General features: G+C 64.0%; 76 protein-coding genes, 4 tRNA genes, 1 pseudogene and 1 riboswitch. Of the genes and pseudogenes, 49 read left to right on the top strand and 32 right to left on the bottom strand.

Annotated features, from left to right (window positions below; all coding sequences use genetic code 11):
- Positions 1 to 229 precede the first annotated feature (229 nt).
- The 15 genes from serS (at position 230) to HMPREF0043_RS09230 (ending at position 18,373) form a co-directional block, all read left to right on the top strand.
- Positions 230 to 1,501 carry a serine--tRNA ligase gene (gene serS / locus HMPREF0043_RS09290; protein WP_021602801.1) on the top strand — a complete coding sequence of 424 codons (1,272 nt, stop codon included), beginning with the start codon at positions 230 to 232 and terminating at the stop codon, positions 1,499 to 1,501.
- Positions 1,498 to 2,346, top strand: a complete 849-nt coding sequence (locus HMPREF0043_RS09285) for an HAD family hydrolase (protein WP_021602800.1) — start codon at positions 1,498 to 1,500, stop codon at positions 2,344 to 2,346. The genes serS and HMPREF0043_RS09285 overlap by 4 nt, the downstream gene beginning before the upstream one ends.
- A gap of 295 nt (positions 2,347 to 2,641) precedes the next feature.
- Entirely contained in the window at positions 2,642 to 3,418 is a 777-nt protein-coding gene (locus HMPREF0043_RS09280) for a glutamine amidotransferase-related protein (protein ID WP_021602799.1), read from the top strand.
- A 61-nt stretch (positions 3,419 to 3,479) separates the two neighbouring features.
- Positions 3,480 to 4,643 (top strand): glutamate--cysteine ligase, encoded by a 1,164-nt coding sequence (locus tag HMPREF0043_RS09275; protein ID WP_021602798.1) that lies wholly within the window; start codon positions 3,480 to 3,482, stop codon positions 4,641 to 4,643.
- 58 nt (positions 4,644 to 4,701) lie between these two features.
- The gene (locus HMPREF0043_RS09270; RefSeq protein WP_156897577.1) at positions 4,702 to 7,593 is read left to right on the top strand and encodes a hypothetical protein; all 2,892 of its coding nucleotides are present in this window, start codon (positions 4,702 to 4,704) and stop codon (positions 7,591 to 7,593) included.
- A 169-nt stretch (positions 7,594 to 7,762) separates the two neighbouring features.
- Positions 7,763 to 7,850, top strand: a tRNA-Ser gene (locus HMPREF0043_RS09265).
- 341 nt (positions 7,851 to 8,191) lie between these two features.
- Positions 8,192 to 9,160 carry an AAA family ATPase gene (locus HMPREF0043_RS09260; protein ID WP_021602795.1) on the top strand — a complete coding sequence of 323 codons (969 nt, stop codon included), beginning with the start codon at positions 8,192 to 8,194 and terminating at the stop codon, positions 9,158 to 9,160.
- Positions 9,161 to 9,513: 353 nt separating this feature from the next.
- Positions 9,514 to 10,512 (top strand): alpha/beta fold hydrolase, encoded by a 999-nt coding sequence (locus HMPREF0043_RS09255; protein WP_021602793.1) that lies wholly within the window; start codon positions 9,514 to 9,516, stop codon positions 10,510 to 10,512.
- Between the two features lie 268 nt (positions 10,513 to 10,780).
- On the top strand, positions 10,781 to 11,197 hold the full coding sequence (locus HMPREF0043_RS11810; RefSeq protein ID WP_021602791.1) for a cation:proton antiporter domain-containing protein: 417 nt from the start codon (positions 10,781 to 10,783) through the stop codon (positions 11,195 to 11,197).
- On the top strand, positions 11,179 to 12,396 hold the full coding sequence (locus tag HMPREF0043_RS09250; protein WP_021602790.1) for a cation:proton antiporter: 1,218 nt from the start codon (positions 11,179 to 11,181) through the stop codon (positions 12,394 to 12,396). The genes HMPREF0043_RS11810 and HMPREF0043_RS09250 overlap by 19 nt, the downstream gene beginning before the upstream one ends.
- 27 nt (positions 12,397 to 12,423) lie before the next feature.
- Positions 12,424 to 12,624: a hypothetical protein gene (locus HMPREF0043_RS11805; protein ID WP_156897576.1), complete on the top strand. Its 201-nt coding sequence runs from the start codon at positions 12,424 to 12,426 to the stop codon at positions 12,622 to 12,624.
- Between the two features lie 382 nt (positions 12,625 to 13,006).
- A tRNA-Ser gene (locus HMPREF0043_RS09245) sits at positions 13,007 to 13,097 on the top strand.
- 292 nt (positions 13,098 to 13,389) lie between these two features.
- Positions 13,390 to 14,328, top strand: coding sequence for an ROK family glucokinase (locus HMPREF0043_RS09240; RefSeq protein ID WP_021602786.1), 939 nt, complete (start codon positions 13,390 to 13,392; stop codon positions 14,326 to 14,328).
- A 375-nt stretch (positions 14,329 to 14,703) separates the two neighbouring features.
- Positions 14,704 to 16,833, top strand: coding sequence for a hypothetical protein (locus tag HMPREF0043_RS09235; protein WP_021602785.1), 2,130 nt, complete (start codon positions 14,704 to 14,706; stop codon positions 16,831 to 16,833).
- Positions 16,834 to 17,131: 298 nt separating this feature from the next.
- Positions 17,132 to 18,373 carry a DUF4921 family protein gene (locus tag HMPREF0043_RS09230; RefSeq protein WP_232206113.1) on the top strand — a complete coding sequence of 414 codons (1,242 nt, stop codon included), beginning with the start codon at positions 17,132 to 17,134 and terminating at the stop codon, positions 18,371 to 18,373.
- A gap of 33 nt (positions 18,374 to 18,406) precedes the next feature.
- Here the strand turns inward: HMPREF0043_RS09230 and HMPREF0043_RS09225 are convergent, their stop codons facing one another.
- The 7 genes from HMPREF0043_RS09225 to dcd all read right to left on the bottom strand — a co-directional run bounded on the left by HMPREF0043_RS09225 (position 18,407) and on the right by dcd (position 25,179).
- A complete protein-coding gene (locus HMPREF0043_RS09225) occupies positions 18,407 to 19,108 on the bottom strand; it encodes a hypothetical protein (protein WP_021602783.1) in 702 nt (233 codons plus the stop codon).
- 139 nt (positions 19,109 to 19,247) lie between these two features.
- Positions 19,248 to 20,177 carry a GNAT family N-acetyltransferase gene (locus tag HMPREF0043_RS09220; RefSeq protein ID WP_021602782.1) on the bottom strand — a complete coding sequence of 310 codons (930 nt, stop codon included), beginning with the start codon at positions 20,175 to 20,177 and terminating at the stop codon, positions 19,248 to 19,250.
- 157 nt (positions 20,178 to 20,334) lie between these two features.
- A complete protein-coding gene (locus HMPREF0043_RS09215; protein ID WP_021602780.1) occupies positions 20,335 to 21,156 on the bottom strand; it encodes an ABC transporter ATP-binding protein in 822 nt (273 codons plus the stop codon).
- Positions 21,143 to 22,819, bottom strand: a complete 1,677-nt coding sequence (locus tag HMPREF0043_RS09210) for an ABC transporter permease (protein WP_021602779.1) — start codon at positions 22,817 to 22,819, stop codon at positions 21,143 to 21,145. The genes HMPREF0043_RS09215 and HMPREF0043_RS09210 overlap by 14 nt, the downstream gene beginning before the upstream one ends.
- Before the next feature lie 7 nt (positions 22,820 to 22,826).
- A complete protein-coding gene (locus tag HMPREF0043_RS09205; protein ID WP_051317514.1) occupies positions 22,827 to 23,975 on the bottom strand; it encodes a thiamine ABC transporter substrate-binding protein in 1,149 nt (382 codons plus the stop codon).
- A gap of 39 nt (positions 23,976 to 24,014) precedes the next feature.
- Positions 24,015 to 24,116: riboswitch (TPP riboswitch) on the bottom strand.
- A 117-nt stretch (positions 24,117 to 24,233) separates the two neighbouring features.
- Entirely contained in the window at positions 24,234 to 24,503 is a 270-nt protein-coding gene (locus HMPREF0043_RS09200) for a DUF4235 domain-containing protein (protein WP_021602776.1), read from the bottom strand.
- 79 nt (positions 24,504 to 24,582) lie between these two features.
- Positions 24,583 to 25,179: a dCTP deaminase gene (gene dcd, locus HMPREF0043_RS09195; RefSeq protein WP_021602775.1), complete on the bottom strand. Its 597-nt coding sequence runs from the start codon at positions 25,177 to 25,179 to the stop codon at positions 24,583 to 24,585.
- Positions 25,180 to 25,382: 203 nt separating this feature from the next.
- Between dcd and HMPREF0043_RS09190 the strand changes: the two genes are divergently transcribed.
- The 4 genes from HMPREF0043_RS09190 (at position 25,383) to HMPREF0043_RS09175 (ending at position 27,135) form a co-directional block, all read left to right on the top strand.
- Positions 25,383 to 25,453, top strand: a tRNA-Gly gene (locus tag HMPREF0043_RS09190).
- 91 nt (positions 25,454 to 25,544) lie between these two features.
- Positions 25,545 to 26,045 carry a hypothetical protein gene (locus HMPREF0043_RS09185; protein WP_021602774.1) on the top strand — a complete coding sequence of 167 codons (501 nt, stop codon included), beginning with the start codon at positions 25,545 to 25,547 and terminating at the stop codon, positions 26,043 to 26,045.
- Positions 26,042 to 26,503, top strand: a complete 462-nt coding sequence (locus HMPREF0043_RS09180) for a (deoxy)nucleoside triphosphate pyrophosphohydrolase (RefSeq protein WP_021602773.1) — start codon at positions 26,042 to 26,044, stop codon at positions 26,501 to 26,503. Before HMPREF0043_RS09185 ends, HMPREF0043_RS09180 begins: the two co-directional genes overlap by 4 nt.
- A gap of 44 nt (positions 26,504 to 26,547) precedes the next feature.
- Positions 26,548 to 27,135 (top strand): TetR/AcrR family transcriptional regulator, encoded by a 588-nt coding sequence (locus tag HMPREF0043_RS09175; protein ID WP_040318260.1) that lies wholly within the window; start codon positions 26,548 to 26,550, stop codon positions 27,133 to 27,135.
- 48 nt (positions 27,136 to 27,183) lie between these two features.
- Here the strand turns inward: HMPREF0043_RS09175 and HMPREF0043_RS11230 are convergent, their stop codons facing one another.
- The 6 genes from HMPREF0043_RS11230 to HMPREF0043_RS09145 are packed head-to-tail and all read right to left on the bottom strand — an operon-like array spanning position 27,184 to position 32,274.
- Entirely contained in the window at positions 27,184 to 27,993 is an 810-nt protein-coding gene (locus HMPREF0043_RS11230; RefSeq protein ID WP_021602771.1) for a hypothetical protein, read from the bottom strand.
- Complete coding sequence (locus HMPREF0043_RS09165) at positions 27,993 to 28,991, bottom strand: vWA domain-containing protein (protein WP_156897574.1); 999 nt, start codon at positions 28,989 to 28,991, stop codon at positions 27,993 to 27,995. The genes HMPREF0043_RS11230 and HMPREF0043_RS09165 overlap by 1 nt, the downstream gene beginning before the upstream one ends.
- A complete protein-coding gene (locus tag HMPREF0043_RS09160; RefSeq protein WP_021602769.1) occupies positions 28,970 to 29,980 on the bottom strand; it encodes a vWA domain-containing protein in 1,011 nt (336 codons plus the stop codon). Before HMPREF0043_RS09160 ends, HMPREF0043_RS09165 begins: the two co-directional genes overlap by 22 nt.
- The gene (locus HMPREF0043_RS09155; protein ID WP_156897573.1) at positions 29,974 to 30,402 is read right to left on the bottom strand and encodes a hypothetical protein; all 429 of its coding nucleotides are present in this window, start codon (positions 30,400 to 30,402) and stop codon (positions 29,974 to 29,976) included. The genes HMPREF0043_RS09160 and HMPREF0043_RS09155 overlap by 7 nt, the downstream gene beginning before the upstream one ends.
- Positions 30,392 to 31,285: a DUF58 domain-containing protein gene (locus HMPREF0043_RS09150; protein ID WP_021602767.1), complete on the bottom strand. Its 894-nt coding sequence runs from the start codon at positions 31,283 to 31,285 to the stop codon at positions 30,392 to 30,394. Before HMPREF0043_RS09150 ends, HMPREF0043_RS09155 begins: the two co-directional genes overlap by 11 nt.
- Positions 31,282 to 32,274, bottom strand: a complete 993-nt coding sequence (locus HMPREF0043_RS09145) for an AAA family ATPase (RefSeq protein ID WP_021602766.1) — start codon at positions 32,272 to 32,274, stop codon at positions 31,282 to 31,284. Before HMPREF0043_RS09145 ends, HMPREF0043_RS09150 begins: the two co-directional genes overlap by 4 nt.
- Positions 32,275 to 32,596: 322 nt before the next feature.
- Between HMPREF0043_RS09145 and HMPREF0043_RS09140 the strand changes: the two genes are divergently transcribed.
- Together HMPREF0043_RS09140 and HMPREF0043_RS09135 are read left to right on the top strand one after the other, a co-directional pair.
- Entirely contained in the window at positions 32,597 to 33,460 is an 864-nt protein-coding gene (locus HMPREF0043_RS09140; protein WP_156897572.1) for a hypothetical protein, read from the top strand.
- A gap of 245 nt (positions 33,461 to 33,705) precedes the next feature.
- Complete coding sequence (locus HMPREF0043_RS09135; protein WP_198010324.1) at positions 33,706 to 34,545, top strand: YwiC-like family protein; 840 nt, start codon at positions 33,706 to 33,708, stop codon at positions 34,543 to 34,545.
- Between the two features lie 342 nt (positions 34,546 to 34,887).
- On the opposite strand, the gene HMPREF0043_RS09130 is transcribed toward HMPREF0043_RS09135, so the two are convergent.
- Positions 34,888 to 35,946, bottom strand: coding sequence for a histidinol-phosphate transaminase (locus HMPREF0043_RS09130; protein WP_021602763.1), 1,059 nt, complete (start codon positions 35,944 to 35,946; stop codon positions 34,888 to 34,890).
- Positions 35,947 to 36,133: 187 nt separating this feature from the next.
- Between HMPREF0043_RS09130 and HMPREF0043_RS09125 the strand changes: the two genes are divergently transcribed.
- Positions 36,134 to 36,520 (top strand): phage holin family protein, encoded by a 387-nt coding sequence (locus HMPREF0043_RS09125; RefSeq protein ID WP_021602762.1) that lies wholly within the window; start codon positions 36,134 to 36,136, stop codon positions 36,518 to 36,520.
- 525 nt (positions 36,521 to 37,045) lie between these two features.
- Here the strand turns inward: HMPREF0043_RS09125 and HMPREF0043_RS09120 are convergent.
- From HMPREF0043_RS09120 to HMPREF0043_RS09115, 3 genes are all read right to left on the bottom strand, one after another.
- Positions 37,046 to 37,537, bottom strand: coding sequence for an LppA family lipoprotein (locus HMPREF0043_RS09120; RefSeq protein ID WP_084432508.1), 492 nt, complete (start codon positions 37,535 to 37,537; stop codon positions 37,046 to 37,048).
- 102 nt (positions 37,538 to 37,639) lie between these two features.
- Positions 37,640 to 39,100 carry an alpha/beta hydrolase gene (locus tag HMPREF0043_RS10825; RefSeq protein WP_021602759.1) on the bottom strand — a complete coding sequence of 487 codons (1,461 nt, stop codon included), beginning with the start codon at positions 39,098 to 39,100 and terminating at the stop codon, positions 37,640 to 37,642.
- Positions 39,101 to 39,364: 264 nt separating this feature from the next.
- Positions 39,365 to 39,670, bottom strand: a complete 306-nt coding sequence (locus HMPREF0043_RS09115) for a hypothetical protein (RefSeq protein WP_040318258.1) — start codon at positions 39,668 to 39,670, stop codon at positions 39,365 to 39,367.
- A 171-nt stretch (positions 39,671 to 39,841) separates the two neighbouring features.
- On the opposite strand from HMPREF0043_RS09115, the gene HMPREF0043_RS09110 reads away from it, so the two are divergent.
- Entirely contained in the window at positions 39,842 to 40,732 is an 891-nt protein-coding gene (locus HMPREF0043_RS09110) for a fructosamine kinase family protein (RefSeq protein WP_040318257.1), read from the top strand.
- A 99-nt stretch (positions 40,733 to 40,831) separates the two neighbouring features.
- On the opposite strand, the gene HMPREF0043_RS09105 is transcribed toward HMPREF0043_RS09110, so the two are convergent.
- On the bottom strand, positions 40,832 to 41,143 hold the full coding sequence (locus HMPREF0043_RS09105) for a hypothetical protein (RefSeq protein ID WP_021602755.1): 312 nt from the start codon (positions 41,141 to 41,143) through the stop codon (positions 40,832 to 40,834).
- 121 nt (positions 41,144 to 41,264) lie between these two features.
- On the opposite strand from HMPREF0043_RS09105, the gene purB reads away from it, so the two are divergent.
- The 7 genes from purB (at position 41,265) to ybaK (ending at position 55,236) form a co-directional block, all read left to right on the top strand.
- Positions 41,265 to 42,683, top strand: coding sequence for an adenylosuccinate lyase (gene purB, locus HMPREF0043_RS09100; protein ID WP_021602754.1), 1,419 nt, complete (start codon positions 41,265 to 41,267; stop codon positions 42,681 to 42,683).
- A gap of 200 nt (positions 42,684 to 42,883) precedes the next feature.
- The gene (locus HMPREF0043_RS09095) at positions 42,884 to 43,564 is read left to right on the top strand and encodes a DedA family protein (protein WP_021602753.1); all 681 of its coding nucleotides are present in this window, start codon (positions 42,884 to 42,886) and stop codon (positions 43,562 to 43,564) included.
- A 147-nt stretch (positions 43,565 to 43,711) separates the two neighbouring features.
- Positions 43,712 to 45,067 carry a hypothetical protein gene (locus tag HMPREF0043_RS09090; RefSeq protein WP_021602752.1) on the top strand — a complete coding sequence of 452 codons (1,356 nt, stop codon included), beginning with the start codon at positions 43,712 to 43,714 and terminating at the stop codon, positions 45,065 to 45,067.
- A 194-nt stretch (positions 45,068 to 45,261) separates the two neighbouring features.
- The gene (locus HMPREF0043_RS09085; RefSeq protein WP_021602751.1) at positions 45,262 to 45,498 is read left to right on the top strand and encodes a heavy-metal-associated domain-containing protein; all 237 of its coding nucleotides are present in this window, start codon (positions 45,262 to 45,264) and stop codon (positions 45,496 to 45,498) included.
- 100 nt (positions 45,499 to 45,598) lie between these two features.
- On the top strand, positions 45,599 to 48,058 hold the full coding sequence (locus HMPREF0043_RS09080) for a heavy metal translocating P-type ATPase (protein ID WP_021602750.1): 2,460 nt from the start codon (positions 45,599 to 45,601) through the stop codon (positions 48,056 to 48,058).
- Positions 48,059 to 48,509: 451 nt separating this feature from the next.
- A complete protein-coding gene (locus tag HMPREF0043_RS10815) occupies positions 48,510 to 54,665 on the top strand; it encodes a DUF4011 domain-containing protein (RefSeq protein ID WP_198010323.1) in 6,156 nt (2,051 codons plus the stop codon).
- Between the two features lie 58 nt (positions 54,666 to 54,723).
- Positions 54,724 to 55,236, top strand: a complete 513-nt coding sequence (ybaK, locus tag HMPREF0043_RS09045) for a Cys-tRNA(Pro) deacylase (RefSeq protein ID WP_040318249.1) — start codon at positions 54,724 to 54,726, stop codon at positions 55,234 to 55,236.
- A gap of 224 nt (positions 55,237 to 55,460) precedes the next feature.
- On the opposite strand, the gene HMPREF0043_RS09040 is transcribed toward ybaK, so the two are convergent.
- Together HMPREF0043_RS09040 and HMPREF0043_RS09035 are read right to left on the bottom strand one after the other, a co-directional pair.
- Positions 55,461 to 56,783: an aminopeptidase C gene (locus HMPREF0043_RS09040; protein ID WP_156897571.1), complete on the bottom strand. Its 1,323-nt coding sequence runs from the start codon at positions 56,781 to 56,783 to the stop codon at positions 55,461 to 55,463.
- A gap of 159 nt (positions 56,784 to 56,942) precedes the next feature.
- A complete protein-coding gene (locus HMPREF0043_RS09035) occupies positions 56,943 to 58,526 on the bottom strand; it encodes a lamin tail domain-containing protein (protein ID WP_198010322.1) in 1,584 nt (527 codons plus the stop codon).
- A gap of 1,036 nt (positions 58,527 to 59,562) precedes the next feature.
- Between HMPREF0043_RS09035 and HMPREF0043_RS09025 the strand changes: the two genes are divergently transcribed.
- The 3 genes from HMPREF0043_RS09025 (at position 59,563) to HMPREF0043_RS09015 (ending at position 61,675) form a co-directional block, all read left to right on the top strand.
- Positions 59,563 to 60,279, top strand: coding sequence for an ABC transporter ATP-binding protein (locus HMPREF0043_RS09025; RefSeq protein WP_040318246.1), 717 nt, complete (start codon positions 59,563 to 59,565; stop codon positions 60,277 to 60,279).
- A complete protein-coding gene (locus HMPREF0043_RS09020) occupies positions 60,276 to 61,010 on the top strand; it encodes an ABC transporter permease (protein WP_021602744.1) in 735 nt (244 codons plus the stop codon). Before HMPREF0043_RS09025 ends, HMPREF0043_RS09020 begins: the two co-directional genes overlap by 4 nt.
- 128 nt (positions 61,011 to 61,138) lie before the next feature.
- Complete coding sequence (locus HMPREF0043_RS09015; protein WP_021602743.1) at positions 61,139 to 61,675, top strand: TetR/AcrR family transcriptional regulator; 537 nt, start codon at positions 61,139 to 61,141, stop codon at positions 61,673 to 61,675.
- A gap of 23 nt (positions 61,676 to 61,698) precedes the next feature.
- Here the strand turns inward: HMPREF0043_RS09015 and HMPREF0043_RS09010 are convergent, their stop codons facing one another.
- Positions 61,699 to 62,322, bottom strand: coding sequence for a TetR/AcrR family transcriptional regulator (locus HMPREF0043_RS09010; RefSeq protein ID WP_232206111.1), 624 nt, complete (start codon positions 62,320 to 62,322; stop codon positions 61,699 to 61,701).
- Between the two features lie 69 nt (positions 62,323 to 62,391).
- On the opposite strand from HMPREF0043_RS09010, the gene HMPREF0043_RS09005 reads away from it, so the two are divergent.
- Positions 62,392 to 63,588: an alpha-amylase family protein gene (locus HMPREF0043_RS09005; RefSeq protein WP_021602741.1), complete on the top strand. Its 1,197-nt coding sequence runs from the start codon at positions 62,392 to 62,394 to the stop codon at positions 63,586 to 63,588.
- A 56-nt stretch (positions 63,589 to 63,644) separates the two neighbouring features.
- Here HMPREF0043_RS09005 and HMPREF0043_RS09000 read toward each other — a convergent pair whose 3' ends face one another.
- From HMPREF0043_RS09000 to dnaK, 4 genes are all read right to left on the bottom strand, one after another.
- On the bottom strand, positions 63,645 to 64,139 hold the full coding sequence (locus HMPREF0043_RS09000) for a heat shock protein transcriptional repressor HspR (protein WP_021602740.1): 495 nt from the start codon (positions 64,137 to 64,139) through the stop codon (positions 63,645 to 63,647).
- Between the two features lies 1 nt (position 64,140).
- The gene (locus tag HMPREF0043_RS08995; RefSeq protein WP_021602739.1) at positions 64,141 to 65,127 is read right to left on the bottom strand and encodes a DnaJ C-terminal domain-containing protein; all 987 of its coding nucleotides are present in this window, start codon (positions 65,125 to 65,127) and stop codon (positions 64,141 to 64,143) included.
- Between the two features lie 64 nt (positions 65,128 to 65,191).
- Positions 65,192 to 65,908, bottom strand: coding sequence for a nucleotide exchange factor GrpE (locus HMPREF0043_RS11800; protein ID WP_021602738.1), 717 nt, complete (start codon positions 65,906 to 65,908; stop codon positions 65,192 to 65,194).
- On the bottom strand, positions 65,905 to 67,767 hold the full coding sequence (dnaK, locus tag HMPREF0043_RS08985; RefSeq protein WP_021602737.1) for a molecular chaperone DnaK: 1,863 nt from the start codon (positions 67,765 to 67,767) through the stop codon (positions 65,905 to 65,907). The genes HMPREF0043_RS11800 and dnaK overlap by 4 nt, the downstream gene beginning before the upstream one ends.
- Before the next feature lie 357 nt (positions 67,768 to 68,124).
- On the opposite strand from dnaK, the gene HMPREF0043_RS11220 reads away from it, so the two are divergent.
- The 3 genes from HMPREF0043_RS11220 to HMPREF0043_RS08970 all read left to right on the top strand — a co-directional run bounded on the left by HMPREF0043_RS11220 (position 68,125) and on the right by HMPREF0043_RS08970 (position 70,369).
- Positions 68,125 to 69,003 (top strand): DUF6612 family protein, encoded by an 879-nt coding sequence (locus HMPREF0043_RS11220; protein WP_021602736.1) that lies wholly within the window; start codon positions 68,125 to 68,127, stop codon positions 69,001 to 69,003.
- 205 nt (positions 69,004 to 69,208) lie between these two features.
- Positions 69,209 to 69,985 carry a hypothetical protein gene (locus tag HMPREF0043_RS08975; protein WP_021602735.1) on the top strand — a complete coding sequence of 259 codons (777 nt, stop codon included), beginning with the start codon at positions 69,209 to 69,211 and terminating at the stop codon, positions 69,983 to 69,985.
- Positions 69,986 to 70,030: 45 nt separating this feature from the next.
- Positions 70,031 to 70,369, top strand: a complete 339-nt coding sequence (locus HMPREF0043_RS08970; RefSeq protein ID WP_021602734.1) for a DUF2218 domain-containing protein — start codon at positions 70,031 to 70,033, stop codon at positions 70,367 to 70,369.
- Positions 70,370 to 70,430: 61 nt separating this feature from the next.
- Here the strand turns inward: HMPREF0043_RS08970 and HMPREF0043_RS08965 are convergent, their stop codons facing one another.
- Positions 70,431 to 71,198, bottom strand: a complete 768-nt coding sequence (locus tag HMPREF0043_RS08965; protein ID WP_021602733.1) for a DUF1684 domain-containing protein — start codon at positions 71,196 to 71,198, stop codon at positions 70,431 to 70,433.
- Positions 71,199 to 71,576: 378 nt separating this feature from the next.
- Here HMPREF0043_RS08965 and HMPREF0043_RS08960 point away from each other — a divergent pair.
- Positions 71,577 to 71,649, top strand: a tRNA-Arg gene (locus tag HMPREF0043_RS08960).
- On the opposite strand, the gene HMPREF0043_RS11975 is transcribed toward HMPREF0043_RS08960, so the two are convergent.
- The gene (locus HMPREF0043_RS11975; RefSeq protein WP_084432517.1) at positions 71,608 to 71,967 is read right to left on the bottom strand and encodes a helix-turn-helix domain-containing protein; all 360 of its coding nucleotides are present in this window, start codon (positions 71,965 to 71,967) and stop codon (positions 71,608 to 71,610) included. The two genes, HMPREF0043_RS08960 and HMPREF0043_RS11975, sit on opposite strands and share 42 nt — an antisense overlap.
- A gap of 360 nt (positions 71,968 to 72,327) precedes the next feature.
- On the opposite strand from HMPREF0043_RS11975, the gene HMPREF0043_RS08955 reads away from it, so the two are divergent.
- Genes HMPREF0043_RS08955 through HMPREF0043_RS08945 form a run of 3 tightly spaced genes read left to right on the top strand, consistent with a single transcriptional unit; the run spans position 72,328 to position 73,364 of the window.
- On the top strand, positions 72,328 to 72,513 hold the full coding sequence (locus HMPREF0043_RS08955; RefSeq protein ID WP_040318244.1) for a hypothetical protein: 186 nt from the start codon (positions 72,328 to 72,330) through the stop codon (positions 72,511 to 72,513).
- 43 nt (positions 72,514 to 72,556) lie between these two features.
- Positions 72,557 to 72,991: a methyltransferase domain-containing protein gene (locus tag HMPREF0043_RS08950; protein ID WP_198010321.1), complete on the top strand. Its 435-nt coding sequence runs from the start codon at positions 72,557 to 72,559 to the stop codon at positions 72,989 to 72,991.
- Positions 72,984 to 73,364 carry a hypothetical protein gene (locus HMPREF0043_RS08945; RefSeq protein ID WP_156897570.1) on the top strand — a complete coding sequence of 127 codons (381 nt, stop codon included), beginning with the start codon at positions 72,984 to 72,986 and terminating at the stop codon, positions 73,362 to 73,364. The genes HMPREF0043_RS08950 and HMPREF0043_RS08945 overlap by 8 nt, the downstream gene beginning before the upstream one ends.
- Positions 73,365 to 73,432: 68 nt before the next feature.
- Here HMPREF0043_RS08945 and HMPREF0043_RS08940 read toward each other — a convergent pair whose 3' ends face one another.
- Positions 73,433 to 74,047: a GNAT family N-acetyltransferase gene (locus HMPREF0043_RS08940; protein WP_084432499.1), complete on the bottom strand. Its 615-nt coding sequence runs from the start codon at positions 74,045 to 74,047 to the stop codon at positions 73,433 to 73,435.
- A 17-nt stretch (positions 74,048 to 74,064) separates the two neighbouring features.
- Entirely contained in the window at positions 74,065 to 74,622 is a 558-nt protein-coding gene (locus tag HMPREF0043_RS11215) for a hypothetical protein (RefSeq protein ID WP_156897569.1), read from the bottom strand.
- A gap of 229 nt (positions 74,623 to 74,851) precedes the next feature.
- Between HMPREF0043_RS11215 and HMPREF0043_RS11565 the strand changes: the two genes are divergently transcribed.
- Positions 74,852 to 75,505 (top strand): hypothetical protein, encoded by a 654-nt coding sequence (locus tag HMPREF0043_RS11565; protein WP_021602727.1) that lies wholly within the window; start codon positions 74,852 to 74,854, stop codon positions 75,503 to 75,505.
- Positions 75,506 to 75,631: 126 nt separating this feature from the next.
- On the opposite strand, the gene HMPREF0043_RS11205 is transcribed toward HMPREF0043_RS11565, so the two are convergent.
- Entirely contained in the window at positions 75,632 to 75,778 is a 147-nt protein-coding gene (locus tag HMPREF0043_RS11205; protein WP_021602726.1) for a hypothetical protein, read from the bottom strand.
- Positions 75,779 to 76,027: 249 nt separating this feature from the next.
- Between HMPREF0043_RS11205 and HMPREF0043_RS11970 the strand changes: the two genes are divergently transcribed.
- The 3 genes and pseudogenes from HMPREF0043_RS11970 (at position 76,028) to HMPREF0043_RS11795 (ending at position 78,735) form a co-directional block, all read left to right on the top strand.
- Positions 76,028 to 77,539 carry a helix-turn-helix domain-containing protein gene (locus HMPREF0043_RS11970; RefSeq protein ID WP_156897567.1) on the top strand — a complete coding sequence of 504 codons (1,512 nt, stop codon included), beginning with the start codon at positions 76,028 to 76,030 and terminating at the stop codon, positions 77,537 to 77,539.
- An 8-nt stretch (positions 77,540 to 77,547) separates the two neighbouring features.
- Positions 77,548 to 77,742: pseudogene (locus HMPREF0043_RS11965) on the top strand (MarR family transcriptional regulator); the annotation flags it as partial.
- Between the two features lie 333 nt (positions 77,743 to 78,075).
- Positions 78,076 to 78,735, top strand: coding sequence for a hypothetical protein (locus tag HMPREF0043_RS11795; RefSeq protein WP_232206110.1), 660 nt, complete (start codon positions 78,076 to 78,078; stop codon positions 78,733 to 78,735).
- On the opposite strand, the gene HMPREF0043_RS08915 is transcribed toward HMPREF0043_RS11795, so the two are convergent.
- Complete coding sequence (locus HMPREF0043_RS08915; protein ID WP_021602722.1) at positions 78,732 to 78,947, bottom strand: hypothetical protein; 216 nt, start codon at positions 78,945 to 78,947, stop codon at positions 78,732 to 78,734. The two genes, HMPREF0043_RS11795 and HMPREF0043_RS08915, sit on opposite strands and share 4 nt — an antisense overlap.
- Before the next feature lie 4 nt (positions 78,948 to 78,951).
- Positions 78,952 to 79,245, bottom strand: coding sequence for a hypothetical protein (locus HMPREF0043_RS08910; protein ID WP_021602721.1), 294 nt, complete (start codon positions 79,243 to 79,245; stop codon positions 78,952 to 78,954).
- 48 nt (positions 79,246 to 79,293) lie between these two features.
- Here HMPREF0043_RS08910 and HMPREF0043_RS10335 point away from each other — a divergent pair, with 48 nt between their 5' ends.
- From HMPREF0043_RS10335 to HMPREF0043_RS08890, 4 genes are all read left to right on the top strand, one after another.
- Complete coding sequence (locus HMPREF0043_RS10335) at positions 79,294 to 79,884, top strand: DUF6668 family protein (RefSeq protein WP_021602720.1); 591 nt, start codon at positions 79,294 to 79,296, stop codon at positions 79,882 to 79,884.
- Between the two features lie 4 nt (positions 79,885 to 79,888).
- The gene (locus tag HMPREF0043_RS08900; protein WP_021602719.1) at positions 79,889 to 80,158 is read left to right on the top strand and encodes a hypothetical protein; all 270 of its coding nucleotides are present in this window, start codon (positions 79,889 to 79,891) and stop codon (positions 80,156 to 80,158) included.
- 89 nt (positions 80,159 to 80,247) lie between these two features.
- Entirely contained in the window at positions 80,248 to 80,907 is a 660-nt protein-coding gene (locus HMPREF0043_RS08895) for a hypothetical protein (RefSeq protein WP_156897566.1), read from the top strand.
- A 27-nt stretch (positions 80,908 to 80,934) separates the two neighbouring features.
- Positions 80,935 to 82,004, top strand: a 1,070-nt coding sequence (locus HMPREF0043_RS08890) for a hypothetical protein (protein WP_021602717.1), incomplete at its 3' end; no start/stop codon positions are given.

The following is an 82,004-nucleotide window of genomic DNA, read 5'->3' as shown; positions in this document are numbered from 1 at the left end:
CCCGGGCCCCGCCGACCCCGGGCCGGCCGTCCCGGCGGCCAGCTGCTCGACGCGGCGTCTTAGGGCGCGGATCTTCACGCGCGCGCCGAGTGCGACCGCCAGCGCCACCGTCAACGAGGCAAAGGCCACCGCGTTCGCGAGCCATCCGTCCCATGTCATGCGTCAAGCCTATAGCGCAGGATCCGTCGCATAACGCAGCCTCCGCGTCGCACACCGTAGACTTGTCCGCATGATCGACATCCGCTTTGTCCGTGAGAATCCCGATGTCGCGCGCGAGTCGCAGCGCCGTCGCGGCGAAGACCCCGCCGCGGTCGACGCCCTGCTGGCCGCCGACGAGGCCCGCCGCGCCGCCCTGCAGGCCTTCGAGGCCGCCCGCGCCGAGCAGAAGGAGGTCTCGCGGTCCGTCGGAAAAGCCGACCCCGGCGAGCGTCCGGCCGTCCTCGCCCGGGCCAGGGATCTGGCCGAGCGGGTCAAGGAGCTGGAGGCGGCCGCCGACGAGGCCGAGCGAGCCTGCCTGGAGGCCAACGCGGCCATTCAGAACATCGTGCTCGAGGGCGTCCCTGCGGGCGGAGAGGAGGACTACGAGGTCCTCCGCCGCGTCGGCGAGCCGCGCGACTTCGCCGCCGAGGGCCTGGAGCCCAGAGACCACCTCGACGTCGCGGAGTCGATCGGCGCCCTGGACATGGCCCGCGGCACGAAGGTCTCCGGCTCGCGCTTCTACTATCTCAAAGGCGCGGGGGCGCGCCTGGAGCTCGCCCTGCTGACCATGGCGGCCGACCAGGCCGAGGCGGCGGGCTTCACCCTGATGACGACCCCCACCCTCGTCAACCCCGACATCATGGCGGGCACCGGCTTCCTGGGCGCTCACTCGGACGAGATCTACTATCTGCCCGCAGACGACCAGTACCTCGTCGGCACCTCCGAGGTCGCCCTGGCCGGCTACCACAAGGACGAGATCCTCGACCTGTCGGCCGGGCCGCTGCGCTACGCGGGCTGGTCCTCCTGCTACCGTCGCGAGGCGGGCTCCTACGGCAAGGACACGCGCGGGATCATCCGCGTCCACCAGTTCAACAAGGTGGAGATGTTCTCCTTCTGCCGCGTCGAGGACGCCGAGGATGAGCATCGCCGCTTCCTGGGCTGGGAGGAGGAGATGCTCGCCAAGGTCGAGCTGCCCTACCGGGTCATCGACACCGCGGCCGGCGACCTAGGCTCCTCGGCCGCCCGGAAGTTCGACTGCGAGGCCTGGCTGCCCACGCAGAACCGCTTCATGGAGGTCACCTCGACGTCGAACTGCACCACCTACCAGGCCCGCCGCCTGAACGTCCGCGAGCGCGTCGACGGCGGGAACCGGGCGGTGGCCACCCTCAACGGCACCCTGGCCACGACCCGGTGGCTCGTCGCGATCTTCGAGAACCACCAGAGGCCCGACGGCTCGCTGTACGTCCCGGAGGCGCTGCGGCCCTACCTGGGCGGCAGGGCGGTCGTCGAGCCGGTCCGATGACGCCCTCCCGCCAGGCGGCCGCGGGGCTGCGCGATCGCGTCGAGGCCGCGCGCCTGCCTCCGGCCGGCCCGGAGCTCTTCATCGCCCTCGACATCGACGGCACGCTCGTGCGCCGCGACGGCGCCCTCTCCTCCCGGGTCTGCGATGCCGTCAGGAAGCACATGGAGGCCGGGACGCACCTGAGCCTGGCCACCGGGCGCGGCATACCCGGCGCACGCGAGGTCCTCGACGCAGCGGGCATGCGCGAGGGCGCAGCGGTCTGCTCCAACGGGGCGATAACCCTGGACGTCGAGCGCGACGCCGTCCTGGACTCGCACACCTTCGATCCGTCCGCCGGGCTGGCGGCGCTCCACTCGCTGATGCCCGAGGCCCTCTACGCGGTCGAGTCGATCGGCCGGCCGCGGCGGGTGACGGCGGACTTCCCTCCCGGTGAGCTGAGCGGGCCGAGCGTGGTCCTGCCCGTCGAGGCGCTGCCGGTGCCCGACGCGACCCGGATGATCGTCCGCGGCCTGGACGAGGACCCGGACGAGTTCCTCCGGGTCGTGCGCGGAGCCGGGCTGGACGGCGTGGAGTACTACATCGGGTGGACGGCCTGGGTCGACGTCGCGCCGGAGGGGACCTCCAAGGCCGCGGCTCTGGAGGGCGTCCGGCGGCGCCTGGACGTCGACCCGCGGGCCACGGTCGCCGTGGGCGACGGCGGAAACGACGTCGAGATGCTCGGCTGGGCCGGGCTGGGGGTGGCCATGGGCGGCGCGCCCGAACCGGTCGCCGCGGCGGCCGACGCTCAGACCGGCTCCGTGGAGGAGGACGGCCTGGCCTCCCTCCTCGATCTCCTGCTGGGCTGACTGGACTGAGCTCGAGCTGAGCCGCCCGCGCCGGTTCCTTTCGGCCTGCCCGCGCCCGCTCCCCTGCCTGGACGCGCGCGAACCGGCCGTCCCGGAGCGATCGGGATCGAGCCTCCCCCTGGCGCGACGCCCGCGAACCGGGCCCGAACAGCCCGGGTTCCGAGCGTGCGCGCCGCGGCTGCCCCTCCAGGATCGCCCGCCTCCCGCCCGACCGCGATCCGTCGCCGACATCACATCATGTCCATTTGGCGGAACGCCGAACGCCTTCGTCGGACCGGTGCGTAAAGATGTCCGGGTGATAGCAACACCGCCCGTCGGCAACGCGAAGAACAGCGGCGCGAAGCCTTTCCTGCTCGTCGTGTGCCGTCCCGGCGGCGCGATAGCCGTCGACGAGCGCAAGACGATCGTCGAGCGCGGCGGCCTGGACCCCCGCCGCGACGTCGTCGACGTCTCCCTCCTGGACCCTGGCGCCCCGCACCCCGCGGAGATGGACTTCGCGGACTACTCGGGCGTCTTCATCACGGGGTCTCCCTTCGGCTTCGGAGAATCGGACAAAAGCCCCGAGCACCGGCGCATGGAGGAGCGCGTCCTCAGCCTGGCGGGCCGCCTGGTCGACGAGGACGTCCCCACCCTCGCGCTCTGCTTCGGCATGCAGGCCGTGGCCATAGCCCTTGGCGGCTCGCTGATCGACGGCTTCGGCGAGGACCTCCAGGCCCCCGTCATCACGCTGACCGACGAAGCGGCCCACGATGCCGTCGCGTCGCGTCTGCCGCCGACCTTCCGGGCCTACGTCGGGCATTCCGAATCCGTCGGGACGCCTCCGGGGGACGCCGTGCTGCTGGCCACGGGCGACTTCTGCCGCACCCAGATGGTCCGGTGGGGGCGCAACGTCTACGGGACGCAGTTCCACCCCGAGATCACGACGCCGGGGATGCGCATACGGATCGACGCCTACGGCGACGCCTACTACCCGGCTCACGAGAAGGCCGCGGTCATCGCCCGCTGCGACGCCGCCGACGTCGAGGGAGGGAACCGGATCATCACGGAATTCGTCCGTCGCTACAGGAGTTGACCCCCTCGGGGGTGACCGCCGACCAGCGGTGAACCGCGAATATCGAAACGAGGCGTGCCGCATGGCCATCGACTTCAAAGAATCCGAGCGTTCCACCGTAGGGCTGGAGTGGGAGCTCCAGCTCGTCGACCCGGCCACCGGGCGGCTGAGCCCCTGTGCGCCCGGCGTGTTCGCCGAGCTCGCCCGCCGGCATCCCGGCTTCCCCCTGGTCCACAGCGAGATGCTGCAGATCATGGTCGAATTCGTCTCGCGCAAGCGCACGGCCGTGGCCGAGTGCGCCCGGGACATGCAGGAGGCCTTGGCCGTCGTCGAGCCGATCGCCGCCGAGCTGGGGGCCCGTCTCGTCTCCGCAGGATCCCACCCCTTCGCCGAGCCGAGCCTGCAGCCCGTCTCCGAGACGGAGCGCTACGAAGAGCTGGTCGAGCGCACGCAGTACTGGGGCCATCAGATGCTGATCTTCGGCACCCACGTGCACGTGGGGATCGAGGACCGGCGGAAGGTGATCCCCATTCTCAACCATCTGACGGCCCGACTGGGCCACATCCAGGCGTTCGCCGCTTCGTCGCCGTTCTGGGCGGGGATCGACACCGGGTACGCCGACAATCGCGCGATGATGTTCCAGCAGCTGCCGACCGCGGGGCTTCCCCACCAGTTGGGAACATGGGAGGAGCTCGACGACCTTGTCGCCGGCCTCCTGAGAGTCGGGGCGATCCGCCAGTACGACGAAATCCGCTGGGACGTCCGGCCCTCCCCCAAGTTCGGGACGATCGAGGTGCGGGCATGCGACGCGAATTCGAATCTCGCCGAGGTGCGCGCCGTGGCCGCGCTGGTCCACTGCCTGGTGGAGACCGCCTCGCGAGAGCTCGACGCCGGGCGCGAGCCTCTCGCCCTCCCACGGGAGTTCGCCGAAACCAATAAATGGCGGGCCGCCCGCTACGGCATGGACGCCGTCCTCGTCGAGAACGCCGACGGGGACCAGGCGCCCCTGCGCGAGAGCTTCCCGGACTTCGTCGCCGGCCTGGAACCCGCGGCCGAGGACCTCGGCTGCGCGGAGGACCTCGCAGCCTGCCTCGCGATAGCCCGCGGCGGCGTCGGATACGAGCGGCAGCGCGAGGTGGCGCGCCTGACGGGCGGCCTTCAGGCGGTCGTCGCGCACCTGCAGGCCGAGCGCCGCGCCGGCCGCCCCCTGGATCCCTCCGTCACCGCCGGGGAGGATGCGCAGTGATCCCTGGACGGCGAGCGCAATATACTTGATACTTGACCCGTCGGGAAGGAGGCTGAGTGTGTCACCGCTTGCATCGTCCCGCCGCGTGAGGCGGCCGGTCGGCCGCCTCGCCGCTCTCCTGTTCCTCCTCCTGGGCTGCCTGGTCTTCTCCGGATTCGCCTCCCTCTCGCCGGCACGGGGCGACGGCGGCGCCTCGTCGTCCCCGTCCCGCAAGGGCAAAGCGGCAGCGAAGCCCCGAGTGGTCCTCATCCTGACCGGCGGGCTGCGCTGGGATCAGCTGGATCAGACGATCGCACCCAACCTCGCCCGGCTCGGCGCGTCGGGGACGATGGCGAACCTCGTGCCGGTCTCCACCACCAGACCCGCCTGCCCGGTGGACACGTGGCTCGCGATGTCCGCGGGCCGGCAGATCTCCAGCGGGGGCGTCGCGTCCACCCCGACGTGCACGCAACCGCTCGTCGCGGCCGGGGCTCCTCTGCCCGAATGGGGCCGCTACCGCGCCGCCCTCGCGCAGACCAGCAAGCGCTCCCATCTCGGGCAGTTCGCCGAGCTCGCGTCCAAGGCGGGCATCTCCACCCATGGGATCGGCAACGGCGCGGCCTACACCCTGGCCGGCCCGTCGGGCGTCGCGCCGGCCAACTACACGGCGGCGCCGGGCGCAGACGAAGAGCTGTCGAACCTCGTCTCGGCGAGCGCCTCGTCCCACGACCTCACCGTCGTGGACGCCGACACCGAGAGCTACGCCTCCGACGAGGAGCGCAAGCTCGCCCGTTCCCTCTACCAGCAGGAGCGTCTCAAGGAGGAGCGGAAGGCGAAGTCGCCGGGGGCCTGGCGCTCCGACGGCGCGTCCGATCCCGCGCCCACGTCCGGCGCGAGTGCGAGCCCGACGGTCCCCAACGGCACGATTCCCCCCGACACCGTCGACGGGTCGGATTCCCAGCCCGGCCGGCGGATCTTCTCGATCATCAACATGAGGCGAGTCGAGAGGATCCTGCAGAAGATCCCCTCGGGAACGCGGGTGATGCTCGTCTCCGCGGCCGACATCGACACGTACACGTACATGCAGATGTACGTGGCGGCCGACGTCGGGAAGGCACCCGGCGCTCCGATCCCCATGGGCCTGGCCTCCAGCGACTCCGTCCGCCAGAAGGGCATCGTGCAGGCGACGGACGTCGTCCCGACGATCCTCAGCTGGTTCGGCGCCGACCGGGGCGCCGTGACGGGGTCGGTCATCGGCTCGCGTCCGAACACGTCCGCGTGCTCGTCCTCGCAGGCCTGCTATACCGAGCGGGTCGACGCCCTAGCCGACCAGGCGCGCCACTCAGGCAAGATGCGCACCCTGCGCGGTCCCTTCATCCGCCAGCTCACGACGGCGTCGATCGTCTTCTTCCTCGCCTCGCTGGCCCTGACGGCCATGCCGCTGCATCGCAGAGTGCTGCGGCGCCGGTCGCTCAGCCTCCTCTGGTCGTGGCTGGGGTTGACGATCGCCGCCGTCCCGCTCGCCAGCCTCGTGGTCAACGTCTTCCCCTGGTGGATGGCGTCGAACGCCCGGTTGGCGCTCTTCGCAGGGTGCTGGGCGACGGCCGGAGCCCTGGCGGCCCTGGCTCTGGCGACCGGCAGGTTCTGGGCGGCGGGGCCGCTTCTGTCGCTCGCCGTGCCGACGGCCGCGTTCATCGCCCTGGACGCGGCCACCGGGTCGCACATCATGGCCGACTCCGTGGTGGGCTTCAACCTCCTCACCGCCGCTCGATTCTACGGCGTGGGCAACGAGGCCTACGCCCTCCTGGCCGCCGGGACCCTGCTGGGCCTGGCCTTCCTGGGCGAACGCATCCGTCTCGGCCGTCCGGCCGAGCCGGCGCGCGAGTCCGTCTCAACGCGCGAACCGGCCCTCGCCCACAGCGGCGTCGCGGTCCGCCGCAACCTCTCGGCCGGCAGCGGCGGGCCGACTGACCGGATGGTGCCCCACGGCAGTGCACCGTCCGGCGCGGAAGAGGCGACCACTACCGACGGCACGGCTGGAGGCGGACCGCCGGCCGGGGGAGCCCCTGGTGCCGGCAGGCCTTCCCGCACCGGCGCCGCGCTCGCGGCGATCGCCCTGATCGGGCTGGCCGTGGCCGGCGTCGACGCCCTCCCCTCCATGGGAGCCGACTTCGGCGGGGTCCTCTCCTTCCTCCCCGCCCTCTTCCTCCTCATGATCCTCGTGGCCCGCATACGCCTGTCGGTGAGCAGGATTCTCACGATCGGCGGGATCACGGTGGCGGCGGCTGCTGCCATCGCCGTCTTGGACTGGATGCGTCCGGCCGAGAGCCGCACCCATCTGGGCAAGTTCGTCCAGTCGATATCCGACGGCGAGCTCGCCGAGGTTCTGGGCAGGAAACTCGGAACGAACGTCCGGCTCCTCTTCAACTCGACGCACCGGTGGGTGGTGCTCGCCGGGCTCGTTCTCTTCGTCTGCGCTCTGGTCGATCTCATCCGCGCGAGGCCCGAGGAGCGCGTGGGGCCTGGGGAGACGGCGATGCCTGGGGGCGGCGCGAAACCCGCAGCCGGTGCGAGCCGTGAAGCCGGCCTCTTGGAAGGCGACCGCTCTCGGAAAGACGGTCGGTCCGAGGGCGGCGGGAGCGCGCCCGGGGGCGTGCGCGGCCTGGCGGCGTTGTCCAGATGCCGCGCCTTCATGCGCCGCACGTGGGGTTTCACCGCCCCCGTCGACGAGGGGGTGCGCGTCCCTCTGCGCATGGGGCTCCTCTCGGCCGGCCTCTGCCTCCTCCTCGCCTTCGCGCTCAACGACTCGGGCATCGTCCTGCCCGGCATGGCCGTGATCCTCGTGATGCCCGGCCTGGTCGCCCTCTGGCTGCGCCAGGCCCTGAAAGCACGGGAAGAGGCCGATTCCCGCCCTCTGCGATCCGACTCCGATCGCCAAGCCCTCGACGTGAGGAAAGAGGCGGAAGAGTAGCGAAAGCGCGGGAGAACGCGATCCCCTGGCGATGCCCTTTCCGATTCTTCCCGGCCTCGTCTCCCCCGTCATCTCTTCCCCGGCTTTTCCTTCTCGCAAGGTCTCGCTTTCGCCTCGCCACCGTCGGTCTGCGTGCACTAGGATGGAGCGCGCAGCTTCAAGCGGCGATGGAAGGTTGACAGAGCGGCCGAATGTGACGGTCTTGAAAACCGTTGTGCGGCGATCCCGCACCAAGGGTTCGAATCCCTTACCTTCCGCACAGTTATCGGTAAATATTCGATATTCGATGATTTCAGATAGCGGTATGTAGTTCACTAGCATGGCTAACATGGCACGCATTTCACACGCATGTGAGGTTGGGGAATGCTGCGGCTCGCAGGTTCGGCCCGCTTTTCGCGCTGTAACCCTAAGCGCTCGTTTCTTCGCCAGGATCGGGCTGACGGACGGATCGTGCGGATCATGGCGAAGTTTCCCAGTGCGTCGGCGGGTGAAACCTTCGATCGCCGCGATCGCGCGGGCGCCCCAGCCTCAGGCGCCGGATCCTGGCCGGTAGATGGAGGCGATGGGAGGCCCATGGCCAGCGAGGATGAGGTGAGTCATGGTCGGCACAGCACGGCACGTCGCCGCGATGGTGCGCAGCCACGCATCCGGTGACGACGCGGGCTTCTACTCGGTCGCGCTCCAAGTCGCCGCCCGCGAGGCCAAGGCCGGGCACCACGCTCTCGCGAACGACATCAAGAAGGCCGTCGACGCGTCGCGCGAGCGCGCGCCGCTCGGCAGTGTCACGGTGCTGGCGCAACCGTGCGGTGAACTGGCCGAACTCGTGGAAGCCACGCATCCCGATGTACGTCTGCGTCAGCTGGTTGGGTCCGCCGATCTGATGGCCCAGATAACGCAGGTGTTGGCGGAGCAGCGGCAACGCAAGAACCTGCTGGACCACGGGTTCGCCCCTGCGCACCGGCTTCTGTTGGAGGGGCCTCCGGGAACCGGAAAGACGATGACGGCGGCGGTACTCGCCACGGAACTCGAAGTGCCCATGTTCACCGTTCGACTGGATAGCCTGCTGAGCAAGTTCATGGGCGAGACGGCCGGCAAACTTCGGCTTGTTTTCGACTCCGTGGCACAGCGGCGGGCGGTGTACCTCTTCGACGAGTTCGATGCGCTCGGAGGCGATCGCAGCGGCAACGATGTCGGCGAGGCCCGCCGGATCCTGAACTCCTTCCTCGTCTTCCTCGAAGAGGCCGGCACCGAATCGCTCGTGCTCGCAGGGACGAATCACCGCGCTATCTTGGACAAGGCACTGTTCCGTCGCTTCGACATGGTTCTCACCTACGCGCTCCCCGATGCGCGTCAAGCAGCGGCTGTGATGAAGGCGCGCCTTGGGACCCTCGCCGCCGGAGTCAGCATGGCGAAGCTGGGAGAGCACACGGCGGATTTGAGCCATGCAGAGCTGGTCAAAGCGGCCGAGACCGCAGCCAAGACGGTTCTGATGAGGGGCGAGGCGCAGGTCCGTCGAGAAGACCTCGTCGCCGCGTTGATTGCGCGAAGGGCGGCGAGCCTTAGCTGAGATCCCACACGGCTTCGACCATCTCTTTACGCCGATCAGAGTCCCCGAGAGGTGTTTTTCGCAAGTATTTCGTATCCACATCATCGGCTTCGCGACGCAGCTCCTCGTTTCCATCTGCAGGACAACGTCACATCGGATTTCGGAGGATGCTCACGATCGTTTGATCTGTAAAATCATACATGAAACCTTGAAGCACGAAAGAAAAGAACGCGAAGAATGATTATGAAAAGCATACATACAAAAATTCATTCAATGAAACATACAAATGAAAGTTCAAAATAAATAAAATGAATATGTAATAAACGTATACGCAAAAGTATTCAAAACTCAAATTGCAGAAGGAACTCGGAAAAATGAAGAAAATGAAAATTGGCAGAGAGGTAGTTGCCGCCTGCGCTGCGGCCGTCGCGGCAAGCGCGCTCGTCAGCGCCCGTCAGTTGAAACGGGCCCTGTGTGAGGCTGGCGTGCGTTTGGCGGCATACGGCGCCGAAACGGCGATGTTGAGCTACGGCAGAATGACGTATGTGGATCGCCGGCCGAGCGACGAGGCGTCGGATGGCAAAGGGCTGAGTGACGAGAGACCGAGGAACAAGAGGCCGGGTGACGGAGGATCAGAGGAAGTCGTCCTCTCCGCCCACGGCCTCTACGGAGGCTACGACCAGGCATACGAAAACGTCGGGACCCTGTCGTCGAGATACCGGATTCTTGCGCCCTCCCGCTTCGGCTACCTCGGCAGCTCCGTCAAGGGCGAAGGCACGCCGAGGCAGCAGGCGGAAGCTTACGTCGAACTGCTCGACCGCCTGAAAATCGATCGAGTCTTCGTTCTGGGGACTTCGGCGGGCGGGACTCCCGCGATCCGCTTCGCCCTGGATTTCCCAGAGCGAACCAAGGGCCTGATCCTATACTGCTCTGCGGCGCCGTGGAACGAGAAGCCGGCCAAGATTCCCCGCCTCATGGGGCCTCCGCCGATCGTGAACCGCGATCTGCCGATGTGGCTGGCCTTCCCCCTCTACAGAAGGGTTTACGGAATGGGGGCCGACGTCGTCCACAGCATGCTGCCGCTGTCGAAGCGGAAGGAAGGCGCCGATCTCGACGCTCGAATCACCAATCGCGACATGGCGGTGAGTTTCGAAGAGTACCCGATCGAGGAGATGCAAGTCCCGGTGCTGCTTCTCCATGCGAGGGACGATCGAGTCGCCCCCTTCGAAGCTCCCGCAGGCCAAGTCGAGGGGTCGCTTCACCGCTACCCGAATCTGGAGAAGAAGATCTTCGAGAAGGGAGGCCATTTCATGATCGGCCATGAGCGGGAAATCGATGCTAAAGTCGTAAATTTCATCGAAAAGCACAGATAATCATAAAAAGTTGAATAAAGAAAGAAAAACAAGAATTAACGTTCTATGGTGTGATTAAATGCAATAAAACCAGGGATTTCTCCACCCCGAGAATAGTGCCACAATGAAGCCGACGCCAGGCGATGGGACAGGCAGCGGCCGATTGGGGAAGCGATAATGAAGTTCGGCGTCAATCTGGATGAATGAGCGTCCTGTTGAAGAACAGCCGGATGCATTGACGCAATGATTCAACCTTCAACAGCCTCTATCGCACTCTAAAGAACACAGCGTGCTCGAAGTCATCATCGCGGTCGCAGCAGCCATTCTGCTAGGCAACATCCTGGCCCATAGGATGCGCGTCCCTCCCGCCGTTTTGCTCATATTCCTGGGCTTGATGCTGGCGCTCATCCCCGCGCACCAGCTGAACGAGGTGCGCGAGGTCGGCCTGCCGCCGCATGTGATTCTGGAGATCTTCCTTCCCGTCATGCTCTTCTGGGAAACCCGGAACACCTCGTGGCGCGAGGCACGCGCGCGCCTGCGGGGGATTCTCCTCACGGGAACGCTGCTCGTCGTCTTCACGGCATTCGCCATCGCCTGGGTGCTGCATGCCTTCTGCATGCCTTCGTCGGCGTCTCCAACTGGTCGGCTGCACTCATCATCGGCGCCGCGCTCGCGCCGACCGATGCGGTGGCCGTGGCGACGTTGAACGGCAAGCTCCCCAAATCCTCGATCACCACGCTCAAGGCCGAGGCGCTCATCAACGACGGCACGACCCTCGTTCTCTTCGCCTTGGCCTTGCACATGGCGGAAGGGGAATCGACGTCCATCGGGCGCGCTTCCGGCATGTTCTTCTTCTCTTTCTTGATCGGCACGCTGGTCGGCCTAGCGGTCGGATGGGCGGCCAACGGCTTGCGAGCCCACATCGGGAATCCGATGAACTTCAGCGTTTTCATGTTCACGGTTCCCTTCGTGGCCTTCTTGATTTCCGAGAGCATCGAGCCGTTCCAGGACATGAAAGGCTCGGGCGTGGTCGCCGTCGTCGTCGCTGCCTTCTATCTGACCTATCGAGGCCCGGACACCATCAAGCCCGTCAACCGTTTCTACGGCCTGCCGATATGGTCTTTCGTCTCCTACATCATGAACGGGGCTCTCTTCGTGCTCGTGGGCGTTCAGCTGCCCAGCGCCGTGGAGCGGATGGGCGAAACCATCGAGCGCTTCGATTCCTCGTGGGGGTACGGACTCGCGGTGGTCGCGGTCGCCTGGCTCGTCTCAGTGCTCGCCCGGTTCGTCTTCCTCCACGTGACGATCGGGATCATCCGCGCGTTGGACCGATCCGAAAAGCAGCGGAGGCTTCGCACGACGTTCCGGGGACGCGTGGTCAGCACCTTCGCGGGCCTGAGAGGCGGCGTCTCGCTGGCCGTTGCGCTTTCCGTCCCGGCAGGCGCAGTCGCGCGGAATTTCGTCATCTTCGTCGTCGGCGGGGTTGTGATCCTGTCGATGGTCGTGCAGGGCCTTCTCCTTCCCGCGGTGATCCGTTGGGCGAAGATTCCCTCCGACGCTTCGGAAGAAGAAGAGATTCACTTCGCGATGAACACCATCTCCAGCGAAGGGTATGACGCCCTCGACGACATCGCCGCCCAGGTCGGAGCGAGCCAGGTAAAACCCAATAGGAGCAATAGTGAAAGAAGCTATTCGCAATGTATTCTTGATAAATCCGGTTTTGGCTTTGTTGGCGGTGCCGCACGTGGCGCTCTCAATAGACTGATCCAAAAGAAAATGTGGAAACAGGCGGCCATAAAAATAATTTCAATTGTGGGACGAAGCGCTCTCAAAGACGGAGTAGTCGGACTTGTTGCTGCACTTATTGCAGCAGCTGGATGGTGTGCTTTGCCCTGGGTATATTAATAAAATATAAACACATGAAAGGATATTATGAAAAGAATCAATAAAAAACAAGCATTACAATCATTTATAATAGAAATTATTGTAGTGTTAATAATATTAATTATTCGTTCCATATGGTTCGACAAAAATTTCCTCAATGACTCCATAGATCTTGGAGTTCCGCTCCTGGTTGCGGCACTCGTCGGCGCATATGTCTCAGGGCGCGAAAATTGGACGATCAATGATTGACGTCAAGAAATCGTCTATGAAGTCGTGCGGGCGAAATCTTTCGCCCGCACGACTTCAACCACGCGATCGGCACCCCCGCCGAAAACGGTCGACCCCACTCGCGCGCATGCCCCGTCCTTGGGCGGTTTCACGCCGAAAATCGCCCAAGGGCCCCGAACAGACTTCTTCCATACGGAGAAAAGCACTGGTGCGGAAGCGTGAGTGTGCATCTGGACCTCGGGTCGGTCCGAAGCCTGGAGCACGAGGCGCATCCGCGCCGTCGGCGCGCGCAGGCCCGCCGGTCCACGTGGCGGATCCAGGCGCATAGCGGGAAAACGTGGGGACACAACGTGGAAGCGGTGGTTGGCGCCGATCAAGCGAACACGCTATCCTGGTGCCCACTGGAGACGTCGCATAGTCTGGTCGAGTGCGCCTTCCTGCTAAGAAGGTAGGGGCCGAAAGGTCCCTCGCGGGTTCAAATCCCGCCGTCTCCGCCGAATGCCCCACCAGCCCGGCGCTGGTGGGATTCCCGTATCCGGCCGGGGCCGCCACGGGCTCCTCCAGCCATTTCCGCTTCCGCACGCGCTCCGTCGCTCACCCCGTTTCCCCGCCCGGCGGAAGGCGCTTACCCGCAGACGTTGCGAAGCGAATATCGCCGCCCCGCTCCCCCACCGGCCGGCGAAGCGCGCCCGCGCCTTGAACCGGTGTCGGCGAACGAGCCGGGCGGCCGCGGGAACAGGCAGCGCTGCCGGCGAACGGGCCGTTGCAAGCCGCTAGGATGTCCACATGAGCGTACGGATAGGCATTGACGTAGGCGGAACCAAGATTGCGGCGGGGGCCGTCGGCGACGACGGCGAGGTCCTCGCCTTCCTCCGCAAGCCCACTCCGGCGTCGGACCCGTCCGCCGTGGCGGGCGTCATCGCCGAATGCGTCCGGGAACTGGCTCGGTCCTACGACGTCCGAGGGGTCGGCATAGGGGCGGCGGGCTTCGTGGACGGCACCCGCACCACGATCGTCTTCGCCCCGAACCTCGCCTGGCGCAACGAGCCCCTCGCCTTGCGGGTGGCCGACGCCACCGGCCTGCCCGTCGTCGTCGAGAACGACGCCAATGCGGCCGCCTGGGGCGAGTTCCGCTTCGGGGTCGCGGCGGGCTATTCGTCGGTCGTCGTCGTCACGGTGGGGACCGGGATCGGAGGCGGAATCATCGTGGACGGGCGTCTTCTGCGCGGCTCAGGCGGTTTCGCGGGAGAGATCGGCCACATCAACGTCGTCCCCGGCGGCCTGCGCTGCGGATGCGGGCTGGCGGGCTGCTGGGAAGCGTATTCCTCGGGCACCGCGCTGGTGCGCTTCGCCCGTGCACTGGCGGGCGAAAGGCCTCGGGCGGCCGCCCGGATGCTGGAGCTCGCCGGGGGCGGCGACATCGCGGGGCTCCACGTCACTCAGGCCGCTCGCGAAGGAGACCCGGCGGCCCTAGAGTGCTTCGCTCACATCAGCCACTGGCTGGGGGTCGGGCTGGCCGACCTGTCGGCCGTCCTCGACCCGGAGGCCTACGTTCTGGCCGGCGGGGTCAGCGAGGCCGGGGAACTCCTGGCCGCTCCGACTCGTACGTCACTCGAAGAGTCCCTGACGGCTAGGACCTTCCGCCCGATGCCGCCTGTGATGGTTGCCACTCTAGGAAGCAACGCAGGAATCGCCGGCGCGGCGGACTTGGCCGGAACGGATTAATTTACTAAGGAGATTCCGCCGTTTTCTCCGGTTCGCGAACCGCATCCATACCGTGGTCCACCGGGTCCAGGGTCTTTGCTCCCCTGTGGATAACTTCTTTGTTGTAGCAAAAATGGACCTATACTCGAGCCCGGCGCCTGCGCAACCGCAATTGAATACTCGGTATTCCGTGGTTTGGTGCCACCTGCGATTACACGCAATCGCAGGCCTGCTCAGGAAAGGACAACAAGATTGTTTAAGCGATTGAAAAGGCTCACCGCAATCGCGGGAGTTGGTGCGCTGGCCTTTGCCGTCGCACCAACTGCAGCACAGGCGGCCGCCCCGGGCTGGACTCACACAGTCGGAGTCAAAACCGGTGATACGGCCCACCACGGGGTGATCCACGGACCGGACGGCGCGAACTACCTGTGCGCCGCCGACGGCGCCGCCTACTCCGCCTCGGCGGAGGGTGTCACCCAAGCCTCCATGCAGCCCGCGAAGGCCGTGGACACCGTGGACGCCACGCCGTTCATCGGTCCCGGCCAGCAGAAGCGCACGGTCAAGGTGACCGAGGCCTCCAAGGTGGCCCAGTTCGCCTGGATCGCCTCCACCGCCAACACCACGGACAACGTGAAGGCTGCCGCGTACCAGATCGCTCTCATCCGCACCGCGGGAGTGTTCGAGGGGAGCGTCTACCAGTCTCAGGAACAGGGCAAGTTCCCCTGGGCCAACGGCCAGAACCTCAACGCGCCGCTCGCCGAGTCGAAGGCCATCGTCGAGCAGGCCCAGAAGTACGCCGGCCCCTACTCGGTCAAGCCCACGCTGAAGCTGAACGCCGAGGCCAACGCGGGAACCGTCGAGAACATCGGCGTGACCTCCGCCGCGGGCAACTGGATGAAGGGTTACTCCTACACCCTCGAGATCTCCGGCCCCGCCACCTTCGACAACGGCAAGACCACCATGACCGGCACGACCGGGGAGTCCGCCACCACCGCCAAGATCAAGGCCAACGGGGTCGGCAAGGTCTCGGTGAAGATGGTCGTCAAGGATCTGCCGACGTCCAAGCCGTACGTCTCCAGCGGCACCGTCACCGGGAGCATGGGCACCCAGCGCGCTCAGAATCTCGTCGTCCTCGGCAAGAAGGAGCAGGCCGAAGGCGTCACCGAGGCCCAGCAGGTAGCCGCCACCTTCGCCCCGGAGATCGCCACCCAGACCAAGACGGTGGAAGTCGCCAAGGGCGCAAGCCTCGTCGACACCGTGACCGCCTCGGCTCCCAAGGGCGGCACGTGGCTGAACATCCCCGGGACGTCGACTCCGGTTCCCGTCAAGGTGACGGTCGACGTCTACGGTCCTTTCCCCACTCCCTCCGCTCCGACGAACAACGGCGCCGCTTTCGCCGCGAAGAAGGTCGGCACCTACGATCTGACCTTCAACGGCCCGGGCACCCAGGAGACCCCTGGCACAGTCAAGGCCGCCGGTGAGGGCTACTACTTCTTCCACGCCCATGTGGACAAGGCCGCTCAAGGCCAGTACCAGAACCTCGTCAAGGACTACTCGTCCCCGTTCTTCGAGACCTCTGAGACCAGCGTGACGAAGTGGACCCCCTCGATCAAGACGAAGGCCACCCAGGTCGACCTCGGCAACGGCAAGGCCGGCGTCCAGGATCTCGTCACCGTCTCCGGCTTCCCGCAGGACCACGGCACCTTCAAGGGCTCGGGCAAGTGGAAGGCCGACACGGCCACGATCACCCACAAGCTCTACTTCCTCCCCGCGGGGACCCCTTTGAAGCCCGGCGTGACGAAGAACCTCAAGCCCATCGCCACCACTGAGACCCCGGCCAAGAACGGCACTTACACCGTTCAGGGCAAGGACTTCCCGATCAACTGGAACCTCGGGGTCGGCACGTACGTGATCGTCTCGACCTACCAGGGCGATTCGCGCACGTCGGCGATCACCACCTCGGAGCTGGACAAGAACGAGCATGTCACTCCGGTCTTCGGCAAGGTGACCACGAAGGCGTTCGCCGAGAGCGCGGCTGCCAAGCTCAAGCCCGGCGACAAGATCGGCGACACCGTGGTGGTCCAGGGCAGTCTGCCGGAAGGCTCCTACTCCCAAGTCAACCTTTACAAGTGGGACAAGGGCACCGCGCCTAAGTGCGAGTCGCCCGTGTGGACCTCCCAGCGCGTCGCCCACTCCAACCAGCCGGGCGAGTACAAGACCGACCTGTACACGACCGGATCCGAGGAGAAGGTCTCCTACGGCTTCGTCGAGTCGACCTTCGACAAGAACGGCAACCTGATCTCCCGCGGCAAGTGCGGGGCCTCCTCGGAGACTCTGACCACCGGCACGGTGCCGAAGCCGGGCCCGTCGGCCTCGCCCAGCGGCCCCGGGAAGGCAGCCCCCAAGAAGCCGCCGCTTGCTAACACCGGTGCCAACGTGACCATGCTCGCGGGCATCGCCGTCGGCTTCGTGGTTCTCGGAGCTGCGGGCATCGCGGCCTACAACTACCGTCGCAAGAAGTCCTGAACTTCCCGATAGGTGAATGAGAGTGGGGCGGCAGTCGATCTGCCGCCCCACTCCTCTCTTCGGCGAAGACCCGTTTCCCGATCGACGGCCCGATGTCCCGGGCGCGATCCGGTGCCCGGCGGGCTTTTTCGGCAAGGCGCTCCCAACCGGCCCCGCCCTCGCGGACGGCCCGCGCCGGGGAAACCGCCCCATCCGGCCGTCCACGATGGGGAGATTACAGCCCACATCCGGACGGAAAACTGACTATTGTGAGAGTATGCATCTGAGTGACATGCAGATTCCGGAGCCGCTAACGCGGATGGCCGATGGAACGATCAAGCAACGCAACCCCTTCACCGGAACGGAAGCCTGGACGGTTCCGGGCCGTGCGGACCGTCCGCTTCCCACGGCCATTCCCGAGCCTCGGCCGGTCACCGACGCCGGCCGAGTATGCCCGTTCTGCCCCGAACGCGTTCTGGAAACCCCTCCTGAGAAGGCCCGCATACTCGACGGCGGAGAGATCCGGCAGCGCCTGCCGCTTGACGATCTCGCCGACTCCTGGGCTTTCCGCCGCGTCGCCAACCTCTTCGAAATCGTCTCCTACGACTTCTGGGAGAAGAACTACGGCTATCAAATACCGCGTTCCGTCCACGAATGGATGGAACGCTATATGGCCGATCCCGCCGGGCGCGCACACGTCCAGTCGGTTCTTCGCATGAAGAAACTCGATGATTCCGATATCGCCGCCCATGCTCCGGCGCTGTTCGGCGGCGGTCACGATCTCATCCTCTCCCACCGCCACTACCTCGACGGCGCAACGGACACCTCCGAGCTCGCCGGCGCAGGCACGCTCACGCCCGACGAACACGCCGACTACTGGCGGCTGACGATCGACGCGATGCACGATCTGTACAGGCAGAACCGGTATGTCGCCTACGTGCAGGTCTTCCAGAACTGGCTCAAACCCTCAGGCGCCTCCTTCGATCATCTTCACAAGCAGCTCGTCTCGATCGACCAGCGTTCGGTCAACGCCCGCACCGAGATACCGAAGGCTCGCGCCAACCCGAATCTCTACAACGAATACGGGGTGGACTACGCCTCCAAGCGCAACCTCGTCATCGCCGAGAATCGCAACGCCGTCGCCATCGCGGGATTCGGCCACCGGTACCCGACGCTGGAGGTGTGGAGCCGCAGCGCCGCCCTTCAGCCGTTCGAACACACGCCCGACGAAGCCCGGGACGTCTCGGACCTCGTACACGCCATGCACGCGGCCACGGGCACCGGTATACCGTCGAACGAGGAGTGGTACTGCGCGCCGCGGGACACGGACGTCCCCATGCCGTGGCGGGTGCTCGTCAAATGGAGGGTCTCCACTCTGGCCGGATTCGAGGGGGGCACGAAGATCTACGTCAACACGATCGACCCGTGGACGCTCCGCGACCGCGTGGTCCCTCAGCTGCTCGACCTTCGCGCCCAGGGGGCGATCGCGCAGGACATCAACATCGCAACCGAATGCTCCTGCCGCGTCAACTCGCTCAAATACAACCCGGCGCTCCACTGAGTTCCGAGTCCGCAGCCGCCGGGCCGGGTCCGCTCACGCCCCGTGGGGCCCCCAGAGGAAGGGCACGACCCGGCGGTCCCACTCGACCATGAGATTGCGAAGCTTGATCGATTCCTCGTGACGGTATCGGCCGCCGGGTTCCACGTAGACGTCTCCGCCGAGGATCGTCAGCTCCATCCCTCGCATGTTGTCGTGGATGAACGCCTGCATGACGGGGCTCAACAGGGCGTGGGCGAAGGCCTCGTCGTCGGCGCGGATATCCCACTCCTTGTTGAACTCCTCCCACTCCGTGTTGATGTCATCGTGCGCTAAAGCCAACCGCCCTTCCGGCTCGATGGAGAAATACGGCAGGGGAGTCCGCAAGGGGTATCGCACGAAGGTCCGCTTCCTCACCCTCTCGGGCGCGTCGTCTCTCCTGGAACCCTCGTTTCTCTCGATCCATCTGATCCAGCCGTACAGGCAGCTGCCGTAAGGAGCCGGAACGGCGATGACGTCGCGCGCAACGTGATCTTGGCCGGGGAGGGAGAGGAGTCTGCTCAACTCTCTGCCGAATTCCCTATCGTATTCGACGAAACCCAGCCCCCGCGACGACGCCCACTCCTCGATGTCCACGCTTTTCGAAAAATAGTTCCAAAGCCAGTGGACGACGGGCACGACGGCAACGAGCAAGAAAAACAAACCGATGGGGTCGAATTCCGCCGTTTCCACTTTCGGCATCTGTTCCACAAGTTCCATATTTCCTCCTCGCATGACGCATGGACTCATATATGTCGTCATCGACAAGCCTGCCACGGTCAGGCGGGGCCGCTACAGATCCCGGCATGGGGCGGATTGACTATGCAGAGGTCTCCGCGGCGTCAGCCGCGGAGCCGTGTCAGGCCCGCATGCGGCCGGTCCGATCGAGCGCAGGCCGGTCTATGCCGCCGACGGCGGGCGGCTGGAGGACCACGTGCCGCTCGGTCACGGCGAATCCCACCGATTCGTAGATCGCGATCGCAGCCTTGTTCGGCGCGATCACCGTGACGTTCATGTACTTCACGCCTTCCCTCTTCAACCCTTCCGCCGTCGCCAGAAGCGCCGCACGGGAATGGCCGTGTCCCCTGTATCCCGAATACACGTAGAGGTTCCAGATCCGGGCATGCTTGCCGTCGATCTCGGCCCAGATGCCGCCGATGGTCGTCGAATCGACGCATATCGACAGAAGGGCGTGTCCGGGCGTGGCCACGCCGTCGGTCAGGCGTGATTTGGCGCGCGCCATGACATTCCACGAGTCCCGGCAGCAGCAGGGCCCGGAGGCCGCGGCTAGGTGCCTGTCGGAGGATTCCGCGGTCGCGGCGAGGAACACGTCGAGTTCGACGGCGCTCATGGGTCGGACATGAATGTCGTCGTAATTGCGGGGAAGCCGGAGATCGGAGATGGCGATCTTCATCGACTGCGAGATGTCCCGGTGGGGAAGCCCGGCCAGGCTCCCTTCGCCGGGATAGGCCGTCATCGCCACAGGCTGGCCCTGTGAGACGGCGAAGACGAGGTCGGCCCAGGCGGAGCGGTCCCTCGTCACGCGGACGTCTTCGATCTCGGGTTCCCTCCCGGTGCGGATCCACAGCCAGTCGCCGGAGTCCGGGCACGTGAACACCCTCGAGTCGGCGGGAACGCCGACCCGGAACCTCGCCGTCGTGGAAGCAACGAAAGCGCGAGCCCTTGTGGGCGACAGCGCGCCCGAGCGCAGTCTCACGGAGACCATGTGCTCCACTGCGCATGGCACCCAGGCGTTCACGTCTGAGGCCGAGATCTCGACAATCGGCATGCTCACACTCTATGGGACGTTGGGCGTTTCCACTAGGCGGCATCCTCGCGTCCGCCGGGCGGCGTAGCCGCACAGCGCGACGGCGGATCCGGCGACGTCACGGCGTCCCGTCCGCGGCTGGCATCCTCAGGGCGCCGTCGGGCCGTCCGCGGCATCGTCAAGGCGTCCGGGGCGCCGTCAAGCGCCCGTCCTCCACGACGGCGACCCCGTCGGCCACGACGTCCGCCTCGGCCCGATCGTGGGTGACGTAGACGGCGCCGGTCCCCGTCTCGGTGAGGATGCGGCGGAGTTCGCGGGAGAGGCCGGCACGCAAATCCGGGTCCAGGGCGGACAGCGGTTCGTCGAGGAGCATGAGGGACGGTCTGCGGGCGAGGGCGCGGGCGAGGGCGACACGCTGGGCCTGCCCTCCCGAAAGCGTGGCCACGTCCCTGCGTTCGAAGCCTTCGAGCCCGACGAGGGTCAAGAGCTCGGCCACCCGTCTCCTCCTGTCGCGGCGCCTGGCCGAAAGCCGCAGCCGGATGCCGCGCCCCCGCTCCCCGAAGCGGTCGGATCCGCCGGGTTCCCCCGCTTCGCCGAAACCGCCGGATTCAGCGGCGGGCTCGGGATCGCCGGCCGTTCCGAGGGCCGTGCTGGGAGAGCCGGGTCCGGTGGCGCTCCCGGCTCTTCCGGAGCGGCCCTCCAAGCCGTACGCGACATTGCGCGCGACGTCGCGATGCGGGAAGAGCAGGCCGCTTTGGAAGACCATGCCGCAGTCGCGCTTGTGGGCCGGCAGGCCGGTGACGTCCGCCCCTCGGATCCTGACCGCGCCCGTCGTCGCCTCCAGGCCCGCGATGCCGCGCAGGAGGCTGGACTTCCCGGAGCCGGATGCGCCCACGAGTGCGACGATGCGGCCCTCGTCAAGCGTGAGGCTGGCGGCGTGGATGGCGACGAATCCGTCCGGGTAGGTCACGCTCAGGTTCTCGACGTCAAGCAGGGACATGGTTCCTCTCTCTCGTGTGTTCGCTCAGGGTCATGACGAGGGCCGTGGCGAGGCCGAGGATGACGCTTGCGGCCATCGCCATCCCGTAGTTGCCGCCTCCCGGGCGTGCCAGGAGGCGCGAGACGAGCACGGGGAGGGTGCCGTTGTCGTCCGAGGCGAGGAAGCTCGAGGCCCCGAATTCGCCGAGGGACATGGCGAAGGCGAAGCCGACGGCCAAGCCCAGGCCGCGGAACATGATGGGCGCGTCGACCGTCGCCAGAGTCCGCGCCGGGGAGGCTCCGAGCATGGCGGCGGCGTCGCGCAGACGCGGATCGATGGCCCGCATGATCGGCAGGAGCGCGCGCAGAACCATCGGCATGGCGATGATCGCCTGCGCGATGGGGATGAGCTCGTCCCCCATGTACAGCGGCGGCCCCTGGAGGCTGATGATGAAGCCGAAGCCGACGGTCACGGCCGAGACCCCCAGCGGCGCCATGGCGAAGCTTTCGATCGCGCGCAGGGCGGCCGACTCCGGACTGCGGCCTCTCGGGACGCGGCGGCGCTTCGCCCCCGTCCCTTCCGGGGGCCGCCGGGCGCGGGCGGGGCCGGTCGGCTGCGACAGCGCGAAGGCGAGGGGGACGCCGATCGCGAGCGCGATGGCGGTGGCGATGGCCGCGGCCCTCAGAGAGTGCTCCAGGGCTTCGACGACGGTGATCCCTCCGGCGGCCCCCTTGCCCGGCGTGGCCAGAAGGCGGTAGTTCGCCAGCGTCCATTGGCCGTCCTGCCGGAAGGAGCGCACGGCCAGGGAGGCCATGGGGGCGACGATCAACCCGAATACGACCGCGAAGGTGAGGGCGGCGGACGGCAGGTCGGAGATCCTCAGGCGGTGCTCGGCGCTCGGCCGCATGGCCACGGCGGTGGCCCGGGAAGCGCGGGAGGAGATCGTCAGGGTCAGGGCGACGAGGGCGAATTGGACGAGCGAGAATGCGGCGGCGGCGTTGAGGTTGAGCTGGAACGTCTGGACGGCTATCTCGCTTTCGAGCGTCGACGTGCCGCCGAGGGTCACCACGATGCCGTAGGCCGTCGAGCAGAAGAGGAAGACGACGCAGGCGCTGGAGGCCACCGCCCCCCGCAGCGCGGAAAGCGTCACCGTGCGGAAGACCCGGACGGGCCCTGCGCCGAGCATGCGGGCGGCGTCGGCCGTCCGGGGGTCCAGGCCGGCCCACATGGTCCCGACCGTCCGGACGACCACGGAGAAGTTGAAGAAGACCATGGCCGCGACGATCGCCGTCGTGGTCTGGTCGAGGCCGAGGAAGGAGTAGGCGCCGTCGCGTCCCAGAAGCGACCGGAAGGCCACGCCGACCACGACGGTCGGAAGCACGAAGGGGATCGTGGCGATGGCCCGCAGGGCTCGGCGCCCCGGGAAGCGGCACGCGTACAGGACGTATGCCCCCGGGACGCCGAGGAGAACCGAGCCGATCGTTCCGGCCGCCGCCAGCTGCACGGTCGTGCCCAGGAGCCGCCGCGTCCGCTCGGCCCCGAGCAGGCCGAGCGCCTCGGGGCCGAGCCCTCGCGCGAGCATGGCCGCCACGGGCCAGGCGAAGAAGACGACCAGCGCGGCCAAGGGCAACCCGATCGCCAGGGCGAAGGCCAGGCGTCGGGTGCGGGTGTGCGACCGGCTCAAGACGCGGCTACTTGGCGGACTCGTAGATCGACGTCCAAGATTTGAGCCATTCCTCCCGGTTCTTCGTCACGTCGGCCGCGTCGGGCAGGATGGGTTCGTCGGCGAGTCTCGCGTAGGCCTTCCACTTCTCGGGGAGGGCGACGGCCGTGTTGATGGGGAACATGTACATCGATCCGGGGATGGCGGCCTGGACGGAGTCGGACAGCATGTAGTCGACGAACGCCCTGGCGCCCTTCTGATTTCCGCCGCCCTTGACGACGCCTGCGTACTCGACCTGGCGGACGCAGGTCGAGTCGACGGAGCCGGTCGCCCCCTTCGTCTCGGCGGGCGAACTCCCGTAAGAGAGCACGAGGGGGTACTGCCCCTTGCCCTCTCCGGCGGAGAAATCCGAGTTGTAGGCCTCCGACCAGCTCTTGGCCACTTTGGTGCCGCCCGCCAGGAGGGCTTTCCAGTAGGCGTCGGCGCCCTTCCGGCCTTTCGCCTTCTCGACGCCCGCTAAGAAGGCGAGGCCAGGCGAGGAGGTCGTCGGGTTGGAGACTACCAGGAGCTTTGCGTATTCGGGCTTAGCGAGGTCGTCGAGGCTGGTGGGCTCGGGGACCGACTTCTTCTTGAACCAGGCGTGGTCGGTGTTGACGCAGACGTCGCCCTGGTCGATCGGGTTGAGGCCGCCGATGACGTACCGCTTGCCCGACTCGGGGAGTTTGGACGACGTGTACGAATCGATGACGCCTTCTCTGTCCGCCAGGCCGGCGGAGTAGGTGTCGATCCCGTAGACGGCGTCGTATTTCGGGTGTTTCTTCGTCAGCACAAGTTGGTTCGCCACGCCCGCTTCGCCCGACGAGATCGTCTTGAGCTTGTATCCGGTGGTCGTCTCGAATCTCCGTATGGCGTCCTTGGGCAGGTTGAACGCGTCGTGGGTGAGGACGGTGACCGTCTTCTTCGCCGACGAGTCCTGCGCGTGATTCCCCGAGCAGCCGATGAGGCCGAGGGATGCGACGCCCATGGCCGCGACGATGCGGCGGATGCCCCTGCCCGGAGCGGACGTCTGTGCGCCGGCGGCCGGACCGCCGGACCTGGGCGCGGACGAGGCCGCCCGCGGCTTCTTCGCGCCGTTGCGCGCTTCCGTGTCGTTCCACGCCGTTGTTCTGCGTGACATAGCGTGATTCCTCCTTTTCAGGAGGGCCCGCCCCGACGGGCGGGGAGAGTCCCGACTTCCTTCGCCGGTGCTAACCGGAGCAGGTTCGAGGGTCTGCTTTCGCACTCTCAGCGCCCGGATGGCGCTCCCCTGTCGCCGACCCATCCTAACGCAGCGGGCCGCTGTCCGCCGGCCGCACTCCGGCAGGCGAGGGCTCCGCATGCGGGCTTCTGTGAGGACGGCCACCGCCTAGATTCCGGTAGATTCCGGGGCGCGGAACTATCCGGCTGCGGGGGCTGGGCGGCGGGCCACCGATTCGAACCCGTACCATTTCGCCGCCCTGCGCACGACCAGTTCGCTGACCACCGCTCCGACCGCCGACGAGACGATTCCGAACACGAGCGCGTCGCGAAGCGGCTCTGAGAGGTCGTCGGCCTCAGGACGGGTTCTGCCGGCGATGCCCTTCCACACGACGTCGACGACCTTGTTGGCGATGATGCCCGAGACGATGCCAGCACCGGCGCTGACGATCTTCCAGCCAATGTCCACTGGGGCTCCCTTCTAACGGCTGCTTCCATTATGGCGTGCCCGTTCGATCCGCACCACACCGTGCGTCTGGGGCGCCGTCTCACTCGGCCCGTCCGTCGTGCGCGACGTCGATCCGATGGAAGTTCAGGTGGGAACGCGAAGCGGTGGGCCCGCGCTGGCCCTGGTAGCGCGAGCCCATGGCCCCCGCCCCGTAAGGGCGCTCGGCCGGAGAGGACAGTTGGAAGAAGCACAGCTGCCCCACTTTCATGCCCGGATAGAGTTTGATCGGCAGCGTCGCCGTGTTGGACAGTTCGAGCGTCACATGCCCGGAGAATCCGGGGTCGATGAAGCCCGCCGTCGAATGCGTCAGCAGGCCCAGGCGGCCCAGGCTGGACTTCCCCTCGAGCCGGGCCGCCACGTCGTCTGCCAGCGTCACCCGCTCATAGGTGGCCCCTAACACGAACTCTCCGGGATGGAGGACGAACTCGCCGTCGGCGGACACCTCGATGAGCCGGGTCAACTCGGGCTGGTCGGCGGCCGGGTCGACCACGGGGTACTTGTGGTTGTCGAAGAGCCGGAAGAAGCGGTCGAGGTGGATGTCCACGGAGGAGGGCTGGACCATCTCCGGGTCCCACGGCTTCAGGCGGACGCGGCCGGAGGCGACGTACGAGCGGATGTCTGAGTCGGACAGAAGCACGCCTCCAGCCTACCGAATGTCGGCTCTCCGATCGGCTTTTCGACGGTCGTCGCGGGGAAGCGGGCCGCACCGCGGCGCACCGCCCCCCGCTTCGCTCCGGGAACCGGTCGGACCCCGCGGCGGCTTCGTCGGATGGCTTCGCCTGCGAACGGGCCCGGCGTGGAAGCGCTGCGGGGGGTCTGATATGATCGGGGCTGCGTCACGCGGGCGTAGTTCATCGGTAGAATGGAAGCTTCCCAAGCTTCAGAGGCGGGTTCGACTCCCGTCGCCCGCTCTGAGTCGGCCCAGGCGTTCAGTCGGCTCCAAGCTCGCCGCCGATGGGGCAACTCGGCGAGTCGGGAGCGAATCGGGTGAAAGGCGGCTGGATGTCAGCGAAGGACAATGACCCGGCGTCGGAGTTTCAGCGTTCCGGAGAGAGCCCCCGACGCGGCGGATCGGCTCCTCGCCGTAAGGGCACGGACAGGCGCCCTCCGGGGAGCAAGGCGTCGCGCTCGGCGGCGGCCGGAGGAACGGCCGCCGGCGGGCAGTCGGCCGATCGCTTCTCTCCTCGCCTTCCCCTCCGCTCCTACACTCCGCTCTTCCTGTCAGTCGCGGCGCTCATCGCCTATGCCGCGATCGCACGGACTTACGGCAGCGGCGGCATCGCCCTGTACGCCTGCCTGGGCTGCATCGCCGTCTGCCAGGTGGTCTTCGTCATCGGCGCCCGCCGCGAAATCGAACGGCAGAAGGCCGCGTGGCGCCGGCGGGGGTCGGAGCGGGGACGGCCCGGGAAGGGGTCCGCTTCCGACTCCCAGCGGGGGCGCTCGCAAACCGAACCGGACGGGCGGAGCGAACCAGGCGGGCAAGGCAGCCCGGATGGGCGATGATCGTCGCCGCGGCGATCGTCCGGGGCGTTCCGGCCGCGCACCGTGAACCCGCCGGGCGGACGCCCTTCGCTGCGAGGGCCCCAATGGTTCTGGCCGCGCAGCGTTCGTATCCGGCTTCCCTCGCCGGCAGATGGGAGTTCCCCGGCGGGAAGGTCGAGGACGGCGAGGAGCCCGAAGACGCACTGCGGAGGGAGATCCGCGAGGAGCTGGGCATCGGCATCGCGATCGGTCGGCGGCTGCGTTCGGCTCGAGGCGACTGGAGGCTGCCCAACGGCATGGACATGCGCCTGTGGCTGGCCCGGCCGATGGGAGAGCCGCAATGCGGTCCGAGCCACCGGCGCCTGCGCTGGCTCGGGCTCGACGAACTCGGCGGCGTCGACTGGCTGGACGGCGACGTCCCGATCCTGAGGCACCTGGCCGAAGCGGTCTCGCCCACAGGAGCCATCGGCATCGAATAGGCGACGCCCAGCGCGGTATCAGCCCCGGATCGTATCCTTGGGGCATGCCGAAGAATCCCGGAAGCCATCGCGCCGAGCACCGCCGCAAGATGCACGCCATGCTCTTCGAGGCTTTCTCCCGGCTTATGGAGACCAAGGGCTTCGACGCGATCAACATGGCGACTTTGGCGGCTGAAGCGGGCATCAGCAGGGCCTCGGTCTACTACTACTTCCCCGATAAGGAGAAGCTCCTTCTGGGATACGTGGAGTACGAGATGGGCAATTACCTCGACCGGCTCACCCGGAAGCTCGACGAAGCGCAGACGCCGGTGGAGAAGCTGCGCATCTACGTCCGCGAACAACTGGGGGCCAAACGCGGTTACCTCATGTCGCCGGGCGCCCCGCTACGCGAGCTGATCTCCCGGGAGACGGCGCTGGCCCTCCGCCAGCACGTCGAAGCCACGGGAAACGTCCTGCGCCGGATACTCGCCGAATGCGTGGAAGCGGGGGCGATACCGGGTCAGGATCTAGACGTGACCGTCCAACTCATCCACGGTGCGCTGAGCGGCCGGCGCATACCCCGAGAGGAGCCGGAGCGTACCGCCTTCTTCACGGCGACCGAACGGTTCATCCTGCGCTCGGTCGGCGCGTAGTCGGTTCGACCGTCGCACGGCGAAACGCGATCGCGCCGACTCGTCGTCTCACCAGTTGGGTTCGCCGTTCCTCTGGTCGCCGTATCGTGGGTTCTTTTCGTTCTTCTCGCTGTCTTTCGAGCGGAGTTCCCTCTCCCTGCCATCGGGGCTCTCACCCGGAAATGACGAGGGCGTGGGGGAGGGATCCCCGTTCGGCGATACCGGGCCGGGTGAAGGACTCTGGTTCGGGTCCGGCGAAGACGTAGGATTCTGATTGGGGCTCGAAGAGGGATTCTGATTGGGCGACGGGTTCGGGTTGGGCGACGGGTTCGGGTTGGGCGACGGACTGGGGTTCGGCGAGGGGCTGGGGTTCGGATTCGGAGTCTCCGCTTCTTTCTTCTCCTTCTTCTGGCGCTCCTGCTCGTCTTTGTTCTTCTTAGAGGATGTGCACGGCTGGATAGTGTCGATCGCCTTCTGCAACCGCTTGGCGCCGGATTTGCCGGCGGCTTTGCCCTGCGCCTCGTATCCGAGGGAGAGGTTGGCGCGCACCTTGCACTCGGGGCCTTCGGTGTTCGCGATCTGGCCCTGAGTGCGCTCGGCTCTGCGGACCCGCCGGAGGGCGAGTTCCAGGTTGGCCACCCCCGCGTCCCGCCTGTCGTGCGCCAGCTGCGCCGTCCCGAGGTTGTAGGGAGCCTGCCAGCCTTCCAGGAAGCCGGGGGTGATGTCGACGGCCCACTGGTAGCGAGTCACCGAGCTAGAGCTTCCGCTGTCGAAGGCGGCCTTGCCCAGCATCGGCAGGGCGACCATCGCCCCCGTCCACACGATGAGGGGCGTCAATACGGCCACCCCGCCGATCGCCCACTTCTTCCGGGAAACCATCAGCGTCCCCTCACTCTCAAACGGATTCTGGGAGTCAGGGCCGCGATCTCCCATGCGAGCAGCACGACGAGCGCTGTCCCCGCCGGCCAGATCATCGGATTGCGCCGCGTACGGCCTTTGGCGCTGCGCTGCTTGAGCGTGTCCACGTCCGGAGTCGTGATGCCCTGGTCGGGCGACGTCCGATGCACGTAGTCGACTCCCGCCTCCTTGGCGGCCTTCTTCAGCTGTCCCTCATCGATGCGGGAGATCGCTTCGGACTTCGTCTTGGGATCGACGATGTACCCGGATTTGGCCGGATCGCCTCCCAGGTTCTCCTTCATGCGGCCGCCCTGCGAGGTCCCGTATCCGAGGACCGCTCCGCCGTCGATCAGGTCGTGGACTTCGGAGTAGCCCTTCTCGCCGGAGTCCCTGCCCCGCGGCTCGCCGTCGGACAGCACGTAGACGAGCTGCAGGGCCTCCGGATGGCTCCTGCGCGAACGTTCGAGCTCTCTCCTGAGCGCCTCGACGGGGCGTCGCACCGAGGACCCCTCGGACTGATAGGTGTTCTCGCTGGAGAGAGTCTGGACGAAGGATTCGAGGGCCGTGCCGTCCGTCGTGAGGGGAAGCGCCCGGGTGGCCTCCGAGCCGAAGACGAAGGCCGAGTACCGGGCTCCGGGAATCTGGCGTTGGATGCGCCGGATGTCGGCGCGCACGCCGTCCATCCGCGGATGGCTGCCGTTGTAATCCTCGGCCACCATGGATCCGGTCACGTCGACGACGAAGTAGACGTTCGCCCCTCGCACAACGCTCGTCTGCTTGACTTCGACGCTGGGCGTCATCCCCATCGACGCCACGACGACGATCATCAACGCCCGACGCGTCCAATCGACCCACGCCTTGGAGTTGTCCCCCCTGGTGGTGCGCCAGAGGGCGAAACACGCCCCCAGCCCGCCCACGAGCAGGGCGGCGACCGCCCATCTGGGCCACAGCCACATCATCATGACAACCGGAACTTCCACGCCAGGCCGATGATCCCCAGGACGCCGACGAGCGCGAACGCGGGCCAGCACCTCGGCTCGTCGACGATGCTCACATCGACGTCTCCGGCGAGCTCGGCCTCGTCCTGAGCCTGCACCTTCTTGACGATCCGCTCGCCGGCCTCGGAGTCCTTGGCCTCGTAGACGGTCCCCCCGATCTTGCCGATCTCACTGGAGAACTCGCCGGGGGCGTCCTTGCCGGACGACCCGCGGTAGCCGCCGTATCCGCGATCGTCGATGAGCAGCCCGTAGACGCGTATGCGGCGCTTCTTCGCCAGGGCGCACGCCTCGTCGAGCTGGAAGAGCGGGGTGCCGAGGAGCTCGTTGTCGGTGGCGAAGAGGATCGTGCGGGACCGGTCTTTCTCCTTGTAGTCGAAGCTGTGGGTGCACGAGACCAAGCCGTCCCCGATCAGCGAGGAGCCCTTGCCGTTGACCGTGCCGGCGATCAGATCGCTGAACTCCCGGCTGGACGAGCCCCTGCCGCTGTCCAATGCGCTGACGGCCGATTCGAGCTCCTTCTGGATCATGTCGTAGTCGTCGGTCAGCGGGAAGACCACGCGCGCCGAGCTGTTGAAGATGACCAACCCCACCCGTTCGCCCTCGAACTTCCGAACCATCTTCGAGAAGGTGGCCAACACCTTGGAGTCGAAGCCGATGACGGAGCCCGAGACGTCGAGGCACAGGACGATGTCCCGGGAGGCCAGTCTCTGCGAGCTGACCTTTTCGTGGGACGGCCGGGCCACGATCACCGCCGCGGAGAAGACCGCCAGCGCGGCGCATGCGGCGATGCCGGCGACCGCGAAGCGCAACTGGGCCACGCGCGTGCGATACCGCCGGCTGGAGCGGAGCACTCCGGTGTGGGCGACGTAGACGATCCCGGGCATGCGCCGGACGCCACCCCACCTCCACACGACGAAGGCCAGGATCGCGGCCGCGCTCACGGTCGCCGGGACGACCCAGGAATTCACCATCGTTCTACCTCCTTGACGGCGCTTTCGATCGACGCGTGGGCGTCGGCGTCGGATTCGGGAGCGAAGCTCGGCTCCTCCCATTCTCCGAGGAGCCGGGCCACGCTCGTCAGTGCGGGGTGCGCGGATATGTCGCCGACCGTCCAGGAGGACATGTCCCGCCCGGAGCGTTCGCTGAGAATCGATCGCATGATGCGGGCCAGGTCGAGGTGGAGCTCGCGCAGGTCGTCCCCCGAGACTCCGCGGAGGAGCCCGATCCACCGCTCCCTGTCGGATTGGACGACGGGCGTGAGCGAGAAGGCGTTCCGGTGCCGGAGGAAAGTCCACAGGATCACCCAGCCGATCGCGAGGACCACCAGGCCGACGAGGACGATCAGGATGAAGACGGATCCCGCGACGGGCGGCGCCAATTCCCTACTGTTCACGGTGCTGCCCCCTGAGAAGGCGGACGATGACTGGCAGGACGTCCGCACTGGACGCCACCGGGGCGTTGAGCACCTTGTACCGGGCCAGCAGGGCGGAGGCGGCCTCCTCGCGCTCCCGACGCCGGTGCTCGATCTCCTTGCGCAGGACCTCGTCGTCGCGGACGTACTCGGGAAGGAACACGTTCCCGGAGATCTCCGCCATCGCCTCGACCCCCTTCTCCGTCGGAGGCATGTCGGCGATCCTGACGACCAGGAGCTCGTGCCGCTCCCGGATCCGCCGCAGCAGCCTCTCGTCTGCCGGGCCCGGCCACAGCTGGTCGGTCACGAGCAGGACGAGCGACCTCTCCCGGCGGGTGTGCAGGAAGAACTCGATGACGGCGGACACGTCGGCCGGCGCCTCGGCGCCGGCGAGGGCGTGCTCGGCGCGGTCGAGGATGAAGTCGAGATGGCTCAGCCCGTGCCGTGCGGGGAAGCGCTCGACTCCGGCCGAGTTGCCGAACACGATCCCCAGGCGATCGCCGCGCTGGGCGCCCAGGTAGGCGAGGGTCTCGGCGCATACGAGCGCGAGATCGCTCTTGATCTCGCCGGAGGGGGCGGCAGCCTGCATTTCGATGCCGGTGTCGACCACGAGCTGCGTGAACACGTCCGTGTCGCGCTCGAATCGGCGGATGATCGGCCGCCCCGCGCGAGCGGACACCTTCCAGTCGATGTCGCGGACCTCGTCGCCGGGCGAATACTCTGCGAGGTCCTCGAAGTCGTGGCCTTTCCCGGTGAGGATCGACGTGTGCGCGCCCTCGAAGAGCCCCGCGGCCTTCCTGACCGTCGGCAGTGACAGGCGCGCGCGGACGAGGGCCAGGCGCTGGCCGGCGGCGCTGCGGCTCATGGGGCGGGCACCGCCTCGAAAACGGCGTCGATGAGCGACTCGGGCGTCACATTGTTCGCCAGAGCGTCGAAGGTCCGCCCCAGCCTGTGCCGGAGCACGGGGTAGCTGAGCCTCTTGACGTCGTCGGGAATCACGTAGTTGCGCCCGGCCTGCAAGGCGAGGGCCTGCCCGACCTGCATGAGCGCGAGGCCCCCGCGCGGAGACGACCCCACGCGCACGTTGGAGAGGAAGCCCGGGATGGGGCGCGGCCCGCCTCCGCGAGTCGTGTTGATGATCGCGACGATATAGTTCTTTATCGCGTCGTCGACGTACACCCGTCGGACCGTCTCCTGGAGGAAGAGAATGTCGTCGGTGGAGACGGGGTCCGCGTCGTCGCGCTCGTCGAACGTCCCCTCAGCCGTCTTCTTGAGGATGGTCACCTCGTCGGCCGGCCGGGGGTAGGTCAGGATCTCCTTCATGAGGAAGCGGTCCATCTGAGCCTCGGGGAGGACGTAGGTTCCCTCCTCCTCGATCGGATTCTGAGTCGCCATCACCGTGAAGGGATTGGGGAGTTTGTAGATCGTCCCGCCGATGGACGTCTGCCGCTCCTGCATCGCCTCGAGCATCGCCGACTGGGTCTTGGCGGACGACCTGTTGATTTCGTCGAGCAGAACGACGTTGGCGTGCACCGGTCCCAGCTGCGTAGTGAACTTCCCGGTCTCGTAGGAGTAGATCTGCGTGCCCACGATGTCGTTGGGCATGAGGTCCGGCGTGCACTGGATGCGGGAGAACGAACCCGACGTGGCCGAGGCGATCGTCGTCGCAGCCGTGGTCTTCGCCAGTCCGGGAACGGATTCGAGGAGCACGTGCCCGCGCGCCAGCAGCGAGGCCACCAGCGCCGTGTACAAGGCCTCCTGGCCCACGACCCGGCTCTCGAAAATCGTGTGGATGCGTTCCAGAAGTTGGTTGGAGCGCTCCATGTCTTCGGCGGCGATGTTGCCCGATGCCATTCCGGTTGTCATACTGTCCCTTCGCCTTCCGGCATCTGCGTCCGATGCACATTGACACTGTAGTCGCCCTCAGACTATCCGTGCCGCTTCGAAAATGGAGAATTGGCCCCAGACCATGAGACGGCCCGGCCGCCCGAGGCCCGCGTACCGCCCACGCACACCGAGGTTCGAGCGTCCCGGAAGCCTGAGCGAATGAACCGCGCGGGATGCGGCCTCCGCTCATATGCCACAGCGGCTAGCCCGCACCGGAAGCGGTAGACTAGTTTGAACCTGGATGCGCCCTCGACGGTCGCATTCACTCGGAAAGGAATGGTGATCGCTTGTGAGCTCCACACCTAATGGGACGTGGATCGACCAGGGCTTTCGGCAGGATCAGTCGAACCAGCCTCCCGCGGCTTCTCGCAAGCCATTGTATTTCCTTGTATTCGCCTCGGCTGTCCTGGCCATCACCGTCATGGCGATCTTCTTCATCAAGGTCATGAATGTGGGCCAGAGCGCCGCCGGCAACGAAACGCGCACATCCTCCAAGGAGACCACGAAGAGCGAGGAGACCACGAAGGGCGGGGATCTCCAGGAGGCTCGGGATGCCGTCAAGAAGCTGGCCGAGAAGCCTTCGTGCTCGAAGGTCGAGGACGACGCTTCGACGATCATCACCTTCGCCAAGGCTGCCATCAACGAGAACTCCTACAATTCGGAGAAGAAGACGATCTCGGACTCCATGTCCAAGCTGTCGAAGGAATGCGGTGCCGAATACACCCTCTCGCTGGCCAAGGCCACGGCCAAAGGACCGTCGAACCTGGCGGACCTGGCGAATTCCCACTCGTGGTGGTATTTGAAGAGCCGTGCCCCCGAAGACGCCCGCGACATCACAGAGTTCAAAACCCCGACCGACAACATCCGCTGCAAGTTCGGACAGGATAGAGTCGCCTGCTCCATCTACGCCTACGACTATCCCTCTCCCCAAGGCTGTGAGGGGAAGACGGCCACGTACACGCTGGGGCTGTCCGGCGACATCACCGCAGACTGCAACTCGTCGTACAACAGCTCCGTGACGGCCAACTACGGAACCACGGTTTCGCACAACGGAGTGTGGTGCTCCATCGAACAGACCGAGGGCGTGACGTGCACGAGCGAGCTGACCGGCAAGGGCTTCCAGATCAAGCGCGCCGCCGAACGCCGGTTCTAGGGCGGCCGTAGAACAGGGATGCAACAGGGTGTGCGCACCATATGGCGGTGCGCACACCCTGACTTTTCCCTTGAGGCTTGGTTAAGATCGCGGACATGAGCACTGACGGCACCCGGCCTCGGCCCGGCGAACGGAGGGAGCACAGCGGAGAGCGGAGCCCCACCCGGCGGGCGGTCTTCAGACGCCCGCCCGCAACTGGAGGCACCGAAGGCGGCTCGTCCGCAGCGGCCAAAAAGGACACATCCGTGGCCAAAGGGAGCCCGTCCGCGGCCAACGCGGGCCCTTCTGCTGAGGCCAGGGCTCGAGCGAAGGCGAAGGCCCGGCGTCGGCGGACGATCCGCATGTGGATCCCCCAGTACCACGGCGGGTGGGCGATGGTCGTCGTGCCGCCGATCGTCGGAGTCGTCGAAGGCGGCCTTCGTTGGGCCCACATTCCGCTGTACGCGCTCTGGTTCATCGGTTACTTCTTCTTCTACTGCGCAACGGTATGGTTGCGTTCCCACTGCAAAGCCCGCTACGCGGCACCGGTCAAAGCCTACGGCGCGGTGGTCCTGGGGCTAGGGCTCATCTCGCTCGTCTGCACGCCCTTCCTGTGGCGCTGGGCGCTGCTCTTCGCCCCGCTCGTGGCGGTGGCAGCACTGGCGGCATGGAAGCGCGAAGAACGCTCGCTCGCCTCGGGCCTGGACACGGTGGCCGCAGCCAGCCTCATGGTTCCCGTCATGTACGACGTCTCCACCGACGGCGCGGCCGGACTGAGCGCCACGGGGCACGTCTGGGCTCTGGCCGCGCTTTTCTTCGGATACTTCGCGGGCACAGTCTTCTACGTCAAAACCAACATCCGCGAACGCGGTTCCAATCCCTACCTCTTCGCTTCCATCGCCTGGCATACCGTATGGACTGCCGCAGTCATCGCGCTCGCCATGCATGACGCGATCGGGTGGTGGCACACCGTCGTCTGGACGCTCATGGCCGCTCGAGCGGTCGCGGTGCCGCTGTACGGCAGGATCCGCACGCCCCTGCCCGTCCGTGCGATCGGCGTAGGCGAAATCCTCACGTCCATCGCCTTCATCGTCACCCTGTTCTGATTCGTCGCGCCTCTCAGCAGCCCTCCGGCCGCATCTCTCGCGCAATCACTCCTCCGGTCACACCTCTCACCGCACATCTCGCGCCACTACTCCTCCGGCACAGAGGCCGCACACCTGATACATCTCCCCGTCCCTGCCTGCCCCGGTGAAACTCACATGAAACCACATGTCACCGGGTGATTCGCCGGTGAAACACGCTTCAAACCGAGGTTTCACCGGGTTAGCGGCAGTCCCCCAACGCCGGGATCTTTGAAAAACACATCGCCCAACGGCCAAGGCTTCACCCAACGACCCAAGGCCTCGCCCGGCAGCCAAACGGCCAAGCGTTCAGCGAACAGGCGGCTATCGGTGAAGGACCGACGCGACGGCGCGCAGTACTCGCAGAGCCCCCTCGGGTTCGGCGACCGAAATGCGCACGCCCTCCTCGCCGAAGCGCCGCACGGTCACGCCCTCGGCGAGGCAGGCCGTTTCGAGCCTCTCCCCGAATCCCGGCAGCCACACGAAGTTCGACTGGGAATCCGGGATCTGGAGACCGTGGGCGGAGAGGGCCGCCTTGAACTTCTCGCGTTCCGAGACGACGACGGCGCACCGCGAACGGACCTCGGACTGCGACGACAGCGCGGCGCGGGCGGCGGCCTGTGCGAGGGCGTTGACGCCGAAGGGCGTGGCGACTGCCCGAAGCCCCGCGGCCATTGTCGGTGACGTCAGGGCGTAGCCGCAACGTAGCCCGGCCAGCCCATAAGCTTTGGAGAAGGTCCGCAGAACGATGAGATTCGGATGTTCGAGCAGAAGATCGCGGGACCGGACGGCGTCGTCCATGGTCACGAAGTCGATGTACGCCTCGTCGAGGAGGACGGGAACCCGTTCGGGCACCTGCGCGAGGAATTCGGACAGCTCGGTGTGGGCGAGGGCCACGCCGGTCGGGTTGTTCGGGCTGCACAGGAGCACGGCGCGGGTGTCGGATGTGATGGCCCCGAGCATGCCCTCCAGGTCGTGCGCGCCCGAGCGCAGAGGAGCCGGGACCTGCCGCCCTCCGGCGGCTTGAATCGCGATCGGATAGGCCTCGAAGGAACGCCACGGCAGAACCACCTCTCCGCCCGGCGTGACGACGGCTCTGAGGAACTGCTCGATGAGCGAGGTCGAACCGTTGCCGACCACGATGCCGTCGTCGGCCCACTCGTGGAATCGCGCGATGTCGGAGATGAGACCCGTGGCGAACATGTCGGGATACCTGTTGAGCGAACCGGCCTCGGCCGCGACGACGGCCTGCACCGCGGGAAGGGCCGAAAATGGGGTCTCGTTCGACGCGAGTTTGACGACGTCGGGCCCCATCCCCTCCTTTCCGGGAACGTAGGCCGGCAGGGAGAGGACTTCGCGGCGGAACCAGTGCTGCTCACTCATGTTCCCAGTATGCCCCGCCGGTCGGGGTCGGCAAAGGCTCGGTCTAAGCGGGCGGTCACGCAGATGGGCGGTCACGTAGGCGGGCGGTCGTGGGAACGGATCGCTGCGATCGGCCGGCGGCTTCGAATCGGGTTCGCCGATCTGGCATGTCCAAGCGATCCCATGGCTGCGCCGATAGGCTGGGCGCATGAAGTTTCTCGTTCGCTCAGCAGTCAACGCCCTCGGCCTGTGGCTCTGCGTCCTCTACATTCCGGGGATCACCCTGACCGGAACGGCCCCCGCCGAGAGAGTGGTCCTCTACTATCTCATCGCCGGCGGCATCCTCGGCCTCGTCAATTTCCTGGTCCGTCCGATCTTCGTCCTGTTTTCGATTCCCCTCTACATCCTCACGCTCGGTTTGTTCTTCATCGTCGTCAACGCGGCGATGCTCCTGCTGACGTCTCGGATAACCGAGCACCTGTCGATCGGCATCTCGATCGACTCGTTCCTGACCGCCGTGGTGGGCGGACTGCTCGTCGGGCTGGTGAACGCCCTGGCCGACGCCTTCCTCCCCAGCCAATACCAACGGTATTGACCCTCGAGCCCTGACCCCCCTCACGCTATTGACCCTCATGCGACGCCAGGGCGGAGTCTGGACGCATGAGGGACGACAGGCCCATGGAGAGAACCGCCGGGATGGTCACCGGGCTCGTCGCGGTGAAGCGTGCGCGCGCTTCACTCCCGGGACAAGATCTGCCTCGTGCCGCCGAAAGCGCCTTCCGGGGGCGGGTACCGCCTCTACTGCAAGGCGGACATCGGCCGATCTACCGGAAGGTGCCTCCCGAATGCGCGCCTTCCGGGAGGCGGGATCGCCTCGCAACCCGTAGCCGAAATCCTCGACGCCCGAGGCCGACTGAGGCGGGCTTGTGCCATTGCCATTCTTACCGTCCCGGTGAAACCTCGGTTCATCGAGGTTTCACCGGGAGGTTCACCGTGAAATACAAGCTCCATCCTAGGTTTCACCGGTAAAAGCTGACCGCCTGCCCTACGATCCCGCCAAATGGCTCACCGAGGCAAAGGCATACAGAGACAAGAGCATGCGGAGACAATCGCATCCGGCTCACATGGCGTGCCTTCCGCGCTGGACGGCCCCAGCCGACGTCTCTGGGCGGCAGCCCGTCGCATACCTCATACTGAATGCAAGCGTGTCGCGGGTATGGACGACGCCGACATAGCCGCCGTCTTCCACATTGAAGATGTTCACCCAGCGGTCCTCGTCTGACACATCGACTATGCGTGTGAATCCGTGAGGAGCCACTTCTTCGGCGGCGATCTCCAGCAGACGGGGGAAGAAGGCGATGGACATTCCCGTGGTCATCCCTTGGCGGCTGCTGTCCTCCCAGCCCTGGTCGTGCCCGTCCTGGCATCGGGCGAAACTCGTCGCGGGCTCATCCAGCCACTTCCACGTTCGAGGGCCGAACTCTTCATCGATTCGGTCACGGGCACGGGCGAGGGCATCGACGAGCTGGCGTTGGGCAGCCGCAATACTCACACGCTGGGCGAACGGCATACACCCATCCCAAAATCTTAAATTATTATTATATTCATACATTCAAACAACCTTATATATTACAAATAAGTGTCTAATATTTTTATTAATTAAAAATATATAAATAATATGATTAAATATTGTCATAAACATGAGACAATATCATTATTCGCCGCCCTTTCCAACGATTACTTTCGCGATTTCGTGTTGGGCATGACTCCCATTGACCAAGTACCCAGAATGCCCAGTTTTCGTCGTATCGGCGTCTTTTGGGTTAAGTCCCTTGAAATCAGGGTCCATAACTGGATCTCGACCAAGGTAAGAGCCACTAACACCATCGTTAGAAAATCCCAACGCATAATTATGACCCTCCGGAACGTTCATGTCCCATCCTCCTTCTTTCACTCCCGGAGAACCGAATACGCAGAAATCGTCGACAACTCCCGGTCGAACCTGTTCAACTCCATACGAAGCGGTAGTAGAACCATAGGAATGGGCTATCACCGATTGATGAACTGATGAAACTCCTACATCACCATCATTTCGCGAGTCTTGAATGCCTTCCGTGAATCTCGCCAGAGACTGTCCACCCATTTCCGCTTCACCCGTACCCACAACAGACCAATCATTATTAGTAAGCGGATGAGGAGGGCAATCGTATCCGATCCACCCTATAGTCGCCACTGAACCGGCATTTACAGCTTCAGCGTCATCTTTCATATTTAACATATCATTTGTTATGTTTTCCATACTATCTGTAACATTAGTAGTCATTCCTGGTACATACGTTGCAACATGATTGGCAGTATCCACGTTACCAATAGATATAGCTGCATGCGTGAGTTCATGTCCATTTTCACCAGTTGCAGGGTCATATAGCAGTAATTGAGTATCACTTGATTTATTTAATGAAGTACTTATAGCTTCCAGCTCTGTCAATTTTGAATTTATTGATTCTAATGATTGTTTAGCAAATTGCAGTTCTTCTTGTTCTGAATCAGTTAATGGTCTATCTTCAGTTAATAGTCTATCTTTTTGAATATTTTCCAATTCTGAAATGGTACGTTCATATTCCATTTTTTTATCATTATATGACTGAGTATCGTTACTTAAACGCTTTCGATTAGCTTCATTTCGAGTTACCGCATCTATACCATCCAAATTTCCGATTCTATCGGGATAAGAATTAACCATTTCTTCTTTTTCACTCGATGTAAGAGAATTCCACCATGCGGCCACTTGCTCAGTACTGGCGTTCTCAGGAGGGAGGTTGGAAAGCCCGGGAGTAGAATCATTGAAATCTTCTATTTCAGTCGCTTGTCCATTGGCGACATTATCAAGAGAAGTTTTATAGTCATTATCTACCTCTGTTGCTTTATTACAAGCACTAGTCACAGCATCAGAACATTCTTTAAGTCTTGTCTCTCTATCAATTTTTTCTTGCTGTTTTGTATCGTTCGAATTTAAATGGCTCATATTTAAATCAGCATAACTATGACTAAACTTTTCATACCACTGTATTTTAACAGGATTTGGATCAGTTACTGTTCCATCATCAGATATGGTAAAACCGTAGTTGTCAGCTATAGTTTGAGCTTCAAGAACTAATGTCTCTACATCGCCCATACCGGTTTGCGCAGTGCTCGTAGCCGTAATCAAGTCACCGAGAAGGCACAAGTGCTTTATGCATACGTCCTTGAGCTGAGTCAGTCTCTCTTGCGCGGCCGTTGCACCCGCGCCCTCCCATCCCGTGCTTACGTCGATAGACGCTATGTTGTCCCTAGATTCGACGGCATCTTTCCTTTCGGCGATAAGATCGTCCAATACGGTGTCGAGTCCGGTCCCTGTCCAGCTTGTGATGTCTGACCATGCAACCATTATATTTACCTTTCACTGCATCTTACTGTCAAAATTTGTGAAATCAATCGATACTGACTCATCAGTATTACTATAATCGTTCTTAGCGGACGTCAAGGCTTCGGAGTACTCGGTCAATCCGTCAGAAAGCTTTTTGGCGAGATCATCCATGTAGGTTCCCGCCGATGTGGCGGAGCTTCCTGAAGATCCTCCTTGCATGGCGGTCGAGACGCCGCTCAGCCCGTCGCTGACATTCATGTCACCGGCGTATCCGGCGGCGCTGCTCGCGTTCGTCGCAGCAGTCCCTATGCTGTCCAAATCGGCGTATAGTTCAGACATATGTCACCTTCCCGTGGAAACTCCGTCCCTTCCGAACCGAGTTCATCCACCCTAAGGTTTCGGAAGGAAGCACCTCAAGAGAGAGTCTGCGGGTAATCTCCTCCGGGAAACAATCCCCCGGCAGGAATCCTGTAGTTCTCGAGTCTGCCGCGGATGGGCCATGATGGAGTCATGGCAGCCTTCACCAAGCGCGGCACGCCAGCCGCCATCGCAGCCGAAGCGGCGGGTCTGAACGACCTCGCCCGAGCGGCCCGGGCCGGAGGCGCACCGGTCGTCCGGCTGCTGTCCCATTCCTCTCCGAGGGGGAGCCGGCTCGATACGGCGCTTCTCTCCCCCGCGTCGCCATCGGCAAGCGCAGCAGAGGAATTCGCCCGCCGCCTCGCCGTCACTCACGCACACTGCCCCGAAGGATCGCGTGTCTTCGGGCAGGCGCCGGCAGGGCTCGTCCACGGCGGGCGAACCGGCGACGGCGTCATGGGCGCCGCGCCCCTTCCCCTGGTCGCTCCGGATTCACGTCCGCGCAGCTTCGGCGAGTTCTACGCTGAAGACCGTCTGCTCGCCTACCTCTCCGCGGCGAGGGCCAACGGCTCAATCGACGAGGACGGCGCCCGCGTCCTCCATCGGCTGGCCGATCGCCTGCGCGAAGGCGCGTTCGACGCTCCCCAGCCCGCGCTCGTCCACACGGACGCCGCTCTCCTCCACGGAGACCTGTGGTCGGGCAACCTCTACTGGGCGACGCGCGAGTCGGCCGCACGCGGCGCGGTGGGCGCCGCAGAACGGGAAGCCGAAGGGCGCCGCACCGGAGAGGGCGGTTGCGTGGCCGTCCTCATCGACCCTGCGTCGCAGGGAGGGCACGCCGAATCCGACCTCGCCCAGCTCACCGTGTTCGGCGCTCCTTTCACCGACCGGATATACGCCGCCTACGACGAAGCCTCTCCGCTCGCCGACGGCTGGCGCGAGCGCGTCGGGCTCCACCGCCTGCACATCCTCATCGTCCACGCGGCCCTCTTCGGAGGGGCTTACGGCCGGCAGACGGTCCGAGAGGCATCAGCCTACGCGTAGGCAGTCGCAGCCCGCCTCCCGATCCGTCCGGGCGCGGGCTGCGAGGGTAGGCCTGCGGCGAACCGAAGCCTGCAAGCCTGCGTATGAGGCGAGGTCGGGCTACATCTCGACGTCTTCGGCCTTCTCCTCCGCCGCCACCTCCCGGCGTATCCTGGCCACCGCTTCCCGCGTCTGCCGGACGTGTGCCATCAGCGTCTCGGCGAATTCCCGGTTCCTCGCGTCCAATGCCACCCCGAGCTCATAGGACTGCTTTCCCAGCGAGGTTCCCGGCATTCCCTTCGCCGCGTTGCTCATCGCCTCCGTCATGTTCATCTCCAGGAGCCCCTTCACTGACTCCTCCATCCTGTCGGCGCTCTCCTCCAGCTCTCTCGCTTCGTTCAGACGTTGGGCCCGTTCGGCGACTTCGGACATGAAACTCCTCGTTTCCTCTCGTTATCCACGGCAAGATCGGACTTAGCCGGATTTGAGGCTATCGGTCTCACAGGGCAGGAACAATGGGTATCCCTCGCCATGACCGTGGAACAATATCCGCATGACTTTCGCTCTCGGCCCCCTCGACGGACGCTACCGCGCCACCACCACCCCGCTGACCGCCTATCTTTCCGAAGCCGCCCTCAATCGCGAACGCATCCGAGTCGAGATCGAGTGGCTCATCTTCCTGTCCCGCGAAGGCGTCGTCCCCGGCGCTCCGGTCGTCGACAAAGACGACACGCGCTTCCTGCGGTCCATCCCCACCTCGTTCGGACAGGCCGAGGTGGCAGAACTCGCCGCGATCGAGTCGGAGACCCGCCACGACGTCAAGGCGGTCGAATACTTCATCAGATGGCGTCTCGACGCAGCGCCGGCCACCCTCGGCCCTGCAACGGTCCTGCCGGCTCTGAGCGACATGGTCCACGCCTTCTGCACGAGCGAAGACGTCAACAATCTCGCCTATGCGCTGTGCATCAAGGGGGCGATCGAGCAGGTGTGGCTTCCCGCAGCCCGAGCCCTGGCCGACGCCCTGGCGGCTCTGGCGCGTCAGCACGCCGGCCTGCCCATGCTCTCCCACACGCACGGGCAGACGGCCACTCCGACGACGGTCGGCAAGGAGATGGCCGTCTTCGCCGCACGGCTGTCGCGGCAGATCCGCCGCGTCCAGGGCGCCGAGTACCTGGGCAAGCTCAACGGTGCGACGGGGACCTTCGGCGCCCACGTCGTCGCGGTCCCGGAAGCCGACTGGCCGGCGCTCTCCCGGGCCTTCGTCGAGAGCCTGGGATTGGTGTGGAATCCGCTCACCACGCAGATCGAGCCGCACGACTGGCAGGCCGACCTGTACGCCGACGTCGCCCACGCCAACCGGATCGCGCACAATCTGGCGACCGACATGTGGACCTACATCTCGCTGGACTACTTCCACCAGAGGCTGGCGGCTCAAGGGTCGACCGGCTCCTCGACGATGCCTCACAAGGTCAACCCGATCCGCTTCGAGAACGCGGAGGCGAACCTGGAGATATCCTCGGCTCTGCTGGAGACGCTGGCCGCCACGCTCGTGACGTCCCGGATGCAGCGCGACCTCACGGATTCGACGACCCAGCGCAATGTCGGCGCGGCGCTGGGGCATTCGCTTCTGGCCTTCGACAACCTCGTCCGCGGCCTGGCCGGCGTCGAGCCGAACCCTGCGAAGCTCGCCGCGGATCTGGACGCCTCGTGGGAGGTCCTGGCCGAGCCGATCCAGCAGGCGATGCGCGCCGCGGGCCTGGCGGGGGCGACCGGCATGGGCAACGCCTACGAGCGCCTCAAGGAACTGACGCGCGGGCGAACGGTCACAGCCCAGGACATGCGCGAAGCGATCGCGTCCCTCGGCATGCCCGACGACGTCGCCGCCCGGCTCTCTTCGCTGACGCCCGGCGCCTACACGGGCCTGGCCGCCCAACTCGTGGCATACCTGGACAAAGCCGGCCAACCGGAGTAGCCGGCCCCGGAGCTGACCGGAGACGCCTGGCCAGCGAGCGTCAGTCGAACCGCCTCCCTTCGTCGGAGTCCTCGGCGTCGGGCACGCCCATGGTGGAGGGACAAGCATCACACGCGAATGCGAGGCATTCCTCAAGCGCGGATGCGAAACTGTTCAAGGCATTCAGTCAGCGTTGAGCTAAACGAGCATAAGGAGACACCTTGATTCGATTCATAGCCGCGGCGGCCTCGACGGATCCGCAGGGCCTCTCCGGCTTCGCCGGCTGGGCGGTTGACGTCATCGACAGGCTCGGCGGCCTGGGAGCCGCCTCGCTCATCGCGCTGGAGAATCTCTTCCCTCCACTGCCCTCAGAGGTGATCCTGCCTCTGACCGGATTCTCAGCCGGCTCGAATTCCGGCAACTTCACTTTGATCGGCGCGATCCTGTGGTGCACGGCCGGCTCGGTCATCGGGGCCTGGGCTCTCTACGGGGTCGGGGTGCTCCTGGGCCGCGAGCGCACCCGCTGGCTCATGGGCAAACTCCCCCTGGTCAGGACGGAGGACATCGAGCGCACGGAGGCGTTCTTCGACCGCCGGGGCATGTGGACGGTGTTCTTCGGCCGCATGATCCCCATCTTCCGATCGCTGATATCGATACCGGCGGGCGTGACGCGCATGGCCTTCTGGAAGTTCACTGCTTTGACGACCGCAGGATCGGCCATCTGGAACACCGTCCTCATCTACGCCGGCTATGCACTCGGCAGCAACTGGACCAAAGTGGAGGGCTACATCAGCGTCTTCACGAAAATCGTCATCGTTCTCGTGGTCCTCGCCCTCATCGTGTGGGTTGCACTTCGTCTGCGGGCGAATCGCAACGCCAAGAGTGCAGACGTCTCCGAGTGAGCGTCCAGGATGTTGGAATAGACTCCACGGGGTATTGCAATAGTCCCCATTCGTCCATTATCCGGCGACAACGGCGATTTTCAGCTGTAGAGTGAAGACCAAGGCACCACGGGATGCCGGGCCGATCTATACATCCAGGGAATCGCCATGAGCGTCGTCTACCAACAATTGATAACCGAACTCCAAGCAGAAACGTATTTGGACGGCGGATTCGACCATTTCTTCGGACTGGCCGTGAACGCCGGAGATGCCCAGAACGTCACGGAGGTCGCCGACCTCATCGACCTCTTCCAGTGTTCGGGTGAGTATTCGCTCTTCTCGCCCGACGAGCCCATCGACGTCCTCCACGCTCCCGCGCACCCCTTCGTCCACGTACGCCGTGCAGTCGGCGCGTTGCATCCCGACAGCTTCCTGGGCGGCATCACCGAATATCCGCCGTACGACGGCACGGGGATCGCGGAGGCGGCCGGCGTGGAGACGCCGCTCATGTGGATCGAGCCGGCCCGTCTGGCTGCGGGAGCCAAACTGTGGCGCTTCCACCCCGGGAACCGGACACCGGAGCTGCGCGGCGTCTACCACGGCATCGCCTGGGGGTGGGAGACCTTGGCGAAGGGAACCTTCCAGGCCGAGGCCCCCTCCCAACTCATCGGCCCGGTCGTCGACCGGGACTGGGGCATCGTCCCGGTCGAGGTCGAGGCGCAGGGTCCCATTCCCGACGCGGTCACGCTCGTCTTCCCCAGCGAACCCCCGGAGGAGGGCTTCGAGAGGCTCCCCTCGGGCCTATGGGCGAAGCGAATCGAGTACCACGATGGCCTCGACATCTACGAGAACGAGCTGCTCGGCAGGGTCAGCGAGATCCCCTGCAGGCTCGTCCGCCTCATGCGCGACGAAGATAGCACTCTCTACGCTCAGGCCGTGGCAGTGTTCGTGGACGGCCTGTACGCCCAAGGCAAGGGCTTCCACCGCTACGGGCCGGGCGTCTACCTGGTCAACGCCCCCTCCGAGGACATCACAGACGAGCAGACCCGCGAAGTGCGGACGATGTCCTGGGACATGGCGGACCGCGAGGCGATAACCCTGGTCCCCACCCAGGAGCGCAGCAACGACAATCCGGGCATGCTCACGCGCGAGATCCATTCGATCGTGGGCATGACGGCCCCGCACGGATGGTCCGAGGCCAGGATCGTCATGCAGATCGTCGGCACACGGGTGAATTTCACCGCCAGTGCGATGGTCGAGGGGGAATCCGTTCCCTCGCCCGATCTTCCGACCGCCCTCGTACAGTACATGGGACGGCTCAAAGCCACCCACGCCAACCTCCACCGGGGTGCGCCGCTGACTTTGATCCTGGAGTGCAGGCCCGACGGCGAGTCAATCGTCAACCTCGAATTCGAGGACGAACCGCCGTTCGCGGACGCCATCACCTCTCACGACTGGGAGGAGGAACTGACGTTCTTCCCCCGTGAATCGATTCCCGACTGGGCGGCGCAGCGTTTCGGCTGAGCCGGTCCGGGGCCGTTGGATCCTCCTACGCGCGCACGGCAGGCCGGATCCTGAAGGCGGAGCCATCCACCCGGCTCACGCGCAGTAGGCCCGTTCCAGTCGGATCGACGGGTGGCTGCTTCGCCACTTTTTCACCAGAAATATTCCGCTCCGTCGTACGTTTACCCCAACGTCACTAGTAAAGGAGAGTATCCATGGCATTCGACCGCACCATCGAGCTCGGCGTCACAGGCCTGACCTGCGGGCACTGCGTGACTCACGTGACCGAGGAGCTGGAGGCCCTCGACGGCGTCGTCAACGTCTCGGTCACCCTCGCCAAGGGCGGTGTCTCGAAAGTGCTCGTGTACACGAACAACGACATCCCCGACGAGACCCTGCGCGAGGCGGTCTCCGAAGCGGGCGATTACACCCTGGAATCCGTCGTGCGCTGATGCCCCACCCGGGGCTGGCCGGCTTCCACCCGGTCAGCCCCGGAAGCGGCACAGGACGATCCGGTGCCATGCGCCGAACTCAAAAGAGAAGGAAACGAGAATGGTCGATGATCCTCTCGAAGCCACAGGTCGAGCCCCTGGTTCCGGGGGCGCTGCGCCCGCCCTGCCCCTCACGTCCCGCCAGGACGCCTCCCTTCAGACTGACGGCTCCGCGGCCCCGGCCGTCGAGGTCGAACTGGCGATCTCGGGGATGACCTGCGCCTCGTGCGTCGCCCGGGTCGAGAAGAAGCTGGGCAAGCTTCCGGGAGTCACGGCGGTCGTCAACTTAGCGACGGAGAAGGCTCGCGTCGAGCTGTCACCGCAGGCCGAAGACGTCGAGGATTCGATCCTCGTCGGAACGGTGGTGAAGGCCGGGTACGGTGCCACGGTGCTGCGCCGCATCCGAGTGGGAGCCGACGGGCAGCGTGAGGCGTCCGCCGGTGTGGACGCCGCCGAAGCGGAAGCCGCCGCCGCTCGGGCCTCGTCCGCCCGCGTGGCCGACCTCCGGCGTCGTTTCTTCGTCTCTCTGGCTCTGTCGGCGCCGATCGTCGCGGTTTCCATGACGCCGGCCTGGCAGTTCTCCGGTTGGCAGTGGTTCCTCGGGGCGCTGTCGGTCCCGGTCGCTCTGTGGTGCGCCTGGCCGTTCCACCGGGCGGCGTGGCGGGCAGGCCGGCACGGCTCGACGACGATGGACACTCTGGTCTCGCTGGGCATCGTCGCCTCCATGGGGTGGAGCCTGTGGGCCCTGCTGGTCGGCGGGGCCGGAGAGTTCGGCTACACAATGCACATGACGGGCATCCACGGCCTCGGGCACGCGGGCCGGCCGCACCTGTACTTCGAGACCGCCGCGATGATCGTGACCTTCCTGCTGCTGGGGAGGTGGCTGGAGGCGCGGTCGCGGCGTTCGGCCGGCGACGCGCTGAGGTCGCTTCTCTCGCTCGGAGCGCAGGAGGCGACGCGCGTGCGCCGGGCCGACGGCACCGCCGTCGAGGAGGTCGTGGAAGCCGGGAGCATCGAGGTCGGAGACGAGTTCCTCGTCCGCCCGGGAGAGAAGGTGGCAACCGACGGCGTGGTCCTCGACGGCGCCTCGGCCGTCGACGCCTCGCTCCTGACCGGCGAGTCGGTTCCGGTCGACGTCAGCGCGGGGGCGAGCGTGACGGGAGCGACTGTCAACACCTACGGTGTGCTGACGGTCCGGGCCACGCGCGTGGGCGAGGAGACGACCCTCGCCCAGATGGGGCGGCTTCTGACGGAGGCGCAGACGGGCAAGGCCCCCGTCCAGCGGATCGCCGACCGCATTTCGGCCGTCTTCGTGCCTGCGGTCATCGCGATCGCGGCGGCGACCTTCGCGGTCCGCCTAGCCCTCGGCAACCCGCTGGAGATGGCTCTGGCCAGCGCGATCACCGTGTTGGTGGTCGCCTGCCCGTGTGCCCTCGGTTTGGCGACGCCGACCGCCCTGCTGGTGGGGTCGGGGCGCGCCTCGAAGCTGGGGGCTCTCATCAAGGGCCCCGAGATCCTGGAGAGCGCCCACGCCGCGGACACGATCATCTTCGACAAGACCGGGACGATCACGACCGGGGCCATGGGCGTCGCCGACGTCCGGCTTCTGGACGGGGACATGGACGAGCTCGTGGCTCTGGCAGCCGGGATCGAACGCGGCTCCGAGCATCCCATCGCCAGGGCGATCGTCGACTACGCCCGGGAACGCAGCATAGCCCCCACGCCGGTGGTCGATGCCGCGGCGGCGGCCGGTCACGGGATCTCCGGCCGGGTGGACGGCCGAGTCGTTCACGCCGGAAGCCTGACATGGCTCGAGTCGCTCGGGGTCAGGTGCCGAGACGAAAGCGCGGATGCAGCGGATATGGCCGCACCGGAGGGCGCCGACGGTTCGCACGGCCTGGCCGCTACCGCCGCGGCGGCGCCTTCCGAGGCCGGAGCGAGCCTTGTGGGCGTCAGCCTCGACGGGAGGCTTCTGGGGATCTTCGCCGTGCGCGACACCCTCCGCACCGAGACCCCCGAAGCCGTCGCGGAGCTCAAGGACCTAGGCCTGAGGCCGATTCTCGTGACCGGCGACAATGAGGCGACGGCACGTGCCATCGCCGCACAAGCAGGCGTCGACGACGTTCGGGCGGGCGTCCTGCCCGAGGGCAAGCTCGCCGTCGTCGAAGGCCTCCACGCCGAAGGCAGGACGGTCGCGATGGTGGGAGACGGTGTGAACGACGCCGCCGCCCTGGCCGGAGCCGACCTGTCGATCGCCATGGGATCGGGGACCGACGTGGCCAAAGCCGCCTCGGATGTGACGATCGTGAATTCCGACGTGCGCACGATCGGCGCGGCGTTGAGGATCTCGGCCCGAACCCTCCGGATCATCAAGGAGAATCTGGTGTGGGCGTTCGGTTACAACGTAATCGCCATTCCGTTGGCCGTCTTCGGTGTGATCGTCCCGGGCCTGGCAGCGGCGGCCATGGCCAGCTCCTCGGTGATCGTGGTCGGCAACTCGCTCAGACTGCGTAAAGCGTAAGGCATATATAGGCGCCCTCCCAAGACCCCGGATCGACGGAGGACGACAACCCAGGCTGGTTCTCGGCGAGTTCGCCCCGCCGAGAACCAGCCTATTGGCGAGCGGTTTCATCGATTCGAGCTCTTCGGGGCAGGGCGGCAGCCCGTAACGTAACTCATTCCGAAATGCCCCGGCCTCTCGGCCGCGGACGACGCCCCGTCGGTATCGGAGTCCGGTGCTATTATCTTTGCTCACAGGCCACCGACGCTCACGGGAGGAACAGACAATGGAATACTCAGACGGGCCGGCAGGACCTTCACGCACCACAGGGAATTCGGCGGCCAGTGCCGAGGCGCATTCGATGAGGAAGAGCCGAAGAGGCAGAAATCTAATCGATCGAGACGCCCTCACTTTTGATGGTCCTTCACGGCCGCTCAGAAACCCTCAACAAACAATCGATAATCTCACACGTATGGCAACAGAGTCCCATTCAACTGACTTAAAACAAATAAAAATTGAAAATATCAATTTAGATAATGAATCAAGACAATCAAACTTATCAGATAACTATAAAACTAATAATAAAAATCGAAACATCAATACATCCATCCATATTGATTCATTGAAAGTTGTCAGCTATGCTCTCGCGCACAATGCAGTTTCGGTTGCTTCAGACGTAGTAATCTCAGGCGCTTCCCGCGAATACCAGGGCGCTGAGATACGAATCTGGATTTCCACTCCCGTCGGCACGATCACTGAGGATTTCCGACGAAAAATCGATCTGATCCCCGACAGCCCGACGCATTTGCGTGACATCGCGGTCAAGCTGGACGGTGTGGTCATGCACTCGTTGGATGAAGAGACCATGGGAACGCTTCACGTCGAGCTCACCGACGATGAAGGTGTGACCATCGGAGAGGAGGCCAAAAGCGTCCGCGTTCTCGCCAGCAATCAGTGGGTGGCTAGTCCGCTTCAGCTCGGCCTGGAGATGCTCGCAGCCTTCGTCCAGCCGAACGCATCGGACCTGCAAGGGCTTCAGCTTCAAGTGTCGGATCTTCTCAGGGAACGCACTGGGCGTTCAGCACTCGACGGCTATCAGTCGATGGACCGCGATCGTGTAGACGAAACCGTTCATGCAGCTTACGACGCACTCGTCGCCCGCGATATCCGGTATACCGAGCCTCCTGCGAGCTGGAGTGGGCCCGGCCAGAAGATCCGTCCTGTAGCCCAAGTACTCTCCAACCGCATGGGTACGTGTCTCGATCTATCGCTGGCGATGGCCGGTCTGCTCGAACAATTAGGGATTCATCCCCTTGTCTGGGTGATCAACGGCCATGCGCTGTTCGGCTACTGGCGAGTCGAGCGGATGATGGACGTCGCCGTCGACACTCAACTCGAAGAACTCATCAATCGGGTCGATTTGGGAGAGATCGTCATGGTTGAAGCGACGTCGTTCGCCGGGGGTCCCGAGGCTGCAACTTTCGAGCAGGCATCCGCCGAAGGCCAACGACGCCTCCACGAGATCGATGGAATCGATCATCTCGGCATTCTAGACGTCATCCGCGCCAGGCACACGAGAATCCTTCCCTTGCCCTCCAGAACAGTGAATGGTGACGGTCAAGTCATTATCCAAGAATACAGCTTGGACTCTCGACGCAACTTTAATGACTTACACACACAATATGACGGAGTAAAACGAAACGGAGAATGCAAAACTCTCCCGCCAAGAGTTAGACAGTGGAAAAACACTCTTTTAGATCTGAGCTTGCGCAATAAACTTATCAACTATCGAGAAAGCGACGCTTTACATCTAGCTATTCCCGATGGAGATCTTGCACGTTTCGAAGATCTCATGAGCTCGGGGCGTGCAGTGAGCTTGCGAGCAGCCGACGACATCTCCGCTTTGCAGAAAAAACGCGGGATCCGATCGGCCTTCGATCTACCGCAGGAGATGCTGCGCGAGAGCCTTTTCGAAGAAAACGACGTTTACGTATCCGCTACAGAAGCGGCTTACGGCCGACGTTTGACAATTCTTCGTCGAAATATGCGAACGATAATCGAAGAGACAGGAAATAATAATCTTTATCTCACATTCGGAATCTTAAGATGGCAAATAGATGCCAGAAAGCTCATCTCTCCATTGGTCTTGGTGCCCGTTACACTGACAACGCGAAATAGGGGACGATCTTTCAGCATCTCGATAGATGAGTCAGGTGTTTCAACACCGAATTTTTGCCTCTTGGAAAAACTGTTCGTGCAGTTCGGACTGAAGATTCCCGAATTCGAAGATCCAGTTGAAGACCAATCGGGGATAGACCTCCATGCCGTTTTCAACACCTTGCGCGAGGCTCTGATCGCAGCGCGAATCGACGCCGTCGTCGAAGAGCGCGCCTCGTTGTCCATCCTGCAGTTCGCCAAATTCGGCATGTGGCGGGACCTGGACCAACACTGGGAAGACCTCGCCAGGAATCCGCTGGTCAATCACCTGGTGTTCAACCCAACCGGTGACTTCGAAGACCCCGTCGATCAACCCGTGGGAGCCGATTTGGACGGGCTTGGAATGATTTCACCGATCTCGGCCGATGCGACGCAACTCCACGCGATCAACGAGGCGATCGCCGGCAGGACATTCGTGCTCGAGGGCCCTCCCGGCACCGGCAAATCTCAGACGATCACGAATCTTCTCGCCCACGCTATGCGTGAAGGCAAGAAAGTCCTGTTCGTCGCGGAGAAGAAGGCCGCGCTCGAAGTCGTGCAAAGGCGGATGGCGTCGATCGGTTTGGCGGATCTCGTCCTCGAACTTCACGACAGAACGGCACGTCCCACCCGCCTTCGGAGCAAACTCGGACATGCATTGGAGCTGCCGGCTCCCGAGATCGACTACATCTTCGAGATGCGGAAAACCCAGGCTCGCAGGTACATCGCCGATCTCAATGCCTATGCCGAGAAGATACACGCACCGAACAGGGCTGGCCTCTCTCTGTACTCTGCCAATGACAGGGCGGCTCGATTCCGCGGCGAATTCACCTCGAGCTTCGCCCTTCCCATTGAGTTCGTCGCGCGCAGCACCGCCGATGACGTCAAGAAGACGAAGTCTGTGATCTCTCGCATCGCTCGGTCGGCTTCGGACGTCCACTCGGTTTTCGAACATCCGTGGGGGTTCGTGCGAGGTTCCCTTTCAGAGAGAATCGACGCCGGAGCCGTCGTTCGCTTCGGACAGCGCCTGGATACCGCTTTGAAGGCGCTCAACGCCGTAGGACTCACTCCCGAACTGCTCCAAGCGGGACTTGAAACGCATGAAATCGATGATTGGGCGAATATTCTCCAGCAGCCCGGTCTTGACCCGAAACTCATGGTACGTCTACGCGATGCAGAAGCCCATCGTATGGCAAAGGAAGTCGTTGCAGACCTCAAAGGCCCGCAGTTCTCGACGATGCCACAATGGTGTACCCATTTTCACATGGGAATCCTGGGTTGTGATCTCGATGGTCTCATCGAGCGATCCGCCGCCGCGGATTCGGCGGGGCTCTTCGGCCGCAAGAAGGCACGACGTGCCGTAGCAGAGGAAATCATCCCCTTCCTCGCGCAAGGCATTGACGACGTCGCTTTCAGCGAGCTGACGGACAATTTGCGCGAGACGGCTAAGACACACCGGGCCGTCGAAGACATTCGGCATTCCATTGAGTATTTGACGGGGATTTCCCTTCCACCTGGATGGACTCCGTTCGATCCGCAAGTGCGCGAACACACATTCCGGATCCTTACCTCGGGCCTCGATCAAGCTGTCAAAAGCCAACGTCCCGGAGCTGTCCGCAACATCATGGATTCGATCGCAGGCACCTCTCAATGCGCACAAGTCGGGCAGACCCTTGTGGAACTCATCTCATCGCTGACTGGACTGGTTAAAGCCTCCCACATGGATTCTCAGAATCCCCACACCCACGTGTGGCTGAGGGGCCAATCGTTCCTCGTTCGCTGGTCTCAGCGTGAGGCGGGCTTCTTAACGGAGGAACTCGCATATTCCTCTTTGCAGGCTTGGTTGAAGTTCAGTGCCGCCGTCGAGGCTTTAGAACCACTCGGCCTGGGCGATCTCGCACATTCGATCCTCGAAGGAGGACGACGCTGCGACATCCTCGACAACGAGTTCGAAGTCGCACTCGTCGACGCTATTGTGAAAGAACGCACAAAACTCCAGCATATGGAAACCTTCGATCTAACGGCGCAACGCAAGAACATCGACAATCTCATGAACATCATCCCTGAGATCCGCGCTGACATGGCTCAAGTCTTACCCGCACGTGTCATAGAGAAACGCAAGATTGATTCAGGTTCGAAAGCCGGACGAATCGGCCGCTTAAAACGCGAAATCTCGCGTCAGCGCGGTGGGATGAAAATTCGGCAGTTATTCGAACAATTCGAAGACATCATCCTTCAACTTACACCATGTGTCCTAGTGAGCCCTGCATCCGTCGCCCAGTTTTTCCCAGCAAACACCGCTCCGTTCGACATCGTCGTATTCGATGAAGCTTCCCAAGTGCGGGTCGCAGACGCGATCGGCGCAATGGGCCGAGGAAAATCCGTCGTAGTCGTCGGAGACAGCAAGCAGATGCCGCCCACGTCCGTCGCTGAGACTTCCATCGATGAGGAGGCGATCGTCAGCGACACCGTGGCCGACGAAGAGTCGATTCTGAGCGAGTGCGTCAATGCGCAGGTGCCGCGCCAATGGCTGTCATGGCATTACCGCAGTCAGAGCGAGGGGCTCATCGCCTTCTCGAATCACCGCTATTACGCAGGTCGTCTCTCGACATTCCCGGGACCCGCGCGGCCCGAAGACAAACGTTCCGGCCTCCATTTCGAGCGGATTCACGGCGAATTCCTGCGGGATTCCGTAGGTCGGGCAAAACGAACCAATCCTGAGGAGGCGAAGGCGATCGTCAGGGCGATTCGAGCACGTTTCGCCGAAACCGATAGAAGACCATCTTTGGGAGTCATCACATTCAACATCCAGCAGAGAGATCTTATCGACAGAATGCTTCGAGACCTAGACGATGAACGGATAACCCAAGCCCTCGAAGCACCCGATGGATTGTTTGTGAAAAACCTTGAAAACGTCCAGGGGGACGAGCGTGACGTCATTTTCTTCTCTGTTGCATTCAGCAAGAACAAGAGAGGTGCGCTTCCACTCAATTTCGGTCCCCTCTCGCAGGCTGGTGGCGAGCGTCGGCTCAATGTCGCCATCACACGGGCACGACACGAGATCCGCCTATTTTGCAGTTTCGAACCGGAGGAATTGCGTGTAGGCGATACGAGTTCCGTAGGGATAAAGCACCTGCGCGACTATCTTCTTACGGCTCGTGACGGCGCGGAGTCCACCGATGGCGACTTGAGGAAACGGAGCCACCGCGACAACCACCGGGATGAGATCGCCAAAGAGCTGCGAAAGCGGGGGCTTATCGTGTCGACAGACGTCGGCATCTCCGATTTCCGGATCGATCTTGCAGTGGCCTCTGCGGAAGACCCTGATCACCCATGTATGGCTATATTGCTTGACGGAGAATCTTGGTATAAGCGTAAGACCGTTGTGGATAGAGACGGCCTCCCATTGACAGTTCTGGACCAAATCATGGGTTGGCCTGTTGTTGAACGCGTATGGCTTCCAGAATGGTTGGAAGACAGAGAAAGTGTCGTCAACCGACTCTACAATGCGGTTATGGAAGCTTCACAAAATCGCATTCGACAGCAAAAAGAGCTTCAAACATCCTCTTCCGTCCTTCAAAATAATTCTGCTCATATTTTATTGTCTAATAATAAAAATAAATTAATTAATATTGAAAATAGTATAGAAAATTCGGACTTCAAAATTAATGATTATAAAAACACAAACTGGAATGCTTTACATGAATTTCAATCTATAATTGGAGTGAAATCTAAGAATGACACCAATGAAATCGAAATTTCTAATAATAAATCGCAAGAAAAAATAAATAAAACAAATATTAATATTTCATTTGATGAAATCAACTCTAATTCTAATCAAACTGATGATACGACTATTATCATCGAGAATTTTACAAAATTCGATGGATCGAATTACGGGCTCACTGTTGAGGATCTGGACAACGGTTTCAACTTCGCGGTGTCATCCTCACATGGCACATTCAGCGATCTCATTCGAGACATCCTCGAAGCAGAGGGCCCCATGCCCGCAAGGTGGTTGGCCAAACGCGCGGGTCAAGAACTCGGTTTGGAACGAGTGTCAGAGCCTAGGCTTCGCCAACTCATCAGGAAAATCCCACTTAGTCTGTCAATTGATCCACGTGATGGTTCCGTGTTTCCTCCAGGCGAGAAATACGACAAATTCAGAAAAGCTTACAGAGTGCGCAGAGGCACTCAGCGTTGGTATAACTCTGTGAGTTTAGCTGAGACTATTAATGCTATCATAAGTGTTACACGATCATTGCGAAGAGCGACTCGGGATGAGATTCAGCGAGCAGTCGCTTCGAAATTCTTCGGATACTCGCGCCGTGGTTCGAAAATCCAGAAGCTCTTGGACGAAGCGATGGATTGCGGAATCGAAGACGGACGCTTAAATGCGATTGGTGATTACATAAGGCCAGCGCGTTTCTAGCCTGTTGAAAGCCTGTCCACTACAGCCATTCTCGCCATCGACGCGATAGACTCGAAGCGTGTCTAAGAAGAAGATGCATCGCCCTTCGGGGACGCCCGCGCTCCATGCGGCTCAGGCAGCGGGTCTGGAGTATGCCCTGGTGGAGGTCCAGCACAGCGAGCATCAGGAGGGAGGCTATGCCCTCGACACCGCGCGGGTGCTCGAGCGCGATCCGTCGACGATATTCAAGACCCTCATGGCGAAGGTGGACGGCGATCCGGTGTGCGCCGTCGTCCCGGCCAGCGGGATGCTCAATCTCAAAGCCCTCGCCAGAGCGGTGGGAGGCAAGAAGGCCTGCATGATGCAGGCGCAGGACGCCGAGCGACTCACCGGCTATGTCACCGGCGGCATCTCGCCGCTCGGCCAGCGCACGTCCAGCCCGATCGTCATCGACGAATCGGCGCGGGAGCTCCCCACCGTGCTCGTCTCAGGCGGCAGGCGGGACCTGTCCATCGACGTTTCGCCGATGGACCTGGCCGCAGCCGTCAGGGCGCACTTCGCACCGATCGCCGACGCCGGTCGCCACACCTGACGAACGCCGTGTGGGGTGGGCTCAGAAGCCCACCCCACATCCAACTCGACGGATCGTGCCGCCCCGCGCGGCGCCCAGCCAGGGCGTCACCGAGCACACCCGCCCGTGTGCCTCCCGGCATCGAGGTGCGGTGAGCGCCGCATCGCGTACGCTACAATCTCGGCCTCAGGCACGCGTTGTGGCTTCTAAGCACCTACCGGCTGCCGGCCGGGGCCTCACAGGCCTCATGCGAGTGAGCCCATGGGGTCCCAGGCGGGCAGGACGATCGGCTCGGTGTCCAGAACGGCCAGGACGTCGGCGGGCAGGCGGTCTTTGCGGATCGCGACCTCGAAGACGTGTTGGTCGAACCAGGAGTCGTTCATCGTGTTGAAGCCCTTGTCGGCGATTTCGTCGCCCCACGAGTTCTCGACGCGCCACCGGCGGGGCTCGCCGTCCACCAGGTCGACGCCGGTGAAGACCATCGCGTGGGTCATCATGGCCTCGCCGTATTCGAGCTCCTCAGCCTTCGTCATCGCCAGATCGATGCCGTAGGTGACTTCGTACTCGTAGAGGTTGCCGTCCCAGTATCCGCGATTGCGATCCGCCTGCTTGCCGGTGTCGCACCCCATCCACACGGGATCGCCCGCTTCGAGGGTGGCGACGGCGGCCGTGCGGATCACCTCGATCGGCACGTTGACATAGGTGACCGGCTTGGCCCCCACCACATTGCCGAGCCGGTCGACGGTGAAGGAACGGTAGAACGGCGAGGTCTCACGGGGATCGTTGACCAGGCACACGTACTGGTCGAGATCGGGCAGATAGCGTTCGGCGAACTCGCGCGGCGTGAACTCGCCCTCGCGGTGGAAGTCACCGTCCTTCTCGTGCCACTGCCAGATGAACCGTTCGGGCGGCGTGCCCAAGTGGATCGCCAAGACCCGGTAGACCTGCCGCAGCACCGACACGCGGACGGCCTGCGCGTCCCCGCCTGCCGACACCGCCGCGCGGACGTCGCGTGCTCCCCGGCGCAGCAGCATCTCAAGCGTGTGGTTCATCTCCGCGGTGTTCGAGGACGATTCGGTCTCCGGCATCGCATACTTCGGAACGACCCCGTACTTCTCGACGAGCGCGGCGAACATGTTCCACTGACCGCCGTCGTCGATGGGATAGTGGAGGAGGTAGTGGACGGTCCGGTCGTCGAGTGGGCGGTCCGCCAAGTCGATCATCGACGTGAGGAAGTAGTTGGCTTTCTCGAGCTTGTCCCAGAAATGCTGGTAGTTCTGCGAGAATTCGAAGCTCTCGAGTTTGGTCTGCTTGTAGACGGCCGGCTTGAGCGAGTTCAGTCCCGCGAACAGCCAGCAGCGGCCGGAGCGCTTCTGGTTGGTGATCGGCCATTTGTCGACTCGCACGGACATCGACGGGTCGATCGAGTTGACGACGTCGCGGTTGATCGCCACCTTAGAAATCGCGGTCTCGGCGACGGCGTTCTGGACGATGCGTGCAGTGCGATCGTCCCGGAAATCCGAGGCGAACGAGGCGAGAAGCTCCGAGTTCACCGGATGGTTCGGCAATGGTCCTCCTTTGGGCCCCGAGGGGCGGGTGTTCCCCGGCACCGAAGGGTGCGCCCGATCCGGCCCCGGGGGCGGTACGTTCCATGACCCGAGAATGCGATACGGCGCGCAGCGCCTCGCACAATCGGCAAGGTCAATGGTACGACCGCCCCCTGGTCTTCACTGCCTGACCAGCCCGATGGTGTCGGTTTTGTCCTTCTCCCAGTCGCCCACGATCAGTTTGTCGGTAGCGCGCCCGTAGGCGAGCGTCAGGTCGGCGTCGCCGCCTTGGAGCACGTCGCGCACGTATAGGACGTTGCCGCGGCGGACCCACACGGAGTCTTTGCCGTCGGCGTCCCAGTCGCCGGCGACGGCGGTATCGGTGGCGCGCCCGTAGGCGTAAGCAACGTCGGCCTTGCCTCCGGAGAGGCTGTTGCGCAGGTAGTTCATGTTCCCGCGGCGTACGCCCAGCGTGTCCTTGCCGTCGCCGTCCCAGTCGCCAGCGAGGCCGACGTCGTCGGGCCGCCCGTAGGTGACCGTCGCGTCGGCGGGACCGGAGGTCGTCAGATCGTACTTGATGGAGAAGACGTTCCCGTTCTTGACGGCGAGGTCGTCCTTGCCGTCGCCGTTGAAGTCTCCGGCGAGCACCTGGCCGGTGCCGCCGCCCGTGAAGGTGAAGGTCTTCGTCTTCGAATCCGACCTCCTCGACTCGTAAAGGGTGAACTTCTCACCCTGGCGCACGGCCACGGTGTCATAGCCGGTGCCGAAGAAGTTGCCTGCGACGACGTCGCCCTTGACCGTGATCATCCCGTATTCTCTGTAGTACTTGGTAAGGCTGTTGATGAAGAAGACGTTGCACGTGCCCGCTTTCTGGCAGGGATCGGTATACGGCCTGCCCTCCGGATCCTGTTGCACGCCTCCGGCTCCGAGCGTGCCCGTCGGATCGGTGCTCGGTTGGGCCGGCTCGGAGGTCGCGCCGCCGGGGGACGTCGAAGCCCCGGACGTCGCGGAAGGCGAGGCTGTGGAGCCCGGGGTGGTCGGGCTCGTCGACGGCGAAGGTTGTGCTGACGGCTGAGGGCTCGTCGACGGCGAAGGTTCGGGCTGCGCAGCGCCTTCGCCGGAGGAGTTGACCGGCGTCGGCGCGGCGACCGTGAAGTCGGCTTTGTTGTTGTCCGTGTCACGGCCGTCGACGCGGCTGTACGCCAAGCTCTCGGTGACGCACCGCTTCTCCACGCACTTGTCGATGGCCTCGGTCTCCTTCCTGTCGCCGTGACTCCATCCCACGGCGTCGATCACACCCGGGGTTCCGGCCAAGTCGGACTTCCCGTTGGCCGCGGCGACGCCCTCCTCGCCCCGAGCCAGAACCACTGCGCCGTTTGCGGGAATGCCCAGAGGGGTCTGGGCGTCGACGGCGGGCAGCGGTTTGCCGTCCTCTCCGTTGCTCACGCCCTTGATGAGGTAATGGCCCTTCGGCGCGATCGTCCCCGTGAGCTTCGTCAGGCCCTTGAGCTCCTTGTGATCGGGGACGTTGACGCCGAGGACCATCCCATTGAGCGAAATAGGATGTGCCGTCGGGTTGTACAGTTCGACGAACTGAGAGGAGTAGGCGGCGCCCCGTTCGCCGCCGTGTGCGTAGACCTCGTTGATGACGATGTCGTCTCCCGACGTGGTGGCCGAGGCCGAGACGGCGATGGCCGGTGAGGCGAGCATGGCGACGCCGGCGACCAGCGACAGCCCACGCCCCCTTTTCCTTGCGATATTCATGTTCATTCCTCTTCCTGCTGCCCTTTCGGCAGCATTTCAGGCCTGCGCCGGGCAATCGTCGTTCCGAGCGCCGGAAACGCTCTCGTTTCGGCAGCGAAGGGAACATCGTTCCGGCAGCTGGGTGAGCGTTGCGGCGATGACCGGCGCATCAAAATGGCACTACCCATGTTAGGCGCTGGCGGGCCGTTGCGGAAGCACGACCTTGGTTCTTTTGGAACGCGCCCAGTCCGGTAGCGCGGGGAAGAAGCCGATAGCCGCCCTCGCTCACGCAGCCCCGAACCGAATACCGATTCACGGCCTGCCTGAGATCAGCGTAGCCGCCCGCGCCCAACTGAGCGCGGTACGCGGGGCGGCTCTGACTGCGGGCCAAGGCGGGTCTATCTCCAGGCCAAGTCAAGGGTAGCCCACAGAATCCTGCACAAGCTCGGGAAATCATCCCGCAGGGGGAGTGCGCTCGAAACCTTCCAGCCCTAAGGTTATTCCTAGAGCAGCGAAAGGTTCTGAATCCGGAACCCACACGCTCACCTCAACCCAACCTCAACACATGCGCAATCGAGAAGACAGAGATTGGGATCGCGCGTTTACCGCGCGAAGGGAATCGGTGCGAACGGGGGGTTCGCACCGATTCCTTATTCTTCGAAGCCGGTGCCTCGGGGGGTGTGCCATTCACGCATTGGCGACAGGCACCGGCAAGCGGAAACACGCCCAACGGTTCACGCTCCCGCGGGTAGCCGTGCAGACAGATGCTCCCCGAAGTCGACGGCAATCCTTGCCGCAACCGCGCTTGACGTCAGAGGAACACCTTTCCGCCATGAGACGAGGTTACATCCCCTAAAGGAAGGAATTCATCGTCCGCATATGGGTAGTATCCCCCATACTCGCCGCCTATCGGTGCCGACGGCATCTCCGGTAATTCATCACTGTGGTGAACGCCGTCTCCGTTCATCCCGTTTTCCCCATGAAATAGCGATGGTGAAGCCTTTGCATTAATTCACCATTCCTTGTCCGCAGCCGCGAACGCACCTAGTCTGAAGCCATGAACACAGCACCAGTCCAGGTTCGCGACTTGCGGGTGAGCCGGGGAGGGCGTCTCGTGCTTCCGGGCCTGTCCACGCAGCTGGACTCCGGAACCGTCACGGGCCTTCTCGGCCCGTCGGGTTCGGGGAAGTCCACACTCATCCGCTCGATCGCCGGAGTTCAGCGCATCGACTCGGGAACTGTGAAGATACTCGGGTATCCCGCCGGGACCCGAGCCGCAGCACGATGTCTGGGATACATGACGCAGGCATCCTCGGTATACACCGACCTGTCAGTGCGCGAGAACGTCGCATACTGGGCGCGCATCTCGGGGGCCGAGCGCGGCGAGGCCGAGTCCGTCATCGAGCACCTTCATCTCGCCTCACTGGCCGGCCAGCCGGCGGGACGGCTCTCCGGCGGGCAGACCTCTCGCGTCGCCCTCGCCTGCGCACTCGTCGGCAATCCTCCCGTGCTTCTCCTGGACGAGCCCACCGTCGGGCTCGACCCGGTGCTGCGGGAGGAGATCTGGGACTTTCTGCGAGAGCGAGCGGCAGCGGGCACAACGATCCTCGTCTCCTCCCACGTCATGGACGAGGCCGCCCGCTGCGACAAACTGCTGCTCATCCGCCACGGTGAGATACTCGCCACAGGCAGCCCCGACGATATCCGCAAGCGCACGGGAGTCGAGGACCTCGACACCGCCTTCCTCAATCTCATCAAGGAGCATGCAGCATGAGCCGGCTGACATTCGCCATCGCGGGTCGAGTTCTACGCCAACTCCGGCACGATCCGCGCTCCGTCGCCCTCGTCACCTTGGTCCCCATCGTGCTCGTCACGCTCCTCCACGAGATCTTCGCCGGAGCCGAGCCGCTGGTCTCCCATATCGAACTGTCCATCCTTGCCGTCTTCCCGCTGTTTATCATGTTCCTCCTGACTGCGGTGGCAACTGTGCGCGAACGCACTTCGGGAACGCTGGAAAGCCTCATGGCCTCCCCGATACACAGGGCCGACATCATCCTGGGCTACACCCTGGCCTACGGCGTCTTCGCCCTCGTGCAGTCGGCGTTCACCACGCTCTTCTGCTACTGGGCGCTGGACATGCGCCTGACGGGAAGCATCTTCGCCGTCCTGCTGGTCTCCTTCATCACCGCCGTCCTGGGGATCGCGCTGGGGCTCCTGGCCTCGGCCGTCTCCCGCAACGAGTTCCAGGCGGTGCAGCTGACCCCCGCGATCATCGTGCCGCAGGTTCTGCTGTGCGGGCTCCTGGGCGAGCGGGACGAGATGGCCGAGTGGCTTCACCAGCTGTCGAATGCGATGCCTCTGTCGTGGTCTGTGGACGCCTTGGAAGAAGTCGCTCAGCACTCGAATCTGACCTCGCACTATTGGTCGAGCTTGGGGATCGTCGTGGGATGCACCGCACTGGCTCTGGCATTGGCGTCACGCACTCTCCGCAGGAGGACGCCGTGACCGCCCTCCCGGCGGACGACCCCGCCTCCGATGGCGGAACGCCGCGCAACGTCGAATCTCCCACGCGCAATCGCCCTCACAGGGGGCGCCGCCCGGGGAACCCCGATACGCGAAGCCACATCGCGCATGTGGCTTCGCGCCTCTTTCTGCGCGACGGCTTCCACAGAACCTCCCTACGTGCGGTAGCCCGGGAGGCTGAAGTCGATCCGGCCCTCGTCCACCACTACTTCTCATCGAAGGAAAACCTCTTTTTCGCGTCCATGGAGATCGGCATCGACCCGGACAAGGTCTTCAAGCACGCCACGGAGCTGGGCACTTCGGCCCTCGGACGGCGGCTCGCGTCCCTCATCGTCAGAATCTGGGAATCCTCCACCGGCGAGGGCATCCTCAACTCGTTCCTCGACGCCCCTGGTACCATCCAGCTCTACGGAAGCGTCGTCGAACGGCAGATGGGGCGCGCTTTCGACCTCTTCTTCCCCGGACGTACGGCTGCCAAACTAGAGGCTCTGGCCCAAGTCCAGGCCATTGTCTCCGGGATGGTCCTGACTCGGTATGCACTCCGGCTGAAGGCCGCCACCTCCCTGAGCTCGGCTCAGGCGATTCGAATGTACGGGGATCTCATCCAGAGCGTCATCGATCGGACCGTCGAGGATCTGGAAGCCTAGAATCGCCTGGGGCACGGGAGCTGTCAACCGCCCCAATCGCCCAAAGCCCCCTCCAGAGCGCCGAGGGCGGCGTCGATGAGGAGATGCCGGTCGTCGGCGGGACAACCGGCCTCCACCCACGCCAAACAGGCCGCGTCGAGGAACCCGAAATAGCCCCGCACAGCGTATCCGTGCCGCTTCCATTCGCCGATTCCCAGGAGCTCCGAGAGTTCGCGAACGTAGGCTTTCCTGGCCCGTTCCCGGACGCCCAGAGCCTCGGGAGGCTCGTCTCCCCCGCGCAGAGGCACCGCCCATGCATCGGGGTGCCCCGCAATGTGATCGAGGTAGACGAGAAGCGACACCTTCACCCGCTCTCGTGCGCCAACCTGGCCGAGATCGGCGATCGCCCGGCGCTGGGCCCGGGCCAGGACGCCGATGGTCTCCCGTACCACGGCGGCGTACAGTTCGGCCTTCGAACCGAAGTAGTGGAAGACCAGCGCCTGGGAGGTCTGAGCCCTTTCGGCTATGCCGGCCATCGTGGCACTCGCGTAGTTCGTTTGCGCGAACTCCTCGCCCGCGGCCCCGAGAATCACCTGGCGCCGATCCTCGGCGCTCATCCGGCGCCGCTGCGGAATCCGCTTGCGCTTGCGGCGACTCTCAGGGTTCATACTTCCCATCCTAACCCCTATTGAGTTAAACTCAATAGCGCTGTTGATACTGACTCAATAGGAGGATCCGTGTCTCTTCTCGACGACGCCATCTGGTGGCACGTCTACCCCCTCGGCGCCCTCGGCGCCCCGATCCACGAGCGGAACGGGAGCGAAAGCAGCCACCGTCTCAGAAGATTGGACGCCTGGCTCGACTACGCGATCGAACTGGGGTGCTCAGGGCTTCTACTCGGCCCCATCTTCGACTCCGTCTCCCACGGGTACGACACGCTCGATCACTTCGCCATCGATCCCCGCCTGGGCGACGCGGACGATTTCGACCGTCTCGTGGCCGAATGCCGCGCGCGCGGCCTGAACATCCTGCTCGACGGAGTCTTCAACCACGTGGCGGCGAGTCACCCCGACGCCGCCAGGCTCTCCCGCCGCGGCGAGGACGGCGCCATCCGCTCATGGGAAGGGCACGGCGGCCTCACGGCCCTCGACCACTCCAACTCCGAGGTGGCCGACCTGGTAGCCGAAGTCATGCTCCACTGGTTGCGCAGAGGCATCGCAGGGTGGCGGCTCGACGTCGCCTACGAGGTGCCTCCGGAATTCTGGCGGGAGGTCACCGGGCGGGTGCGCCGTGAATTCCCCGGAGTCCTCTTCCTAGGCGAGATGATCCACGGGGACTACTCCGGCTTCGTCGAGGCCAGCGGCCTGGACACCGTCACTCAATACGAGCTGTGGAAGGGCACGTGGAGTTCGATCAAGGACCGCAATTTCTGGGAGCTCGCCTGGGCGCTCGACCGGCACGCCGGGATGTGCCGAGGTTTCGTGCCGCAGACGTTCATCGGGAATCACGACGTCACCCGGATCGCGAGCGAAGTGGGCGACGACGGCGCCGTCCTGGCCGCCACGGCCCTCTTCACGCTGCCCGGCATGCCCTCCGTCTACTACGGCGACGAACAGGCTTTCCAGGGCCGGAAACTCGAAGGCCTGCACGCCGACGACGAGCTGCGCCCGCCGTTGCCGGCTTCCCCGGCGGAGCTGTCTCCCGCGGGCGAATGGATGTATCGGATCTATCAGCGGCTCATCGGCCTGCGACGCCGCAATCCGTGGTTGTCGAAGGGCCGTCTGAAAGTGATCGCCAAGGAAAACGCGTGGATCGAGTACAGGGTGAGCGGCGACGCTCCGGATCAGGACCTGCGCGTCAGGCTCGCACTCGAACCACAGTGCTCGTCCACGGTCATGTGCGGCGGTGAGACGGCCTTCCACTGGGAGAGATGACGCGGACGGCCGGGGGCGGAGGCGCTTTCGGCCGGTCGTCGAACGGCGACTTCCGCTCAGCGCGGCCGCCACACGACGATCGCCGATTTCGCCTCGCTCTGCCGCTCGAACCACTCGGCTTCCTCGTCCGCCAGCTCCGTCTCTTCAGACGTCGGACGAGACCGCAGTTCGTCTCTCGTCATAACCAGGACAGTTCCGTCAGCCCTGGCGGCGAAGACCCGCTCGTCCAACAGGCGCTGACGCTCAGCTGCCTCCCTGGCGGCGGCGAGCTGCCTCGACAGGCTGTCCACTTGTTCGCGCAACCTCGCGTTCTCGTCTTGGAGCTCGATGATCTGGGCGATGCCCGCGAGATTGATCCCCTCCCGCTGCGACAGCCGCTGGATCTCCAGAAGCCTGTCGACGTCGTCCAGGGAATACCTGCGGCCTCCCCCACGGGTCCGGCGAGCGCGAACGAGCCCCAGACGGTCATACTGCCTGACCGTCTGGGGGTGCATCCCGGACAGCTGTGCGGCCACCGAAACGGTGAGAACCGCCGCGTCTCGCCCTGGCATGTCAGTTTCTCGCCATCTTCGCGAACTCGCCGCGCGGGTCGGCGTCGCTGGTCGCCGAAGCGAAGAGTTCGACGGCGCGCTTGGCTTCGTCCGACAGCCTCTTCGGCACGGCCACTTTGAGGCGTACGTACATATCGCCCGTGCCGACGCCCTTGCCGCGTATCCGCAGAAGCTTCCCCGTTGAGGATCCCTCGGGGACCTTCACCTTCACGGTCTTGCCGTCGAGCGTGGGAACCTCGATCGTGGCGCCCAGGGAGGCTTCGGGGAAGGAGACCGGGACATCGGCGTACACGTCCTTGCCGCGAAGTTCGTAGACGGGATGCTTCTCGACGTTGACCGTGACGATGATATCGCCGTCGGGACCGCCGTTGAGGCCTTCGCCGCCCTTGCCGGGGATGCGGATTTTCTGCCCGTCCGTCACTCCGGCCGGGATCTTCGCCGTGACCGACTTCCCGCGCGCCGTCGTCACTTTGACGGTCGTGCCCGACGCCGCCTTACGCAGCGGAATCGAGATGCCGGCCGTCAGGTCCTCGCCACGGACGGCTCTGCGGGAGGAGCCGAAGCCGCCGAACCGACCGCTTCGCCCGCCTCCGGAACCGAACATTCCCAGAATGTCCTCGAAACCGCCGGACGAGCCTGCGCGGAATCCCGAGCCTTCCGAACCGGAGAACTGAGTTCCGCCGAACATCGAGGCGAACATGTCCTCGAACTCCGCGGAGGATCCGCTGCCTGCGGTGAACCGTGGCCCGCCCGCTCCGAAGGCGCGAATCGCGTCGTATTCCTTGCGGTCGGCCTCGTTGGACAGCACCTGGTAGGCCTCGCCGACCTCCTTGAAACGATCCTCCGCCGCTTTGTCGCCCGGATTGCGATCGGGGTGGTATTGGCGCGCAAGCTTGCGATAGGCCTTCTTGATCTCCTCGTCCGTAGCCTCCTTGGAGACTCCGAGCGCCTTGTAGAAATCCTTCTCCATCCAGTCCTGGCTAGCCATCGCGCCTCACCTCCCCGTTCCTGTGCATCTGCATCTCATCCCTGTCCGTTCGTCTACGCATGCGCTACTCGGGGGAGACGACTCCGACGCGCGCCGCTCGGACGATCTTCTCGCCGATCCGGTACCCCGGCTGGATGAGAGTGCCGATCTGCTCCGTCTGAACGTCCGCGGACGAAGAGTGCATGAGCGCCTCGTGGACCTGGGGGTCGAAGTCGTCCCCTTCGGCGCCGTAACGCTCGACGCCGAAGGCCGACCGCAGGGTCTGCTCCACCTTGTCGAGGATCGCTCCGACGGGTCCCGTCAGGTCGCCGTGCTGACGCGCCAGCTCGGCGTCGTCAAGCACGGGGAGGAGGGCGGTGATCACGGAGACGACTCCCTCTTCCCGGCGCGCCGCGCCCTCCGCTTTGGAGCGGCGCACGAAGTTTCCGTATTCCTGCTCGACGTTGTAAAGGTCGGCGGTGCGCCGGGCAAGCTGATCCTCCAGTGAGGCGATGGACGCCATCGCCTCACTGAGCGGATCAGACGAATCGCCCGCATCCGCCTTCCGGACGCCGGCGGCGGATCGCTCCGGATCCCCGCCTTCTCCGGTTTCGTTCTTCACTGTTCGGTCCTTCGAAGCGGCGGCGTCTTCCGCCTGCCCAGCGGCAGCCTCGGTCGCGTCGACGTCCGGGGCATCCGCCTCACCGGCTGCGTGGGCATCGCCGACCGAGGCGGTCGACGCCGCGTCGACCCCGACCGCCTCTTCCTCGGGGACCTCGGGATGCGCCTGAGGATCCGTCACTTGTTCTCCTTGTTCTCCTCGTCGTCGACGATCTCGGCGTCCACGACGTCTTCTGAAGCGCCGCTCGCGGATGACGTCTGAGCGGTTCCGGTCTGACCGGAGGCGTAGAGGGCCTTGCCGATCTCCTGTGACTTCTCGCTGAGTTCGTCAAGGGCCTTTTTGACGGCTTCGACGTCTTCGCCCTTGAGGGCTTCGGTCACCTTGTCCGCGGCTTCCTTGACGGTGGTCGAAACGGAGTCGGGGAGTTTGTCCTTGTTCTCCTTGAGGAGCTGCTCGACGGAGTAGACGGTCTGCTCGGCCTGGTTGCGGACTTCGGCCTCCTCACGGCGCTTGGTGTCCTCGGCGGCGTGCTCCTCGGCCTCCTTGACCATGCGGTCGATCTCCTCCTTGGGAAGGGCCGAACCGCCGGTGATGGTCATGGACTGCTCCTTGCCCGTCGCCTTGTCGCGCGCGGAGACGTGGACGATGCCGTTGGCGTCGATGTCGAACGTGACCTCGATCTGCGGCACGCCGCGAGGGGCCGGGGCGATACCGGTCAGGTCGAAGGTTCCCAGCGGCTTATTGTCGCGGGTGAACTCGCGCTCGCCCTGGAACACCTGGATCGTCACAGACGGCTGGTTGTCCGTCGCGGTCGAGAAGGTCTCGCTCCGCTTGGTCGGGATGGCCGTGTTGCGCTCGATGAGCTTGGTCATGATCCCGCCGGTCCCGCCCAGGCTCGTCTCGATGCCGAGGGAGAGCGGCGTGACGTCGATGAGCAGCACGTCGGATCGATCGCCGGAGATGACGCCCGCCTGCAGAGCCGCGCCGATGGCCACGACTTCGTCGGGATTGACGCCCTTGTTGGGCTCGCGGCCGCCCGTCAGGTCCTTGACGACGTTCGTCACCGCGGGCATGCGGGTCGAACCGCCGACGAGCACAACGTGGTCGATGTCTGAGACCTTGATGCCCGAATCGCGGACGACGTTGTGGAAGGGGGCCTTCGTGCGCTCGAGGAGGTCCTTGGCCATCTCCTCGAACTTCGCTCGGGTCAGCGTCTCGTCGACGTGGATCGGGCCCGAGTCCGACATGGAGATGTACGGGAGGGAGATGTTCGTCGACGTCGTCGAGGACAGCTCCTTCTTGGCTTTCTCAGCGGCTTCCTTCAGGCGCTGGAGGGCGATCTTGTCCTTCGAGAGGTCGACGCCGGACGAGGCCTTGACCTGCTCGACGAGCCAGTTGACGATGCGCTCGTCCCAGTCGTCGCCTCCGAGTTTGTTGTCGCCGGAGGTGGCGCGCACCTGGATGGTCGAGAAGCCGTCGTCGTCCTTGCCCACCTCCAAGAGGGAGACGTCGAAAGTGCCGCCGCCCAGGTCGAAGACGAGGATGAGCTCGTCCTCCTTGCCCTTCTCCAGGCCGTAGGCGAGAGCCGCGGCTGTCGGCTCGTTGACGATGCGCTGCACGTTGAGGCCCGCGATGGTGCCCGCGTCTTTAGTCGCCTGACGCTGAGCGTCATTGAAGTAAGCGGGGACGGTGATAACCGCCTCCGTGACGGGTTCGCCGAGGTAGGCTTCCGCGTCCTTCTTCAGTTTCTGAAGGATGAAGGCCGAGATCTGCTGCGCGGTGTACTTCGTTCCGTCGATATCGACGGTCCAGTCGGTCCCCATGTGCCGCTTGACGGAGGAGACGGTCCGGTCGACGTTCGTGACGGCCTGCCGTTTGGCGACTTCGCCGACCAGGACTTCTCCGTTCTTGGAGAAGCCGACCACGGAGGGCGTCGTCCGTGCCCCTTCCGCGTTGGCGATGACGGTCGGCTCCCCGCCCTCCAGGACGGAAACGCAAGAGTTCGTGGTGCCGAGGTCGATGCCTACTGCACGTGCCATAGAGTGTTTCTCCTTTTCACTTCTTCAGGTAGCCCTGCTGGGCGCTACCTCAAGTTCGCTCGCCGTCGGATCTTACATCCGCTCGACTCCGCTTTCCTTGAGTCCAACAAGCTCAACTCTCGACGGGGTGGCTCTATTCCCACGACCTTTCCCCAGCCGCGTGACCTCGTTCACTTCACGAGGGCGCTTACCATACGCGAGACACCCTGTCGACCCAGGAGCCTTTGAAGAACTCCCCCGCCGGAATGCGGGGTCCACACGGGCGAAAGGTTGGGCAGGTGGGAGGCGAGCACGTACAATGCGAAAGAGGGTGTCCGCCTGTCGACATCGCTTTACGCAACATTCCAAGGAGAAATCATGTCTCGCAAAATAGCAGCCGCCTTGGCGGTTGTAACCGCTCTCTCCCTCTCCGGATGCAAGAGTGATGATTCCAAGAGCGATTCACCATTTAAGGGAAGCGACTCCGATCGATCCCAGATCATCGACAAGGCCGTCAAGGCGAACAAGGACAAGCCGATTCCATCCTCCGACGCGAAGATCGATGGTGAGGTCAAGCTTAAGATCAAAGAGCCGAGCAATTCGTACAGCATCGACATCGACGGCAAGGTCAAGGCCGAATACGATGCCGATTCAGGTGACGCCTCCGCCTCTTTCAAGGGCAAGATCAAAGTACCCGGCAAAGGTTTCACCAATGACAAAATGGACCTCCAGGGCTATGCCCACAAGGCCGGAAGCGTCTATGATCTCTACGGGTCGATGAACGGAATGTGGGTCAAGACCACCACACCGTCGAAGAATATCGATTCGGCTCTGAACAAAGTGAGGAATTCGAATCCTTCGGCGATCCCAAGCATCAATCCTTCAAATTACGCCAATAATGACTACGCGGACGTGAAAATCAGTGAAAAAGGCGACAACTATGTCATCAAAGTCACACCAAAAGACAAAGTTATTGATCGACTGATCACCGATGCGCAACGTTCCAAAGTCAATATTGATAAAAAGAGCATCAAAGCAAGCCTCGAATTCGAAGTGGATAAGAAATCTTATGCACTCAACTCATTGGACTTGCAGGTCGAGGGGAAGACTACCGACGGTAGTGCTTCCGTAGACGGCAGTTTGAAACTCAAGATTGACCGTAAAGCAAACGTCACAATCAAGTTGCCAGACGTCGCGAAGAACGCACAGCCGCTCTCGGGCTCCCGCTCAACGTTCAGTCCGTCACCCGTCGGTTGATGCCAACCGACTGACAGTGGGGCCGGCCCCGGGGCCGGCCCCACTTCGTAGCTTGACTCCTTCCCGAGCTCAGTCCGCCGCTCGATGGCTGCCGCTGAACGGGGCACTTTTGCGATCAGACCTGGGTCACAGGCGAATACCCCACAGAAAGGCTCCTTCGTGGTGTAGATTTAATCATCCAATCTTGAGGTCTCGAGGAGGATCCATGAACCGGATGAAAATCGCGGCAGCCGTCGCCTCAGTCGCGCTACTCGTCTCTGGGTGTACGTATGGACGCGACGACGCCTCCAAAGAAACCGCTCTGGAAATCGTCGACGGAGTGGACAATCCTCTGTCGACCGGCGGCAACGCGCTTCCGAGCAAAGATTTCACCATGAAGGCCGAGATGGTCATTCGCTCTCAGAAAACTTCCGAGCCCACTCGAGGCCGTATGGAGATCTCCTACGACGCCGAAACATCGACGCTGAAGGCGACTTCCAGTTCTCCAGACGAGAATTCCACTATTTACTTGGTCAAGAATGACAACAATTACAACGCTTATGAGAATATAGACGGCCTGTGGTCGAAGGAGACTCTGAACAAGACGACTTTTGACAACGCTCTCACCGGTGCGACTGCGGGACTTTCCGATCTGCACCAGCTCATTGAGGATTCGGACGATGTCGACGTCGAAGTCACGGACGACTACTACATTCTGTCCGCGGAGCCTCCGGCTGGCACGTTGACGTCTATGACAAAGCAATTCGATGACAATGGCGCCGAGGAGGAAGCTGAAGACGCCGAAAAAGGGCAAATAGAGTTCGCTATTGCTAAAAACAGTAAAAAACTTACAGCCATGAAAGTGAAGATCAAGGGCTCGAAAGATAAAACTTACGGCAATTATTCTCTAACTTATGATATTAAAATCAGTGATGATGCTAATGTGAGTTTGAAAGTTCCAGACGAAGCTAAAAACGCCCCCACACAGGGAGTTCTCGAATAGTTGAAGAGCTGAAAAGAGCAATAGACGCCGTCCAGGAGGTTCATCATGGAATCCGTTGCCACCGTGACCACATCTCGGGCCGCCAGATACGGCAAGCAGCTCGCCGCCCACATGGGGCGCAGGATATCCGCTTCCTGGGACGGCGAGTCGGGAAGCTTAGAGTTCTCCGACTCCTGCGCCGTCGGCCTTCACGCCTCCGATGAAGCGCTGACGATGTCGCTCAAGTGCCCTTCTGATGAGATCGGACACTTCGAATCCGTGATCGGCAGGCATCTGGCGCGTTTCGGAGCCAGGGAAGCGTTGACTGTGTGCTGGATCCGCGACGACGGTTCGGAGGGGACGACTCAGGGCCCGTTCACCCCGGAGAGCAAACCCGCCGGCTAGGCATCGAAGGTCTTCGCGGGCTGGCCGGCAACTCCTCTCAATCGTCTGCGGGCATGTCGCGCTACGGCCTGCGTTCCCCCGCTCGCACCGGCGCCTCTATCACGTTGCCAGCCGGCGGTTGAGGGCAGGTCCCGAAAGGCGTGAAAGCCGCAGGGAAATTGAGCGCCCGGTTGAAGTCGATGGTCACGGCAGCTTCGCCGGCGGCGGGAGCGGGAAAGCTGACAGACCGCCAATCCGCCGTCTCTACTCCATTGGTTCCGTCGTGGAACACGGCTGTGAGCTCGCCATCACCGCCTTGGACCGCCAAGCGGGACGAGACGCCCGCGTAAGTGAAGGACACGTCGCCTATGAGATGCGTCGTTCCAGACACCGCCGGATTGGCCGTCGATATGGCGACGTCTCGGGGGCGACTGTAGGGCGTGAACTCACCAGCGACGACGGCCTGGGGATCGTAGTCATAGGTCGGCACGCCGGTGAAGGCCGTCAAGGTCGGCGCCTGTGAGTCACGCACCCTGACCAGGTAACCGGCGCCACGGCGAGCGACTTCCGCGACCTTCGTTCCAGATGATAGCGACATGTCCGAACCGTTCGGAAAGGTGAAGGTCACCTCCCCCGCGAGGGCCTCGCCGTGCCGGAACACTGAATCTCCGGAGGAGAACGCCGCGCGGACGGTGCCGTCGACAACATGCCAAAGGCCTGGAAAATCCGGCAGATTCGCCGGTTCAGGGGTGATCCACGTAAGGGAGACGAGGCTCAGCCACCCGTGTTCGTCAGCTAGGGTCGAGTTGCGGCGATTGCGCCATTCATTCCAGGATTCTTCCGCGGTCATACGGGTATTGTAGGCACCCTCATCGCGAACGCGCCCGCGTGCCGCGAACACCGCCGCCGCATGTGCGTCCAATGAGATCGATTGAGCGAATGCGCCGCCTTCTACTCCGCCATCGCCCGGAGCGGATGGGTGCCGTCGGCCGGAGGGGACGAAGTGAAGAGACGAGGCTCCCAGTGCGGAAAGACGAGACACGGTCGTGACGCGGCGACACCAGTGTTCAAGCCGAGACCCCTGGCGCGAAAAGACGAAACTCCGCCGAAGCGGACTGACGGATCAGCTCATAAGATCAATGCCCCGCTGTGATTGGCGCCACTCTCGTCGGTTTGGTCCTATCACCGAGGCGGATGTAAAATTTTCGACGTCCCGAATTCGAGGCACGCGCTCGTAGCTCAATGGATAGAGCATCTGACTACGGATCAGAAGGTTGGGGGTTCGAATCCCTTCGAGCGCGCCGAGGCTCCGCACTGGTCGAGACGACTCCCGGTGCGGAGTTTTCGCCGCCCCGCCTGCGCCTCTCCCACTCGACGAGAATCTCCGGCAGCAGGTCAGTGAGGCTGACGTCCAAAAACGCCGCCACACGGACTAAATCCGTCGAGGTCCAGCCTGTCTGACCGCTGAGGCGGCGCGACACGCCGGCCGGCTTCGTCCCCAAGACTTCGGCCAGTTGTTTTTGAGTGACACGCCGACGAAACTGCCATAGACGAACCCGCTCTCCGATGACGGCATCGGGGGAATCGGCTTCTCTCGGCTCAATTTCTGGAATCGCCATGATCTTATGATCGCTCAAAAGTACAAAAATCGCAAATCACGTCCTTGCATTTCAAGTTTTTAGCTGGCATGCTGAAAGTATGGAGTTACGAAATTTGCACAAAACATCTGATAATCGGATCGATGATCTTCTGTCGGTGGATGAGGCGGTGGCTCTTTTGCCCGGGAAGATGGGGGTCAGCCGCACGACTCTCATACGGTGGGCAAGGAAGGGTTGGGTCCCCTCCGTTCAGCCTGTTCCCCACAGTCGCCGGTTTTTCCGGCGGGATGACATTCTGCGACTGCTTGAGCCGCGGGGTGACACCGGCGGCGAAAGTTCTGCGAGTGCGGATAGGCCGTTGCCGGGGTTGGAGGAGTCGTGATGGATGGCCATGGGGTGTGGGTTGATATTCGCGCGTCGATGCATATGGCGCGTGATGAATTGAACGGCCTGCGGTCCGAGCAGGGGCCGGAAGATGTCGGGGATGATATGGATGAGTTGGCGGACCTGCTTGATCAGGCTATCCGTCTGGCTTACCAGATTTCACCTCCGGCAGGGCGGGTGTGAGATGTCGGCTGTGGTTCTCGATCCGACGTGCGGGGCTCGGTCGATGTGGTTCGATAAAACGGATTCCCGCGCCGTGTTCACCGACCGGCGCCGGGAGGTCATCACTTTATGCGATGGCAGGGTTGTCCAGGTCGCTCCCGAAATCACTGCTGACTTCACCGACCTTCCTTTCCCCGACGAGTCTTTCCGTCTCGTGGTTTTCGATCCGCCTCATCTGGTCAACTGCGGGAAACGGGGATGGCTGGCGCAAAAGTACGGACGGCTAGTCGCTTCGTGGGAAGACGAGATCCAGGCGGGATTCGAGGAGTGCTTCCGGGTCTTACGGCCCGAGGGCGTGCTGATCTTCAAATGGTCCGAGGTCCAGATTCCCTTGTTTCGCGTCCTGGCCTTAACCGATCAGCGCCCGCTGTTCGGTCACACGGGCACTGCCCCCACTACTTATTGGATGACTTTCATGAAAGAGAGCAAACATGACTGATACAGGATTATTGGCCCTTGATCTCGTGCCGCTGGGTACGGGCGATCGTCTGGAGGCGGCTGCGCGGGCGGGGTTTGAGGCGGTGGCGCCGTGGTATGACTTCCCTACTGGTTTTGATCGGGCGCCTGAGCCGGTCAAAGACGCTTATCGGGCAATCGCCCGAGCAGTCTTGAGGATCGGCCTGCCGGCGGAACTAGCCAGTACAGCGGGGGTGTCGTATGCGTCGGTCGGCGTCTATCTGGCGCTGCTGGCCTGCCCGGACGGCGTGGCCGACCCCGCCCAGCTGGCCGGCCGGGGTCTGACCGCCGCCCAGACTGCCGATGCCGTCGACGAGCTGGTAGCCCGAGGCCTGGTTGAGCGGAGGCAGGCATGATGGGTGCCGTGGCGAGTGGTGATCCGACGGCCACTGGGTGTGCTGATTGGGTGTGGGGGTGCGTCCGGTCAGGGAATCGGTGGTGCCTGACTGATGGTCAGGGAAGGCTTGCTTGTTTGTCGGAGTTGGTAGATCGACCAGGTGGCGTTTCCTATGATTGGCAGGGCGATTCGGGTCTTGCAGTTCTCGAATTGCATGATGAGCGTGATATTCGGTTCAAAGACGAGGTAACCCGCGCGTGTGTTGAGGCGGCGCGACGGATCGGTGACTGGGACGGAGATGACGGCTTGCGCGCCGTGTGTTTCTGCCCAGCGGGTCAGGGCGAGTTTGAGGTCCAGGCCCAGGCCTTGCCTGCGGGATTTGGGGTGGATGGCGATGCCATGGATCATTGCCACGTCCGTGAGGATCTGCTTGGACTCTTGGTAGGCCGCGGGATTGGATCGCAGGACGTTCCGGGCGTCTTCAATGTCTGGTCCGATGAAACCGGCGCCTATAAGGCGGCGATTCTGCCATACGCCAAAGATCTCGGGGTGGAGACCGTTTTTGTGCGGGATTGGCCAGGGCGGGAAGGGCACAGTCAATGGCTCGGGGAGTTCTTCGGACAGCAGGCCGACGGCTGCGTCACGTTCTTGCTGCGTCGTTACTGGCCGGATTCTGGTTCGTCTCGGCGTCCAGGACCACATGTCTCATTGTCTCAGAATCATCCGGCGGTGCCGGGCTTGCCAGGCCGGGCTGTGGGTTTTCTCAGGCTCGGTGGGCGCCGGAGCTGTGATGCGTGGAAAGGAGCGGGGTCGTGAGTACGGGATCGATCGGGCCGAGACCGGGCGCCGGTGGTCGGTGGAGCCTGTGGGAGGAGTTCGGGGAGTTCCCGGTTGATTCTTATACTCTGTGTTGGTGTGACGATGATCGTCCTGTTGTTGATCCGGTCACGGGCTGGCACATCGTCTATTGCAGGTTCTACCTGGTCTGGCAGACGGTCCAGGATGTCGTCCCCGGCACGGCCGGCCACGCCGGCTGGTTGGCCAACGACTTCGATGCGCATGTCAGCTTCACCGTGGAAGACGACCATATCCACCTCCATGTCGAAAACAGTGAGAGTCTGCCGGCGTGGGGCATCGCCGGGGTCAACCTGGCTGACATCTCCCGGATCGGCGATACCCCCGCATTCCATGGGTTTGATACGTTCCGTTGCGGATTGCTTGGCCCAATCCGTGCCACTGATGAGCGTATGAGTGCCAGGGATCTGCGCATATTCCATTGTTCTTCCTTTCAAGCCGGTGAGCTTTGTGTGTGGTTTGGGAGGAGGCGGCACCGGGCATGGTGTCGTGACCGGCCGGATCAGGCATGTTCGGCCGGCGGGTGTCAGGCCATTGGTGGTGGTCTGGCTAGGGTGGGCGCGAGGCGGAATACTCGCGTCCGCCCACACCCTACGCGTCGCATACGGGATATGAGACGTGTTTCACGTTCGCACGGGGGCGGAAAGGAGAATGAGCATGAGTCACGTGGCTCAGGGGCCTGTTGAAAGGGCGGTGGGTGATGAGTGGGCGGGGTGGTCTGTCCAGGATCGGGCTCGGCTTGATGTGCTCGGGGCGGTCTGGCGGCGTCGGGAGGTCCTCGAGGAGGAGTTCGGGGAGTTCCCGGCCAGCTGCCACGTCTTGTATGGGCTTGACGGGGATTGTCCCGTTGTTGATCCGGTCACGGGATGGCGTATTGCCTGGTGCGGGTTTTTCCTGGTCTGGCAGGCGCCGCGGCGCAAGACCCGGCCCGGAGACTGGGTCGGCGAGGATGCCTTGGATCTAGACGAGCACGTCGGCTTCGCCCTGGAAGACGACCAGATCCACCTGCAGGCGGCCGGGGAGGTGCCGGCGTGGGGCATCACCGGATTCCATCTCCGTCTCCAGGCCGGCCGTCACGACCCGTCCGGGCAGGTCGAGCTCGAGCTTTCTCACGGGCAGGTGGCCCGCGTCCTGGGCCTGCTCTGGCCGGCCGTCACCGCCCGCGCCGGCCAGACCGGTTGGCTGGGTGTGGAGGCGACGACCTCCTACCCTGCTGACCCGGCCAGCCGCGCCAGGATCGATTTCACTTGTCCTCGGATCATTAGCCCGGTGGCGGCCCGCACCAGTCGATGGGGCAAACCATGACGACAAGGCGCCGCCGGCGGCGCGAGCCGGATTGCTACTGCCACACCTGCGCTCGGTGGTTCCATCATTTGGGTATTGCTTCGCATCGTGCTTTGGCTCATCGTGAGCTTGGCAGGGATTGCACGATCACTTATTCCACGGGTGCGATTCGCACGCATCGTTACAGCGGTAGGGGTCGGTCATGAGCGCCGCGAGGCCGGCGCCGTCCGTTTCGGCCCGGTATTCGCCGGCCAGGCAGGTCGCCACGGCCAGGGCGGAGACCAGCGGCGTCACACTAGCGGTGTCGGGGTGCCAGCCGTGTAGAAGTTTATTTTTCGTTTCATATTCGTTCTGATTTTAAGGAGTAGTTAATGTTCACTGGGAATGATTCTCTCGGTCCGCTTCGCCGGCTACGGTCGGCCTCCCCTCCTGGTGGAGTGCGAAGTCGTGTGCCGATCGGTCGCTTAGTGACCGGGTTCGTGCTTGTTATGGTGACGATGATGTGTGCTGTGGTTCTCATGGTGAGTTTGCTTACTTTATGGTATGTCATACCTGTTTATGCGCGTTCTTTTTTCGTCACTGTGCTTGCCTTGTGGTGGGTGTTTCCCAGGTTGGTCAGGTGGACTCGTGTCGAGTGGGCGGTCATCCGCGGCCGCGGCCCGGTCCAGGCCGGGTCCGTCCGGTCCCGGTCGGCCGTTCGGGCTGAGCGCGGCGGCGATGATCGTGGTGAGGGGGCGGGATCGTGACTGCGCGCGTCGTCGATCCGGTCCGGCGCGGCGAGTTCGGGCTGCGTCGTGCCGTGCCTGCCTCCGGCTCGAGCGGGGTGTGCGGTGTGCGGGGCCGGTCCGCACGGTGCCCTCGGTCTCGACATGCGGGGGTGCTGGGGTGTGGGGGTATCGGGCGATGAGTGTGAGGGCGATGACGTGGGTGTGGGGGTTGGAGGAGCTTCCACAGAAGGAGACGCTGGTGTTACTGGCGCTGGCGGATCAGGCGAATGACGAGGGGCTGTGCTGGCCGAGGTTGGATACTTTGGCGCCTAAGTCACGGATGTCGGTTCGTTCGGTCAAGCGGGCGGTGGCTTTCCTGCGTCGGGCGGGTCTGGTGGAGACAACGATCCGGTCCAGTCAGGAGGGGCGACGGGGCAACGTCTACCGGTTGATGGTCGGGGCGGAGTACTGCCCGTCAGATCTGCAAAGGGCCAATCTGGCCCCTTGCGGGGAGCCTGTGGATAACTCTCCTGTGGAAAACCCGGATATGCCGCGTCAGGACTGCAAAGGGCCAATCTGGCCCTTAGCGGGTGAGGAGTCGCAAGGGGCCAAGGGTGGCCCCCTGCTAGGGGCCACCCTTGGCCCCTTGCTTCCTTATAGGGATTTTGAACCATCAATAGAACCACCAACCAACCAGGCCGGGTCGGACCCGCCGCCCGGCCCGGGTGGTGTGGATGGTGATCCTGCCCCAGCCTCGCCTCCCGGTTCGGGCCGCCGCCCGGCCCAAACCGGGACGCGCGGGAGGCGCTCGGCGTCCTCGGGGTCCTTGTCAGGCGCCGCGGATTGGGGGTTGCTGGGGGCGTGTCTGCCGAGGCCGATGCGGGCGCTGTTGACCGAGCGGGCCGCGGCGCGGGTGACGGGCTTGTTGGGCCGGGCCCAGGCCGCGGGGTGGACGCGGGCTGAGATCCATCGCGTCTTGAACGGCAATCCCCTACCGGATCAACTCGTCAACGGGGCTGGGCTGGTCATTCATCGGGTCGGGGAGATCGCCTCGACGCCAGCGCCGGCGTCACGGCGGTCATGGCCAGCCCCGACGCCGAGCGGCCCGCCTGTCAGCGGTGACAGTGGTCCGCCGTTGAGCCAGGAGGATCTGGCCGTGGTGAGGGGGCGGATTCAGCGGAATCCGTGTCTGCCGAAGAGGCTGCGCGCCTCGATGCTGGCCCGCCTGGAGCAGCCCGGTTCTGCCGCAGCGCCTGACAAGGACCCCGAGGACGCCGAGTGCGGGGGTCGTGAGGAGGCTCCGTCCTCGCCTGGTGTGGACTGGGCTGGTGGGGAGCGTGCGTCGTGACGGCGAGGATGGGCGCCTATGTGCTGGGCCAGGTCCGGGATGTGCAGGCCGCGGCTGATTTGCTGGTGTTGGCGTTGTTGGCCACGCATGCCGATCCGGCGGGCGAGGTGGTCATGACGTGGGACGAGCTAGCGGGTCGAGCTCACGTCTCGCATACGACGTTGTCACGGGTGCTGACTCGCCTGGAGGAGGCCGGGTTCCTGCGCCGGTCGCGGTGGTCGTTCGGCCGTCAGCGGGGAGCAACCCGGTATCGACTGGATCCTGGCCTCCTTCCCCCACCCGAGGATGATCGGGATCACACACGTTTCGATTTGGAAGTTTCAAATCGGCACTCCCCTGCCATGTGCGTGAATCGCGTCACTAACCCTGCTGGAGTGGTGTCGATGGAGGATTGCCTGTCGGCGGAAGGCGGGCGCCGGTTGATCCGGGCAGCGTCGTCGGAGGGGTGGTCGGGTCCGTCGAGTGAGTTGTTGGGGCGTGTGGCGGAGTTCGAGGCGCGGGCCCGGTTGGGATGGATCGCGCGGCGGCGCCGGGCGATGGGGTTTGAGGAAGCAATCGCTGATATTGCGGGACATGTGTGGGAGGTGGTGCGTGAGTGTGCGGATAAAATCGTGGCTGCAGACAATCCGTGGGGGTTTGTGACGTCGATCGTGATGAAGCGGGTTGCTCGCGCTGATCAGGGTGTGGGTGTCGAGCTGGCGGTCGAGGAGGTCGGGGATGCGGCGGTTTCGTTGGATTATGAGCATGGGGTGGGGACTGTGTTGCTTGAGGAGTTGTTGTCGGCGTCGTGGTGCGGGCCGCATCAGGTGTTTGTCCATCGTCTTGTGGATTATGGGATTCCTCAGGGTTTGGCGTGGAGGGGGACACGGCGCATGGTGGAGATCGCCGCGACGTGCGGGGATCGGGAGCGGATCACTCGGGCGCGGGCTGACGAGGAGGTGGCGTGCATGGGGATCTCGCCGGTGGCGGCGGGGGCGTGGATGTCATTGATCGTGGGGAGTCGGAGGGGTGGTCCGGGCTCGTCGTTCATCTTGCGTGTGGCGGCTGGCGGGAGCGGGGTCACCGAGGATGAGGATCGTCGGTTCACGCTGTTGGCCAGGGAGGTGGTCGCGTCGCCGGCGCGGGCGAGGTCAGGCTCCTTTGGCGGCGTGGGCTCAGAGACAGCGACAAACCGCGGGCGGGCTGGGAGGGGTTAGGCTTCTTGCCATTTGGATAGGGCGGCTGTGGCGGTCAGCTCGGCTTTCCATAGGCGGGCGCCGGCGGGTGCGTTTTGTCTGGCGTCGTGGGCGTCGTCGTAGTCGAAGAAGAGGGTCTGGCCGGCGGCTGGGGTGGCGAAGGGTGGCAGGCCGTCGGTTGTGAGGATCCAGACGGGGGTGGTGGTGACGTCGACGTCGCGGGGCAGGGACATGGTGTCACCGGCGCTTTCTGCGCGTGCGGGGGTGGGTGGCGCCGTCGGGGTCGATGGCGATGGTCCAGGAGCCGTCCTGGTCAGTGACGGTGACAGTGATCGGGCGGTCGAGGTGGCGTGCCCAGGCGGCGATGTGGTGCTGGACCGCGGCGCGGTCGGCGTCGAGGTCGGTGGTGGGGAGCGTGCGGGTTAGTCCGGCCAGGGTGATCGTGACGATGTCGTCGGCGATGACGGCGGCGCCGGTCGGCCATGCGTCCATGACTATCTCCTTGTGGTGGGATGCACGTTCGTCTGGCATGTGCGTGGGGTCGGGCACATGTCCGGGTGAGGAAAGGAGGGCTGCGGCATGGATGTCGAGGCGGCGAATCCGTGGCTGTCTGCGTGCCAGACGCCCGCCGAGGCGGCCGAGGCAGCCGGGTCGGATGTGGCAGTTCCGGTGTGGGGTTTTGATCCGGGGATTCCGGTGGCTGGGACGGGCTATCTCCCCGTGGTCGCGTCGCCGGCGCGCGCGGGGGTGTGTCTGGTGGGCGCGCATGGCGGTGCGGGGTGCAGCACGTTGGCGCGGCTGTCCGGGCTCGAAGACGGGGAGCGGGCGTGGCCGGCGTCGTCGGGGAGGGCGAACGCGGTGGTGATCGTGGCGCGTACGCACGCGCATGGTTTGGAGGCGGCGCGGGACGCGGCGATGCGCTATTACGCCGGGCAGATCGGGGGTGTGGCGTTGATGGGGTTGGTGCTGGTGGCTGATGCTCCTGGTCGCCGTCTGCCTGGGGTGCTGGCGTCGGCGGCCGATCTGGTGGCGGGTGCCTATCCGGCGTGCTGGCGCGTGGGGTGGGTGGAACGCCTCAGGGATGGGACGCATCGGTGTGGTGAGAGGCTTCCCGCGCGAACCGCGCGGGTGATCGAGGAGCTGGCCGGGCTCTCTACGGAAAGGAAATAGAGCGATGTTCAACTTGGTGACTTCTGTGATCGCGGCGCCGCCGCCGGTCAAGCCGGTGCCGCCTCCCGGGGCTGACAAGATCAGCCAGTTGATTAACTGGGCGGCGTGGATCGTCACTGCGTTGGGCGTGGTGGGGATCATCCTGGTGGGCGCCTATCTGATGTTCCGCAATGACCGTGGTGAGGGATCGAACGCGACGACGAAGCTCGGATCGGTTTTGGGCGGGCTCATCCTGGTCTCGGCGGCGTCGGCGATCGTGGGGTTGCTGGTATGAGGCGGCGTGAGAGCGAGAATGAGACCCGTGTACGCGGCGGGGACGATGAGTCCGTTTGGACGGGGCGTCTGGCGATCGGCGCGGGGCTCTTGTTCGTCCTGATCGCGGCGGGCGTGGCGATCTCGGTGATGACCTGGCGGGATGGTCGGACCACCAAACCGGGGCACCAAGCGGCGGTGACGGCCTCGAGCAGGAGTGCCTATACGTCGCTGTGCGGGGTGTCGGCTCGTGACTTTGACAAGCCCACCGCGGATTTTCCCGCGCATGCGAGGGTGTTGGGGTCGGGGGCGCGGATCGCCGAGTTGGGCGGGGTCGGTCCGTGTCGCGTGGCGGGCGATATCCCGAGGGGTTACGTGTTCTCGCCGAAGGGGGCGACGTTGGCCGCTCTCAATTACGTCTCGCTGCTGTCCAGGGGCGGTGGGCGCTTGGCCGAGGTGATGGCGGCTTTGCAGGTGCCGGGACCGGGGACGGATGTCATGGTGGCCGATGCCCGACGTCGTCCGCCAGCTGCGGAGCGGCAGGCGACGGTGAAGGGGTTCAAAGTCGTCACGACGGCCAGCGCAGGCGAGGTCCGCGTCGCCGTGGCGGTGGAGTTCCCGTCGAATCCCGAGGCGCTGGTGGCGTGGTCGGTGACGGTGAGGTGGCGTGACCACGATTGGAAGGTTGAGCCGATGGACACCGAAACTGGGTGGGAGATGAGCCCGGTGAAGAATCTGACTCGTGAGGGTTTCACCTCGTGGGGTTTTTAGCAGAGCGAAAGAAGTAGGAGTAGGGGTATGCCGTCGTTTTCGGAGTGTGGGATCAGTCCTGTCTGCTGGGCGAAGGGTTGGTTGGCCGGCGGGGTGAAAGCCGTCGCGGAGTCGGTTGTGGACATGGTCGCTTCCGCGATCGCCACAGCGACGGAGAGCGTGTTGAGTTTCATGGCCAAGGCGTTGGTGTCGATGGGCGGCGCGAATGTCGGCGCCTCCCCGTCCGTGTCGTGGCTGCAGAGCAATCTGCACTGGTTGACCTCGATCCTGGCGCTGGTCTCGGTCCTGGCCGCCGGAGGGATGATGATCTGGCATCAGAGGGGCTCGCCGGTCAGGGACCTCGCCCGGTCGCTGGCCACGCTGGTCGTCGTCTCGGCCGCCGGGGTCACAGCCATCAATCTGGCTACCACGGCTGCCGACCAGTTCTCGTCCTGGCTGCTGAGCCGGTCGGACGGGATGGAGACGTTGGCGGGCAACATGACCCTCTTCTTGGCCGCGGCCGGCGGTCTGGGCGCCTTCCTAATCATCATTCTGGGGCTTTTCTCCATCGTCGGCGGCCTCATCCAGGTGGGTCTTCTCATAGTCAGAACGATCTTTCTGCAGTTGATGGCAGGGGTCTTCCCTTTGTCGGCGTCGGCGACGAACACCGACTGGGGACGGCAATGGTTCCAGAAATCGGTCTCTTGGATCGTCGCTTTCGTCGCCTACAAGCCGACGGTGGCGATCATATTCTCATTCGGACTGCGGATGCTTAAAACGTCCGGCGTCGATGTGAAGACACTCAATGAGAAGATCAAGGATATCTGCAATGTGGATAACCCGACATCGGATGACTATGCGAAGTGTATTGAAAAGCATCCGAAGGAATTCAGTCATTTGAAGTCTGATCTGATGGAGAATCTCACGGGATTTCTTCAGGGGCTCATTTTCCTTTTGCTGTCGGTTCTCGCCTTGTCGGCCATCATGAAGTTCATCGTCCCCGCGGTGGGTGCCCTGTCGTCGGGCAGCGGTGGGGCGTTGATGGGCGCGGCGGGCGCTGCCGGGGGGATGGCGATCGCCGGCGGGTCGCAGCGGGCCTCTCGTGGCGGGTCCGGCGC

It is taken from the genome of Actinobaculum sp. oral taxon 183 str. F0552, assembly GCF_000466165.1.
Taxonomy (GTDB): Bacteria; Actinomycetota; Actinomycetes; order Actinomycetales; family Actinomycetaceae; genus Peptidiphaga.
Note: the sequence above shows the minus strand (reverse complement) of the source record. Positions and strands in the feature narration are given on the sequence as shown.

Coding starts and splice junctions, on each gene's coding strand:
- serS (WP_021602801.1), top strand. CDS start 230: ATGATCGACATCCGCTTTGTCCGTGAGAATCCCGATGTCGCGCGCGAG.
- HMPREF0043_RS09285 (WP_021602800.1), top strand. CDS start 1,498: ATGACGCCCTCCCGCCAGGCGGCCGCGGGGCTGCGCGATCGCGTCGAG.
- HMPREF0043_RS09275 (WP_021602798.1), top strand. CDS start 3,480: ATGGCCATCGACTTCAAAGAATCCGAGCGTTCCACCGTAGGGCTGGAG.
- HMPREF0043_RS09260 (WP_021602795.1), top strand. CDS start 8,192: ATGGTCGGCACAGCACGGCACGTCGCCGCGATGGTGCGCAGCCACGCA.
- HMPREF0043_RS09255 (WP_021602793.1), top strand. CDS start 9,514: ATGAAGAAAATGAAAATTGGCAGAGAGGTAGTTGCCGCCTGCGCTGCG.
- HMPREF0043_RS11805 (WP_156897576.1), top strand. CDS start 12,424: ATGAAAAGAATCAATAAAAAACAAGCATTACAATCATTTATAATAGAA.
- HMPREF0043_RS09240 (WP_021602786.1), top strand. CDS start 13,390: ATGAGCGTACGGATAGGCATTGACGTAGGCGGAACCAAGATTGCGGCG.
- HMPREF0043_RS09230 (WP_232206113.1), top strand. CDS start 17,132: ATGGCCGATGGAACGATCAAGCAACGCAACCCCTTCACCGGAACGGAA.
- HMPREF0043_RS09225 (WP_021602783.1), bottom strand. CDS start 19,108: ATGGAACTTGTGGAACAGATGCCGAAAGTGGAAACGGCGGAATTCGAC.
- HMPREF0043_RS09220 (WP_021602782.1), bottom strand. CDS start 20,177: ATGCCGATTGTCGAGATCTCGGCCTCAGACGTGAACGCCTGGGTGCCA.
- HMPREF0043_RS09215 (WP_021602780.1), bottom strand. CDS start 21,156: ATGTCCCTGCTTGACGTCGAGAACCTGAGCGTGACCTACCCGGACGGA.
- HMPREF0043_RS09205 (WP_051317514.1), bottom strand. CDS start 23,975: ATGTCACGCAGAACAACGGCGTGGAACGACACGGAAGCGCGCAACGGC.
- HMPREF0043_RS09185 (WP_021602774.1), top strand. CDS start 25,545: ATGTCAGCGAAGGACAATGACCCGGCGTCGGAGTTTCAGCGTTCCGGA.
- HMPREF0043_RS09180 (WP_021602773.1), top strand. CDS start 26,042: ATGATCGTCGCCGCGGCGATCGTCCGGGGCGTTCCGGCCGCGCACCGT.
- HMPREF0043_RS09175 (WP_040318260.1), top strand. CDS start 26,548: ATGCCGAAGAATCCCGGAAGCCATCGCGCCGAGCACCGCCGCAAGATG.
- HMPREF0043_RS11230 (WP_021602771.1), bottom strand. CDS start 27,993: ATGGTTTCCCGGAAGAAGTGGGCGATCGGCGGGGTGGCCGTATTGACG.
- HMPREF0043_RS09160 (WP_021602769.1), bottom strand. CDS start 29,980: ATGGTGAATTCCTGGGTCGTCCCGGCGACCGTGAGCGCGGCCGCGATC.
- HMPREF0043_RS09150 (WP_021602767.1), bottom strand. CDS start 31,285: ATGAGCCGCAGCGCCGCCGGCCAGCGCCTGGCCCTCGTCCGCGCGCGC.
- HMPREF0043_RS09145 (WP_021602766.1), bottom strand. CDS start 32,274: ATGGCATCGGGCAACATCGCCGCCGAAGACATGGAGCGCTCCAACCAA.
- HMPREF0043_RS09130 (WP_021602763.1), bottom strand. CDS start 35,946: ATGAGTGAGCAGCACTGGTTCCGCCGCGAAGTCCTCTCCCTGCCGGCC.
- HMPREF0043_RS09125 (WP_021602762.1), top strand. CDS start 36,134: ATGAAGTTTCTCGTTCGCTCAGCAGTCAACGCCCTCGGCCTGTGGCTC.
- HMPREF0043_RS09120 (WP_084432508.1), bottom strand. CDS start 37,537: ATGTATGAATATAATAATAATTTAAGATTTTGGGATGGGTGTATGCCG.
- HMPREF0043_RS10825 (WP_021602759.1), bottom strand. CDS start 39,100: ATGGGCGATGTAGAGACATTAGTTCTTGAAGCTCAAACTATAGCTGAC.
- HMPREF0043_RS09115 (WP_040318258.1), bottom strand. CDS start 39,670: ATGTCTGAACTATACGCCGATTTGGACAGCATAGGGACTGCTGCGACG.
- HMPREF0043_RS09110 (WP_040318257.1), top strand. CDS start 39,842: ATGGCAGCCTTCACCAAGCGCGGCACGCCAGCCGCCATCGCAGCCGAA.
- HMPREF0043_RS09105 (WP_021602755.1), bottom strand. CDS start 41,143: ATGTCCGAAGTCGCCGAACGGGCCCAACGTCTGAACGAAGCGAGAGAG.
- purB (WP_021602754.1), top strand. CDS start 41,265: ATGACTTTCGCTCTCGGCCCCCTCGACGGACGCTACCGCGCCACCACC.
- HMPREF0043_RS09090 (WP_021602752.1), top strand. CDS start 43,712: ATGAGCGTCGTCTACCAACAATTGATAACCGAACTCCAAGCAGAAACG.
- HMPREF0043_RS09085 (WP_021602751.1), top strand. CDS start 45,262: ATGGCATTCGACCGCACCATCGAGCTCGGCGTCACAGGCCTGACCTGC.
- HMPREF0043_RS09080 (WP_021602750.1), top strand. CDS start 45,599: ATGGTCGATGATCCTCTCGAAGCCACAGGTCGAGCCCCTGGTTCCGGG.
- HMPREF0043_RS10815 (WP_198010323.1), top strand. CDS start 48,510: ATGGCAACAGAGTCCCATTCAACTGACTTAAAACAAATAAAAATTGAA.
- HMPREF0043_RS09035 (WP_198010322.1), bottom strand. CDS start 58,526: ATGAATATCGCAAGGAAAAGGGGGCGTGGGCTGTCGCTGGTCGCCGGC.
- HMPREF0043_RS09025 (WP_040318246.1), top strand. CDS start 59,563: ATGAACACAGCACCAGTCCAGGTTCGCGACTTGCGGGTGAGCCGGGGA.
- HMPREF0043_RS09020 (WP_021602744.1), top strand. CDS start 60,276: ATGAGCCGGCTGACATTCGCCATCGCGGGTCGAGTTCTACGCCAACTC.
- HMPREF0043_RS09010 (WP_232206111.1), bottom strand. CDS start 62,322: ATGAACCCTGAGAGTCGCCGCAAGCGCAAGCGGATTCCGCAGCGGCGC.
- HMPREF0043_RS09000 (WP_021602740.1), bottom strand. CDS start 64,139: ATGCCAGGGCGAGACGCGGCGGTTCTCACCGTTTCGGTGGCCGCACAG.
- HMPREF0043_RS08995 (WP_021602739.1), bottom strand. CDS start 65,127: ATGGCTAGCCAGGACTGGATGGAGAAGGATTTCTACAAGGCGCTCGGA.
- dnaK (WP_021602737.1), bottom strand. CDS start 67,767: ATGGCACGTGCAGTAGGCATCGACCTCGGCACCACGAACTCTTGCGTT.
- HMPREF0043_RS11220 (WP_021602736.1), top strand. CDS start 68,125: ATGTCTCGCAAAATAGCAGCCGCCTTGGCGGTTGTAACCGCTCTCTCC.
- HMPREF0043_RS08975 (WP_021602735.1), top strand. CDS start 69,209: ATGAACCGGATGAAAATCGCGGCAGCCGTCGCCTCAGTCGCGCTACTC.
- HMPREF0043_RS08970 (WP_021602734.1), top strand. CDS start 70,031: ATGGAATCCGTTGCCACCGTGACCACATCTCGGGCCGCCAGATACGGC.
- HMPREF0043_RS08965 (WP_021602733.1), bottom strand. CDS start 71,198: ATGACCGCGGAAGAATCCTGGAATGAATGGCGCAATCGCCGCAACTCG.
- HMPREF0043_RS11975 (WP_084432517.1), bottom strand. CDS start 71,967: ATGGCGATTCCAGAAATTGAGCCGAGAGAAGCCGATTCCCCCGATGCC.
- HMPREF0043_RS08955 (WP_040318244.1), top strand. CDS start 72,328: ATGGATGGCCATGGGGTGTGGGTTGATATTCGCGCGTCGATGCATATG.
- HMPREF0043_RS08950 (WP_198010321.1), top strand. CDS start 72,557: ATGTGGTTCGATAAAACGGATTCCCGCGCCGTGTTCACCGACCGGCGC.
- HMPREF0043_RS08945 (WP_156897570.1), top strand. CDS start 72,984: ATGACTGATACAGGATTATTGGCCCTTGATCTCGTGCCGCTGGGTACG.
- HMPREF0043_RS08940 (WP_084432499.1), bottom strand. CDS start 74,047: ATGTGGTCCTGGACGCCGAGACGAACCAGAATCCGGCCAGTAACGACG.
- HMPREF0043_RS11215 (WP_156897569.1), bottom strand. CDS start 74,622: ATGGAATATGCGCAGATCCCTGGCACTCATACGCTCATCAGTGGCACG.
- HMPREF0043_RS11565 (WP_021602727.1), top strand. CDS start 74,852: ATGAGCATGAGTCACGTGGCTCAGGGGCCTGTTGAAAGGGCGGTGGGT.
- HMPREF0043_RS11970 (WP_156897567.1), top strand. CDS start 76,028: ATGTCATACCTGTTTATGCGCGTTCTTTTTTCGTCACTGTGCTTGCCT.
- HMPREF0043_RS11795 (WP_232206110.1), top strand. CDS start 78,076: ATGGGGTTTGAGGAAGCAATCGCTGATATTGCGGGACATGTGTGGGAG.
- HMPREF0043_RS08915 (WP_021602722.1), bottom strand. CDS start 78,947: ATGTCCCTGCCCCGCGACGTCGACGTCACCACCACCCCCGTCTGGATC.
- HMPREF0043_RS08910 (WP_021602721.1), bottom strand. CDS start 79,245: ATGCCAGACGAACGTGCATCCCACCACAAGGAGATAGTCATGGACGCA.
- HMPREF0043_RS10335 (WP_021602720.1), top strand. CDS start 79,294: ATGGATGTCGAGGCGGCGAATCCGTGGCTGTCTGCGTGCCAGACGCCC.
- HMPREF0043_RS08900 (WP_021602719.1), top strand. CDS start 79,889: ATGTTCAACTTGGTGACTTCTGTGATCGCGGCGCCGCCGCCGGTCAAG.